General features: G+C 37.9%; 114 protein-coding genes, 1 other RNA gene, 2 pseudogenes and 1 riboswitch (2 of these 118 only partly in view). Of the genes and pseudogenes, 67 read left to right on the top strand and 50 right to left on the bottom strand.

Going from position 1 to position 115,343, the window contains the following annotated elements; genetic code table 11:
* From ACB088_RS04835 to ACB088_RS04875, 9 genes are all read left to right on the top strand, one after another.
* A protein-coding gene (locus ACB088_RS04835; protein WP_375038171.1) for an IucA/IucC family protein crosses the window boundary here: on the top strand, positions 1-600 show its 3' end. The gene continues 1,191 nt to the left of window position 1, outside the view; only the last 600 of its 1,791 coding nucleotides appear in the window; the start codon falls outside the window, past its left edge; its stop codon occupies positions 598-600.
* Complete coding sequence (locus ACB088_RS04840; RefSeq protein ID WP_375038172.1) at positions 593-1,990, top strand: lysine N(6)-hydroxylase/L-ornithine N(5)-oxygenase family protein; 1,398 nt, start codon at positions 593-595, stop codon at positions 1,988-1,990. Before ACB088_RS04835 ends, ACB088_RS04840 begins: the two co-directional genes overlap by 8 nt.
* A 15-nt stretch (positions 1,991-2,005) precedes the next feature.
* Positions 2,006-3,457, top strand: a complete 1,452-nt coding sequence (locus ACB088_RS04845) for a DHA2 family efflux MFS transporter permease subunit (protein ID WP_375038173.1) — start codon at positions 2,006-2,008, stop codon at positions 3,455-3,457.
* 11 nt (positions 3,458-3,468) lie between these two features.
* Positions 3,469-5,304, top strand: coding sequence for an IucA/IucC family protein (locus tag ACB088_RS04850; RefSeq protein WP_375038174.1), 1,836 nt, complete (start codon positions 3,469-3,471; stop codon positions 5,302-5,304).
* Between the two features lie 12 nt (positions 5,305-5,316).
* The gene (locus ACB088_RS04855; RefSeq protein ID WP_375038175.1) at positions 5,317-7,227 is read left to right on the top strand and encodes an IucA/IucC family protein; all 1,911 of its coding nucleotides are present in this window, start codon (positions 5,317-5,319) and stop codon (positions 7,225-7,227) included.
* On the top strand, positions 7,205-8,083 hold the full coding sequence (locus ACB088_RS04860) for a (2Fe-2S)-binding protein (RefSeq protein WP_375038176.1): 879 nt from the start codon (positions 7,205-7,207) through the stop codon (positions 8,081-8,083). The genes ACB088_RS04855 and ACB088_RS04860 overlap by 23 nt, the downstream gene beginning before the upstream one ends.
* Positions 8,068-8,694 carry an RraA family protein gene (locus tag ACB088_RS04865; protein ID WP_375038177.1) on the top strand — a complete coding sequence of 209 codons (627 nt, stop codon included), beginning with the start codon at positions 8,068-8,070 and terminating at the stop codon, positions 8,692-8,694. Before ACB088_RS04860 ends, ACB088_RS04865 begins: the two co-directional genes overlap by 16 nt.
* Before the next feature lie 21 nt (positions 8,695-8,715).
* Positions 8,716-9,339 carry a GNAT family N-acetyltransferase gene (locus tag ACB088_RS04870; protein ID WP_375038178.1) on the top strand — a complete coding sequence of 208 codons (624 nt, stop codon included), beginning with the start codon at positions 8,716-8,718 and terminating at the stop codon, positions 9,337-9,339.
* A gap of 478 nt (positions 9,340-9,817) precedes the next feature.
* Positions 9,818-10,180, top strand: a complete 363-nt coding sequence (locus ACB088_RS04875; RefSeq protein WP_375038179.1) for a hypothetical protein — start codon at positions 9,818-9,820, stop codon at positions 10,178-10,180.
* A 290-nt stretch (positions 10,181-10,470) separates the two neighbouring features.
* Here the strand turns inward: ACB088_RS04875 and ACB088_RS04880 are convergent, their stop codons facing one another.
* Complete coding sequence (locus tag ACB088_RS04880; RefSeq protein WP_375038180.1) at positions 10,471-12,660, bottom strand: TonB-dependent receptor; 2,190 nt, start codon at positions 12,658-12,660, stop codon at positions 10,471-10,473.
* A 129-nt stretch (positions 12,661-12,789) separates the two neighbouring features.
* Here ACB088_RS04880 and ACB088_RS04885 point away from each other — a divergent pair.
* Both ACB088_RS04885 and ACB088_RS04890 read left to right on the top strand, forming a co-directional pair.
* A pseudogene (locus ACB088_RS04885) lies at positions 12,790-12,976 on the top strand (hypothetical protein); the annotation flags it as partial.
* Positions 12,977-13,314: 338 nt separating this feature from the next.
* The gene (locus ACB088_RS04890) at positions 13,315-13,434 is read left to right on the top strand and encodes a hypothetical protein (RefSeq protein WP_375038181.1); all 120 of its coding nucleotides are present in this window, start codon (positions 13,315-13,317) and stop codon (positions 13,432-13,434) included.
* Here ACB088_RS04890 and ACB088_RS04895 read toward each other — a convergent pair.
* On the bottom strand, positions 13,431-14,453 hold the full coding sequence (locus ACB088_RS04895) for an ABC transporter substrate-binding protein (RefSeq protein WP_375038182.1): 1,023 nt from the start codon (positions 14,451-14,453) through the stop codon (positions 13,431-13,433). The genes ACB088_RS04890 and ACB088_RS04895 overlap by 4 nt on opposite strands.
* Entirely contained in the window at positions 14,454-15,044 is a 591-nt protein-coding gene (locus ACB088_RS04900) for an ANTAR domain-containing response regulator (RefSeq protein WP_092706999.1), read from the bottom strand.
* A gap of 385 nt (positions 15,045-15,429) precedes the next feature.
* On the opposite strand from ACB088_RS04900, the gene ACB088_RS04905 reads away from it, so the two are divergent.
* The 12 genes from ACB088_RS04905 (at position 15,430) to ACB088_RS04960 (ending at position 30,712) form a co-directional block, all read left to right on the top strand.
* On the top strand, positions 15,430-15,771 hold the full coding sequence (locus ACB088_RS04905) for a hypothetical protein (protein WP_375038183.1): 342 nt from the start codon (positions 15,430-15,432) through the stop codon (positions 15,769-15,771).
* A gap of 11 nt (positions 15,772-15,782) precedes the next feature.
* A complete protein-coding gene (nirB, locus tag ACB088_RS04910) occupies positions 15,783-18,329 on the top strand; it encodes a nitrite reductase large subunit NirB (RefSeq protein WP_375038184.1) in 2,547 nt (848 codons plus the stop codon).
* Between the two features lie 14 nt (positions 18,330-18,343).
* A complete protein-coding gene (nirD, locus tag ACB088_RS04915; RefSeq protein ID WP_375038185.1) occupies positions 18,344-19,966 on the top strand; it encodes a nitrite reductase small subunit NirD in 1,623 nt (540 codons plus the stop codon).
* An 18-nt stretch (positions 19,967-19,984) separates the two neighbouring features.
* On the top strand, positions 19,985-22,765 hold the full coding sequence (locus ACB088_RS04920) for a molybdopterin-dependent oxidoreductase (RefSeq protein WP_375038186.1): 2,781 nt from the start codon (positions 19,985-19,987) through the stop codon (positions 22,763-22,765).
* Entirely contained in the window at positions 22,762-23,391 is a 630-nt protein-coding gene (locus tag ACB088_RS04925) for a molybdenum cofactor guanylyltransferase (RefSeq protein WP_375038187.1), read from the top strand. Before ACB088_RS04920 ends, ACB088_RS04925 begins: the two co-directional genes overlap by 4 nt.
* A gap of 151 nt (positions 23,392-23,542) precedes the next feature.
* Entirely contained in the window at positions 23,543-25,816 is a 2,274-nt protein-coding gene (locus tag ACB088_RS04930; protein ID WP_375038188.1) for a molybdopterin-dependent oxidoreductase, read from the top strand.
* 227 nt (positions 25,817-26,043) lie between these two features.
* Positions 26,044-27,084, top strand: coding sequence for a GTP 3',8-cyclase MoaA (gene moaA, locus ACB088_RS04935; RefSeq protein ID WP_375038189.1), 1,041 nt, complete (start codon positions 26,044-26,046; stop codon positions 27,082-27,084).
* On the top strand, positions 27,085-27,339 hold the full coding sequence (locus ACB088_RS04940; RefSeq protein WP_199989689.1) for a MoaD/ThiS family protein: 255 nt from the start codon (positions 27,085-27,087) through the stop codon (positions 27,337-27,339).
* A 3-nt stretch (positions 27,340-27,342) separates the two neighbouring features.
* A complete protein-coding gene (locus ACB088_RS04945) occupies positions 27,343-27,831 on the top strand; it encodes a molybdenum cofactor biosynthesis protein MoaE (RefSeq protein ID WP_092707016.1) in 489 nt (162 codons plus the stop codon).
* Between the two features lie 23 nt (positions 27,832-27,854).
* The gene (gene moaCB / locus ACB088_RS04950; RefSeq protein ID WP_003652229.1) at positions 27,855-28,778 is read left to right on the top strand and encodes a bifunctional molybdenum cofactor biosynthesis protein MoaC/MoaB; all 924 of its coding nucleotides are present in this window, start codon (positions 27,855-27,857) and stop codon (positions 28,776-28,778) included.
* On the top strand, positions 28,778-30,013 hold the full coding sequence (locus ACB088_RS04955) for a molybdopterin molybdotransferase MoeA (protein ID WP_375038190.1): 1,236 nt from the start codon (positions 28,778-28,780) through the stop codon (positions 30,011-30,013). The genes moaCB and ACB088_RS04955 overlap by 1 nt, the downstream gene beginning before the upstream one ends.
* Positions 30,014-30,229: 216 nt before the next feature.
* Positions 30,230-30,712, top strand: a complete 483-nt coding sequence (locus tag ACB088_RS04960; RefSeq protein ID WP_375038191.1) for a winged helix-turn-helix transcriptional regulator — start codon at positions 30,230-30,232, stop codon at positions 30,710-30,712.
* A 17-nt stretch (positions 30,713-30,729) separates the two neighbouring features.
* On the opposite strand, the gene ACB088_RS04965 is transcribed toward ACB088_RS04960, so the two are convergent.
* The gene (locus tag ACB088_RS04965; protein WP_092707022.1) at positions 30,730-32,121 is read right to left on the bottom strand and encodes a PLP-dependent aminotransferase family protein; all 1,392 of its coding nucleotides are present in this window, start codon (positions 32,119-32,121) and stop codon (positions 30,730-30,732) included.
* Positions 32,122-32,244: 123 nt separating this feature from the next.
* Here ACB088_RS04965 and ACB088_RS04970 point away from each other — a divergent pair, with 123 nt between their 5' ends.
* Positions 32,245-33,108 (top strand): DMT family transporter, encoded by an 864-nt coding sequence (locus ACB088_RS04970; protein WP_213031121.1) that lies wholly within the window; start codon positions 32,245-32,247, stop codon positions 33,106-33,108.
* A 2-nt stretch (positions 33,109-33,110) separates the two neighbouring features.
* On the opposite strand, the gene ACB088_RS04975 is transcribed toward ACB088_RS04970, so the two are convergent.
* Genes ACB088_RS04975 through tusD form a run of 4 tightly spaced genes read right to left on the bottom strand, consistent with a single transcriptional unit; the run spans position 33,111 to position 34,506 of the window.
* Positions 33,111-33,422, bottom strand: a complete 312-nt coding sequence (locus tag ACB088_RS04975; protein WP_092707026.1) for a TusE/DsrC/DsvC family sulfur relay protein — start codon at positions 33,420-33,422, stop codon at positions 33,111-33,113.
* Between the two features lie 18 nt (positions 33,423-33,440).
* Entirely contained in the window at positions 33,441-33,725 is a 285-nt protein-coding gene (locus ACB088_RS04980) for a DsrH like protein (RefSeq protein WP_092707028.1), read from the bottom strand.
* Between the two features lie 17 nt (positions 33,726-33,742).
* Entirely contained in the window at positions 33,743-34,093 is a 351-nt protein-coding gene (locus tag ACB088_RS04985; protein WP_092707030.1) for a hypothetical protein, read from the bottom strand.
* 44 nt (positions 34,094-34,137) lie between these two features.
* A complete protein-coding gene (tusD, locus tag ACB088_RS04990; protein WP_003652216.1) occupies positions 34,138-34,506 on the bottom strand; it encodes a sulfurtransferase complex subunit TusD in 369 nt (122 codons plus the stop codon).
* 65 nt (positions 34,507-34,571) lie between these two features.
* Here tusD and ACB088_RS04995 point away from each other — a divergent pair, with 65 nt between their 5' ends.
* The 7 genes from ACB088_RS04995 to ACB088_RS05025 all read left to right on the top strand — a co-directional run bounded on the left by ACB088_RS04995 (position 34,572) and on the right by ACB088_RS05025 (position 41,446).
* Positions 34,572-35,579, top strand: a complete 1,008-nt coding sequence (locus ACB088_RS04995) for a UDP-glucose 4-epimerase (RefSeq protein ID WP_045431017.1) — start codon at positions 34,572-34,574, stop codon at positions 35,577-35,579.
* Positions 35,580-35,695: 116 nt separating this feature from the next.
* Complete coding sequence (gene fumC / locus ACB088_RS05000; protein WP_199989675.1) at positions 35,696-37,090, top strand: class II fumarate hydratase; 1,395 nt, start codon at positions 35,696-35,698, stop codon at positions 37,088-37,090.
* Between the two features lie 202 nt (positions 37,091-37,292).
* Complete coding sequence (locus ACB088_RS05005) at positions 37,293-37,610, top strand: hypothetical protein (RefSeq protein ID WP_092707034.1); 318 nt, start codon at positions 37,293-37,295, stop codon at positions 37,608-37,610.
* 272 nt (positions 37,611-37,882) lie between these two features.
* Positions 37,883-38,113, top strand: coding sequence for a hypothetical protein (locus tag ACB088_RS05010; RefSeq protein WP_375038776.1), 231 nt, complete (start codon positions 37,883-37,885; stop codon positions 38,111-38,113).
* Positions 38,114-38,417: 304 nt separating this feature from the next.
* Positions 38,418-38,969, top strand: coding sequence for a cysteine hydrolase family protein (locus ACB088_RS05015; protein ID WP_092707036.1), 552 nt, complete (start codon positions 38,418-38,420; stop codon positions 38,967-38,969).
* A gap of 327 nt (positions 38,970-39,296) precedes the next feature.
* On the top strand, positions 39,297-39,788 hold the full coding sequence (locus ACB088_RS05020; RefSeq protein WP_092707038.1) for a hypothetical protein: 492 nt from the start codon (positions 39,297-39,299) through the stop codon (positions 39,786-39,788).
* Between the two features lie 150 nt (positions 39,789-39,938).
* Positions 39,939-40,026, top strand: a riboswitch (glycine riboswitch).
* Positions 40,027-40,201: 175 nt separating this feature from the next.
* Complete coding sequence (locus tag ACB088_RS05025) at positions 40,202-41,446, top strand: D-amino acid dehydrogenase (protein ID WP_092707040.1); 1,245 nt, start codon at positions 40,202-40,204, stop codon at positions 41,444-41,446.
* Between the two features lie 44 nt (positions 41,447-41,490).
* On the opposite strand, the gene ACB088_RS05030 is transcribed toward ACB088_RS05025, so the two are convergent.
* Complete coding sequence (locus ACB088_RS05030; protein ID WP_213031122.1) at positions 41,491-42,135, bottom strand: hypothetical protein; 645 nt, start codon at positions 42,133-42,135, stop codon at positions 41,491-41,493.
* A gap of 99 nt (positions 42,136-42,234) precedes the next feature.
* On the opposite strand from ACB088_RS05030, the gene ispF reads away from it, so the two are divergent.
* On the top strand, positions 42,235-42,726 hold the full coding sequence (ispF, locus tag ACB088_RS05035; RefSeq protein WP_092707170.1) for a 2-C-methyl-D-erythritol 2,4-cyclodiphosphate synthase: 492 nt from the start codon (positions 42,235-42,237) through the stop codon (positions 42,724-42,726).
* Here ispF and ACB088_RS05040 read toward each other — a convergent pair.
* The 5 genes from ACB088_RS05040 to glnL form a co-directional block, all read right to left on the bottom strand.
* On the bottom strand, positions 42,714-43,238 hold the full coding sequence (locus ACB088_RS05040; protein ID WP_375038192.1) for a protein tyrosine phosphatase family protein: 525 nt from the start codon (positions 43,236-43,238) through the stop codon (positions 42,714-42,716). The two genes, ispF and ACB088_RS05040, sit on opposite strands and share 13 nt — an antisense overlap.
* 199 nt (positions 43,239-43,437) lie before the next feature.
* Positions 43,438-44,352 (bottom strand): ornithine carbamoyltransferase, encoded by a 915-nt coding sequence (gene argF, locus ACB088_RS05045; protein ID WP_003652194.1) that lies wholly within the window; start codon positions 44,350-44,352, stop codon positions 43,438-43,440.
* A 112-nt stretch (positions 44,353-44,464) separates the two neighbouring features.
* Entirely contained in the window at positions 44,465-45,118 is a 654-nt protein-coding gene (locus tag ACB088_RS05050; RefSeq protein ID WP_005039977.1) for a TetR/AcrR family transcriptional regulator, read from the bottom strand.
* A gap of 254 nt (positions 45,119-45,372) precedes the next feature.
* A complete protein-coding gene (glnG, locus tag ACB088_RS05055; protein ID WP_017392217.1) occupies positions 45,373-46,866 on the bottom strand; it encodes a nitrogen regulation protein NR(I) in 1,494 nt (497 codons plus the stop codon).
* On the bottom strand, positions 46,853-47,962 hold the full coding sequence (gene glnL, locus ACB088_RS05060) for a nitrogen regulation protein NR(II) (RefSeq protein WP_003652188.1): 1,110 nt from the start codon (positions 47,960-47,962) through the stop codon (positions 46,853-46,855). Before glnL ends, glnG begins: the two co-directional genes overlap by 14 nt.
* A 341-nt stretch (positions 47,963-48,303) precedes the next feature.
* Between glnL and rimO the strand changes: the two genes are divergently transcribed.
* From rimO to lpxA, 12 genes are all read left to right on the top strand, one after another.
* The gene (gene rimO / locus ACB088_RS05065) at positions 48,304-49,647 is read left to right on the top strand and encodes a 30S ribosomal protein S12 methylthiotransferase RimO (protein WP_375038193.1); all 1,344 of its coding nucleotides are present in this window, start codon (positions 48,304-48,306) and stop codon (positions 49,645-49,647) included.
* Positions 49,648-49,696: 49 nt separating this feature from the next.
* Entirely contained in the window at positions 49,697-50,425 is a 729-nt protein-coding gene (gene pyrH, locus ACB088_RS05070) for a UMP kinase (RefSeq protein WP_003652185.1), read from the top strand.
* An 85-nt stretch (positions 50,426-50,510) separates the two neighbouring features.
* On the top strand, positions 50,511-51,065 hold the full coding sequence (gene frr / locus ACB088_RS05075) for a ribosome recycling factor (protein WP_004791853.1): 555 nt from the start codon (positions 50,511-50,513) through the stop codon (positions 51,063-51,065).
* 5 nt (positions 51,066-51,070) lie between these two features.
* Complete coding sequence (gene uppS, locus ACB088_RS05080) at positions 51,071-51,823, top strand: polyprenyl diphosphate synthase (RefSeq protein WP_005039983.1); 753 nt, start codon at positions 51,071-51,073, stop codon at positions 51,821-51,823.
* Positions 51,823-52,647 carry a phosphatidate cytidylyltransferase gene (locus ACB088_RS05085; protein ID WP_375038194.1) on the top strand — a complete coding sequence of 275 codons (825 nt, stop codon included), beginning with the start codon at positions 51,823-51,825 and terminating at the stop codon, positions 52,645-52,647. Before uppS ends, ACB088_RS05085 begins: the two co-directional genes overlap by 1 nt.
* Positions 52,648-53,844, top strand: coding sequence for a 1-deoxy-D-xylulose-5-phosphate reductoisomerase (gene ispC / locus ACB088_RS05090; protein WP_375038195.1), 1,197 nt, complete (start codon positions 52,648-52,650; stop codon positions 53,842-53,844).
* A gap of 1 nt (position 53,845) precedes the next feature.
* On the top strand, positions 53,846-55,201 hold the full coding sequence (gene rseP, locus ACB088_RS05095) for an RIP metalloprotease RseP (RefSeq protein ID WP_375038196.1): 1,356 nt from the start codon (positions 53,846-53,848) through the stop codon (positions 55,199-55,201).
* Positions 55,202-55,283: 82 nt separating this feature from the next.
* The gene (bamA, locus tag ACB088_RS05100; RefSeq protein ID WP_375038777.1) at positions 55,284-57,812 is read left to right on the top strand and encodes an outer membrane protein assembly factor BamA; all 2,529 of its coding nucleotides are present in this window, start codon (positions 55,284-55,286) and stop codon (positions 57,810-57,812) included.
* A gap of 40 nt (positions 57,813-57,852) precedes the next feature.
* Positions 57,853-58,353 carry an OmpH family outer membrane protein gene (locus ACB088_RS05105; protein WP_003652178.1) on the top strand — a complete coding sequence of 167 codons (501 nt, stop codon included), beginning with the start codon at positions 57,853-57,855 and terminating at the stop codon, positions 58,351-58,353.
* Between the two features lie 4 nt (positions 58,354-58,357).
* Complete coding sequence (gene lpxD / locus ACB088_RS05110) at positions 58,358-59,428, top strand: UDP-3-O-(3-hydroxymyristoyl)glucosamine N-acyltransferase (protein ID WP_375038197.1); 1,071 nt, start codon at positions 58,358-58,360, stop codon at positions 59,426-59,428.
* 6 nt (positions 59,429-59,434) lie between these two features.
* The gene (fabZ, locus tag ACB088_RS05115) at positions 59,435-59,920 is read left to right on the top strand and encodes a 3-hydroxyacyl-ACP dehydratase FabZ (protein ID WP_003652176.1); all 486 of its coding nucleotides are present in this window, start codon (positions 59,435-59,437) and stop codon (positions 59,918-59,920) included.
* A complete protein-coding gene (lpxA, locus tag ACB088_RS05120; RefSeq protein WP_003652175.1) occupies positions 59,917-60,705 on the top strand; it encodes an acyl-ACP--UDP-N-acetylglucosamine O-acyltransferase in 789 nt (262 codons plus the stop codon). The genes fabZ and lpxA overlap by 4 nt, the downstream gene beginning before the upstream one ends.
* Before the next feature lie 57 nt (positions 60,706-60,762).
* Here lpxA and ACB088_RS05125 read toward each other — a convergent pair whose 3' ends face one another.
* On the bottom strand, positions 60,763-61,626 hold the full coding sequence (locus ACB088_RS05125) for a YbgF trimerization domain-containing protein (protein WP_375038198.1): 864 nt from the start codon (positions 61,624-61,626) through the stop codon (positions 60,763-60,765).
* A gap of 313 nt (positions 61,627-61,939) precedes the next feature.
* Here ACB088_RS05125 and ffs point away from each other — a divergent pair.
* An RNA gene (gene ffs / locus ACB088_RS05130) (signal recognition particle sRNA small type) lies at positions 61,940-62,036 on the top strand.
* 15 nt (positions 62,037-62,051) lie between these two features.
* On the opposite strand, the gene ACB088_RS05135 is transcribed toward ffs, so the two are convergent.
* From ACB088_RS05135 to ACB088_RS05150, 4 genes are all read right to left on the bottom strand, one after another.
* Positions 62,052-62,534 carry a regulatory protein RecX gene (locus ACB088_RS05135; protein ID WP_375038199.1) on the bottom strand — a complete coding sequence of 161 codons (483 nt, stop codon included), beginning with the start codon at positions 62,532-62,534 and terminating at the stop codon, positions 62,052-62,054.
* A 56-nt stretch (positions 62,535-62,590) separates the two neighbouring features.
* Positions 62,591-63,637, bottom strand: a complete 1,047-nt coding sequence (gene recA / locus ACB088_RS05140; protein WP_005040004.1) for a recombinase RecA — start codon at positions 63,635-63,637, stop codon at positions 62,591-62,593.
* 145 nt (positions 63,638-63,782) lie between these two features.
* Complete coding sequence (locus ACB088_RS05145) at positions 63,783-64,211, bottom strand: RNA-binding S4 domain-containing protein (protein ID WP_375038200.1); 429 nt, start codon at positions 64,209-64,211, stop codon at positions 63,783-63,785.
* Positions 64,195-64,881 carry an HAD-IA family hydrolase gene (locus tag ACB088_RS05150; RefSeq protein ID WP_199989659.1) on the bottom strand — a complete coding sequence of 229 codons (687 nt, stop codon included), beginning with the start codon at positions 64,879-64,881 and terminating at the stop codon, positions 64,195-64,197. Before ACB088_RS05150 ends, ACB088_RS05145 begins: the two co-directional genes overlap by 17 nt.
* A gap of 464 nt (positions 64,882-65,345) precedes the next feature.
* Here ACB088_RS05150 and ACB088_RS05155 point away from each other — a divergent pair, with 464 nt between their 5' ends.
* On the top strand, positions 65,346-65,660 hold the full coding sequence (locus ACB088_RS05155) for a hypothetical protein (RefSeq protein WP_199989658.1): 315 nt from the start codon (positions 65,346-65,348) through the stop codon (positions 65,658-65,660).
* Here ACB088_RS05155 and ACB088_RS05160 read toward each other — a convergent pair.
* Both ACB088_RS05160 and gigD read right to left on the bottom strand, forming a co-directional pair.
* A complete protein-coding gene (locus ACB088_RS05160; protein WP_375038201.1) occupies positions 65,657-66,190 on the bottom strand; it encodes a GNAT family N-acetyltransferase in 534 nt (177 codons plus the stop codon). The two genes, ACB088_RS05155 and ACB088_RS05160, sit on opposite strands and share 4 nt — an antisense overlap.
* A 41-nt stretch (positions 66,191-66,231) precedes the next feature.
* Positions 66,232-66,681: an Lrp/AsnC family transcriptional regulator GigD gene (gene gigD / locus ACB088_RS05165; protein WP_017392227.1), complete on the bottom strand. Its 450-nt coding sequence runs from the start codon at positions 66,679-66,681 to the stop codon at positions 66,232-66,234.
* Between the two features lie 146 nt (positions 66,682-66,827).
* Between gigD and kynU the strand changes: the two genes are divergently transcribed.
* The 6 genes from kynU (at position 66,828) to ACB088_RS05195 (ending at position 72,791) form a co-directional block, all read left to right on the top strand.
* Positions 66,828-68,078: a kynureninase gene (kynU, locus tag ACB088_RS05170; protein WP_199989656.1), complete on the top strand. Its 1,251-nt coding sequence runs from the start codon at positions 66,828-66,830 to the stop codon at positions 68,076-68,078.
* A gap of 39 nt (positions 68,079-68,117) precedes the next feature.
* The gene (locus ACB088_RS05175) at positions 68,118-69,524 is read left to right on the top strand and encodes an amino acid permease (RefSeq protein WP_375038202.1); all 1,407 of its coding nucleotides are present in this window, start codon (positions 68,118-68,120) and stop codon (positions 69,522-69,524) included.
* A gap of 7 nt (positions 69,525-69,531) precedes the next feature.
* Positions 69,532-70,278 (top strand): alpha/beta hydrolase, encoded by a 747-nt coding sequence (locus tag ACB088_RS05180; protein ID WP_375038203.1) that lies wholly within the window; start codon positions 69,532-69,534, stop codon positions 70,276-70,278.
* A 530-nt stretch (positions 70,279-70,808) separates the two neighbouring features.
* On the top strand, positions 70,809-71,087 hold the full coding sequence (locus tag ACB088_RS05185; protein WP_375038204.1) for a DUF6527 family protein: 279 nt from the start codon (positions 70,809-70,811) through the stop codon (positions 71,085-71,087).
* Between the two features lie 161 nt (positions 71,088-71,248).
* The gene (locus tag ACB088_RS05190) at positions 71,249-71,362 is read left to right on the top strand and encodes a hypothetical protein (RefSeq protein ID WP_228134927.1); all 114 of its coding nucleotides are present in this window, start codon (positions 71,249-71,251) and stop codon (positions 71,360-71,362) included.
* A 250-nt stretch (positions 71,363-71,612) separates the two neighbouring features.
* The gene (locus ACB088_RS05195) at positions 71,613-72,791 is read left to right on the top strand and encodes a S8 family peptidase (RefSeq protein WP_375038205.1); all 1,179 of its coding nucleotides are present in this window, start codon (positions 71,613-71,615) and stop codon (positions 72,789-72,791) included.
* Between the two features lie 47 nt (positions 72,792-72,838).
* Here the strand turns inward: ACB088_RS05195 and ACB088_RS05200 are convergent, their stop codons facing one another.
* Entirely contained in the window at positions 72,839-74,293 is a 1,455-nt protein-coding gene (locus ACB088_RS05200) for a SulP family inorganic anion transporter (protein ID WP_375038206.1), read from the bottom strand.
* 242 nt (positions 74,294-74,535) lie between these two features.
* Positions 74,536-74,631 (bottom strand): annotated as a pseudogene (locus tag ACB088_RS05205) (SOS response-associated peptidase); the annotation flags it as partial.
* A 274-nt stretch (positions 74,632-74,905) separates the two neighbouring features.
* Here ACB088_RS05205 and ACB088_RS05210 point away from each other — a divergent pair.
* Complete coding sequence (locus ACB088_RS05210; RefSeq protein ID WP_375038207.1) at positions 74,906-76,348, top strand: glucose/sorbosone family PQQ-dependent dehydrogenase; 1,443 nt, start codon at positions 74,906-74,908, stop codon at positions 76,346-76,348.
* Positions 76,349-76,406: 58 nt separating this feature from the next.
* On the opposite strand, the gene ACB088_RS05215 is transcribed toward ACB088_RS05210, so the two are convergent.
* The 4 genes from ACB088_RS05215 to ACB088_RS05230 form a co-directional block, all read right to left on the bottom strand.
* Entirely contained in the window at positions 76,407-76,850 is a 444-nt protein-coding gene (locus tag ACB088_RS05215; protein ID WP_005040033.1) for a universal stress protein, read from the bottom strand.
* 140 nt (positions 76,851-76,990) lie between these two features.
* The gene (locus tag ACB088_RS05220; protein WP_375038208.1) at positions 76,991-79,087 is read right to left on the bottom strand and encodes an EAL domain-containing protein; all 2,097 of its coding nucleotides are present in this window, start codon (positions 79,085-79,087) and stop codon (positions 76,991-76,993) included.
* A gap of 598 nt (positions 79,088-79,685) precedes the next feature.
* On the bottom strand, positions 79,686-79,901 hold the full coding sequence (locus ACB088_RS05225; protein ID WP_003652142.1) for a hypothetical protein: 216 nt from the start codon (positions 79,899-79,901) through the stop codon (positions 79,686-79,688).
* A gap of 197 nt (positions 79,902-80,098) precedes the next feature.
* Positions 80,099-80,563: a MarR family winged helix-turn-helix transcriptional regulator gene (locus tag ACB088_RS05230; protein WP_002121027.1), complete on the bottom strand. Its 465-nt coding sequence runs from the start codon at positions 80,561-80,563 to the stop codon at positions 80,099-80,101.
* Positions 80,564-81,321: 758 nt separating this feature from the next.
* Here ACB088_RS05230 and ACB088_RS05235 point away from each other — a divergent pair.
* Complete coding sequence (locus ACB088_RS05235) at positions 81,322-81,825, top strand: hypothetical protein (RefSeq protein WP_375038209.1); 504 nt, start codon at positions 81,322-81,324, stop codon at positions 81,823-81,825.
* 75 nt (positions 81,826-81,900) lie between these two features.
* Here ACB088_RS05235 and ACB088_RS05240 read toward each other — a convergent pair whose 3' ends face one another.
* The 4 genes from ACB088_RS05240 to ACB088_RS05255 all read right to left on the bottom strand — a co-directional run bounded on the left by ACB088_RS05240 (position 81,901) and on the right by ACB088_RS05255 (position 88,609).
* Entirely contained in the window at positions 81,901-83,619 is a 1,719-nt protein-coding gene (locus tag ACB088_RS05240) for a fructose-specific PTS transporter subunit EIIC (protein ID WP_375038210.1), read from the bottom strand.
* Positions 83,606-84,553 carry a 1-phosphofructokinase gene (gene pfkB / locus ACB088_RS05245; RefSeq protein ID WP_375038211.1) on the bottom strand — a complete coding sequence of 316 codons (948 nt, stop codon included), beginning with the start codon at positions 84,551-84,553 and terminating at the stop codon, positions 83,606-83,608. The genes ACB088_RS05240 and pfkB overlap by 14 nt, the downstream gene beginning before the upstream one ends.
* 15 nt (positions 84,554-84,568) lie before the next feature.
* The gene (gene ptsP, locus ACB088_RS05250) at positions 84,569-87,424 is read right to left on the bottom strand and encodes a phosphoenolpyruvate--protein phosphotransferase (RefSeq protein ID WP_375038212.1); all 2,856 of its coding nucleotides are present in this window, start codon (positions 87,422-87,424) and stop codon (positions 84,569-84,571) included.
* A gap of 324 nt (positions 87,425-87,748) precedes the next feature.
* Positions 87,749-88,609, bottom strand: coding sequence for an alpha/beta fold hydrolase (locus ACB088_RS05255; protein ID WP_375038213.1), 861 nt, complete (start codon positions 88,607-88,609; stop codon positions 87,749-87,751).
* A 141-nt stretch (positions 88,610-88,750) separates the two neighbouring features.
* Between ACB088_RS05255 and ACB088_RS05260 the strand changes: the two genes are divergently transcribed.
* On the top strand, positions 88,751-89,206 hold the full coding sequence (locus tag ACB088_RS05260) for a hypothetical protein (protein ID WP_375038214.1): 456 nt from the start codon (positions 88,751-88,753) through the stop codon (positions 89,204-89,206).
* Positions 89,207-89,243: 37 nt separating this feature from the next.
* Here ACB088_RS05260 and ACB088_RS05265 read toward each other — a convergent pair whose 3' ends face one another.
* The 3 genes from ACB088_RS05265 to brnQ form a co-directional block, all read right to left on the bottom strand.
* Complete coding sequence (locus ACB088_RS05265) at positions 89,244-89,486, bottom strand: hypothetical protein (protein ID WP_004643085.1); 243 nt, start codon at positions 89,484-89,486, stop codon at positions 89,244-89,246.
* Between the two features lie 266 nt (positions 89,487-89,752).
* The gene (locus ACB088_RS05270; RefSeq protein WP_375038215.1) at positions 89,753-90,172 is read right to left on the bottom strand and encodes a heme-binding protein; all 420 of its coding nucleotides are present in this window, start codon (positions 90,170-90,172) and stop codon (positions 89,753-89,755) included.
* A gap of 192 nt (positions 90,173-90,364) precedes the next feature.
* Positions 90,365-91,666: a branched-chain amino acid transport system II carrier protein gene (brnQ, locus tag ACB088_RS05275; protein ID WP_375038216.1), complete on the bottom strand. Its 1,302-nt coding sequence runs from the start codon at positions 91,664-91,666 to the stop codon at positions 90,365-90,367.
* Between the two features lie 353 nt (positions 91,667-92,019).
* On the opposite strand from brnQ, the gene map reads away from it, so the two are divergent.
* Positions 92,020-92,814 carry a type I methionyl aminopeptidase gene (map, locus tag ACB088_RS05280; protein ID WP_017392243.1) on the top strand — a complete coding sequence of 265 codons (795 nt, stop codon included), beginning with the start codon at positions 92,020-92,022 and terminating at the stop codon, positions 92,812-92,814.
* Positions 92,815-92,856: 42 nt separating this feature from the next.
* Here the strand turns inward: map and ACB088_RS05285 are convergent, their stop codons facing one another.
* On the bottom strand, positions 92,857-93,756 hold the full coding sequence (locus tag ACB088_RS05285) for a LysR family transcriptional regulator (RefSeq protein WP_375038217.1): 900 nt from the start codon (positions 93,754-93,756) through the stop codon (positions 92,857-92,859).
* A 243-nt stretch (positions 93,757-93,999) separates the two neighbouring features.
* Here ACB088_RS05285 and ACB088_RS05290 point away from each other — a divergent pair, with 243 nt between their 5' ends.
* Positions 94,000-94,323, top strand: a complete 324-nt coding sequence (locus ACB088_RS05290; RefSeq protein WP_005040058.1) for a hypothetical protein — start codon at positions 94,000-94,002, stop codon at positions 94,321-94,323.
* A 47-nt stretch (positions 94,324-94,370) separates the two neighbouring features.
* Here the strand turns inward: ACB088_RS05290 and grxD are convergent, their stop codons facing one another.
* Positions 94,371-94,712 carry a Grx4 family monothiol glutaredoxin gene (gene grxD, locus ACB088_RS05295; protein ID WP_004643080.1) on the bottom strand — a complete coding sequence of 114 codons (342 nt, stop codon included), beginning with the start codon at positions 94,710-94,712 and terminating at the stop codon, positions 94,371-94,373.
* Between the two features lie 227 nt (positions 94,713-94,939).
* Between grxD and ACB088_RS05300 the strand changes: the two genes are divergently transcribed.
* On the top strand, positions 94,940-96,148 hold the full coding sequence (locus tag ACB088_RS05300) for an aspartate aminotransferase family protein (RefSeq protein ID WP_375038218.1): 1,209 nt from the start codon (positions 94,940-94,942) through the stop codon (positions 96,146-96,148).
* A gap of 53 nt (positions 96,149-96,201) precedes the next feature.
* On the opposite strand, the gene ACB088_RS05305 is transcribed toward ACB088_RS05300, so the two are convergent.
* From ACB088_RS05305 to ACB088_RS05315, 3 genes are all read right to left on the bottom strand, one after another.
* A complete protein-coding gene (locus ACB088_RS05305) occupies positions 96,202-96,633 on the bottom strand; it encodes a CBS domain-containing protein (RefSeq protein WP_003652114.1) in 432 nt (143 codons plus the stop codon).
* A gap of 144 nt (positions 96,634-96,777) precedes the next feature.
* Positions 96,778-97,152, bottom strand: coding sequence for a DUF2750 domain-containing protein (locus ACB088_RS05310; protein ID WP_005040064.1), 375 nt, complete (start codon positions 97,150-97,152; stop codon positions 96,778-96,780).
* 234 nt (positions 97,153-97,386) lie between these two features.
* Positions 97,387-97,620, bottom strand: a complete 234-nt coding sequence (locus ACB088_RS05315; RefSeq protein ID WP_003652111.1) for a hypothetical protein — start codon at positions 97,618-97,620, stop codon at positions 97,387-97,389.
* A gap of 217 nt (positions 97,621-97,837) precedes the next feature.
* Here ACB088_RS05315 and ACB088_RS05320 point away from each other — a divergent pair, with 217 nt between their 5' ends.
* The 6 genes from ACB088_RS05320 (at position 97,838) to ACB088_RS05345 (ending at position 102,130) form a co-directional block, all read left to right on the top strand.
* The gene (locus tag ACB088_RS05320) at positions 97,838-98,197 is read left to right on the top strand and encodes a hypothetical protein (protein WP_005046658.1); all 360 of its coding nucleotides are present in this window, start codon (positions 97,838-97,840) and stop codon (positions 98,195-98,197) included.
* 98 nt (positions 98,198-98,295) lie between these two features.
* The gene (locus tag ACB088_RS05325) at positions 98,296-98,622 is read left to right on the top strand and encodes a hypothetical protein (RefSeq protein ID WP_004643075.1); all 327 of its coding nucleotides are present in this window, start codon (positions 98,296-98,298) and stop codon (positions 98,620-98,622) included.
* Positions 98,623-98,742: 120 nt separating this feature from the next.
* Entirely contained in the window at positions 98,743-99,855 is a 1,113-nt protein-coding gene (gene ftsY, locus ACB088_RS05330; RefSeq protein WP_375038219.1) for a signal recognition particle-docking protein FtsY, read from the top strand.
* Positions 99,856-100,042: 187 nt separating this feature from the next.
* The gene (locus ACB088_RS05335; protein ID WP_004643073.1) at positions 100,043-100,639 is read left to right on the top strand and encodes a nitroreductase family protein; all 597 of its coding nucleotides are present in this window, start codon (positions 100,043-100,045) and stop codon (positions 100,637-100,639) included.
* 216 nt (positions 100,640-100,855) lie between these two features.
* Positions 100,856-101,527, top strand: a complete 672-nt coding sequence (locus ACB088_RS05340) for a DUF2057 family protein (protein ID WP_375038220.1) — start codon at positions 100,856-100,858, stop codon at positions 101,525-101,527.
* Positions 101,528-101,605: 78 nt separating this feature from the next.
* Positions 101,606-102,130, top strand: coding sequence for a GNAT family N-acetyltransferase (locus ACB088_RS05345; protein ID WP_375038221.1), 525 nt, complete (start codon positions 101,606-101,608; stop codon positions 102,128-102,130).
* 12 nt (positions 102,131-102,142) lie between these two features.
* Here the strand turns inward: ACB088_RS05345 and ACB088_RS05350 are convergent, their stop codons facing one another.
* From ACB088_RS05350 to ACB088_RS05385, 8 genes are all read right to left on the bottom strand, one after another.
* Positions 102,143-102,442: a cyd operon YbgE family protein gene (locus tag ACB088_RS05350; protein ID WP_080593069.1), complete on the bottom strand. Its 300-nt coding sequence runs from the start codon at positions 102,440-102,442 to the stop codon at positions 102,143-102,145.
* A complete protein-coding gene (cydX, locus tag ACB088_RS05355; protein ID WP_000270276.1) occupies positions 102,443-102,544 on the bottom strand; it encodes a cytochrome bd-I oxidase subunit CydX in 102 nt (33 codons plus the stop codon).
* A gap of 10 nt (positions 102,545-102,554) precedes the next feature.
* A complete protein-coding gene (gene cydB / locus ACB088_RS05360; protein ID WP_375038224.1) occupies positions 102,555-103,700 on the bottom strand; it encodes a cytochrome d ubiquinol oxidase subunit II in 1,146 nt (381 codons plus the stop codon).
* Positions 103,697-105,283: a cytochrome ubiquinol oxidase subunit I gene (locus tag ACB088_RS05365; protein WP_127492166.1), complete on the bottom strand. Its 1,587-nt coding sequence runs from the start codon at positions 105,281-105,283 to the stop codon at positions 103,697-103,699. Before ACB088_RS05365 ends, cydB begins: the two co-directional genes overlap by 4 nt.
* Positions 105,283-105,477 carry a cytochrome oxidase putative small subunit CydP gene (gene cydP, locus ACB088_RS05370; protein WP_003652097.1) on the bottom strand — a complete coding sequence of 65 codons (195 nt, stop codon included), beginning with the start codon at positions 105,475-105,477 and terminating at the stop codon, positions 105,283-105,285. The genes ACB088_RS05365 and cydP overlap by 1 nt, the downstream gene beginning before the upstream one ends.
* Positions 105,478-105,862: 385 nt before the next feature.
* Entirely contained in the window at positions 105,863-106,471 is a 609-nt protein-coding gene (locus ACB088_RS05375; RefSeq protein ID WP_003652096.1) for an OB-fold-containig protein, read from the bottom strand.
* 25 nt (positions 106,472-106,496) lie between these two features.
* A complete protein-coding gene (locus ACB088_RS05380; RefSeq protein ID WP_003652095.1) occupies positions 106,497-106,805 on the bottom strand; it encodes a Rieske (2Fe-2S) protein in 309 nt (102 codons plus the stop codon).
* Positions 106,806-106,821: 16 nt separating this feature from the next.
* The gene (locus ACB088_RS05385; RefSeq protein WP_092707097.1) at positions 106,822-107,826 is read right to left on the bottom strand and encodes an adenosine kinase; all 1,005 of its coding nucleotides are present in this window, start codon (positions 107,824-107,826) and stop codon (positions 106,822-106,824) included.
* A 111-nt stretch (positions 107,827-107,937) separates the two neighbouring features.
* Here ACB088_RS05385 and ACB088_RS05390 point away from each other — a divergent pair, with 111 nt between their 5' ends.
* From ACB088_RS05390 to ACB088_RS05400, 3 genes are all read left to right on the top strand, one after another.
* Complete coding sequence (locus ACB088_RS05390) at positions 107,938-108,387, top strand: GNAT family N-acetyltransferase (protein ID WP_375038225.1); 450 nt, start codon at positions 107,938-107,940, stop codon at positions 108,385-108,387.
* 327 nt (positions 108,388-108,714) lie between these two features.
* Complete coding sequence (locus ACB088_RS05395) at positions 108,715-111,654, top strand: insulinase family protein (protein ID WP_166645294.1); 2,940 nt, start codon at positions 108,715-108,717, stop codon at positions 111,652-111,654.
* 20 nt (positions 111,655-111,674) lie between these two features.
* Complete coding sequence (locus tag ACB088_RS05400; protein ID WP_375038226.1) at positions 111,675-112,826, top strand: phospholipase A; 1,152 nt, start codon at positions 111,675-111,677, stop codon at positions 112,824-112,826.
* Between the two features lie 42 nt (positions 112,827-112,868).
* On the opposite strand, the gene ACB088_RS05405 is transcribed toward ACB088_RS05400, so the two are convergent.
* The 3 genes from ACB088_RS05405 to ilvA form a co-directional block, all read right to left on the bottom strand.
* Positions 112,869-114,206 (bottom strand): TrkH family potassium uptake protein, encoded by a 1,338-nt coding sequence (locus ACB088_RS05405; protein WP_375038227.1) that lies wholly within the window; start codon positions 114,204-114,206, stop codon positions 112,869-112,871.
* 17 nt (positions 114,207-114,223) lie between these two features.
* On the bottom strand, positions 114,224-114,874 hold the full coding sequence (locus ACB088_RS05410) for a TrkA family potassium uptake protein (protein ID WP_080027248.1): 651 nt from the start codon (positions 114,872-114,874) through the stop codon (positions 114,224-114,226).
* Positions 114,875-115,019: 145 nt separating this feature from the next.
* Positions 115,020-115,343, bottom strand: partial view of a threonine ammonia-lyase, biosynthetic gene (gene ilvA, locus ACB088_RS05415; protein WP_170834049.1) — the 3' portion only. It continues 1,224 nt past the right edge of the window; only the last 324 of its 1,548 coding nucleotides appear in the window; its start codon lies off the right edge, out of view; the stop codon is at positions 115,020-115,022.

The raw sequence follows: 115,343 nt of genomic DNA on the forward strand, positions 1-115,343 counted from the left end.
CAAACAGGTCAGTCTCAGTCGCAAGTTGCCTTGCTATGGTTTGATCGCTTCCTAGAAATGACCATTCTGCCATTGATGGAGTTGTATCATGAATATGGAATGGCTTTTGAAGCACACCAACAGAATACCTTGATTGAACTGGAACAGGGTATGCCTAAAACAGTATGGTTTAGGGATAATCAAGGATTTTACTATATCCGTGAGCTTGCCACAGAAATTTTGAAACATTATCCGACATTGGCAACAGATGGTCAGGCAGTGTGCTCATTGTCACTGGTGGATGAACGTTTCCGTTATTACTTTATTGGTAATACCTTATTCGGTCTGATTAATGCCATAGGTATGACTGGCACCGTTCAGGAGCAACAATTAATTGAAATGCTGCAATCCTACCTGTTGCAGGCCTATCAGAAATATCCTGAAAGCAATTTATTAAAGACTGTTTTACATCATGAAACTTTCCCTTATAAAGGCAATATGATGACACGTCTGTATGAATTGGATGAGTTACAAGCTGATATTTCTCAGCAATCAATCTATGTTGATTTAAAAAATCCACTCTATGTTAGACAAGTTATTGAGGAGGCCGACTATGCTTGATTTCATCGGTGTTGGTCTGGGGCCCTTTAATCTAAGTCTTGCTGCGTTGGTGAATCAGCATGCTTCATTGAAGTATTGTTTCTTTGAAAAACGGGAAAATTTTGACTGGCATGCAGGATTACAGCTACCAGGTGCGATGTTGCAAGTCCCTTTTATGGCCGATTTGGTTAGTCTGGTTGAGCCGACAAGCCCTTATAGCTTTCTGAACTATTTAAAGGCACAGCAACGTCTCTATAAGTTTTACTTCCGTGAGAATCTGTATATTCCACGCAAAGAATATAACCATTATTGCCAGTGGGTCGTACAGCAGTTGCATGATCTACATTTTGGTCAGCGAGTGGTAGACGTTGCTCCAATCTCTGGAGGTTTTCAGGTGATTGCTGAACAGCGTGGACGATTGTCCATTCATCAGACCCGTAAACTGGTATTAGGGGTGGGAACGGTGCCGCGATTACCCAAACCATTACAAACAATTTCAGAACAAACCGTATCTTGTCTGCACTCTTCCAGCTATCTAGAGCAGTGTACCGATAATCTTTCTGGCAATGTGGTATTGATTGGCTCTGGTCAGTCTGCGGCGGAAATTTTTATTGATTTATTTGATCAGCAGATTTCATCAGAAACAGGCAAGCCCAAATTCCATTTATATTGGTTGACCCGCTCCGCAGGTTTTTCACCCATGGAAAATACACCATTGGGTCTGGAAAGCTTCAGTCCAGATTACATGCGTTATTTCTACCATTTACCAGAAGCTCTCAAGGATACTCTGCCAACTGCACAAGCCCACTTGTACAAGGGAATAAGTAGCAGAACTATTCAGGAAATCTATGAGCGCCTTTATCACCGTAGTATTGGACAAGCGGATACCTGTGTGACTATTGCTGGCAACTATCAGTTGGAGAATGCACAGTTACATGGGCCGAATAATATTCAACTTGAATTTTTACAGATTCAGCAACAGCAGATGTTGAAACTCCGGGCAAGTACCGTGATTGCAGCAACGGGTTATCAATATCCTGCACAGACGTTCCTGAATAAGCTAAATGACGGGATTGTATTAGATACCCAGCAACGCTGGAAAATTAGTGAGCATCATCAACTGCAGTATCAAGGGGATGGTGAGATCTATATACAAAATACCAGTCTCCAACACCATGGCGTTGGTACTCCAGATCTGGGATTGGGTGCATTTCGTTCTGCACGGATTGCCAATCAGATTCTGAAAGAAAACTATTTTGATGTAGATGGGAAACAAGGCTTTCAGGATTTTCAGCTGGATAGTCAGGCCTTGACGACTGAATTCAAGATAAATAATTCCCGAACAAATACAGTCATGCCGCGTCCCTCTGGGAAAACCGATGATCAGTATTTAAAAGTCATGAGCAAATAACACAGGGGACAGGAGATGGCTGAACAGCCACAACCACTGTTGCAGACAGAAAATCCTGAATCTTCAGGGTTACAACGTTGGGTGATGATCTGTGTGATGTTAGGAACTGGCACGGTCAGTATAAACAACAGTAGTTTTAACCCCGCTATTCCTCAGTTGATGCATGATTTTCAGATCAATGAAACAGCAGTTAGCTGGGTGATGGTTATTTTTCTGCTGAGTATGAGCCTGAGTCTATTACTCACAGGTTATGTGAGTCAGCGATTTGGTAAACGTCAGGTATATCTGACTGCACTGATAGTCTTTGGTTTGAGCTCGCTGTATGGTGCTTTTGCAGGGCATTTTGGAACTGTATTGCTGGTTCGTGCTTTACAAGGCTTTTCAAGTGGATTGATGATCCCATTGTCTCTGGGAATTATATTTATGGTAACTCCGCCTGCACAGCGGGGGGCTGCTACAGGGTTATGGGGTGCCATGATCATGCTGACTTTGGCATGCGGACCCATGCTGGGTGCACTGGTTTTGGTGTGGTGGAACTGGCAGGTGTTATTTTTATTGAATGTTCCGCTGGCGATCTGTGCATTGGTGATGGGGTTACGGTGGTTGCCGTCACAGCAGACTAATTTGAGATTATTACGTTTTGACTGGAGGGGTTTTGTACTGCTTGCTGTGGGCATTGTAGCGTTGCTGCTCAGCTTGAGCAAAATCCAGCAGTTGAGTGACATCCAAACGTCTGAGTTTCTGTTGTTGTTCAGTACAGGCATTGCGGCATGTTGTGGCTTTTTCTGGTTCAGTCGTAATAAGCCCAATGCTTTAATTGACTGGCAACTATTTACCAGTAGTGGTTTTAACTACAGTGTGATTATTTCAGTTGTACATACTATCGGACTGTTCATTACCTTACTCCTGATTCCACTACTGTTACAAAATACTTTAAAGCTCAGTCCAGTGTGGACAGGGCTGATCCTGATGAGTAGTGCACTGACCACCAGTCTATGTAGTCAATGGGCGGGTAAATATCTCGATCAACATGGCGCCCGGCAATTAATTTGTTTTGGTCTTCTGTTGACTGTTGCTGCATTCGCTGGTTTGGCATTGATTCCAGGTACACATGTCATATCCCTGATGTTTTGTATGATCTTGCATGGGCTGGGATTTGGTTTGTCCTATATGCCAGCGACAACAGCTGGGTTAAATAGTCTGGAAGATCAAGAACTGGTGACTCAGGGAGCCGCTGTTAATAACTTACTGCGCCGGATTTGCGCTGCAATTGCTGTCGTGGTTGCTGCACTCTATCTGCAAATTCGTACACACAATATTCCATATTCACCAGAACTCGCAATTGCTCAAATTCATGCAATACGGGAACTATTTTTGATCTGTGCAGGAGTGATGCTGTTGGCATTACCCGCTGCATGGAAGTTTCCGAGTCAAAAGCAAGTGGACGTTTTGGTCCAAAATCAATAAAGGTAAAAATAATGGGCAATTTACATCCAGCACTTTCTACAACCACACATTCTGTGAATGCAAGTACTTTAGCTTGGCAGCAGCCTGATCAAGCCACGATGAAAAAAGTTGAACAGCGTGTGATCAAACAATTGCTACAGGCATTGATTTATGAAGAGGTGATTCCAGCCCAGTTTCAGGATGGTGTTTTTTATATAGATGTGATCAACCCACAAGGGCAATCGGTACGTTACGTAGCTGCAGGACAGCGACATCTTAGTTTTGGGCTAGTACGCATGAATGCTACAGATGTCATCCGTGAAGATCATCAGGGACAGAAAACGGTTGCGCAGTTGAATTTAGTGATTGATGAGGTCATCCGAAGTATTCCACAGGCAGCCCAGATTGATGGTTTTATCAGCGAATTGAAGCGAACTTTTATTCATGATGTGCAGTCTCAGCATTGCCAGAATGAGTATGCACTACCAGCAGCACAATATAGTTATGACGTGCTGGAAACCTATCTGATGGATGGTCATCCATATCATCCTTGTTATAAATCCCGAGTGGGTTTTAATCTGCAGGATAATCTGAAATATGGGGTTGAGTATGCACAACCCATTCATCTGGTGTGGATTGCAGTACATCAGTCCATATTTTCCCATAATGCATCCAGTCATTTAAATGCAGATGATTTCCTGCAGCAGCAGTTGACTGAACAGGATCAGCAAGAGTTTACAAAGGTTTTGGGTCAGCAAAAAAATACAGATGGGTATATTTGGTTACCCGTTCATCCATGGCAATGGGAAAATACTATTGTGCATGTGTTCTTTAAGGAAATTGCTGAACAGAAGATTGTTTATCTGGGACGAGGGGAATATGCCTATATTGCTCAGCAGTCACTGAGAACACTGACCAATTTACAACATCCTGAAAAGCCTTATATCAAATTGTCCATGAGTCTGACAAATACCTCAAGTTCACGGATATTGGCGACACATACAGCAATGAATGGGCCGCTCATTACAGATTGGCTACAGGGTTTAAAAAAGAACAGTGAAATTGCCCAAAAATTGGATTTTGATATTCTTGGTGAAGTACATGCCTCAGCAGTGGATTTCACTCGTCTGCCGACTTCACATGCCAAACAGGCATATGGAACTATTGCCAGTCTATGGCGTGAAAGTGTTCAGCAGTATTTAAAATCTGGTGAAGACGCTATTCCTCTGAATGGAATTGGTCATGTTCAGCAGGATGGGAAGTTACTGATCGCACCTTGGCTGGATCAGTATGGTGTGGATGCATGGGTTGGGCAATTGCTGTCTGTGGTCATTCAGCCAATTCTATATTTACTCTTTGCTGAAGGAATTGGAACTGAATCGCATGGGCAAAATATTATTTTGGTTCATCGTAATGGCTGGCCAGTACGAATTATTTTAAAGGATTTTCATGATGGGGTCCGCTTCAGTCCTGATCATCTGACCCATCCTGAAGCTTTTCCGGTCTTGCATGCATTACCCGCAGAACATGCGAAAGCTAATCGTATGTCATTTATTCTCACGGATGACCTAAATGCAGTGCGGGATTTTAGTTGCGCTTGTCTATTCTTTGTTGCATTGAGTGATATTGCCATAACACTAAAACAGCAGCTTGACTTTAGTGAACAGGTCTTCTGGCAAAAAGCAGCAGATATTATTCATCATTTTCAGCAGCAATATCCCGAACATCAGTCACGCTATGCTGTGTTTGATGTCTTTGCAGAGCAATATTGTATTGAATCGCTAACCCGCCGCCGCTTATTCGGTGATGGTGATGTACAGATGCGTTATGTAAATAACCCTCTGTTCCATTTCCGTCAGCCTGTATAGGGGGATAAACAAATGAATACCATGGTGTTTTCACCTGCCGTTTCAGGGCAGGAGATATTGATGGATTTGGTTAATAGTCTACTTGCTGAGCAATATATTTCAGAATCGGAGATCCTAACAAAGGATCAGGCTCAACGACTATGCAGACAAAGATTTCAGCATGGCTTTGAAACACTTTTCGACAGTTATACAGCTGGGGAGCGTTTTGCAGTTTTATTTAATTCTGCTCAGACTGAGTGCTTGATTCTACCGCTAAAACAGGGTTTGAAACAGCGTTGGCAGATGTATGTTGGAACATCGATCTGTAAGCTTAGCATGGACGAAGCACAGGATTATCATGTTCAGAAACTAAGTGCATTACAGTTATTTGACTTCATGCAGCAATTACAGTGTTTCAACTCTGCTGATACATCAAAACTGGCAGATTTTCGTGCAGATTTAAAACAGGCAATGTTGCATGCAGAATTGTCTCAGCAACATCGATTGTCCTTCTCAGAATGGTTAACGCAGCATCCCGCAGACTTATTTATACAGCTGGAGCAGTATGCTGCTTTGCGGGATCGTCCCTATCATCCGCTGGCCAAATTAAAGGACGGTTTTAGTCCCGATGAATATCAGTATTTCAGTCCCGAATTTGCTCAGGATATGAATGTTCACTGGGTTGCAGTAAATAAAGAAAAGTTGGTCTATGGGAAGGATGTCACTGAGATCAGCAGGCAGCAACCTGCGCGTATTTTTCTGAATGCGGAACAGTTCCTGATGTTGAAACAGGAATGTGATGAAAAAGCGCTGGGGGATAGCTATTTAGCAATTCCCCTACATGCGTGGCAGTTCAAGCATGTGCTGTCCGATAAATTTTCTGAAGAGTTGCACCATAAGGACATTATCCCCTTAGCGTTCCAGTCTAGCGGCTGGTACGCTAGTTCGTCACTAAGAAGTCTTCTTTCAGCGACACAGCCACAGGATAGTCTAAAATTACCACTTGCAGTTAAATCTTTGGGTTCATTGCGTTTTTTGCCGATTGTAAAAATGATCAATGGGCAAAAGAATCAGCAACTATTGCAGCTTGCTAAGCAAAAAGATGAGGTACTGAAGAGACGTCTGTGGTTATGCGATGAAAATCAATGGTGGGCTTATCTTCCAGAGCAACAGGATAATTTAACGCCAGATAATTTAATGCTGTTCAATGAACGGCCGATGCATCTCGCTGCACAGCGCCGTAGAATTCCTGCTGAGTTGTTACAAGCACCTTATCAGATTATTCCTATGGCTAGCTTAGGGCAACTGATGGATGGGCAGGGATGTGTATTTGATTTGATTCTAAAATGGCAGAATTTAACGATTACACCACAGCATATCTGCAATACTTTTGCTGCATTATGCCGTGATTTCTTTGAGGTGAATTTGCGCCTGTTCCGTCTTGGTCTGATGGGCGAAATTCACGGCCAAAATATTTGTATTGTACTAGAACACGGGCAATTCGCTGGCTTCATGCTCCGCGACCATGATTCTGTCCGTATTTATCAGCCGTGGATGCAGCAGCAGGGCCTGCCTGATCCGGAGTACCTGAGTCCACATGATTTTCGTATTACGCTGTATCACGATAGCGTGAAAAGTTTGATTCTCTATCTGCAAACACTCGGTATACAGGTCAATCTGGCGAGTATCTTGGAAACTGTTGCAGAGTTCTATCAGATTGACTCGGCGGATTTATGGCGCGTATTGGCACAGCAGTTACAGCAAGCGCTGGATGATGTGCCGTTTACGGATACGGCCCGCGCTGAATTAAAGCATATCCTGTTTGATAGTGAGTTGTGGCCATATAAGCAACTGATCCGTCCGCTACTTGAGCAAGATAATCGGGTGGGAAGTATGCCAAGCAGTATGGGAACTGTGCCGAATGTATTCAGGAGTGTTGTTTAATTTCATGAATAGAGAAAACTCAGGTGTGCAGTCACAGATTGCAGTATTGAATATTGAGTCTGATTTTAAAATGACAGAATCTAATATACCAGTACTTAGGCAGTTGCTGGCTGAACGCTTGAATATTCAATTTGATGTGCTGCCTGTAGAGGATCAGCAGATACTGAGTTTTACAGATCTGCTAAATCCCTCTGCATGTCTGACAGCATTAAATGATTTTGGTTCCCGCGTGGGTGCAGTGAATTTAACCTGCGCTACATCCATGTTCATTAAATACTGGGCTGTTCCTCTGTTATTCCCATATTTCTATGCCCTGACTTCTGAGGAAATTGATTTGCCATGGGAAATATCCTGTATTTCCGCAGTATTGCCTCCTGACTGGTATTGGGACAGAACACTGCATCTGATTAATCTGCCTCAATTACAGCATGGCGTCAGTAGAAAACAGCAATCTTTTGAAGGATATGTGCGATTTATACTGGGTGACCTGCAAAAGTTATTCGATGTCCTCACCCGTATAGGGAAAGTACAGAAATTTTTGTTGTGGGAAAATACTGCATTACGAATTCTGCAATTTTACGACATGATGAACAGAAAAGGGGGGAACCAAGCTTTCCTCAGCCGTATCCAGTTTCAACGACAGTTTTTGATAGATTTACCTGCAGCTGATCTGGGCCTAAAACAGAACCCATTTTATTTATTGGATCAGAGTCGGCAGCAATCGTCCACGACCTATCAACGTAAAAAATGCTGCTTTTATTTTCAGTTACCTGAAGCACAGAAAGAATATTGTGCAAGCTGTCCATTACTGAGACAGGATGAACACAGAGGTCAATACTCATGCAAGACCAGTTAAATAATTTAATCCAGAGCTATGCAGGTATTGCCAGCTCAACCATTGGTCATATACTGGACCAAGGGCATTTACCACAGATTCATGCGATTAACCAAATTGGGCATGCTGTGGGTCGAGTGCGTACGGCTACATTGCATTCAGTCAATGGTATGGCACTGCGTCAGGCTTTGCTGAACAGCCAACCGGGTGATGTACTGGTTATTGATGCACGTCAGTTGAAACATCGTGCCTGCTGGGGAGAACAGCGACATCGCGCTGCCATATATCATCAGCTTGCCGCTGTAATCATATTGGGTGCAGTAACGGATGTAACTGCCTTAAGAAACATGAAGGTCCCCGTTTTTGCTTCATCGGTCAGTTGTCTGACTACACGTCAGCAGGGAGAGAGTGTGGTGGAGTTCGACCAGCAAATACAGATGGGAGATACCTGTATTTCTTCGGGCGACTTAATGGTTGGAGATGCTGATGGTGTGTTTATTTTGAGTCCAGATATTGCCCGTCATCATCTTGAGCAGTTTCAGCAAATGGAAATCCAAGAACGGCAGAAACGGGACCAGTTTTTCAGCGAACATTCAGCACAGGATTATTACCATTTTACTGCATCTGCATGAAATTGAATTGAGTAAATATTTATGATGACATTATCTTCACAGCTGTTGGATGAGTTCCATTACGAGGAAAGAGGAATAGCTTATGGATTAAGGGCTGTGCAACTCCCGCAGGATTTTCCATTATTGTATAAATGGATGCATGAACCTCATGTGATTCCTCAGTGGCAGCTAAATAAACCGGAGCTTGAACTGGCAGTTTATTTTGAAAAGATGATTTGTGATGATCATCAGCGGTTATTTATTATTACGATTGAACATACTGATGTTGGTTATCTTGAGATATATGAAGCCAAGCGTGATCGGCTGGCGCTTTATTATAATGCTGATGACTCTGATCTGGGCTGGCATATTTTATTTGGTGAAAAACATGTGCTTGGGCAAGGGCATTTCAGAGCTGTTATGCGCATGATGAGTTATTTTATTTTTGAAAATTCAACTGCCAGTAGAATAGTGGGTGAGCCGGATGAAAATGTAAAATCTTATGCCTATATTGCAGAGGATATTGCTTATCAAGCGCAGAAAAAAATAAAGATGTTAGAAAAAACAGCAGTTCTATATCATTGTTATCGAAATGAATTTTACTCACGCTGTGGAAGTTATCGGCAACGTGATGGACTAAATAAATCAGAAGTGAGAGTACAGTAAAATATAATAAATCAACAATTTAATTATTTTATTTCGACTAGGCAGGACCAGTTTGATATACAGCATCATTTTTCATAATTATATGCTCTTACATACCATCTTAATCCATGATCGATTAAAGAATGAGGGGCAAGTTTTTTTGGGAAAAACCATTATCTACTGAACTGTACTAATTAGATGCTTAATTTAAATTTTATTAATTAAAATATAAAATGAGGGATTGGTGGATTTTATTATTTTCTTACTTCAAAAACAAATATATTTGTTGATTATAGTGAATTATTGACTAAATTTATTATTGGTTTTGGTATGTTTTTGATTATTTGTACTTTATGTACATTTGGTATTTCCCAACTGATTGGTCGTTGGGGATGGTCTTTTATTTTTTTCTTATCACAGTTAAGTTTTGTTTTGTGTATCTGTTATTTTTAGGGGCACACTATGCTCTCGGAAATACTTTAGTTGATATATTAAGTGTATGAAAAAATATATGTATCACCTTATTTTACTTTCTGTCTTTGGCTTAGCCTTTGTGTTTACTTTCTATAGTGGAAACTTATTGAATTTAATTACAATGATTTTCTTAAGTTTGTTACTAAAATTTCGTATTGATAAATTCATAAAACAATTGAAAATAGAAAAATTAAATGATGAAAATTTAACTGAGAGTGAGAAGGAGTATAAAAAAAAGATAGTGGTAATGTTGGTTTATATTTTAATCGTTCCCAGTGCTGTATATCTTTTTTATGCAGGAAAAGAAACGAATATTTTTATTAAGAATATACTAGGTTCTGTATGGAAATATGGTCTCTATCAAAGTGAAAGTAAAAATTCCAAATGATTCACTTTTAATTATACGAAGATCACCTGATAAAAATAATAATAGATTTTATATTATTTGAAGAGCTAAGCCAAAAATTTATTAATCTTGATAAATCAGACTGTTAAAAAAAGTCGAATTTTAATATCTGTATTTCTCTCTAATAGAATAAGAGAGGCTACATGAAATTGTGAAAAATTGATTGATAATTAACCGTTAAACGTGACAAATCATTAAAAAAGTCCAGACACTAGGGAAGGCATATTACGTTAATTTTAGAAAATTTAGAACAGTCCCTCCCAGTCCTAAATTTAATAATTTATAGTATAACTTAGCACAAAAGTACGACCTTCGGCTGGGATTGCTAACAATGAGTTTGCATTGGTTACTGCTGCTTGTTGAGCGAATACAGTTTTATATTGATTTCCCCATAGATTATAGACACCAAAGTCCACACGACCTTTCGCCATAGGAAAATGTGCTAATACATCCATGGTTGTATAACCTTTAATTTCTGCTGCGCTATTACTATCACTCAGTCCAGCTGATTTTAACTCTAGGTCGTCTTTATAGGCTTTATCAGTTCCTTTGATCGCAAGCATTTGAGCACGTACGCCATAGCCTTCCGTATTATTCCATTCAGCAAACAGCGTACCTTTCATTGGTGAAATTGCAAAAGCATTTAACTCATGCCAATTATTGGCTCCATCCTTGTACTGGCCTCTTGTATAACCTAAAGTCCCACCTACCTTATAATTTTCCATAAATGGGTAACTTACTGTTGCTTCAGCTCCATAAATTCGCTGGTCGGTATCAACAACATTTACAGAACGATCCGAGTTAAATTGAACGACTTTATCAGAAGTATTATAAAAACCTGTTAGGCCCAAATTTAAACCTTTATCTTGGTTCAAGCGCCAGCCTAGTTCATAGCTATTCACAGTGATCGGAGCAATACCAGACGTAGTTAAGGTATATGCTGCAACATCACGTAATACACGTTGCACATCTGGATAACTGTAGCCTTGTGAAAAGTTAGCATAGACTTGCTGAGCATCAGTGAGTTTATAGACGGCACCAAGGTTAAACAAGAATTTATCTGAATCTGTAGAGTCTGCAGCCATTAATGTATACGGCTTACGTGCAGTTAAATAGCTGTCTGTGTCCGCTTGAACATATTGGTAACGCACTCCAGCTTGAATATTAAGCTGATCTGTTACTGCATAGTCCCCTTGTATAAAGGTACCAATATTCTGAATTTCAGTATCTGGTCCTGAGTCTTGTTTTTCTCCAGTTGGGGTATAAACTAAACCATTATTGCTTGGTATATAGTAGTCCGCCCACTGATGATCTTTTTCCCAGTCATAGTCTAAGCCATAAGTTAGTTTTAAATCACGGTCAGCAACAACAAGATCAGACTGTAAAGTTGAACGAATACCTGCATAATCCACATTTGATTGACTTTGCTTTACACTAACACCGTCAGCTGAATAACCATAAGGTACAAAGCGTGACTTCTCCTTTCGATAGTAAGCTTCCACATTCAGAACTTGACCTAAGAAATCCTGATTTTGGTACTGTGTATTAAAAGCATAACGTTCAGTAAACGGCTGATTATCTAAGCTCCAACCTTTGACAGCTTTGTAAGATGGATCTGTTTTTGTGAGCAAATAAGAATAATCAGGCCCATATTCTGTATCTTGCTCATCTTTATAGTACTGAGCACCAAAACTAAGAGTCTGGTTATCTGTTAAATTAAAGTTTACACGACCATTCACATCAATGGTGTCGGTATCCATAGTGCTACCCTGCCAAGGGCTTAATGAAATACGATCCCCATTACCATCAAATTGAGAGCCTCGATTGGTATAGTCTACGCCAAGAAAACCGTCGACTTTATCATTTGCAAATGAAGCCGTTTGGCCAACTTGATAAGCCAGACTGTCACCGCGGAAATTATCGGCCGATGTCACACCTAATTTTGTTTGAAAGCTAACAGGCTTAGACTTGTCAGCACGTTTGGTAATAATATTAATAATTCCGCCAGTCGCACCTGAACCATAGATACTGGTCGCACCTGAAACTATCTCAATATGATCAATCATATTTGGGCTAATACTATTCAACTGACGGGCTACATCACGTGAACCCGTTTGTGATACGCCATCAATCATCACCAGTACATTACGTCCACGCATAGTTTGACCATAATTACTACTCGTTCCACTGCTTGGTGCTAAAGATGGAACTAGTTGTGCCAAAACATCTGCAACTTTACGACCTGGACCAGCCTGTTGCGCAATTTCATCAGCAGAAATGGTTTGAACTGTTCCTGCAATTTCAGCAATGCTTTTGGGTGTACGTGTCGCTGTTATCACAATTGTCGGAAGTTTAGCTTCAGCATTTTGTGATTCAGTAGTTGTTTTAATTGAACCATCGGCATAAAGATGGGTACAAATTGCTGTTGTAAGTAAGCAAAGACTGAAGGGTAACAAGCGCATTTTTATTCCCAATTAGTAAATATTAATATTGATGCAAATAGTAGTCATTACCATTATGAATGTAAATAGTAGTCATTACTATTATGGATATAAAATCTTTATTGGTTATTTAACATGGTAATCCCCCTAAAAATAAAGGGTTATGCGATTATGGATGCCCTAGTGAATTTTCCAGCTTATAAGGGGCGAGTGGATTTTGGAATTTATAACGTATGGAATAAAGACTATCTAGCAGTCAGAAATTACCTTTTCACCAGTGTCTAGTATGCGGGCACAAGGGCATACCTTTGGTTTGAGTTACACTTTTAATTATTAATTGATTTTAGCTAAAAGCTGGTGCTGAGTGTTTAAATTTCACTTATCACCAGCTTTTTTATTATTTATATAATTCAAATTTTTAACTGGATGTAAGTATCGCCATGAGCGTGGTTCAAAGCTGTTTAGTTTCCCCAAATCTCAGCAACTACTACGATTCACAAGCCAAATAATTTACAGCAACGTCAACACTACGAGGTGCACATGTTGGCTATTAGTTTGAATTGTAAGAATGATTAAGAGAGGGGATTTTGATCAAGTGTCAGTTATTGATATGAAAATGTCTGAAAATGATACGTTTAGATAGATATGATCATGTCCATAAGCGCTATATTTTAAATGGATCAATTGAGTCCAGAAAGTATAGTAATGCGTGTTTCGCATTTTGTCTTATGGGTCTTTCAAGCTGTCTTTTATATAAAAGACAGCTTTTTTTTGTTGATTGATAGGTCGTGTTAGACGAAATTAAGCTGCTTAGCTTGATCGTAAGCCACTAGATTGATGCACTTATGGCCCAGTGCATTGATTTGCGTTTGGTCTAGCTGAAGGTCATCCCACTTTTGCATTTGTTGGAAGAGCCAATAAAAGTCTTCTACTTTCGGAAGAGCGCTTTCTTTTACTAAATGACGGACAATATCCTGAATCATATAGTATTTGTCGACATGCACTTCTTCTGAGCAATGAAAACGAACAATTCCAAACTCGACCAATAATTTTAAAATTGGAGCAAAGTCTTCTAGTTCGCTAAGTTCTTGCTGAGCTTTCATAATTGCCGCGGTAAGTGCAACCAGCGTTTGTGGATGCTGTTCAGCCCATTCTTGCGTTACGGCTAAAACTTTGTCAGCCACAGGTGGAATAATGTTCTGACTTGAGCAAATCATTTTACTTAAACCGAGAAGCTCGCCCTGAGTATTCCAAGGTTCTCCAACACAGAAACCATCAATCACATGCTTATCTAGTGCTTCGACCATATAAGGTGGTGGTAAGGTTTTGAGCTGAATTGATTGAGCGAGTTCTGGGTTTGCTAAAGCTAACCATTCTCTTAAACAATAATGATGAATGGAGTGCTTAAACACATGAGCTAAAGAAAGGGAATGACCTTGTTCAATGTAATGCACCACTTTTTGCGCCGTTACTTGAGCTGTATCATTTTCTTGAATCTTAAGTTGATGCGTTAATTTTTGACTTAAGCTAATAAATGCACGATTTTCGCTCAAAACCAGTGAAGTTTGCAGTGGCGTACCAATTTGATCTGATCCTACCGCAGCCGCAGGTAACATCGCAGATAAACAGTGGGCTGCATCTAATAAACCAAAAGCAAGGCGGTCGCGAAGACTTGCCCATGATGCTTCTTTAACTAAAGTAACGTCGAGCCCTACTTCTTCAAAGAAACCTCTTTGTTTCGCCCAAAGCAATGCAAGACAATCAAGCAAAGGAATATAGCCAAGTTGTAATTGAGTCTTTTCTAATGTGCTCATTTATTCATCCTTTAGTTGATTGCCAAGTAATTTTTGGGCGTCAAGTAAACGCCGAGCCATTTCCCCAATCGTAATACGGTGGCTCATGGCATTTTTTCTGAGCAACTGGAATGCTGTATCTTCAGGAAGGCCATGGAGTTGCATAAGTAAAACTTTGGCTTTTTCAACATCTTTACGATCAGCTAGTTTAGTTTGAGCATCTCTTAAATCTCCTTCGAGTTTTTTGTGTTTTTTATATTGCTCAATAGAGATTTCTAAAATGGTATGTAAGCGGGAAGGATCAATACCATCAACAATATAAGCAGTCACCCCCGCATCTATGGCTTGTTTGATTGTATCTTTATCTGAATTTTTGGTGAACAGAACGGTAGGAAGGTCATAGCTACTGACACAGCTTTCAATAATGTCACGGTGAGGATGGTCCATATCAAGCAAGATCACATCCGCTTGTAAATGTTCGAGGCGAAAGATATTCAAGTGGTCCAAAGTAAGGCAAGCGACCACTTCAAAATCATTTTCAAGCAGACTTTTTCTTATGTAGTCGGCTCGCGCATGATCATCATCAATAAGGGCTATTTTGAGTTTTGGCATAAGTTCAGAAAATCAGGCTAAGAAAATGCGCCAATTCGACGCGTTTTTTGTTATCAGTTTTTTAAGCAAGATTAGTGCCATCGAAAACTAAAGAAAAAATCGAACTTTAATGGCACTTTAGCATGCCAAAGTATGGGTCTGATCAATCTTGGTGCAAAAATACGATTCATTTTGTAGCAAGGGGTATTTTTATTTAAACCATATAAGTGTGCAGTAATAGAGCAAGCAAAATAAAACTTAATTCTTTACTTACAGATTAAAAATTTCTATCTGTATGAAATTAAATATAAAAATATTATCTACTTAAGTTTCTAGAATATTGGCATGCAAAGTGCTTACTTAATTACAGGTCGAAGACGACCATGAGTTTTAAAGACGGCCAACGATGTCCGTTCTGATCGAGTTTGTGAGTGCAACCGTACACACAAAGAAGTTACGTTCAGTCGGAGTGAAGGTCATGTCTTTATTTTTATTGCATAAAAAAGTTATATCTGAATTATCTGAGTTTTCAGTTCCAGCGATGCGAGCCTTCTCTATGAGGGGGCTCGCTTTTTTTATTTCTTTTTATGACTTTGCTGTGCATTGGGTGTCGTCAACGAGTGCAAAAAATTGGCTGAAAGCAGCTACATGCTTCGTGATGTTGATTCGCTTCTCGGTAGAGCACAAGGCAAAAGAACAACGTCTATTTGAGAACGCAATAACGCAGCTTAAAAGCAACGTGATTTGAGGAGAAACACTATGAAATTGGTAATGATTGGTCATGGTATGGTGGGCCACAAATTCATCGAAGCCATTTTAGAAAAAGCAGATGATGAACTGGAAATCACGATTCTCGCGGAAGAACCTCGTATCGCGTATGACCGCGTACATTTGACTGAATATTTTTCGGGGAAATCGGCAAAAGATTTATCTTTAGCCCGTTTTGACTTCGCAGATGCACATGGCATAGACCTGCGTTTAAACACTAAAGCAACTACAATTGATACTGCTGCACAAACAGTAACCACCAATCATGGCGATGTGATTAGCTATGACAAATTGGTGTTAGCAACAGGTTCGTATGCATTTGTTCCTCCAATTTCGGGTAATGACCGTGAAAACTGCTTTGTTTACCGCACCATTGAAGACTTAGATGCCATTCGTGCAGCGAGCCTGAATGCTAAAACAGGTGTGGTCATTGGTGGTGGGTTGCTTGGTCTTGAAGCAGCGAAAGCATTACGTGACCTAGATTTGGAAACACACGTTGTTGAATTTGCTCCACGTTTGATGGCAGTTCAAATTGATGACTTGGGTGGTAAAGTTCTACGCCGTAAAATTGAAGATTTGGGTGTAAAAGTTCACACGCAAAAAGCGACTCAATGCATTGAATGCGGTGATAGCACAACACATGTCATGAAGTTTGCTGATGGTAGTGAACTTGAAGCAGATATCATTTTATTCTCGGCAGGCATTCGCCCACGTGATGAGTTAGCACGTAATAGTGGTCTGGCGATTGGTGAACGTGGCGGTATTGTGATTAATGATTACTGCCAAACTTCCGATAGCAACATTTACGCAATTGGTGAATGTGCGCTTTGGCAAAACAAAATCTACGGTTTGGTTGCACCGGGCTATGACATGGCACGTATTGCAGCGAAACATGTGTTAGATGAAGAATGTCACTCTTTCGCTGGTGCGGACATGAGCACCAAGTTGAAATTGATGGGTGTTGATGTTGCATCTGTAGGTGATGCACATGCAATGACTCCGGGTGCATTAAGCTATTTCTATGCAGATGAGCATGAACTGGTTTATAAAAAGATTGTTGTAAATGCAGACAAAACTAAGTTGCTTGGTGCAGTTTTAGTGGGCGATGCCAAAGAATATAATGACCTTTTACAAATGATGTTAAACGGTCTGACTTTGCCAGAAGTTCCTGAAAGTTTAATCATGCCGGGCTTTGAGCAATCAGCAGGAAAATCTGGTGGTAGCGGTGTAGATTTACTTCCAGATAGCGCAACGATCTGCTCATGTAACAACGTATCAAAAGCAGACATTTGCCAAGCAATTAGCGATGGCTCGACTTCTTTAGGTGCATTGAAGAAATGCACCAAAGCAGCAACTGCATGTGGTGGCTGCGCACCATTAGTGACTCAAGTATTGAAATCTGAGTTGCAACGTCAAGGTGTAACCGTTAACAACCACATTTGCGAACACTTCCCGTACTCTCGTCAAGAGTTGTATCACTTGGTTCGTGTTAATGAAATCAAAACATTTGACGACTTGATTGATCAACATGGTCATGGTTTAGGGTGTGATATCTGTAAACCTGCTGCTGCAAATATTTTGGCATCTTGCTGGAATGACTTCGTACTTGAGCCAAGTCATGCCGGTCTGCAAGACAGTAACGACTACTACTTGGGTAACATCCAAAAAGATGGTTCTTACTCGGTCGTACCGCGTATGGCTGGTGGTGAAGTGACTCCAGACGGTTTGATTGCCATTGGTCAAATTGCCAAGAAATATAACCTGTATACCAAAATCACTGGTGGTCAACGTGTCGATATGTTTGGTGCACAAGTTCATGAGCTTCCATTCATTTGGGAAGAATTGAATGCTGCTGGTTTTGAATCGGGTCATGCATACGGTAAGTCATTACGTACCGTGAAATCTTGTGTGGGTAGTACATGGTGCCGTTACGGTGTAGACAACTCAGTTGGTTTGGCTATCGAGCTTGAAAACCGCTACAAAGGTTTACGTTCACCACATAAATTAAAAATGGCAGTGTCTGGTTGTACCCGTGAGTGTGCGGAAGCACAAAGTAAAGACGTGGGTATTATCGCAACTGAAAAAGGCTGGAACCTTTATGTGTGTGGTAACGGTGGTATGAAGCCGCGTCATGCAGAATTGCTTGCATCTGACCTCGATAAAGCAACATTGATTCGTTATATCGACCGTTTCTATATGTTCTACATTCAAACAGCAGATCGTTTACAACGTACCAGCGTATGGCGCGACAACATGGAAGGTGGTTTGGATTACCTTAAATCTGTGGTGGTTGATGACTCTCTTGGTTTAGCTGCTGAGCTTGAACGCCGTATGGAACATGTGATTGGCACATATCAAGATGAATGGCGTACTGCGGTAGAAAATCCTGAAGTTCGTAAACGCTTCCAAACTTATATCAATGCAAGTGCAAATGAACAGGCCGATCCACACATTCAATTTACGACTGAACGTGGTCAAATCCGACCATTAACAGACGTTGAACGTTCAGAAGACCGTATTCCAATGGTTGAAGCATAAGCAGGAGAATTTCTATGAATATTGTACAAGACAAAAATATGCTTCCTGATGATCAATGGATTGATGTGTGTGCACTAGATGATTTAACCCCAAACACTGGCGCTGGTGCACTAGTGGGTGATCAAGCAGTTGCAATCTTCCGCGTGGGACATGAAAAACGCGTTTATGTGTTAAGCAATAAAGATCCGTTTAGCCAAGCCAACGTCATGAGCCGCGGTATTATTGGCGATTTGCAAGGTGAGCGGGTTATTGCATCCCCAATCTATAAACAACACTTTAGTTTGGCAACGGGTCGTTGTTTAGAAGATAAAGACCAAAAACTCTCAGTTTATCCGAGCAAAATTGTTGATGGTCGTGTTTTGATCAATCCTGTGCCACAAAAAACTTATATTACCAATACAGGTGTATCTCAAGACAAACTTAAACTAGTACTAATTGGTAATGGCTTAGCAGGTATGCGTTGCCTAGAAGATTTACTCGACATGGCACCAGACCGTTATGAAGTAACGGTGATTGGTGAAGAACCTTGGGGTAACTACAACCGTATTATGTTATCTCCGGTTTTATCTGGTGAAAAAACCATTGAAGACATTATGCTGCACCCACCAAAGTGGTATAGCGACAAAGGCATCAAATTTATTGCAGGCGACAAAGCTGTAAAAATTGATCGCCCACGTAAAGTTATTTACACCGAAAAGGAACAAACAGTCGATTATGACCGTTTGATCTTGGCAACCGGTTCTGCGCCATTTATTCCGCCAGTCCAAGGTGTCGATTTAAAAGGTGTTTTAACCTTCCGTGATATTTATGACGTTAATAGCATGATTGAGTACTGCGGTTCAAAAACCAATGCAGTAGTGATTGGTGGTGGCTTACTTGGTTTGGAAGCAGCTTACGGTTTAAAGCAACGCGGTATGAACGTGACCGTATTGCATTTAATGGACCGTATTATGGAGCGCCAACTCGACGGCCGTGCGAGTCAGTTACTTCGTCATAGCATTGAGCAAAAAGGCATTAATATTATTACCGAAGCCAATACAGAAGCATTGGTGGGTGATGAAAATGGTCATGTAAAACAAATTCGACTAAAAGACGGTACTGTTTTGGATGCAGACCTTGTGGTCTTTGCAGTCGGTATCCGACCAAATATTAGCTTGGCACAAAGTGCAGGTTTACGCTGTAACCGCGGTGTATTGGTGAATGACACCATGCAAACCTTTGACCCAAGTATTTATGCTGTGGGTGAGTGTATTGAACACCGTGGGCAAACATTTGGTCTGGTTGAGCCATTATGGGGCCAAGCCTTTATCTGTGCGACGCACTTGGCTGAGCATGGTAGCTTGACCTTTAAGGCACCGACTGTACCGACCCAGTTAAAAGTCAGTGGTGTCGATGTATTCTCTGCGGGAAATTTTGAGCCGAAAGATGATTATGAAGACATTATCCTGAACGATGAAAAACGCCAGATTTACAAACGCATTATCATTCAAAGTGATAGAGTAATTGGTGCAGTATTGTTTGGTGATACTGAAGATGGCATGTGGTATGCAGAGTTAATCGCAGATCAAACACCTGTTTCTTTATTTAGAAATAAACTGTTATTTGGTCGAGATTTTGCATTAAAAAATGCAGGCTAAATAGGGAAAGGAGCAGTTATGAACAGTATTCCAAGCGTTGAAATCGATAGCTCCGATCATGTGGCAAAAACAACTAAAACAACATGTCCATATTGCGGTGTTGGTTGCGGTGTCAGTGTACACGTTCAACAAAAACCTCAAGGGCCTGTGGTTCAAGTTGAGGGGGATGCAGAGCATCCTTCCAACTTTGGACGCTTATGCATTAAAGGTAGCCGTCTTGCGGATACTTTGGGGTTAGAAACACGTGTTTTACAGCCAATGATGGGACGTAAGTCTCATCGGACTGTAACTACATGGGACGATGCAATCGATAAGATTGCCGATAAATTTCAGTCGTGTATCGACAAATATGGTCGTGACAGCATCGCCTTTTATGTTTCAGGACAATTGCTTACTGAAGACTATTATGTCGTTAATAAATTTGTAAAAGGCTATTTAGGTACAGCCAACATCGACACCAACTCGCGTCTTTGTATGTCATCAGCGGTGGCTGGACATAAACGTAGCTTTGGTGAAGATCTTGTACCAGCAAGCTATGAAGATTTTGAACATGCAGACATGGTGGTATTGGTGGGTTCCAATACTGCATGGTGTCATCCAGTACTTTATCAACGGATTATGCAGGCAAAGAGCCAAAACCCAGATATGTTTGTGGTAGTGATTGACCCGCGCTTTACCAGTACCTGTGAACAAGCCGATTTACATTTGCCGATTTTACCGGGTCAAGATGTCGCCTTGTTTAATGGTTTATTTCAATATTTGTACCAAAACGGTCATGCCGATCAGGCGTTTGTTGATACCTATACCGAAGGCCTACAAGAAGTTTTGGCGAGCAGTCAGCCAGAAACTGATATGGAGTATGTAGCAAAGCGTACAGGAATTGCGCTAGAGAAGTTACAGCAGTTCTTTGAGAAATTCGCTCAGACAGAAAAAGTGGTAACCCTATTTTCAATGGGTGTGAATCAATCCACTCAGGGTGTAAATAAAGCCAATAGTATTATTAACTGTCATTTACTCACTGGAAAAATTGGCAAACTGGGTGCAGCACCGTTTTCAATGACAGGGCAACCCAATGCGATGGGTGGCCGAGAAGTGGGTGGTTTGGCAAATATGCTAGCAGCTCACATGGATTTAGATAACCCACTGCATCAAAAAGTCGTGCAAACCTTTTGGGATAGCCCATTCATTGCTAATCAAGCGGGTTTAAAAGCAGTTGATTTGTTCCGTGCTGTTGAATCAGGAAAAATTAAAGCCATCTGGATTATGGCAACTAATCCTGTTGTGAGTTTGCCTGATGCAGACCAAGTCAAACGTGCATTAGAAAAATGCGAGCTGGTCGTGGTGTCAGATATTTGTGCAGATACAGATACGACAGCATATGCTGATATTTTACTTCCTGCTTTAGGTTGGGGAGAAAAAGACGGTACTGTAACTAACTCTGAACGCCGTATCTCTCGTCAGCGTGCTTTCCTACCTGCTCCAGGTGAAGCAAAAGCAGACTGGTGGTCAGTGAGCCAAGTTGCGAAAAAATTAGGCTTTAATGGTTTTGACTTTGCGGGCCCTAGTGACATCTTTAATGAGCATGCGGCACTATCTGCACAAGATAATGTAGATATAGATGCGCGTGAAGAAAGTAGTATTTTCCGTTATTTCAACCTTAAAGGTTTGATGAATTTAAATGCTGCTGAGTACGATGCTCTGCAACCCCTACAATGGCCAGTGTGGGATAAAGCCCAAGATGCTAAAGCCGTTCAGCAACTGTTTGGCAAGGGCCAATTTAGCTATAAAAATGCGAAGGCAAAACTGATTCCAACGGTCGCAATTGATCCGGTTCATGCAGTTTCGGAAGACTATCCACTCATTTTGAACACTGGCCGTATTCGTGATCAGTGGCATACCATGACCCGCACTGGCTTGTCAGCAAACTTAACCAGTCACCGTGCAGAACCATTCTGTGAGATTCATCCAAGTGATGCATTGAAGTTTGGTGTGCGTGATCAAGGTTTAGTTGAAGTTCGTTCTAAATGGGGCAGTTGTGTATTACGTGTGACATTCTCATCGGGTGTACGTCGTGGGCAAATTTTTGCACCAATTCACTGGACTGAACAAGTTGCCTCCGATGCCCGCATTGGTAAAGTCGTTAACCCAGAAGTTGATGCAATCTCAGGCGAGCCTGAGTTTAAACACACACCTGTCACCATTCAGCCGTTCTATACCACTTGGCAAGGTGTGCTCTATGTTCGTGAAGGATATGATTCGCATATCCAACAATCGCTACATCACTGTGCATGGTGGACTAAGGTCAGAATGGTTAAAACCAACCGTTATGAACTTGCAGATCGCCAAACTTTTCATGATACTCAAAAGAACCTGAAAAATTTCTTACCATTTGCCGATGAAACTTTTGAATGGTTAAGTATTGAAGATATCTCTTCACAACTGAGCCATAGCGTTATTTTGAAAGATGGCATTGTAATTGCAAGCTTATATATTGCACCGCCAGATTTATTGCCAGACCGTGATTGGGTGGCTAGTCTGTTTAAACGTGAACGTTTAAGTGCTTTGCACCGCAAAGCTTTGCTAGCAGGTATGCCAATGTCGGCTACTAATAATGATGGGCCTTTAGTGTGTAGTTGTTTTAAAGTAGGTAAGAATAAAATTATTGAAGCGATAAAAACACAAAATATTACCCATGAAAAACAGGTCACTGCTTGTTTAAAAGCAGGTGGGAACTGTGGTTCATGTTTACCTGAAATCCGTGGCCTGATTAAAGCTTGCCAACAGGAGGTGGAAGTGTGAATAAGGGATATCCCGTAACTGATTTGGTCATTCTGGCGGGTGGACAAGCCCGCCGTATGAACGGTTTAAATAAGTTGTTGCAGCAATTTGATGGTGAACCCCAACTTCTTAAAATTCATCAGAAATTAAGATCATCGGTATCTGAACTTTGGGTCAATAGTCATCGCGACTACTCCATCTATCAAAGTATTGTGCCAGATATTAAATGTTTTCAAGATGATGCTTCAGGCTTTTTAGGTCCACTGATGGGAATGAAAAGCGCATGGTCAAATGTAGAAGCAGATTATGTTTTGTTTATTCCTTGTGATGTGACCTATATACCAACGCAAGTCGTTGCGAAATTACATGGTGCACTTCGGAAAAACAAACAAGCTCAAGCAGCTTATGTGTCAATTAATGGAGATGCCTTGTACCCATTTTGCTTGTTAAAGCGTGAAAGCCTAATCACGATAACAGAGCAAATTGAAAAACAACGATTAAGTTTGAAAGAGTGCTTTAAGCTTTTACATGCACAAGTCGCCATATTTCAAAAACAAAATTTATTTTTTCATAGCATCAATTCTCTAGATGAGCTTCAGCAGTACAAACAAATCACCGCATTTAAAGAAATTTTTACAGCAAATTAACGATGTATTTGAAGAGCTTTTAACCTTACATTGGTCGTGCGAAAAACGTTTTTAATCTTTGTGCCGTTGACTATTTATTATATAAGTTCTATTTTGGAACTTGTTATTTTAGTTCTATCCATATGCATAAAAATAAAGGGAGTCAATCGAAATGGTAGAAGCGCTAAAGGAAAACAAAACGGATGTTACCGCATGTATTTTGTGTTCAAGAAATTGCGGTTTAAGTGTTGAAATTAAAGATAATCAATTTGTCAAAATTAAAGGTAATCCTGAACATCCATTTTCACAAGGCTACATTTGTCAAAAAGCTGCAAGATTACAGCACTATCAGCAGCATGCAGACCGTTTGACTACGCCGTTAAAACGCCAGCCAGATGGCTCTTTTCAAGAAATTAGTTGGGATGTTGCCATACAGGAAATTGCCGAGCGATTAGTTCATATCCGAGATAGTTATGGCGGTACCGCTTTTGCTTCTGTAGGAGGGGGCGGTCAAGGTAATCATCTTGGTGCAGCTTATGGTCGTCAGCTTTTGCTGGCCATGAAAAGTTATTATGCTTACAACTCTCTTGCTCAAGAAAAAACGGGTGATTTCTGGCTTAATGGTCGTTTATTTGGAAGTCAGGCCTGCCATACGACAGAAGATGTTGAATACGCAGATTATGTTCTTTTTATTGGCACAAATCCGTTTCAGGCACATGGCATTCCCAATGCACGAGACACGCTAAAGCATATTAAAAAAGACCCCAACCGGACTATGGTGGTATTTGATCCGCGTGTTACCGAAACGGCAAAACAAGCAGATATTCATGTGCAGTTAAAACCCGGCACAGATGCTTTTTTAATGTCGGCTATGATTGCCATTATTATTAAAGAACAACTTTATGATGTGAAGTTCATTGAACAGCATACACAAGGGTTTGAAGAGGTAAAAACAGCGTTTAGCCGTGTCCCGATTGAAGAGTATATTGCTAAAGCTGATGTACCAGTCGATTTAATTTATCAAGTGGCTAGAGATTTTGCCAAGGCTAAAAGAGGCTGTGTGCGTATTGATTTAGGTATTCAGCATACTTTAAATACGACATTAAACGGATATTTAGAAAAACTACTGTATTTATTGACCGGAAACTTTGGAAAGCAAGGCACCAATAATTTACACACCATGTTTATTCCAATTTTAAGTGATACAGATGAAAGAAAGCCGAAATATCGACGTAGTGTTTACCATAAAATGTTTCCCATCTCAGGTTTTTTCCCACCCAATATTTTGCCCGATGAAATATTAAAAGCAGGCGAAAAAAGAATACGTGCGGTTTTTGTAGATAGCTGTAATCCTTTATTAACCTATCCTGATACACCTGCCTACGAAAAAGCGTTTAAAGCATTAGATTTATTGGTTGTGGTCGATGTTGCCATGACGGAAACAGCCAGATTGGCAGATTATATTTTGCCGGCCCATACGCAGTTTGAAAAATGGGAATTTACTGGTTTTAATTTAGAGTTTCCTAAAAATGGTTTTCACCTGAGACATCCAGTATTCACTGCTCAAGGCAATACGTTACCCGAAGCCGAAATTTATACACGATTACTTGAAGCCATGAAGGTCATTCCTAAAAGCTTTCCTGTGTTAGACAAAATAGCTGCGGTCGACTCGAAAAAAACAGCCTATCTACCTTATCTGTCGGCTTTGGGTTTAACTTTTGCTCGACATAAAAAATACATTCCTTTTGCAGCCTCAATTCTCTATCGTACGTTAGGTAAACATCTAGAAAACTCAGCTGCTTCAGTTGCTTTTTTATTACCACTGTCTATTCAATATTCGGTTTTGCATGCGAAAGCTGTGCGCCGTGCAGGTTACAAAGGTAATTCTTTAACGTTAGGTGTTCGTTTGTTTGAGCAAATTTTAAATCAGCGTTCAGGTGTGGTGTTATCACAACATGAATATGATGAAATGTGGAAGCTCGTGGCATATAAAGACAAAAAAATACGTCTGGCTATTCCCGAAATGTTGAGTGAGTTGGCAAATTTAAAAAATCATCAATTTAGTATTGAAGAGTTTCCTTTCATACTTTTGTCGGGGGAGCGCCGTAGCTATAACGCTAATCAGATTTACCGTGACCCTGCATGGCGGAAAGTAGATGCAGAAGGCGCTTTGCGAATTCATCCTGAAGATGCAACAAACTTGAATGTAGCAGTAGGAGATCAACTCAAATGTATCTCACAACACGGAGAAATTCAGGTCACCGTAGATTTTGATGAAGGTATGCGAAAAGGTGTTGTATCACTTCCACATGGCTATGGTATGCGCTTTCAAGGTGGAGAGCCAATAGGGCCACAATTAAATCTTCTTGTGTCTGGTGAACATTGTGATCCTTTATCGAAAACACCGTACCATAAATATGTACCCATCCGTCTAGAAAAATGCTAGAAATAATGTAGGGCATACAAGAGATTGGAGTCGCACTAAATTTATACAGTTATATAATTACAGTTGAAGTGGTGCGGCAAAAGATCTATTAAAAAGCTAAGAAGTTATGGATGATAAATAGAATTGGAACAAATTTTGCTTAAGCAGCAGAGCACTATTGAAGAGCAAATTTCTATTTTAATTGCTCACAAAAAGTGCCAGCAATATTTGAACTGTTCTCGATATGAGTGCAAATGATGAAACAATATCACTCTGAAAATACGCCTTTGGTTCTTCAAGACCAATATGGCCGTGTAAAGCGAAAGTTACGTATTTCCGTAACTGATCGCTGTAATTTTAAGTGTGTATATTGCATGCCTGAACATCCTGAATGGTTGAATAAACAAGATCTGCTTGGTTTTGAGGCACTCTTTCAATTTTGTCATTTTATGGTGCAACATGGGGTTGAAAGTATCCGCATTACAGGTGGCGAACCATTAATGCGTCAAGGCATTGTGCATTTTGTTCGTGAGTTACAAGCTTTGAAAGCGCTGGGCCTAAAACGTATTTCAATGACTACAAATGGGCATTACCTTGCAAAATACGCTAGGCAGTTAAAAGATGCGGGATTAGATGACCTAAATATTAGTTTAGACAGTCTTGATGCTATTCAGTTTAAAGAGCTTACCAAGAAAAAACTAGAACCTGTTCTCGAGGGTATTCAAGCTGCTAAAGATGTCGGATTACCATTCAAAATTAACTGCGTATTGATGAAAAATAAAAACGACGATCAGATCTTACCGATGGTTAAATGGTCAATCGCCAATCATATTCCTTTACGCTTTATTGAGTTTATGCCACTTGATGGCGATGCGCTTTGGTCTAGCAAAGATGTGGTGAGTGAGGCTGAAATTTTAAAAGCTTTACAACCCCATTATTCAGTACAGGTTGTAGAACAACAGCATGAGCCAGCACGCCAATATCTAATCAATAATAGCTACTCTCTTGGAATTATTTCCACAATCACTCATTCATTTTGCCATCAATGTGACCGTATACGGTTAACTGCACAAGGCGAACTCTACAACTGTTTATTTGCACCGCAGGGACTAAATATTAAACCGCAGCTTCAATCATTATTACGTGCACGTAATACAGCTGATCATGCAATGTATATTCAACAGTTAACAGATATGGTTATGCCGTATATTTGGCACAAAGCTAAAGGTTTTCATGCCTTACAACATCAACAAACCCGTAAAATCAGTATGCATATGCTTGGGGGATAAATGCAGCAATCTATCCAAATTAAAATAGAAGCGTTTGGCGCAATTGAAAAATTGCTTCCTCAAAACCTTTCGTTGGTTTGTCCCAATCATATTTTGGTTAAAAATGTATTAGATGAAATTGTTTTATTACATCCAGAATGTACACAAGCCATGGAAAAATGTGCATGTGCGATTGGCGATAATGTCATAACGAGACAATCTGCTTTAAGTGAGCCATGTACTTTGGTTTTATTGTCACCAGTTGCAGGAGGGTGAGTCATGCGAGATTTTGCACGTATACAAGAACAGGCTTTAAGTTTAGATACTTTTGATCCTATCCAGTCATTTCCTGAATGTGGTGGAATCGATATTTTTATAGGTACGGTTCGTAATCACCATGAGGGTAAAGCTGTTAAAGCGTTGAAATATACGTCATATAAGCCACTTTCTGAAAAAATGATACGTGAAATTGAACTGGAAATTGAGAAAAAGTATCAGGTATCTTATGTGCGGGTCGTTCATCGAATTGGATATTTGGATGTAGGTGAAACAGCTATTATTGCGATTGCTTATGCAGCCCATCGCCGTGAAGCTTTTCAAGCATGTGAGGAAGCGGTTGAGCGAGTGAAGCATGAAGTGCCAGTTTTTAAAGAAGAGTTCTTTACAGACGGTACAAGTCATTATGTAGAAGGTTGTTGTATTCGCAAAGATGCACCACAAGAACACAAGCATCACCACCATCATGCCGGCCATGAACACTCACACTGAAATATGCACCACTAGGATAAATAATGAAAAACGTAGGAATGAAGCCGGAAAGTTATCGTGTTGCTGAAGCACAAGCGATTTTATATGCGCCTCCACATTGTATTGAATTATTAAGACAAGGTAATACTGAAAAGGGCGATGCATTAAAAACTGCACGTGTGGCAGGAATCTTGGCAGCCAAACGAACTGATGAGCTGATTCCTTTGTGTCATCCACTGCCGATTTATCGTGCAGATGTTGAATATGAATTAGAACATGATTTTGTAAAGATTATTACTGTGGTTGAAACCATTGGTCCTACTGGGGTGGAAATGGAAGCCCTCACGGCTGCAAGTCTTGCAGGTTTAACCATTTACGACATGTTAAAGCCACATTGTGAGCCAGAAGAACTCTGGATGGATCAATGTAAACTGCTTAAGAAAAAGGGCGGGAAATCACACTTTAAGCGAGTTCTTCGTCAGCCCGTTTCGGCTGCTGTCATTGTGTTATCCGACACCGTTGCAGCCGGTAGAAAACCCGATACAGCTGGAAAATCAGTTGTTGAAACTTTAACTGAAGCAGGATTCGATCCGATTCATTACCAAATTTTGCCTGATGAAGCAGATGTTCTAAAAGATTTAGTACTTGAGCTGAGTAAGTCATATGCATGCATCATGACGGTTGGTGGAACCGGAATTGGTAAGCGTGACATTACGGTTGATACATTAGAACCACTTCTTGAGCGTAAGCTAGACGGCTTAATGGAAGCTGCACGATCTTTTGGGCAAAAACGCACACCATATGCAGCAATGTCACGTGGAGTAGCAGGGTTTATTGATCGCTCATTGGTGGTGACTTTACCGGGAAGTCGTGGTGGAGCAAGCGAATCAATGGCTGCTATTTTACCAGCCCTCGTTCATATTTTTGATGTGTGCCGTGATTTACCGCATCCGGGAGGCTATGAATAATGTCAAGTTGTGGTACAGAACGTGGATTAATTAGTGTAGATGAAGCACTTGAGTTGATTATTAGGCAGCCAAAAAAGTTGGGTTCCATTCAACAAACTCTGCAAGATAGCCTAAGCCGATATCTTGCAAAAGAAATTTATTCAGAAATTAATCTGCCAAGCTTTTCTCAAAGTGCGGTAGATGGTTACGCACTTTGTGGCCATGCGGAAGATTTAAATAATCAAAAATTTCAGGTTACTGGTGAGATTCGTGCGGGAAGTGAAAGCAATGACATCCTTCATGAAGGTCAGGCTATCCGTATATTCACAGGCGGTAAAACTCCTGAAGGAACAACTCATGTTGCGAGGCAAGAAATTGTATCGGTTCTTTCGACCCAAGAAATTTGCTTAACTGAGCATATACGTCCCCAAGCCGATATTCGTTTTACAGGTGAAGAAGTCCAGAAAGGCCAATTGCTTGCACAAGCTGGACAGTTTCTAAATATTGGAAGCTTAGCTGCCTTAAGTATGGCAGGTGTGCAAACGGTTGAAGTTTATCGTGCACCGAAAGTCGCTGTTTTGGTGACTGGTGATGAAGTTGCAGAAACGGCAGAAGATCTTGTCGACGGCAAAATCTTTGATGCAAATGGGCCATTATTAAAAGCTTGGTTTGAAGATTATGGCTTGGATGTTGAACTGATTCATGTGGCAGATGAGGCAGAGCAAGTCACGCATTACTTTAATCAGTTAAAAGATAGCCATGATGTCATTATAACGACAGGTGGAGTCTCTGTAGGTGATTATGACTTTGTACGACCATGTGCTTTTGAGGTTGGCTTTGAACAAATCTTTTGGAAAGTAAAACAGAAACCTGGCAAACCGCTATTCTTTGCTGAATATTCAAATCCAGAAACAGATCATCATTGTTATTTGCTTGGTTTGCCGGGTAATCCCGCTGCGGTCTATGTGTCTATGCAGGTATATGGTAAGGCATTACTAGATACTTTACAGGGAAATCAAGCAGGGCCTGAGTGGTTTAGTGCGATTTTGGACAATGCGTTAAAAGAAGATGCACGTGAACGTTTTTTAAGAATGTATGCTTATTTTGAAAATGGACAGCTTAAAATAAAAAGTCTGGCAAAACAGCAATCACATATGCTGAGTAACTTAATGCAGGCCAATTGTCTGGTTCGCATTCCGGCAGGTGTAAAACTAGAAGCAGGCAATATATTGAAGGGTGTATTTATTTCAAATTAATTATAAAAGATGATAAATATGACTCATTATGAAAATGAGTGGGTTATATTTATTTAGCAATTTTTAATAATAACTTTCTCTTTTTTCATAATGAAATTTTTTTATAAAGTTGATAAGAAGTTATTTTTATAATGAATCTTGCATAAATCGTAGTAAGTGGTTTAGGGTATAAACAATAGGGCCGTTGGGCTAGGTAATATCGAGGAACGCATAAAGATGAAATGGGATGACATCGGTGATCAACCTTGTTCGGTTGCTCGTATGCTATCAGTGATTGGCGATCGATGGACGATGCTAATATTACGTAATGCTTTTATGGGAATACGCCGTTTTGACGATTTTCAAAAATCATTAGGCGTAACTCGTCATGTCCTTTCAGATCGTTTAAAGCGTTTGGTTGAATATGAAATTCTAGTCAAAGCACCATATTTTGATCGCCAAGAGCGTTTTGAGTATCGACTGACTGATAAAGGGTTTGAGCTTTATCCAATTATTTTATCTATGGCGAATTGGGCTGATAAATGGATGGATCAAGGTTTAGGTAAGCCACTAGAATATCGTCATAAAACTTGTGGACATAAGTTTGAACCGGTTATGGTATGTTCGATCTGCCGTGAGCCTTTACATGCAAAACAAGTGCAAGTCTCAGCTGGACCGGGCTATTTTGCATATATTCAACAAAAACAGAAACAAGCCTAATTTTTTGTTGCTATAAATTATGAAGACTCTTGTTGAATAGCATCAGCAAGAGTTTTATAAATATGGGCATGGTTTGATTGTGCCACATTAAAGCGGATAAATTGACCCGCATTAGGCGCTTGACTAAAAGCATTTCCAGGCGCAAGAATAACATTGTGATTAATACAATATTTCGCAATTTTTGAAGCTTCTAAACCTTCCGGTAAATGACACCATACAAAAATACCTGCTTGCGGCTTAATCCATGGCCGGATGCCTAGCGGTTCTAGTTTGGTAATAGTGTCATGCATGGCTTTTGCTAAACGAACTTTTAATAACTCTAAATGTTTGCGATACGAACCATCTGTCAAAGCGGAAAGCAAAACCTCTGCAGAAACACCGTTATGCGAGAAAGTGGTCGCAATTTTTAAATCGGTGAGCTGATCAACCCATTCCGGTTTTGCAATAATATAGCCACAACGAATAGATGCAGATAATGTTTTAGAAAAACTTCCAATAAAGATGACGCGTGAAAGATTATCTAAAGCAGCAAGCCTAGGAGCTGGGGTATATTCAAAATCTGAAAAAATATCGTCTTCAACTACTATTAAGTTAGATTGCTCAATCAATTTTAAGAGTTGGTGCGCCGTAGAAAGAGAAAGCATTGCTCCAGTTGGATTGTGTATTCCTGAGTTGGTGATATAAAGACGTGGGTTATACGTATCAATTGCTTCTTTAAATGCTTCTAAATCTGGGCCTGTCGGTGTGTAAGGTAATCCAACTACTTTAACTTGATGAACTTTAAGTAATGCATGAAAGTTAAAATAACAAGGATCATCAATCAGAACGACGTCATCGGGCTTTAGTAAGAACCGGAAAACTAAATCAATCGCTTGAGTTCCAGAGTCTGTTAAAAGTACTTGATTTAAATTTGCATCTATTCCTTTTGATTGGGCACGCCTTGCTAATAAATCGCGCAACGCTGGTAATCCTAACGGCGCAGAATAGCTCATTAAACAAGCGTCTGAACTCCTTGCAGCAGCCCTTAATCCTTTTCGAATACTGTCTAATGGCATCCAGTCATCGGGTAACCAACCACAACCAGGCTTAAACACATCTGCTTTCGCTTCTAAAGACTGACGCGAAATCCATAGAGGGTCTACTGATCGTTCTAACTGTGGGCTTAAGTCACTTAAAGATAAAGGTGCGAGAGGGCCTACAATATAAAATCCCGATCCTGTTCTTGATTCAATTTTCCCTAAAGCAATTAATCTTTCATATGCTTCTACAACAGTTGAGACTGAAAAACCCAGATCATTTGCTAATTTACGAACAGAAGGTAAGCGTGCTCCAGGCATTAAAGATCGATTTTTTATTTGTTGCTCAATTTCTAAAATAACAATTTCAATTTTTGTTTTGCTCTGGTTCACGGGCTTACAATCTCAACTGTACTGGTTGTGAGTACATAACAGTTCTTTTAAATTGTACTGCTTTGTATCTGGTTTAATCACCTTAGCACAGCTTAAATTCTTCGTATAGTGACGGAGAAAATTATGAACAGGTTTATGAATGGCTGGGTGAATGGATTTATTGGGGTGGCTATTTTTGCAGGGTCACTACCAGCAACACGAGTCGCTGTAATGGGGTTTGATCCCGGTTTTTTAACAGCAGCACGAGCTGCGATAGCTGGTATTTTAGGGCTTATCCTTATTTTAGTGTTGAAAGAAAAAAAGCCAGCTAAGAAAGATTGGTGGCCACTTGCTATAGTGGCTTTGGGGGTGGTGATTGGTTTTCCGTTATTTACCGCTCTCGCTTTGCAATATATGAATGCAGCTCATTCAATTGTCTTTGTTAGTCTTTTACCGCTTGCAACTGCAATATTTGCTGTACTGAGAGGTGGAGAAAAGCCGAATCAATTTTTCTGGATATTTGCAATCTTGGGAAGTGGTGTTGTTTTCGCTTATATGTTTTTCATTTCTGGTGATACATCACTAGGAATAGGGGACTTTTATATGTTGATGGCGATTATTTTCTGTGGCTTTGGCTATGCAGAAGGTGGTGTGCTTTCAAGAAAAATAGGCGGGTGGCAGGTCATTTGTTGGGCGCTTATTTTGTCATTACCTTTCATGCTGTTTCTCACAGTTTTTTATATGCCCGCTTCATTTGAGAACGTCTCTACATCAGCTCTAGTCGGTCTTATTTATGTGTCTTTGTTTAGTATGCTGATCGGCTTTTTCTTTTGGTATAAAGGTCTTGCCCAAGGCGGAATTGCCGCGATTAGTCAACTACAACTCTTACAACCTTTAATGGGGCTAGCCATTGCAGCAGCCTTATTACACGAACATGTAAGCTGGTCAATGTTAGTAGTCACAGCAGCAACCCTTTTATGTGTAGCTGCTGCCAAAAAGTTTGCTTAACTTTATAAACAATTTGCTGGTTTAGGAATGCCTGCCAAACGACTTAAATGACGGGCAACTAAGCCAGTATTAAATTGTTGCTGCAAAATGGCATTATTAATGTCTGGATTTACTGTTTTCATTAAAAATTTAATGAGGGGGCGAGTTGCTGGAGAATGTCCAAACTGTTGGTAAAACTGGCGCACAGCAGCTAAAACTTCAAAATGCCAATCAGTTAATTCAAGATCAAGTGACTTGGCAAGCTCTTGTGCAACTTCAGGATTCCAGATTGTATAATCAACTAAATGACCATCTTGGTCTAATTCTAAATTCATGAAACTAGCCTAAATCTATTATTTAAGAGAAATACAGCGATTAAACGTTAAAACCAGATCTGCAAATTGATCATAGTCCAATACATTTATCTGAGCTAAAGTATCTGCATCGAGTAAATCTTTTTCGATACTTAAGCATGAAACAGATTCAAACTGTTGAATAATTTGAGCTGAAAGCCTTGCAACAGAATCACCCATAAAAATAATTTGGTCACCGGCCTGATAAACATGACCTAATTCATCAATAATATTCGGTGTATTGTGATAAGTAGATTGCACGAGATAAAGTGTTGATGGATTCATTAAACTTACACCTTCATCTACCAATATAGAACATGATCAAAAGATTGAATAAAGTCGGTATTCAACTGAACGAACTCAATTTCTTGCTCAGTTTTTTGAACAAAAGGATGTTGTTGATTCTTAGTTTCAATCAGAATAGGGCTCAAATCATAAAACTCGAAACTTTCGACCATATTTGATGCTACTTTGAAAGAATGACGAAGTTGGTCAAAGCTTAAGTCATTTTGCAAGAGACTAAGAGCAGCATCTTTCAATAATACTTTGACTGGTGAGCCAAAGGTTGCTAAAACCATAGTAGCGGAAAGGCTTTCATTGATTTGAAGACTAGTTAAGTTGGCTTGGCTTAAAATGACGAGTACAGATTTCACACAATATACCTTTTAAAAGCAACAATCTAAGCAAACAAAGTAACTTAAAATTGAATAAGACGAGATGCTGACTGTACCGCATCAGCAAGTTCACCTAACCCGACGAGTTGAAAGTCTTTGGCAAGGTTGTAATGAGTAAGGTGATGGCGACTGGCATTTTCTGCATCGGTAATACCACGAGCGAGGGCAGCACTCACACATACAGGAAGTCGAATCGAAAGCTTTTGCCATTCATGCGTTAAATTACGCTGGTCGTCAGGAACCCATTGAAAATCATTAGCAACCTGCACGCCGTCTTGGTAAAAGAATACACGAAAGTCTTCATTTTTACTTTTGAGTGCCTGAGCAAGTCCTAACGCATGCCAAGCATGAATGGAAGTAGGAGCAGAGGTAATTAGTAGTAATGTACTCATTAAGAATTCACTATGGTCATACGTCTAAATGGGCGTAGATGCATTAAGAGAAAGGTAAGTATACAATGATTTTAGTGACAGGTGGTTTAGGCTTTATCGGTTCACACATTGCTTTGAGTCTAATGGCCCAAGGGCAAGAAGTGGTAATTGTCGATAATTTGGCTAATTCGACCTTGCAAACGCTGGAACGGCTAGAGTTTATTTCTGGTATGTACGTTCCATTTGTTAAACTTGATGTACGTAATACACCCGCATTGAATAAGGTCTTTGAGCAATATTCAATTGATGCAGTTATTCATACTGCTGGGTTTAAATCAATTGAAGAATCTAATCTTAAACCTCTTGAATATTATAATGATAATGTAAGTTGCATCATGAGTTTACTGCGTGCCATGCAACGCACAGGTGTTCGTCACTTTATTCAGCTGTCTAGCCTTGCAGCTTATGGAAAATCTGGTTTGCAATTAAGCGAAACAGAAGAATTTAATTACACTTATCCTAATCCTTATATTAAGTCTCAACAGATGATTGAAGAAATTATCCGTGATACTTATAAAATTGATCATGAGTGGAAAATTGCGATCTTGCGCTTATCTAATATTGTAGGTGCATTTGAACATGGGGTACTCGGAGAGTATGTCGCACAGCTGCCTAAAAATATTGTACCGCTTGCGATGCAAGTTGCGGCAATGCAACGCGATTTGATTGAATTACAAGATCAAGCTGAAACATCAGACCATACGACTGAACGTAGTTTTCTACACGTTTTAGATGTGTGTGAAGCTGTAACTGCAAGCTTACATTGGCTACGTGATCAAACACATTGTTGTGAGGCATTCAATATTGCCCATGACCAAGTTCACTCTATTCGTCAATTACTAGATGAAATTTCACAAGTAACTCAAGCCGAAATTGCGACTCAACCTGCGATTTATAAACATGTTGAGTTAGGTCAGGTTGGGGCAGACATAACGAAAGCAAAAACATTATTGCAATGGACACCTAAACGCTCGTTAAAACAAATGATTGAAGATGAATGGCGCTTTTATCAAAACACATTAAATGGAAGATAAGATAATGATTCTTATTTACAATAATGGAATGCTTGAGTACGATATTAAAAATTAACTAGCCAGAGCAAATACTTGCTTCAGCCCGTAAGTTCTTTAACCAGACAACTGAGGTTTCTATGCAAACACGAATTGAACATGACACTATGGGTGAGATTGAAGTTCCGAATGAAGCATTGTGGGGAGCACAGACTCAACGCAGCTTACAGAACTTTAAAATCGGGCAAGAACGATTACCACGTGCCATGATTCGAGCAATGGGGCTAGTAAAAAAGGCTGCTGCGATAACCAATGCTGAACTTGAACAGTTGCCGCAAGATTTGAGCCAATATATTGTGGGCGCGGCTGAAGAAGTAATTGATGGTAAATGGGATTCCCAGTTTCCTTTAGTTGTCTGGCAGACTGGTTCTGGTACGCAAAGTAACATGAACTGCAATGAAGTGATTGCAAATATTGCAAACCAAAAATTAGGTCAAGCATTAGGTGCCCAAAAGCCAGTACATCCAAATGACCATGTCAACCGTGCGCAATCAACAAATGACTCATTTCCAACGGCAATCCATGTTGCTGCAAGTCTGCAAATTAATGAATTACTCATTCCGGCAGTAGAACAACTTAAAGCGACTTTGCAAAAGAAATCTGATGAGTTTCAATCTATTGTTAAAATTGGTCGTACCCATTTACAAGATGCAACGCCATTAACTTTAGGTCAAGAATTCAGCGGCTATGTATCTCAGCTTGAGCATGGTGTAGTGCGCTTACAGCAAGCTTTAAGTGGTTTATATGAATTGCCACTAGGTGGTACTGCAGTAGGTACAGGGTTAAATGCACATCCTGACTATGCAGTGAAAGCAGCGGATCAGCTTGCTTTACTTACGGGCTTACCATTTGTGACTGCTCCAAACAAATTTGAAGCACTTGCAGGACGTGATGCTGCTGTTTTTGCTTCTGGCGCATTAAAAACGCTTGCAGTCAGTTTAAATAAAATTGCGAACGATATTCGCTGGTTGGCCAGTGGTCCACGTTGTGGTTTCGGTGAAATCCGTATTCCTGAAAATGAACCTGGTTCAAGTATTATGCCGGGCAAAGTAAACCCAACACAAAGTGAAGCAATGACGATGGTTGTTGCACAAGTGCTTGGAAATGATACGACCATTAATGTGGCTGGTGCTTCAGGTAACTTTGAATTAAACGTATTTATGCCTGTGATTGCTTATAACTTATTGCAGTCTATTCAGTTGCTTGGCGATGCTTGTAATAGTTTTAATGATCACTGTGCGGTGGGAATTGAGCCTAATCAGGATAAAATTGATCACTTCTTACATAACTCTCTCATGTTGGTCACTGCTTTAAATCCAGTGATTGGTTATGAAAATTCTGCAAAAGTTGCCAAGACCGCTTATAAAGAAAATAAAACTTTAAAGCAGGTTGCTGTTGAGCTTGGTTTAGTTACGGCAGAGCAATTTGATGAAGTGGTTAAGCCTGAAAAAATGGTTTCACCAAATAGTAAATAATCTCTTCTGATGGGCTTTTTTATTGTCAAATACTTCTGTAATATCCGCGAGTTGCTAAGTACAACAAAAGTCCTGAATGATCAGCGCAAAAAATCATAAGGGGAAGGCCCGCTTGAAAAAGTGGGCTTTTTTATACCTTGAAATACTAATGTCATATCTAGACTTTAATTTTGCTATGTTATTTTATTCTAAGCTCCAATAAATGAAAAAGACTAAATCAATAGTTGTTTTAGCAGTAATAGTTTGTACCTTGTCGGGTTGTCTACAAATGTTTCCACCTACTGTAGCTGAGGTGAATCCTGGTGTTTACCAACTTCATGCTCAAAGTAATGCATTTGGTTCAAGAGAAGCTTTGAGATCAAAGTTAATCGGTAAAGCAGAAGAAATATGTAAAGATAAAGGTTTTGATGAGTTGGATAGCAATAACAAAATCGTAAATCATCATACTGTCTATAATTCAGGACTGCTTATTCCAGTGAATACCAAAGCAGCCGTTTTGAAAGTTAAGTGTAAAGATTAATTTAAATAGCAGTAAGCCCATGTGAGAGTTAGTTCTCTCAGACATATGACGGTATAAGAAACCCGACTAAGTATCGACTAATGGCGGGGTTTTTTATTGTTAAGTATTTCTGTAATATTTATATATTAGTTTAGCGCTGAACGATTAGTGCTAGAAATCAAAAGAAGGGCGGATCTTTTTTTTCGCTAGCTTCATTTCTGCTTGAGAAGATGAAGTGAGCTTTTTTATTATTTAAGAAAAAACATAATTTTTTAGATGGAATTTAAATAGTGATGTACACAATTAGATATGTTCATCGGAACAATACTTACTATATTGCTTCGAATATCGAAGGGAATTTTATTATTCTTGAGTCAATTGATTCAGAATTCCGTATGGGCCATCAAATTTCTTATGATGGTGAGAAGGTATTTAACCTTACTTTGAATGATGAAACTGATGCAGTCATTAAAGTACAGAGTGATGAAAAAACAGCATATGAATACTTACTTTCAGTTAAATAAATTAGCTTTCTATTATGAAGTATTTCTGTAACAACTAATTAAGAGTAAAAGGTACTTCACAAAATAAAAAATTTAAAAAGCTTTGTTTCTTTTGAAAAAGCTATGGTATGGTTAATCACGCTTTAATTATGGGCAGTTAAAACAAATGAACTGTTTATTGAATAAAATCACGACAACCACCACGACCTTTAAGCAAGGCTGCGTGTGATTTTTTATTAAAGTGACTTAATAAGATAACCAAACCCAGCCAATAATGGCTGGGTTAATTTTTCTCTGTTCATTATTGGTTTTACAGAGAAAAATTATGAAAAAACTCAGTAGTAACTCAAAATCGGCTTTACTCGTCATTGATATGCAAAATGGTTTATTTAATGGCGACCCTAAGCCACATAATGCCAAATTCGTAATTTCAAATATTCTTAGCCTTATTGAATATTGCCGGTTGAATGATAGACCAGTTATCTTTATTCGGCATGTTGGTGAGAAAGGCACACCATTAGATCCAAACGGCCCGAACACTCAACTAATTACAGATTTACCTTTTAATCCACATAAAGATACAGTCATTGAAAAAATGTACCCTAGCAGCTTTAAGAATACTGTTTTAAAAGAAGTATTAGAGAAACTTGATATTGGTGAAATCATAATGACTGGGATGAAAACTGAATATTGTATTGATACTACTGTTAGGGCTGCTTCAGAGTATGGATATAAAGTGACACTAATCTCAGATGCACATACAACAACTGATTCGGCAGCTTTAAATGCTCCGCAAATCATTGATCATCATAACCAAGTTTTAAGCAATGCTTTTGCTCAGTTAAAAACTACAGCAGAGTTCATTTCTTCAGTTTAGTTTAGAACTAGGGTGAAAACTTTATTAAAAAGTCTTATTAGCTATGTATCTATTACGATATAAGAAGTCCTGCTAAAGACAAGTTATTGGTGGGGTTTATAGCTATGGCAAGAATTGAATCTGCATCAACAAGGAGCTCTTTTCGGAGGGCTTTTTGTCAAGCGGGTGTAAGTTTCACTAATTAATGGCGAATTAGCGTTGAATAAGCTGCCATAATTGTTAAAATGCGCACCTTGTCCTGTTTTTTATATTGTTTTTGTTTTGCATCTATTTTACGAGATTTGAAATAAAGCAGTTAAAAACAGAAGCTTAGCTAAGGATTTTTGAATGCTCTCTATTTATTTAACAGATACCCAACAACATGTGCAATTTAATGATTATCCCGGTGATCAGCCTGTTAAGTTTCTGTTAAATCTTAAAAAGATTTTCCCAAGTACAGGTGACCTGTTATTGCCAGTTTTACCTGATGATAATGATCTAGAAAATGTAACATGGGAATCAACTTCAGAAGATTTTGATGTGTTTAAAAAGCTATTAGCTGGATGGGGTGTTATTGAACTACGTTTAAATGCAATTACGGCTTATAAAGATAAAAACTTTGCGAATGAGTTAGTGAAACAAGCTCAAGCGAAACGCAAAAAAACTGCCCAAAAAAATCATGAACTTTCTTTGGTTGCACTTGATTATATTTTTATGCACGAAGTTCACGCATTGATTGATGCAGAATTGGTCACTATTGGTGAGAAATTTTATTTACCAACCTTGCGTGAGCAATGGAAGGGTACAGTTTCAGACCCGGTGCTCAACGGGAAACTCTAATTAAACACAAAAGGTGAATTCATAAAGATTCACCTTTTTTATTTTTATAATTAAATTAATGATTTATAACTTGATAATTGTTGGTACAAAAGTTTACAAGAAAAGAATGCGTTTTTTTTAAAGTGGCAGATACATTGCTTATATAAATACAAAATTATTGCGGGAGAGAGGTTCGAAAGAACCCGCCGAAGGAGCAACAAGCCCGGAAACTCTCAGGCAGAAGGACTGTAATAATTAAAAAATCTGGAGAGAAGCTTAGATTTATAAGAATTGAAAATAATAACTTATAAATTATAAACTCACCGAAGGGGAAGATCTAAACGTTAAAAGGTAACGTTGGGGTCGAAACTCTCAGGTACCAATGACAGATGGGCTGTACTGATGAAATGTTTTGCATTTCTGAGGAGTCTGTTATGCCACATGTTATTGTGATAGGTGCGGGAATCACAGGGGTTACCTCTGCCTATGAATTATCACAACTAGGTTATCAAGTCACAGTGATTGATCGACATCTATATCCTGCAATGGAAACATCATTTGCCAATGGAGGGCAATTATCGGCTTGTAACGCCGAAGTATGGAACCAAAAAGCTACTGTAGTTAAGGGCTTTAAGTGGATGAGACAAAAAGATGCACCGTTACTACTGAATCCTTCATTTAGTTTGCATAAGTATAGTTGGCTGGTTGAGTTCTTATCCCATATTAAAAACTATGAAGCTAATACGATCGAGACGGTTCGATTGGCATTACTCGCCCGTAAGCGTTTGTTTGAAGTTGCAGAAAAAGAGCAACTTCAGTTTGATCTGGAGAAACGTGGCATTCTTCATATGTATCATAGTAAGGCCGATTACGAGATCGCTAAACAAGTCAATGATGTCTTGAATAAAGGTAAATTGGAGCGCTATTCAGTTTCACCTGATGAAATGAAAACGATAGAGCCATCGTTAACAGGTGAATATTTTGGTGGCTATTACACGCCAAGTGATGCAACGGGGGATATCCATAAATATTCAACCTCTTTGGCTGAAAAAACTAAGCAATATGGTGTTCAGTATAAATTTGGTCTGGAAGTCACGGATATTAAGTGTCATACAGACAAAGTGATTGTAAGTTGTCAACCAAGTGCAGAGCACCCTTATCTTGTTGAATCCGATAACATCCAGATCGAAGGTGATGTGCTTGTGGTTTGTGGGGGTGTAGGGAGTTATCAACTCGCCGATATGATTGGTGAGCGAGTAAATGTTTATCCAGTAAAAGGCTATTCAATTACTGTGCAATTAAAAGATGAGCAAAGTGTGAAGAATGCACCATGGGTAAGTTTACTAGATGAAAGTGCCAAAATCGTGACTTCTCGTTTAGGTAAAGATCGGTTGCGCGTGGCAGGGACTGCTGAATTTAACGGTTACAACCGCGACATACGGGCTGACCGTATTCAACCATTGGTAAATTGGGTGAACCGTAATTTCGATATTTCAACCGAGCATGTGGTGCCTTGGGCGGGTTTAAGACCTATGATGCCTAATATGCTGCCTGTGGTGAAGCAGTCTAAACAACCGCGTATTTTCTATAATACCGGACATGGGCACTTAGGGTGGACTTTGTCTGCGGCGACAGCAGTTTTAGTGGGGCAGGATATTGCTCAAAAATATCCAGTTTAGAAAGTAAAAAGCCAGTGTTTAAACACTGGCTTTTATTTTACGTATTAATCATATAGTCGGTAGATTCCGCTAAACCGCTCACAGCCTTTTTGTTGGGTTTTCACACTAAGTAAAGCTTTTTGAAAATTAAACTGATATTTACAGTTGTGCTCATTGTCTAAAATTTCACTTTTTTGTTCAGGCGAACTATAGGCCATCAAAGAAATCGTTTGAGTTTCTTTGCGGTTATTTGGATTGCGGTATGCGATTCCTTCAATCTTGATTTTATCCTTTGCAAGCTGATGGACTTGAATGTGAACAGGTTGTGCAGCTATACGTCCATTTTCAAACCTAAGATAATGTTGGGTAAGCGTTTGCTTAAGTGATGCATAAAAATTTAGGTCATCAGTACGTAAATCAAACTGTTGCTGAACGCATGTATTACTCTTGCATTGCTGAGTATGCTTAGACCATAACTTTTGTGTATCCTGTAAAAGCTGTAAGGGGGCATCAGTAACTAAATATGCGGAAAGATATTTATTATCGAGTTGTTTCTTCGATTCACTAAATGTTTTTGAGCAGATTTTAAGCTCAGTTCCAGAATTGGGGCAGTCTATTGATTCTGCAAAGACAAGAGATGAACACAAACAACTCAGTGTCACGGCAAAACTTAATCTTTTCAATTGATTCATATCAGTATTAGACAGCATGATCGCTTATACTTTCAGTCTACTTTGCTAGGTGTACTATAGCGAAACAGAAAGGCTGAATACAAGATTTCTTACGTTTTTATGGAAGGTAATAGTTATATGGTTGCTCAAATTCGCATTGGACAAGGAATGGATGTGCACGCCTTTGAAGCGGGGGACTTCGTTACATTGGCTGGCATTCAAATTCCACATACACATGGCTTGAAAGCACACTCTGATGGCGATGTGGTTCTTCATGCTCTGTGTGATGCTTTGTTGGGTGCTTTGGCACTTGGAGATATTGGACAACATTTTCCTGACACTGACCCAGAATACAAAGGTGCAGACAGCCGAGTATTATTAAAGCATGTTTACCAACTCATATTGGATCGCGGTTATCAGTTAAATAATGCTGATATTACGGTGGCTTGTGAGCGTCCCAAATTAGCTAAGCATAATTTGGAAATGCGTCAAAGCATTGCTAATGTTTTAACTGTAGATGTTAATCAAATCAGTATTAAAGCGACGACAACCGAAAAACTTGGGTTTACCGGTCGTCAAGAAGGTATTTTAGCTACAGCAACTGTTCTAGTCTCTCATCACACTAAGTGATCGACTTGTTGCAAAGACTGTTGAAGCTCTAGAGTTGCCTTACGGCCTTGTAGCTGTAAGGTAATGCTATGAATAAGTCCTGTCCAAGTTTCATTAGGTTCCCAAATTTCGTGGAGTAAATCTTGAGAAGTGGGCATATCCATATTCATATAAAATTGTCTATAGACATACATAAGGCAACTAGCACGATCGTTTTTAGTACAGTGAATCCAGACAATTTCATTCTGGACTAAATGATTAATGAGATCGAGTACTAATAAACATTGCTCAGCAGATGGGGTCTCCCAGTCAATTGGAATATGGATATAATTTAAACCGAGGTCTAAACAAATGCGATCTTCATTTTCAATATGATTTGGTGCGTTACTTAAAGCGAGATTAATGACTGTACTGCAACCATATTCTTTAATCAGTTTCAGTTGTTCGATTGAGGGTTGAGCTGAACTAAATAAGTGCTCATGAATAACAGAAAAAGTAGGGATTTGAGCTAATGATTGTTCAAGAGTGGTCATGATCGTACTCAGCAAGAGTGAGTTTGGCTTATTGTGTTCAATGTTATACACGATTATATATGAGAGATAAAATACGGCTTGCTTATATATTCGTCAGCCTAAACAAGAATATTAAAAAAATTATACTAAACAAAAGAAGTAATTGAGAAAATAAAAAAACAGCACGATAAAAGTGCTGTTTTTAAGAAAGAAATTAAGCTTATTTCAGATGCTCATTTAGTAAAAATTCCATCAAAGCTTTTTGTGCATGTAAACGGTTTTCAGCTTCATCCCAGACCACTGCATTTTTATGATCTAGCATTGTTTCAGAAATTTCTTCACCACGATGGGCAGGTAAACAGTGCATGAATAAACAGTCAGGATGAGCAAGTCCCATTAATTTTTCATTGACCTGAAAAGCAGCAAAGGCTCTTTCACGAAGCTTCTGTTCTTCTTCTTGTCCCATGCTTGCCCATACATCTGTCACAATGAGGTCAGCATTTACAGCAGCGTCTTCTGCATTGTCAAAAACTTCAACACAATGACCAAACTCTGCCAGAAATTCAGGTTTAGGCTCATATCCTTTCGGCGATGCAATTTTGAGTTTAAAGCCCATCATGTGTGCAGCTTCAATATATGAGTTACACATATTATTGCCATCACCAATCCAAGCAACAGTTTTGCCTTTAATGCTACCGCGGTGTTCATTATAAGTCTGTAAATCTGCAAGTAACTGGCAAGGATGATGGTCATCTGTCAAACCGTTAATAACAGGAACTTTTGAATAAGATGCAAAACGTTCAACAATGTCATGACCGAAAGTACGAATCATCACAATATCAAGCATACTTGAAATTACACGTGCTGAGTCTTCAATCGGTTCACCACGACCTAATTGTGTGTCGCGAGGCGATAGAAAAATCGCACTACCACCAAATTGATTAATGCCTGCTTCAAAAGAGATACGTGTACGCGTGCTTGATTTCTCAAAAATCATTCCCAATACTTTACCAACAAAAGGTTGGAATACCTTATTGTCATGCTGCATTTTTTTAAGCTCGCTTGCGCGTTCTAAAATGCGATTAAGTTCTAGAGTGGATAGATCACGTAAAGTCAGGAAATGTCTTAGAGCCATGTAGCTACTCCATAATAATTGTTAGGAAATACAACAATTATCTGTTGTTGGCTGGGTGGATGTGGAAAAAAAGAAGTCTACTATACTATAAGCATTTTAAAATGCAAAAGAATTAGACTTTATGGTGGCCCTTGAGGAAAATATCTACGCAATATTCAATATAATCAATAGCTTCTTTCTCATCAGGTAGAGCGGGCATACCCATAATCATACGCCATTCAATATCGCGTAAAATCCCAAAATACATGAGTGAAGAATAATAGGGAGAATTGCATGTAATTTCCCCTGATTTATCTGCAGACTCTAATGCTTGGGTAAGCGTGTTTTGTAAATTGTGTACCCATTTGTCATATAGGTATTGTATGAGCACAGTATTACACTCGGTCTGTTCGATAATAAGTCGTAAAAAAGCAACATGTTCGGGTTGAATAATGTGAACATAAACACGATTGAGTGTTTGAATAAGATATTCTCTTAAAGTACTTTTTTCTGGTTGGAATGGAATACATACATCTTTAAAAAACATTTCACGTTTATGATCACAAATAGCGGCAAAAAGCCCCTCTTTATTGCCAAAATATTTATAAATAGAAGCCTTAGAGCCACCGGCATGATTAACAATGTCATCAAGTGAAACTGCATCATATCCTTTTTCCAAGAACAGCTCGGTCGCGCTTAACAGAAGAGCTAAACGACGTTCAATACCGCGGCGTGTTTGAGGTTTTTCACATACTGAATGATGTGACTCAAGGACTGAATCATGCATAAAATTTCATAACAACGACTAACTTTGCTTATTTAGTATAGCAAAACTATCTTTAAGGATGGTCATCACTATTTTTTTAGATCAACTGCTGAACAGTAAATAAAATAGCATTAGAATTAACTTATATAAAATAGTTGGTTAGATCTATTTTTAGGGTGCTCTAATCATGTAACCTGATGTTCATTTTTAAATTTGATAAAAAAATAAAGCGGCTAAGACATCCTTAGCCGCTTTTAATTTAGGTAATAAGCTTTTTAGGCTTCAGTTTGGGTAACCTTATGTTCATCTTCTTCATCATCGTCAGCAGAATCCATTCCAAGTTCTTTTAACTTGCGAGTTAGGGTGTTGCGGCCCCAACCCAGTAATTCTGCTGCGTGGCGTTTACGCCCGCGAGTTTGCAGTAATGCTGCATTAATTAAGGTACGCTCAAACATTGGTGTAGCGATATCCAAAATCTTCATTTCACCATTCTTAAGCTTTTGAATTGCCCATTGGTTTAACAGTTCATCCCAATGATGTAGTGAAATGCGGTCAAATGAAGGTGCAGGTTGCCCTGATTCACTATTTTTTTGTAGTGGAACTTGTTTGAGTTCAGAAGGTAAATCTTCTGGATAAACTTCACGTCCAGTGATCATTACTGTTAACCAGCGGCACGTGTTTTCAAGTTGTCGAACATTGCCGGGCCATGGCAACTGTTGCATATAATCTGTTGTCTCGGTACGTAAGATTTTTGGACTTACGCCAAGCTCTTTACCTGCACGCGCAAGAAAGTGCTGAGCTAGCATTGGGATATCTTCACTGCGATGGGCAAGTTTAGGAATGTGAATGCGAATCACATTTAAGCGATGATATAAGTCTTCACGGAAGCGACCTTCATTTACCAGTTTTTCTAAATCCTGATGTGTGGCTGCAACGATTCGAACATCAACTTTAACTGGGATATGTCCACCTACACGATAGAACTCACCGTCAGCGAGTACGCGTAGTAGTCGAGTCTGTGTTTCAAATGGCATGTCACCAATTTCATCAAGGAATAGTGTTCCGCCATTTGCTTGTTCAAAGCGGCCTTGATGCTGGGTGTTTGCACCTGTAAATGCGCCTTTTTCATGACCAAATAACTCAGTTTCAATCAAGTCTTTTGGAATTGCAGCCATATTTAAAGCAATAAAAGGCTTTGCACGGCGTGGAGAGTGTTTGTGTAAAGCATGCGCGACTAATTCTTTACCTGTACCTGATTCACCATTAATTAAAACGGTAATATGAGATTGAGATAAACGGCCGATGGCGCGGAAAACCTCCTGCATTGCCGGAGATTCACCAATAATTTCTGTTGATTGAACAGGTAAAGCTGTTTTTGTAGCTTCTTGCTGTTGTAGCTTGTTGATATGCAGGATTGCACGATTTACTAAGGCTAAAGCTTCATCAATATCAAATGGCTTTGGTAAATATTCAAATGCACCTGTTTGGTAGCTTGAAACAGCAGACTCTAAATCGGAGTGTGCAGTCATAATAATGACAGGTAAATCTGGATGAGTGTTTTTGACTTTAGATAAGAAAGTTAACCCATCAATCCCAGGCATGCGGATGTCAGTTAAAATGACATCGGGAGCGTCATGATGCAAGCGTTCAAGCGCAGTTTGAGCTTCTTCAAAATTGGTAACATCAAAACCCTCTTCTTTAAAAGTTTTTTCCAATACCCATCGCATGGCGCGATCATCATCAATAACCCATATTTTATTTCGCGACACGGTCTGACTCCCAAGGTAAATATAAGCTAAAAATAGTTTTTCCAGGAACAGATTGGCATTCAATCATTCCGTTATGTTGATGCATAATATTCTGTGCAATACTCAGGCCAAGCCCAGTACCTTTTGCTCGTCCAGTAACCAACGGGTAAAACACAGACTCTAAAATACTTTCAGGAATGCCTGGTCCATTATCTTCAATGTCGACCCGAACGGTGGATCTATTCAGTACACCATTAATCGTAACAAGACGCTGTATTCGCGTACGTAGAATTAACTCTGGTTCCTGATCTATAAAAAATGCTTTGTTTTCTGTAATGGCTTGAATTGCATTTACACTAATATTGAGCATAACTTGTATTAACTGATCTCGATCGGCATTAACATCGGGTAAAGACAAATCATAGTCTCGTATAATCTTAATTTTCTTCTTTGTCTGGTTTGCAATAAGAGAGCGTACTCGTTCTAAGGGTTCGTGTACGTTAACATTTTCATAGCTTGGTAGTTGTCTAGAACCTAACATGGTATCAGCCAAGTTGGTTAAACGATCTACTTCATTAATGATGACATCGGTGAATTCAGCATAAGTCTTATCATTTAAACTACGAGCGAGTAACTGGGTTGCTCCCCGAATACCTGCAAGTGGGTTTTTAATTTCATGTGCAACACCACGCACGAGTTGTCTAGCGACTTGATGCTGTTGAACCAGATTTTCTTCTTTTGAAATCTTTAACATGCGATCAATTGGGTTAAGTTCGATCAACAGTAATGGATGATAGCTTTTACCTGCATTTAATTGAGAAACTGTGTAATCCACATGAAGGTCTTTAAAGTTGACATTAATGACAGCTTCTCGACGCGTATAGGGTTGTCCGGTTTTTATGGTGTTCAATAAAGCTTCATGCGTATTAAAAGTATCGTCAGGGGCATGAAGCAAGTTTAAAACGGGCTGTCCTGAAGCACGGAGCAAACTAATGTCAAATAGGGCTTCACAGGCTGAATTTAAATAAAAAATGTTCAAGTTACTATCGATTAATAAAATCGCAGTAGTTAAATTGTCTACCAATAGGCGATAGTCGATAGGGTTGTGTTGATCCATTAGCGAATCGTTCCTGTCTTAAAATAGCGCAATGGCATCTTCTTGGTTATCGGATTTTCACCGTTATAGAACATGAACGATGCAAAATATACGCCAACTTTGTTTATGGGTTCTTTTAAAGTTTTAAGGTACTTAAAAACGCGCTGAAATCGTTCTTTATATCTTTTGATCAAAGCAGATGGCTTAAGTTTAGATAATAACATGATCTAAATTGGTGCAAAGATGAGTTTTGGTGCAAATGTTGGTTGTATTTTGGTGCATTACACAAAGAGTAGGCTTTCCACCTATGCTTGAGACAAGAAAAGACATACAATACGCGCATTCAAGTGGAGCGCAGATTCATGAAGACCCCCAAAGTCGGTTTTGTTTCTTTAGGTTGTCCTAAGGCATTGGTAGATTCTGAACGAATTTTAACTCAGTTAAAGACTGAAGGTTATCAAGTTGCATCAGATTATGATGGTGCTGATTTAGTAGTTGTTAATACCTGTGGTTTTATTGAATCTGCGGTACAAGAGTCGCTAGATGCAATTGGCGAGGCCATGAGTGAAAATGGTCGAGTGATCGTTACTGGGTGCTTAGGTAAAGATGAAGATAAAATTCGTCAAATGCATCCAAACGTTTTAAAGGTTACTGGTGCAGCAGCTTATCAAGATGTGATGGAAGCTGTACATGAATATGTACCAGCACCACCTAAACATAATCCGTTTATTGATTTGGTTCCTGAACAGGGAATTCGCTTAACACCAAAGCATTATGCCTACTTAAAAATATCTGAAGGATGTAACCATCGTTGTACCTTCTGTATTATCCCAAGTATGCGTGGTGACTTGGTTTCTCGTCCAGTCGGTAGTGTATTAGAAGAAGCTGCTGCACTTAAAAGAGCGGGTGTTAAAGAAATCTTGGTTATTTCTCAAGATACATCAGCTTATGGCGTAGATACCAAGTACAAACTTGACTTTTGGAATGGTCAGCCTGTTAAGACAAAATTCTTCGACATGTGTGAAGCTCTAGGCCAATTAGGCATCTGGGTGCGTTTACACTATGTTTATCCATATCCACATGTGGATGCAGTAATTGATTTAATGGCACAAGGTAAAATCCTGCCATATCTAGATATTCCATTCCAACATGCAAGCCCACGTATTCTTAAGTTAATGAAGCGTCCGGCTCATAGTGAAAATACACTAGAAAAAATTAAGTTGTGGCGTGAAAAATGTCCTGATCTTGTGATCCGTTCTACTTTTGTGGTGGGTTTCCCAGGTGAAACTGAAGAAGACTTCCAGCTGTTGCTTGATTGGTTGGTTGAAGCTCAACTTGATCGTGTGGGTTGTTTTACCTATTCACCAGTAGAAGGTGCAACGGCAAATGATTTGCCAGATCATGTGCCAGAAGAAATGAAACAAGAGCGTTACGAGCGCTTTATGCAAGTTCAGCAAGAAATTTCTGCTGCCAGATTGCAAAAACGTATTGGTCAAACGATGACTGTTTTGGTCGATAGTTTAGAAGATGAATATCCTGTTGCCGTTGCACGTTCTTATGCTGATGCTCCGGAAATTGACGGTAATGTGTTTGTAGAAGATATCGATAAGAACACTATTCAACCGGGCGATATGTTGGAAGTCGAAATTACCGATGCGGATGAATACGATTTATTTGCAAAGTTAATTAAAATTAAATCGGTTTAATCGAAATATATTAAAGAGCATTCAGTTTAAGAGGTTTTGGAGCAAAGTCATGGCGGAAACAATTAGCCCTCGTTATTCACGTATTCTATTAAAATTATCTGGTGAGGCATTGTCAGGTAATAAAGACATGGGTATTGATGCCCAAGTTTTAGATCATATGTCCCTTTCAATTGCACACTTGGTTGGCTTGGGTGTACAAGTGGGTATCGTTGTGGGTGGCGGTAATTTGTACCGTGGTAGTCAGTTGCAAAAAGATGGCCTAGTTGGTCGTGTAACAGGCGATCAAATGGGTATGCTTGCAACTGTAATGAATGGCTTAGCTATGCGTGATGCTCTAGTTCGTCGTAATATCAGAACTCGTCTTATGTCTGCATTGCCAATTGGTACGGTAGTAGAGTCTTATTCAAGTCGTGATGCTATCCGTCATTTGAGCCAAGGTGAAGTTTGTGTTTTCGTTGCAGGTACAGGAAATCCATTTTTTACAACGGATACAGCGGCATGTTTACGCGGAATTGAAATTGAAGCGAATTTGATTTTAAAAGCGACTAAAGTAGATGGCGTTTATAATAAAGATCCAAGTAAATTTGAAGATGCTGTTAAATACGATCATTTAACCTTTGATCAGGTGTTAGATGAAAAACTTGGTGTTATGGATTTAACCGCTATTTGTTTATGTCGAGACCATAATGTGCCATTGCAAGTTTTTGATATGAATAAATCAGGTGCGTTATTGTCAGTAGTAATGGGTGAAAAAGAAGGAACGCGCGTTACTAAATAATGTACGTGTTACCTAAAGCTCTTTATACTAGCGCTAAATTAAATTTGTTAAATATATCTTTGAATAAATAAGTAAGGTAGATCATATGATTAACGATCTGAAAAAAGACAGCGAACAGCGTATGTTAAAAACTCTAGAGTCTTTGGAACTAGGGTTTGCTAAAGTTCGTACCGGCCGTGCACACCCATCAATCTTAAATGGTGTGATGGTTCCTTACTACGGTTCTGATGTGCCTTTAAATCAAGTAGCAAACGTGGGTATCGAAGACTCTCGTACACTTATTGTTCAGCCATTTGAGCGTACAATGGTTTCAGCTATTGATAAGGCAATCCGTGAAAGTGATCTTGGTTTAAACCCGATTACAGCAGATGCAATTCGTGTACCTTTACCAGCATTAACTGAAGAAACTCGTCGTGATATGCAAAAAGTTGCGCGTAATGAAGCTGAAAATGCAAAAGTTGCGATTCGTAATATTCGCCGTGATGTATTGGGTGATATCAAAGCATTGCTAAAAGAAAAAGAAATTTCTGAAGATGATGAGCGCCGTGCAGGTGATGATATTCAGAAAATTACTGACAAATATGTTGCAGAAGTAGACAAGCGTCTTGCAGCGAAAGAAGCAGAATTGATGAAGGTCTAATTTTTATGACCGATTCTGAAGAGTATCATCTTCCCAAGCATGTTGCCATCATTATGGATGGCAACAACCGCTTTGCAAAAAAAAATCAAATGCAAAAAGGTGATGGGCATCGTGAGGGTAAAAATGTTCTTGATCCTATCGTTGAACATTGCAAAAAAACTGGTATTCGTGCTCTAACTGTTTTTGCATTTTCAAGTGAAAATTGGAATCGACCGCAGTATGAAGTCGATCTGCTTATGAAGCTTCTGGAAGAAAGTATTCATGAGCAAATACCTCGCATGAAGAAATTTAATATTGCTTTGCGTTTTATTGGTGATCGTTCTCGATTATCCTCACACTTAGTTGCCTTAATGGAAGATGCAGAGCAACAGACAGCACACCATGACACTATGACCCTAACTATTGCAATCAGCTATGGTGGGATGTGGGACATTGCAAATGCAGCAAAACAGGTTGCTCAAGCAGTTGCCCGTGGTGAATTTGGTGCTGATCAAATAAATGTTGATTTGTTCGAAAAATATGTCAGTCTAAACGATCTACCAGCTGTGGACCTATTAATCCGTACAGGTGGAGATTATCGCATATCTAATTTCTTGTTATGGCAAGCAGCTTATGCGGAACTGTATTTTACGGATACTTTATGGCCAGAATTTACAGTAAAAGAGTTCGATCATGCATTGAATGTTTTTTCAGGGCGTGAACGTCGTTTTGGCAAAACATCTGAACAAATTCAGCAAGAGAAAATAGAGAATTTATAATGTTAGAGCGGATTGTTACCGCATTGGTACTTGTTGCAGTTGTTTTAGGCTGTATGTTTGCTACGCAATCACATTATCCAATGTTGGTTCTTATGATTGTTGCAGCAGGGGTTGCGGGGTATGAATGGTATAAATTAATGCCTCGCGAAACTGCAAATGCTGTTAAACCTAAAGCTTGGTGCTACGGTCTGCTTGTTGCATTTGTTTCAGGTGTTGCCCTATTTTTTCATGATATTGCATTACTTTTGTGGTCTGCTTCAATTTTGACTTGGATTGTAAGTGTATATTGGGTTAAGTCATTTCCTGAATTTGATGGCTGGTATAACGCGACCTTGTATGTGATTGGCATAATTTTAGTCTGTGCTGCGGTAACCTCAATTTTTGTAGTATGGCAGAGCTCACCATGGTGGTTAATGTATCTGTTCTTGCTCGTATGGGGCGCAGATAGTGGTGCTTACTTTGTTGGTCGCAAATTTGGGAAAAGAAAACTAGCTCCGACTGTAAGCCCTAACAAATCAGTGGAAGGTTTGTACGGTGGTCTTATTACGACCGTAGTAATAATGTTGGTTGTGCAATATCATTATCTAAATTTAACTTTAATTCAGCAAATTCTGTTTCTTATATTGTCATTAATTACAGTGTTTGGTTCAGTTTTGGGTGACTTATTTGAATCAATGATTAAACGTCGTGCCGGTATTAAAGATTCTGGCCGTGTTCTACCTGGTCATGGTGGTGTTTTAGATCGTATTGATTCTTTACTTGCTGCAGCCCCGATCTTTGCAACGGGAATGTATATATTAAAACTTATTGGTGTAGATTTATAGATGACACAATCTGTTTGCATATTAGGTGTAACCGGTTCCATTGGTCAAAGTACCTTAAAAATTTTAAATCAACATCCTGATAGGTATTCAGTGTTTGCAGTTTCAGCTCATAGCCGAATTTCTGAGTTGGTTGAAATTTGTAAACAGTTCCAACCAAAAGTTGTGGTTGTTCCAGAGCAAAAAGTTGTCGAATTAACAGCATTATTTGCGGATAATAAATTACAAAATATTGAAATTCTGGTTGGCCAGCAAGGTCTGGTAAGCATTGCTTCTCATCCAGATGTTGATGTGGTTATGGCTGCAATTGTTGGTGCCGCAGGTTTGTTGCCCACTTTGGCTGCTGTAAAAGCTGGCAAGCGGGTATTATTAGCGAATAAAGAAGCTTTGGTTATGTCTGGTGAAATCATGATGCAAGCAGCACGTGATCATCAGGCTTTGTTATTGCCAGTAGATTCCGAACACAACGCTATTTTTCAGTCATTACCTCATAATTATTTAGAAGCCGAAAGAAATGGGCAGCCACAGCAGGGTGTATCTAGAATATTATTAACAGCCTCTGGTGGCCCTTTTTTAAACCATTCTTTAGAGCAATTAAAGGAAGTTACTGCTCAGCAAGCCTGTAAGCATCCAAATTGGTCTATGGGGCAGAAAATCTCAGTTGACTCGGCTACTCTTATGAATAAAGGGTTGGAGTTGATTGAGGCGTGCCATTTGTTTTCAATATCTGAACATTTTGTTACAGTTGTTGTTCACCCACAAAGTATTATTCATTCTATGGTGCAATATGTTGATGGTTCAACATTGGCACAAATGGGTAATCCAGATATGTGTACGCCAATTGCGCATGCTCTAGCATGGCCTGAGCGTTTACAGACTAATGTTCCTGCTTTAAATTTATTTGAGTATTCTCAGCTTAATTTTCAAGCGCCAGATATTCAAAAATTCCCAGCACTTGATTTGGCACGTCAAGCAATGCGTGAGGGAGGTTTGGCACCTACTATTTTAAATGCCGCAAATGAAGTTGCTGTTGCTGCATTTTTAAAGGAACAAATTGGATTTACAAATATTCCACAAGTGGTAGAACATACTTTGCAAAAATTGGAAAATTCAGTTGCTGAAAATATTGAGTGCATTTTAGATAAAGATGAAATAGCACGACACGTAGCACAGCAATACATATCAAGTATAGGAGGCTGAAATGAGCGCATTATTTATGATTGCAGCTGCAGCTCTTTTACTTGGTCCTTTAATTGCAATCCATGAGTTCGGCCATTACTGGGTGGCACGAAAACTAGGTGTTAAGGTTTTAGTATATTCGATTGGTTTTGGACCTACCTTACTCAAATGGACATCAAAAAAATCTGGAATCAAATACCAGCTTTCAGCTTTACCATTAGGCGGCTATGTCAAAATGCTCGATGAGCGTGAAGGTAATGTTGCAGAGCAAGATTTACCTTATGCATTTAACCGCCAAAAACCATGGAAACGTATAGCAATTGTTGCAGCTGGTCCCTTAATTAACTTGATTTTTGCTGTCTTACTTTTCTGGATCTTATTTTTACCAGCACAAGAACAACTAAACACTAGAGTTGGTAAAGTCATACCAAACTCACCAGCAGCCACTGCACAAATGCAAGTAGGTGACAAGATTATTGCGGTTGATGGAAAAGAAACGCAAACTTGGGAAAAGCTTAATTTTGCCTTGATTGATCGTGTAGGTGAAACTGGTAGTGTAAATGTTGATGTGGACCGTGCAGGTACTGAAAAAAATATTGTTTTACCGATTAAAGACTTCTTGAAAAATCAGAATGAATCAGCTTTAGATGTGTTAGGTTTTTTACCATATCGTCCTGTTATTCCAGCTGTTGTCACTGAATTGACTCAAGATGGAGCTGCAATTCGTCAAGGAATGAAAGTAGGCGATCGTATTATTTCAATTAATGGTCAAGCAATGAAAGACTGGTTTGATGTTGTAGAGGTAGTACAACATTCTCCAGAAAAATTACTCAATATTGATGTTTTACGTAATGGTCAATTAGTTCATTTGCAAGTCATGCCTCAAGGTAAACGGGATAACATGGGGCAAGTGAGCGGTGTTCTGGGCGTAAAAAGTGATGCAGGAAAAATTACAATTCCTGACGAATATAAGCAAACAATTCAATATACTCCAATACAAGCTTTTGAGATGTCACTAGATAAAACTGGTCAAATCTCTAGCATGATATTGAGTTCAATAGTAAAAATGGTTAAGGGTTTAATTGGTTTAGAGAATCTTTCTGGACCAATTACAATCGCGAAAGTAGCAGGACAAAGTGCAGAAATGGGATGGCAGACTTTTATCTCATTTATGGCTTTAATGAGCGTAAGTCTTGGAATTTTAAATTTATTACCAATTCCAATGCTAGATGGTGGACATCTTGTTTATTACATTATTGAAGCTATTCGAGGGAAGCCTGTTTCTGAACAAATACAAATGTTTGGTCTAAAAATTGGTATGGTACTGCTCGGTAGTATGATGCTTTTGGCTTTATTTAATGATTTTATGCGTTTGTAAACGTATATGGACTTATAACTTACTGGAAAAAACTGGCATGCGGCACACACATTTTTTAATGCCTTTGGCACTTGTTAGCGCTATGGCGGCGGTACAACAAGCATATGCAGCTGATGATTTCGTTGTTCGAGATATTCGTGTAGATGGGTTGGTCCGTCTTACTCCTGCAAATGTTTATACCATGTTGCCAATCAACAGTGGCGATCGCGTTAATGAACCGATGATCGCAGAAGCAATCCGAGCATTGTATGCCACTGGGCTTTTTGACGATATTAAAGCATCAAGAGACAATGATACTTTAGTTTTTAATGTCGTAGAGCGCCCAATTATTTCAAAACTTGAATTTAAGGGTAACAAACTTATTCCTAAAGAGGCATTGGAACAAGGCCTCAAAAAAATGGGAATTGCTGAAGGCGAAGTTTTCAAGAAATCAGCTTTACAAACAATTGAAACTGAATTAGAGCAGCAATATACCCAGCAAGGTCGTTACGATGCTGATGTAACCGTTGATACGATCGCTCGTCCAAATAACCGTGTTGAACTTAAATTAAATTTTAATGAAGGTACAGCCGCTAAAGTTTTTAATATCAATATTATTGGTAATACTGTTTTTAAAGACAGCGAAATTAAACAAGCCTTTGCAGTTAAAGAAAGTGGTTGGGCTTCTGTTGTAACGCGTAATGACCGTTATGCTAGAGAGAAAATGGCAGCGAGCCTTGAAGCTTTGCGTGCGATGTATCTCAATAAAGGTTATATCAATTTCCATATCAATAACTCACAGCTTAATATTAGTGAAGATAAAAAGAACATCTTTATTGAAGTTGCTGTAGATGAGGGCAGCCAATTTAAATTTGGACAAACCAAGTTTTTAGGAGATGCACTTTATAAACCTGAAGAGTTACAAGCTTTAAAAATCTATAAAGATGGCGATACTTATTCACAAGAAAAAGTGAATGCTGTTAAGCAATTATTATTGCGTAAATACGGTAATGCTGGTTATTACTTTGCAGATGTGAATATTGTTCCGCAAATTAATAATGACACAGGTGTTGTTGACTTAAATTACTATGTAAACCCAGGTCAGCAAGTTACTGTACGTCGTATTAACTTTACAGGTAACAGTAAAACTGCCGATGAAGTATTACGTCGTGAAATGCGTCAAATGGAAGGTGCTTTAGCCAGCAATGAAAAAATTGATCTGTCTAAAGTTCGTTTAGAGCGTACGGGATTCTTTAAGACGGTTGATGTTAAACCAGCGCGTATTCCAAACTCACCAGATCAGGTGGATTTAAACGTAAATGTTGAAGAACAACATTCGGGAACTACAACATTAGCTGTGGGTTACTCACAAAGTGGTGGTATCACATTCCAAGCAGGTCTGAGTCAAACTAACTTTATGGGAACGGGTAACCGTGTTGCGATCGATTTATCTCGTTCAGAAACTCAAGATTACTACAACTTAAGCGTTACTGATCCTTACTTTACAATTGATGGGGTAAGCCGCGGTTATAACGTTTACTATCGTAAAACAAAACTAAATGATGACTATAATGTTAACAACTACGTTACCGATAGTTTTGGTGGTAGTTTAAGTTTTGGTTATCCGATTGATGAAAACCAAAGTTTAAGTGCCTCGGTTGGTATTGATAATACCAAGGTAACTACTGGTGCGTTTGTATCAACTTATGTACGTGATTACCTGTTAAAAAATGGTGGAAAGGCAACTGGTAAAGGAGAGTTCTGTTCAGGAACTTATAAATCTCAAGCTGATATTGATAAAGCAAATGGGGTCACACCTCCAACTACTAAGCCAGAAGGTTATGATCTTGCAACTAAATGTGTAGATTCTAATAATGATGCGTTAGGTCTTACTAGTTATGACAATGCTTTTGAAGGTGAGTTCTTTACCTATAACTTGAATTTAGGTTGGTCATACAATACATTAAACCGCCCAATTTTCCCGACATCAGGAATGTCACATCGTGTAGGTTTGGAAATCGGTTTGCCGGGTAGTGATGTTGAATACCAAAAAGCAACTTATGATGCTCAGGCATTCTTCCCTATCGGTACTACAGGTTTTGTACTACGCGGCTATGGTAAGCTCGGTTATGGTAATGATTTACCATTCTATAAAAACTTCTATGCTGGTGGTTATGGCTCGGTTCGTGGTTATGATAACAGTACCTTGGGTCCAAAATATTCGAGTGTAAATTTACAAGAAGAGCAAAAAGATGACACTTCTCCAGAGGAAGTGGGTGGTAACGCTCTTGTACAATTTGGTACAGAGTTAGCTTTACCATTACCTTTTAAAGGAGATTGGACTCGCCAAGTGAGACCAGTTATTTTTGCTGAAGGCGGCCAGGTATTTGATACTAAGTGTGACGTTGGTTCTTATTCTATGCTTATGAATGGGCAGAAAATTGCAGACGCTAAAAAATACTGTGAAGATAACTATGGTCTCGACTTAGGTAATATGCGTTATAGCGTAGGTGTTGGCTTTACATGGATCACCATGATCGGACCATTATCTCTTAGCTATGCATTCCCTCTAAATGATAAGCCTGGTGATGAAACCAAAGAGATCCAGTTTGAAATCGGTCGTACTTTCTAAGTACGACTTGACTAAATATGAAATAAGGACACAAATTTAAATGAAAAAATTAAATATATTAATGTTAGGGCTAGGTCTGACAGTTTCTGCTATGACTAACGCTGCTGGTTATGGTGTTATTGATCTTGCTAAAGTTGTTGAAAACAGTGCTTATTTGAAACAACAAAACGCAAGTTTAAATCAGTCAGTTAAACCTACAACAACTCGTCTTGAGCAGTTGGGTAAAGAATTGGAAGGCCTTCAGCGTCAAGCCCAAACTCAAGGGCAAAAAATGAAAGAAGATGATATTAAAAAGCTTCAAGCGCAATATCAAACAAAACTCAATGAATTTAATTCTACTCAACAAGGTTTGCAGTCTAAAGTTCAAACTAGTTTGCAAGGAATGAACTCAACTTTTGAGACTCGCGTGAAGCAAGCAGCTGAACAATTACGAAAAGAAAATAATCTTGACTTCATTTTGAATAAAAATTCAACCGTTGCCTATGACGCTAAATATGATTTAACTGATAAAATGATACAAAAGGTTAATTCAATGAAATAAATTAATGAAAGTGCAACATTATCGTTTAGATGAACTAGCTCACCTAGTAAATGGCGAGCTAGTAGGTACGGGTAGTCTTCAATTTATAAACTTAGCAAGTTTAGAAAATGCTGAAACTCATCAAATTGCTTTCGTGAATGGCGAAAAGTATATTGACCAAGCAAAGGCTAGCCGTGCGGGTGCGTACATTGTTACAAGCCTTATTAAAGAACAGCTTCCTGACAAACAAAATTTTATTATTGTTGATAATCCTTACTTAGCTTTTGCCATACTTACTCATGTTTTTGAGAAAAAAATCACATCGGTAGGTATAGAAAGTACAGCTCAAATTCACCCTTCTGCGATCATTTCCGAAACAGCATATATTGGTCATTACGTCGTCATTGGCGAAAATTGTGTGGTAGGCGATAATACGATTATTCAGTCTCATACTCGACTGGATGATAATGTGGAAATTGGAAAAGATTGTTTTATTGATGCTCATGTCACCATTACTGGTGGTTCTAAGTTATCTGATCGTGTGCGAGTTCACGCAAGTACTGTAATTGGTAGTGAAGGCTTTGGCTTTGCGCCATATCAAGGAAAGTGGCATCGCATTGCTCAATTGGGCTCAGTTATTATTGGTAATGATGTTCGTATTGGTTCAAATTGTAGTATTGATCGAGGTGCACTTGACAACACAATTTTGGAAGATGGGGTAATTATTGATAACCTTGTGCAAATCGCGCATAACGTTCATATTGGTTCAAATACAGCTATCGCTGCTAAATGCGGAATTGCTGGTAGTGTTAAAATTGGCAAAAACTGTATTCTAGCAGGGGCTTGTGGTGTATCAGGGCACCTTTCTATTACCGATAATGTGACTCTGACAGGAATGTCAATGGTCACAAAAAATATTTCTGAAGCTGGCACTTACTCTTCAGGAATTGGATTATTTGAAAATAGCCATTGGAAAAAGACAATTGTACGCTTGCGACAATTAGCAGATGTGCCATTGACCCAAATCACTAAACGACTTGATCATATACAAGCTCAAATAGAGTCTCTTGAATCAACCTTTAATTTGCGTAAATAGAATATTATGACCGAGTCAACTACACCTAAATTTGCCATCCCTGAATTACCAATGCAGATTCAAACGATTCGTCAATATTTGCCGCATCGTTACCCATTCTTATTGGTTGATCGTGTGACTGAAGTTACTGACAATAGTATTGTTGGTTATAAAAATGTTTCTATCAATGAAGAGTTCCTACAAGGACATTTCCCAGAATATCCAATTATGCCTGGTGTTCTAATTGTAGAAGCATTAGCTCAAGTTTCAGGTGTTCTAGGGTTTATCATGAACAATGAAACGCCAAAACCTGGTTCTTTATTCCTCTTTGCTGGTGCGGAAAGGGTTAGATTTAAAAAACAAGTAGTTGCCGGTGACCAACTTGTATTAAAATCTGAATTAGTAATGCAAAAACGCGGTATCTACAAATATAACTGTACGGCTACCGTTGACGGTATTGTAGCAACAACCGCTGAAATTATGATTTCACACCAAAAAACAGAGCAGGCATGAGCAATCACGACTTAATTCATTCTACGGCCATTATTGATCCATCTGCAGTGATTGCTCCAGATGTCCAAATAGGACCTTATTGCGTTATCGGTCCAAATGTGACGATTGGTGCGGGTACTAAGCTACATTCACATGTAGTAGTGGGTGGTTTTACCAAAATTGGTCAAAATAATGAGATTTTCCAGTTCGCAAGTGTTGGTGAAGTTTGCCAAGACTTGAAATATCAAGGTGAAGAAACTTGGTTAGAGATTGGTGATCATAATTTAATTCGTGAGCATTGCAGTTTACATAGAGGAACTGTGCAAGATAATGCTTTAACTAAAATAGGAAGTCATAACCTATTAATGGTTAACACACATATTGCACATGATTGTATTGTTGGTGATCATAATATTTTCGCGAATAATGTCGGTGTTGCCGGACACGTACATATAGGCGATCACATCATTATTGGTGGTAATTCTGGCATTCATCAATTCTGTAAAATCGATTCTTACAGTATGGTGGGTGGAGCATCACTAATTTTAAAGGATGTACCAGCTTACGTTATGGCTTCTGGTAACCCAGCCCATGCATTTGGTATTAATATCGAAGGAATGCGTAGAAAGGGTTGGTCTAAAAATACAATTCAAGGTCTCAGAGAGGCTTATAAGTTAATTTTTAAATCAGGGCTTACCTCTGTTCAAGCTGTTGAGCAGATTAAAAATGATATTCTTCCGAATGTTCCTGAAGCTCAATTATTAATTGACTCTGTTGAACAGTCAGAACGCGGTATTGTACGCTAAGAAAAGATATTAAAAAAAGACACTGCAATATGCAGTGTCTTTTTTTTCTTAAAACTATTATTTATTAAAAAATTTGGCTTCTTCAGATTTTGGATACTGACTTAAGATTTTAGTTTTATATTGGTTTGCTGAAGCTGTATTTTTATCGACATCTTTAGAAATGCTATAGAGTTGATAAAGAGCACGAGGAGCTTTACTAGAATTTGGATATCGAGTTGCTACTACATTGTAGTTCTTTTTTGCCTCATTGTAGTTTACCGGATCAGTTGCCAAATTAAACTCAGCTAACCAAAAGTAGGCATTTCCCGTATAAACACTATTTGGGTGATTTTTAATAAAGTTTTGCATTGGAGCGATGGCTTTTTTTGCACCACCTTGCTTATAGGCATCTAAAGCTACAGTGTAAGCAGCCTTTTCAAGCTCTACTGGGTTTGATTGATTTTGTGCTGGTGGTTGAGACGCTTCTGGTTGTGGTGGTGGAGTGGTAGAAGGGTTGCTTGTTGGAGTGGCATTTACTACTTTATTCTCTACTGTGGAGGTTTCTGTGCTTGCCGTAGCTGGAGTATCACTGTTGGTAGGATTATCTGATGGCGCACTTTCCGGATCAACTTTCTGATTAAGTAGCTCTAAACGTTGATCTAGGTCAGTATAACGATTAGATAAATCTTTTTTCAATTGTTCAATATCGTTTGATTGCTCTTCTAATTGCCCACGTAAGGCACGCACATCATTCTCTAATTGTTGGTTTTTTTGCATTAATTCCCAGTTTAGATTACTAGGTACCGAAACATTATTAGAAGAAGTATTACTTGGACTACCACCGCTTTGGCTTAAACCGCGAGACTCAATTGGAATGTTGGCATAGAGAGAGGTAGTGCTCATTAAGGCAATAAATAATAAAGAATGCTTCATCAATCGCATGAGTATAGGTCCATAATTTTATGTAAAAGCCAACTTGGGAAAGGAATATATAAACTATTCTCTTAACTATCTAAGGTTTTAATTGGTTAATGCAATTAAAACAGCTAACAATATAAATGCAAGAATAGTTTACAATCTTCAAGCATATTTTATCCAAAATAAGATACAAAAAAGAATAAGGGAGAGGGAAGTATAAAAAGTTATGTATTTTTGCTGATGAATTAATCAATCGAAACATAAACTTGCTTAAAACTAGGAAGAAGGCTTGCAACTCTTTTAAAAATCTCTATACTTTGTCTGGCAATGGTAGCCCTGCTGGTGGCTTCGCAATTGTACTCTGTGAACCCCGCCAGGACCGGAAGGTAGCAACGGTAGCAGATCTATGATGTGCCGAAGTTTTGCTAGTGGGGCTGCCACCATTTCTATTAGTCCACTCTCCGTTGGACTGCTTTAATAATTACATCTAAATCAAATCCTCTATATTGTAAAAATCTAATTTGTTTTGCTTTAAGCTTTGGATCTTTTTCTACTTCTTCACCAAATTTTTTCACTTTGAGCTCATATGCTTGCTCTACCCAATCAATATCATGAATTTCATCTGCAATTAAATCATTTTCAAGTTGTTTAGTTTTTAAAGCTTGTTGAATGCGTTTTGGTCCTCTACCTTTACGAATTTGGCTAGCAAGCATTTGTTCAGCAACACGTTGATCACTTTGATAATTTTGTTCAGAAAGCTCTTCAACGAGTTGCTTAACCTCTTCTGGGTTCTGAGCATAACGAGTCAATTTTTCAGAAAGCTCTGCTTTGGAATAATCCCGACGAGTTAGTAAAGCAAATGCATACGAGCGTAAACGCTGGCCAGTAAGCGGAGCTCGTTGTTGAGGCTGTTCTTCTGTTCTTTTGAACATATTAGGATTCCCTTGTAAAAAAACGCCCCGAAGGGCGTTTTAAGGCTTATGAATAATTAAGATTCTAATAAAAGATCAGCTTCTTCTTCATCTTCAACTTGAGCAGTATTAGTACCTGTTGTTAACAGTTGTTCACGGATATTACGTTCAATCTCTCCAGCCATTTGAGGGTTCTCTTCAAAGTGGCGAATAACATTGTTCTTACCTTGACCAATTTTATTACCTTGATATGAATACCAAGCACCTGCTTTTTGTACGATATCTTGCTGTACAGCTAAATCTACAAGTTCGCCTAGCTGGTTTGTGCCTTTACCATAGAGAATTTGGAAAAGAGCCTCTCTGAAAGGAGGAGCCATTTTGTTTTTAACAACTTTAACTCGAGTTTCAGAGCCGACGATTTCATCGCCTTCTTTTACTTGACCAATACGGCGGATATCTAAACGTACAGAAGCGTAGAACTTCAACGCGTTACCACCAGTTGTGGTTTCAGGGCTACCAAACATTACCCCAATCTTCATACGAATCTGGTTAATGAAAATAACCATACAGTTTGAGCGTTTAGCATTACCAGTAATTTTACGAAGTGCCTGACTCATTAAGCGAGCTTGTAAGCCCATATGAGAGTCACCCATCTCACCTTCAATTTCTGCTTTAGGGGTAAGTGCAGCGACTGAGTCGACAACAATCATATCAATTGCGCCAGAACGAACTAGCATATCCGCAATTTCGAGAGCTTGTTCACCGTTATCAGGCTGTGATACAAGCAGGTTATCAATGTCCACACCGAGTTTACGTGCATATTGTGGATCTAATGCATGCTCTGCATCGATAAATGCACAAGTACCGCCAGCTTTTTGACATTGTGCAATCGCTTGTAGAGTCATTGTGGTTTTACCAGAAGATTCTGGACCATAAATCTCAACAATACGGCCTTTTGGTAAACCGCCAATCCCCAATGCAATATCTAAAGTCAAAGAGCCTGTAGATACAGCTTCAACAGCTTGAACAGTGTTGTCACCGAGACGCATCACCGTATTTTTGCCAAATTGTTTCTCAATTTGACTTAGCGCGGCTTGTAATGCTTTGCTTTTATTCTCATCCATCTCAAAAACCTCAATACTCTATGTTCATCACGTTTAACCCAAGTGGATGCATTGAATCTCAACTTGTTTCACTAGGTTAATAGTGACAGATTTTTTCTATAGCTTCTATGTATTGTATGTGTGTGTGCGACACAACTCGACGTTTTTATTCATCATCGTATGACCAATTTTGATCATTCTCCTGTTTAAACCGAATAATTTGTCGACGATCCTTTTTACCCGGTCTATGGTCAGGTCGAGCTAGATTATGCAATTTTCGTTGGGATGCAATCAACTCCCGTTTAGCAATACTCACTTCGGTTTCTTCATAAAGTTGCTGTGCAACTGGCGCTGGGCCACGTGTATTGGAAAGCGCTTTTATCACAATAGTTTTTTTATCAAACCCTTGCTGAATAATAAGCTCCATTCCCACTCGAATTTCTTTGGAAACTTTTACACGTTCATTATTGTGATGTACTTTACCTCCTTCGATTGCTGCTTTAGCAATTGAACGAGTTTTAAAAAAACGAGCAACCCATAGCCATTTGTCAACACGCATGGTCTCTACAGCATCGTCTTCACGCAATTTTGACATCGTTATCCTTTCTATCAATTTGATTCAATATAGACAGCAACTCTGTAAGTCGATCTAGTGCTTTATATTCTAGTTCCTGATGCTGTCTTATACCCTTTAGACTTGAGGGCTGTGAGATAGTAAACAAGTGTTTAATACCAAATTTTTCTGCTGTTTTTAACACGGGAGTCGTATCGTCAATAAAAATCGTTTCATTTGGATTGAAGGGGTGTAATCGGTTGAGTTCTTTCCAAAAATTAATATCTTCTTTTGCATAACCAACTTGTTCGCTTGATATGATTACGTCAAAAAAATATTCGATTGCAATATTATCGAGTTTTAAGCGTAAGCTAGGGCGGTCAGCATTAGTCACTAGCCAACAGGTGTATCCTAGTTCTTTAAGTTGCTGTAGAAGCTCAAGACAGCCTGAGCGAGCTTGGATTTTAGATTGAAATTCTTGTTGTAATTTGAGTACATCAACGCCTACTGTTTTAGTCCAATAGGTTGATGAATACCAAACAAGAGTGTGCCGATGTGATTGATAAAACTGATATAGCTTTTTTTTGCTCTCGGCGAGGGGCGTTTGATGTATTTTCGCATGTCGTTCAGGAAGACATTCATTCCAAATGAAGTCATCGAAGGCAAGATCTAATAGTGTTCCATCCATATCAAACATTACAATCTTAGACATGCGTCAAAAATCTCCAAAGGTATTCAAAGCACAATTTTTCAAATGATTTTGTCATATAACCTTTAAAAAATAATAATTTATGAGTGTTTTGTGGCATTCAAAGAAATTCAAAGCTCAACAAAGTAATTCATGCAACAAACAAAAAATTGTACAAAAGTTTGTACATAATATTATAGCTGGCATGAACAGTAGTTAGTCTAGAATTGTACCGCGTAATTTTGCATAAAAAAAAGAGTAATGAAATGGTTTTGAGGAGAAAAGATTTTTCTTTTAGTTAAAGTAAAAAGGAATGGATTGGATTTTATAAATTAGATATTTAAATCGTGCTGTACGTTTATGTGAACCATATTAATGATCGTTATTTTTGCTTACATACGATACTTTTTGATAAACAATATATAAATTGAAGAATACTCAATTAGCGCTATATTGAAAATTATCCTAATAAGAATTTAGAGAAGGCAATGAAAATTGGATTTATTGGAGGAGCCAATGATGGCATAGTTATTAATGCTGCTGATGGCCTCGATACTTATAAATTGGAATGGCACTATAAAGCTGAGAAACACTGTGAAACTCAAATAAATGAAGGTGAGTGGCAGCCTAATTTAGGACTTAATGGTCCTGAATATGATTACTATAATTTATTAATCTTAAGAAAAAATAAAGAGGCTAAACTCTTCTATGTGCTCACCAGTATGGAGAAAGAAGAAATAGCAAATAAAATCAATGAATATTGGGAGTTTTCAACCTCTGTTGGTTATGATTTTGATGACTAGGTATTTCTTTCACAAGATATTTCATAAAGAACATGTGGTCTTAATTGGTGATGGAGAGGGACTTTCGGGTGATCGAAGTTTTTAACTCTCTGCATTCTAAGCCTTTCCACTACAGCTTGAGATGGTTTATTAAGAGTAGCTGTGAACGAAACGATTTTATCTAAATTGAGTACATTAAAAGCATAGTCTAAAACTGCTTTTGCTCCTTCGGTAGCATAACCTTGTTTCCAGAATTCTTTTGCAAGTCTCCAACCAATTTCGACACATGGCGAAAAATCAAATTGTTCAGGTTGGTTGTGTAAACCAATAAATCCGATAAATTGATGGCTTTCTTTTAACTCTACTGCCCAAAAGCCCCAACCATTTTCATCAATGAGACGTGAAATTTTCTGGATTAAGTTAAGACTTTCTTGAGGTGTTAGAAGGCTTGGGAAAAATTGCATGACGTCTTGATCTAGGCCCATTTTGATAAAAGGTTCAAAGTCACTTTCTTTCCATTGTCTTAGGATTAGACGTTCAGTTTCAATCATAGAATAACTCTTTAATAAACGATAACTTTTTCATAAGAAGGTTAAAGCGGTTTCTGCACAATCTTCTGTAAAATGATTTTGGAATTAATACTGACGACACCTTTAATTTTGTTTAAGGTATTAATGACAAAATGGGAAAACGAATTTAAATCTTTAGTCGCAACGTGTAAAACATAATTAGATTCGCCTGTAATAATATAAGCATTAATGACTTCATCAAAATTTTTGATCTGACTTAAAAAAAAGTTGTGATCGTTTTCAGTTAATTGTGCAAGTTTAATTTCAACAATTGCCTCAATTTTTATGCCTAATTTTTCATAATTGACTTTTGCCTGATATTTTTCAATTACTCCATTTGCCTCTAAAATTTTAACGCGTCGATGACAAGCCGATGCTGAAAGATTAACGAGATCGGCAAGTTCTTGGTTACTTAACCGCGCGTTATCTTGCAAATGCTTTAAGATTTTTAGATCGATTGCATCCACATTCATTTTAGAATTTCATCCGTATTTTTTAATTATATTTAGAATTCTATACGAAAATTAAAGATTTTAATCAAATATTATCGAATAAATCGCAAGAATTGCCATGATAAAATTCAAAAACAAAGGAAATGTTGAAATAGGTGAAATAACAAATGATTACTCATGAACAGTGTCTCTATTGGGATCAGGAAGATGAACTCAAAAAATTTAAAGAGGAATTTGCGCTTCCAAAAGAAGTGATTTATTTAGATGGTAATTCTTTAGGTGCGAGACCGAAGAAATCATTAGATGTCGCTCAGCATATTATTTCCCAAGAATGGGGAGAGGACTTAATTAATAGCTGGAACAAAGCAGATTGGTGGGGTTTACCTACTCGACTTGGCGATAAAGTAGCTAAACTTGTTGGTGCAGAGCAGAGTGAAGTTGTTATTTCTGACTCTACGACTCTGAACTTATTTAAAGTTTTATCAGCTGCGGTAAAAATTCAAGCCGAAAAATTTCCAGAACGTAAAATTATTGTGGCAGAAAAAGATGCTTTCCCAACAGATATTTATATTATTGAGGGTTTCATTGATTTAATTCACCAAGGTTATCAAGTTGAATTGATTGATGGCGTAGATGATTTATCACGTGTATTAGAAAAACATGTAGCAGTAGTTGTACTTTCTCATGTGAATTATCGAACTGGATATTTCTATGATATGGCATCTATTAATCAACAAATTCACTCTAAAGATGCTTTGATTATTTGGGATTTATGTCACTCAGTTGGTGCAGTTCCTATGGATCTAAACCAGAGTAATAGTGATTTTGCGATTGGATGTACTTATAAATATTTAAATGGTGGCCCAGGTTCTCCAGCTTTGTTATGGGTAAATCGAAAGCATCGTGACCAGTTTTGGCAACCTTTATCTGGTTGGTGGAGTCACAAGAAGCCATTCGATATGGCACAGCATTATGAGCCAGCCAATAGTATCCGTCGTTACCTATGTGGAACTCAGCCCATCATTTCTATGAGTTTGATTGAATGTGGTGTCGATATTTTCTTGCAAGTGGATATACAAAAAATACGCGAGAAATCTCTTAAATTGACCGATTTATTTATTCAACTCGTCCATCAGGAATGTGGTCAGTTTGGTTTTGAACTCATTACACCTTTAAATCATCAATATCGTGGTAGCCATGTGAGTTATCGCCATGAATATGGCTATGAAATTATTCAGGCACTCATTGCCAGAGGCGTAATCGGCGATTACCGAGAGCCAGAAGTATTACGTTTTGGAATTACTCCCCTATACCTAGGTTTTGAAGATGTTTGGAATGCTGTACAGCATCTTAAGCAGATTATGCTGAATAACGAATGGAAAAATGATCGTTATCTGGTTAGAGGCGAAGTGACCTGATATTCAGGAATCAAAATCAGCAAAAGGCTAGGAGGGCCTATGAGTAGCTTTGATGAAATACAAAATAGAGAAGCGGGCTTACATAAGAAATTATCCGCAAAGCAAATGGGAATGATTGCAATTGGTGGAGCGATTGGTACAGGACTGTTTATGGGAAGCAAGTTTGCAATCAGCTTTGCTGGTCCAGCAGTCATTGTAAGCTATGCTATTGGTGGTTTAATTGCATTTGCTATCATGGCTTGTTTAGCTGAAATGACAGTTCAGCATCCCACTTCAGGTTCCTTTGGAGCCTATGCAGAACATTATATTAGTCCACTTGCCGGGTTTTTAGTCCGTTATTGTTATTGGGCATGCATTGTATTAGCCGTGGGGACAGAAATCACAGCAGTTGCTGACTATATGAAATTATGGTTTCCACATGTGGGTTCTTGGATCTGGATTGCTTTTTTCTCAATGACCTTGCTGGTGGTAAATGCATACAGTGTTAAGGCTTTTGGATTGGTTGAATATTGGTTTTCGACCATTAAAGTTTTTGCCATTATTGTATTTATTCTTTTGTCTGTTGGCATCTTGACTCAAAGTCATGAAGGAACTGGGCAAGTCATTTCCAATTTAACTGAGCATGGTGGCTTTTTTCCCCACGGCTTTAGTGGAGTCTGGATTGGAGTCATTATTTCAATATTTAGCTATTTAAGTATCGAAATGATTGCTGTTGCGGCAGGCGAGGCTAAAGATCCAGAACAAGCTGTTAAAACAGCCTTTAAAAGTACGGCTATTCGGTTAATCCTGTTTTACTTATTGTCTTTATTTTTAATTGTAGCACTTGTTCCTTGGACGGATTTAATTGGTTCTGAGGCGACTAGTCCTTTTGTAATGGTAATGAAGATTGTAGGTATTCCATATGCAGACAGTATTTTAAATTTCATTGTAATTGTCGCAGCTCTATCGGCGATGAACAGTATGCTCTATATCTCAACACGTATGTTGTTTAGCTTGTCACGGGCTGGTGATGCACCAAAACTCTTTGGGCGCATTAGTAGCAATGGGGTGCCCGTTAACGCGTTACTCTTGTCTGCTGTTGGTATTGGCATTGCGAGCATTGTTTATACGATTAATCCTGCTTCGGCTTTCCCGATAATGATTGCGCTATCCATGTTTGGAGCATTGTTTACGTGGGGCAGCATCTTTGTTACCCACATGTTTTTTAGAAGAAATATGGCACAACAATGCTTGCAGTTAAAGTTTAAAGTTCCTGCTAGTCGGTTAATTTCTTTGTTGGGATTAATTGCAATTTTAAGTATCACGGTTACGACTTGGTTTACTAACGAATTTAAGTCAACTTTACAATTTGGTGTTCCTCTAATTATCGTTCTTACATTTTTCTACTATTTAAAACGCTCATCAGCCAAGCTCTCTTTAAGTGCTCATGAAGAATCATTAAAGTGAGAAAAGCATGAGACCATATGATAATGCGACTACTGTGGCTAATGAGGATGAGATACTGACTGACTTTCAGCTAAGAAGCTTGGTGAGCTATCAAAAATATAGACATATCCGAGATATTCAATATGGTGTTCATCCTAGATCAACGTTGGATTTATTTCCTGTAGAACAGGCGAATAAAACCATTATTTTTATCCATGGTGGATATTGGCAGTGGTGTGAGAAATCAGATTTTGCATTTGTCGTACTATATGTTTTAGCGCAAGGTGTCCAATGTATTTTGTTGGAATATGATTTAGCACCACAGAGTAAAATTGTAGATATTGTGGCGCAAGTTCATCAAGCTCTCGATTTCATTGCAGAGCAAGAGTGGATAACTGATGAGGTTGTGTTGGTTGGCCACTCAGCTGGAGCACATCTTGGCGCATTAGTTGTAAGCCATCCGCTCATATCTGAGATGGTCTTATTAAGTGGAATTTATGATTTAGAGCCAATACAAAAGACTCATTTAAATCATGCACTGAATTTGACAAAAGAAGATATTTTGAAATATAGCCCAATTCATCATAAAGAGCGGATTGATATCCCGTGCAAAATTTTATGTGGAGAACTTGAACTCGAAGAATTGAAATGGCAAAGCCAAAACTATTTTGAAAGTAAAAAAGATCAAGAACAGGGGTTAGTATCTTTTACACTTATTCCTCACATTAATCATTATACGATTTTAGAGTATTATTTTAGGCATATATTAAGTTAAGTATTTTAAAAATAATATATGCAATATTGTTTTATAAAATTCTTAACCTAAGCCGATCATAAGATAAATGTGAGATAAATCACAACTTACCCTGATTTTTACAGAAAGTGCGAGTTGTTCTTGACCTGAATATAGAACTTAATTAGATTAAAAAGATAGTGCTTTCTCACTAAGCGACAAAATGTTTAGCTGTTGTTTAGATGAGTTTTTAAGTCCGTAGCTTCCCAAGATACGGACTTTTTTATTTTTTAATTAAAAGTAAAATATAATGGTTATTTATTATAATTTTAGAACTTATTTAGAATCTATGGTTTTTAAATGTGTGCTTATAAAATCATTTCATAATAAAATTTATGTAAAACATAATTAAAAAAATCTTCATCAATCTGTAATATCTCTTGGTTAAAGTAAAAGCAGAAAAACAAAAAAGAGAAAACTATAACGAATAATTAAATAATAGGTAGTGTTCTTACGTGGATAGATTTAGTCGGCTCATATGGGTTGGCTTTTTTATTTAAAAAGGAGCCTTTATGAAAGTACAATATTTTGAAGGTGGGATGTATGTACATATGTGTCCGGCTTGTGGGCATTTCCACTATATTCCGGTAGAGTACCCCTTTTCTAATGGGAATCAGTGGTTCTTTAACGGTAGCCTTGAAAAACCAACATTTAATCCGAGCATAAGTATCATTGGGCGTTGTCATTATTTTATAGAAGAAGGTTTTATTGAATATTCTCTTAATTGTAAACATCATTTAGCGGGACAAAAATTGGAATTGCCTGAACTAAAAAACAAGAATAATTTATAATTGGATAATATATTTATTTTATTATTTGTTTTTTGAAGTAATATTTTTTTACGTATTTGATACTGAACCTTTATAGTTAAAAAAATTGTAAATCTCTTCTGATTGCTACTTTATTTAAATTCTGAAATAATTTTTATAAATAGTTGTTTTATTATGTGTTTATGGATATCTGGAAATTTTTGCGAAGTTTTAATACAGTTGGTACCTATCTTGCAATTTCTACTTTTATATTATTGGTAATGATTATATATTTTTATATTGTAGATCCTTCTTGAAATTTTATAGGTAAGAATAATAATTAATCTTTAAACGCAAACCTATAATTCTCTAATTTTTAGAATTAGTTCACATTTTTGATTGAAAAAAGATACTAGCGTTGTATAAAACAAAGTTTTATGAAAATATGATTTAGTTTTGATACATGGGAGTTCAAGCAAAATTTCTTTCCAAAAAAAATAATTCTTAAATATAACGACAGTACAGATCATAACAATGATGTATGAATAAAAGATATGGAGATTTTTCATGAAGTTTTGCCAAGTATCGGCTGCTTTCTTTACAATGGCCGCCATCAATCTAGTCCATGCAGCACCAAACACAACCAGTTCTTTACTAGATTCTTCTCAAGCAAAGGGAATTATTAAAAACCAATACATTGTTATTCTTAATAAAGATGCTGGACCATCTATAGATTTTGCGCAAAATATTGCTAAGCAACATGGTGCTAAGGTCTTACAGTCATATGACACTGTACTTAAGGGTTTCGCAATTTATTTACCCGATACAGCGGCTACTGCTTTTGTCGAAGCAATGAAAAAAAATCCGAAAGTACTTTCTATAGAAAACGATACAGTCATGAAAATTGATGCCACTACTCAGAGTAATCCGGATTGGGGACTAGATCGTATTGACCAAAAAGCTTTACCTTTAAATTCTGCTTATTCATATTTACAGACGGGTTCTGGTACGACAGCTTATATTGTTGATACAGGTATATTGTCTAGCCATCAACAATTTTCAGGGCGGGTATTAAGTGGGTATACTGCAATATCGGATGGGAATGGTACAACTGATTGTAATGGGCATGGTACACATGTCGCAGGAACGGTTGGTGGAAGTACTTATGGTGTGGCTAAGAATGTAAATTTGGTTCCAATTCGGATTTTAGGATGTGATGGCTCTGGTGCATCTAGTAATGTGATTGCTGGTTTAGATTGGATATTAAAAAATGGTAAAAAACCAGCAGTTGTGAATATGTCATTAGGTGGGGATGCGAGTACCTCTTTAGATAGTGCAGTTGAAAATTTATTTAATAATGGCTATGTCATGGTGGTGGCTGCTGGAAACTCAAATACTGATGCTTGCAGTGCCTCACCAGCAAGAGTAAGTAAAGCACTTACAGTTGCTGCTACAGATAGTACTGATACGCGTGCAAGTTATTCTAATTATGGAAGCTGTGTTGATATCTTTGCACCGGGAAGCCAAATTAATTCTTCTTGGATAGGCAGTAATACGGCTACTAAAGTTTTAAATGGAACATCGATGGCTACGCCACATGTTGCAGGTGTCGTTGCTGAAATGCTGCAAAGCACCCCCACTGCGACACCACAAACCATCTCTACTAATCTTTTAAATCAAGCAAGTAGTAATGTGGTAAAAAATCCATCTGGTAGTCCAAATCGTTTGTTGTATAAATCTCCTTAATAAAAAATTTAATCTGTAGATCGTAAAAAGGTCCCGAAGGACCTTTTTTAAATTTTAGCGTGAGTACCATATTTATCAATCATGATTGAACTGGCTTCATTTAAGCCGCGTACAGTAACTTTTATGCCATTTTTTTGAAATTTATTGATGGCCGAATCAAGCATTGCTACTGAAGTTACATCCCAAATATGTGAGTGTGTAAGATCTATAATGACTTCTTTTATATCTTCCTTAAAGTTAAACCCTTGCATGAACTTTTCAGAAGAACTAAAAAATATTTGTCCTCTTAAATCATACACACGCATTTCACCTTCAAAGGATGTATTTACATGAATATCATTTTCAAGTTTATTGGCTAAGAACAACGCGGAAAGTAAAACACCGGTTAATACGCCTAGTGCTAGGTTATGGGTAGCTACAACAACAATGACAGTTGCAATCATAACAACATTGCTACTTTTAGGATTCGATTTAAAGTGAATAAGCGATTTCCACTCAAAAGTACTGATTGACACCATAATCATGACAGCAACAAGAGCAGCCATAGGAATCACCTTTAACCAATCACTTAAAAATACAACTAAAATCAGTAAAAATATGCCTGCACAAAATGTAGATAAACGTGTGCGACCACCAGATTTTACATTAATCATGGATTGACCAATCATGGCACAACCAGCCATTCCTCCCATAAAGCCTGAGGCAATATTGGCAATCCCTTGACCTTTACACTCTTGAAACTTATCGCTCGGTGTATCTGTCATTTCATCAACAATTGTTGCTGTCATCATTGACTCAAGTAAACCAACAGCAGCAAGGGCTAATGAATAGGGAAGAATAATAAGTAGTGTTTCTAAATTAAAAGGAATATCTGGAATTAAAAATATAGGTAAGGTATCTGGTAATGATCCCATATCACCCACTGTTCGAATATCAATACCTAGAAAAATGGTAAGTAGTGAGATGACGATAATACAAATAAGGGGCGAGGGAAAAAACCTTCCAATTTTTGGTATATAGGGGAATAGGTAAATAATTGCTAAACCAATTGCTACCAATAAGTAGACATGCCACGTCACGTTTACCAATTCTGGTAGTTGAGCCATAAAAATGAGTACGGCGAGCGCATTAACAAAACCAATAACGACTGATTTGGAAACAAAACGCATGAGTTTGGCGAGTTTGAAATATCCAGCTAAGATCTGTATGGCACCAGTTAAAACAGTTGCTGCAAATAGGTATTGAAGCCCATGGTCCTTTACAAGTGTAGTCATGACTAGAGCCATGGCACCCGTAGCTGCCGAAATCATAGCGGGACGACCGCCTACAAATGAAATAATGACTGCAATACAAAAAGACGCGTATAACCCAACTTTGGGGTCTACACCCGCAATAATTGAAAATGCAATGGCTTCAGGAATTAAAGCAAGACCAACAACAAGACCGGAAAGAATATCTGCATGGACATTAGAGAACCATTGTTCTCGGACATTCGTTAACATGAGGGGGATAGCCTATAGTTCTAAATTTTGAAAAGGCTAGTGATGTGATATATCAACACAAGCGACTACACCACATCACTAAACAGTGATGAGTTATTTACAATGGGTAAGGGTAAATAAACTTAAGGTGGAGTAAGTGTCATGGGAATAGAGAATTTGAGGCTTTAAAAAGTGGCCGAAGAATAGCATAAGTTTTTAAGGTTGACTAACCTGAGCTTAGGAAATTAGCAGAGCAAAAACTTTATAATTGAATGTTTTTCATCATTGGGTTTATGAAATTGTTTTAAGAAAGGATACTGATCTGCATTCATGGTTAATAGCGATATTGTGCTAACTTTAGAAGACCATTTCAAAAAACATTAAGATATAAAATTAATTGAGCATGTATAAAAATAGATCAAACTTAGCTTTAAGTTACTCATCTTAAAAAGACTTTGTAAGAGTGTTTATCCATTTTTAATAGCTACTTTTATGCAACAGAGCCTTTCAAAAATTTAGATTTTAATAGATTCGTTATTCATCATAATACAAATCATATAGAGAACTCCTAAAAACCCTTTATTAACGTTTTAAAAATTCTCGGAAAATTTTGACAATTTATAAGGTGGACACATGAATAAACATTTATTGGCTAAAATTACTTTATTAGGTGCTGCTCAGTTACTTACGCTCAATTCAGCATTTGCTGATGTCCCTCCTACTCCATCTCAATTTGCTAAAGCGAAAACAGAAAGCTTTGACAAGAAAGTTCTTCTATCTAATTTAAATAAGCCGCATGCTTTATTGTGGGGACCTGATAATCAAATTTGGTTAACGGAGCGGGCAACAGGTAAGATTCTAAGAGTTAACCCTGAATCAGGCAGTGTAAAAACAGTTTTTCAGGTTCCTGAGATTGTAAATGATGCTGATGGACAAAACGGTTTATTGGGTTTTGCTTTTCATCCAGATTTTAAACAGAACCCTTATATCTATGTTTCAGGTACATTTAAAAATCCGAAATCTACAGATAAAGAATTACCGAATCAAACTATTATTCGTCGATATACCTATAACAAAGCAACAGATACTCTTGAGAAACCAGTAGATTTATTAGCAGGATTACCTTCATCGAAAGACCATCAGTCGGGTCGCCTTGTCATTGGTCCAGACCAAAAGATTTACTATACGATTGGTGATCAGGGACGTAACCAGCTTGCTTATTTATTCTTACCAAATCAGGCACAACATACGCCGACTCAACAGGAACTGAGCGGCAAAGACTATCATACCTATATGGGTAAAGTATTACGCTTAAATCTGGATGGAAGTATTCCAAAAGATAATCCAAGCTTTAACGGTGTAATTAGTCATATTTATACGCTCGGTCATCGTAACCCACAGGGCTTGGCATTTACTCCAAATGGTAAACTGTTGCAATCTGAACAGGGTCCAAACTCTGATGATGAAATTAACCTCATTGTCAAAGGTGGTAACTATGGTTGGCCAAATGTAGCAGGTTACAAAGATGACAGCGGTTATGCTTATGCAAATTATTCAGCAGCAAGCAATAAAGCACAAATTAAAGATTTAGGACAAAATGGTTTAAAAGTGGCAGCTGGCGTTCCAGTGACTAAAGAGTCTGAATGGACTGGTAAAAACTTTGTACCGCCGTTAAAAACTTTATATACCGTCCAAGATACCTATAACTATAATGACCCAACCTGTGGGGATATGACCTACATTTGCTGGCCAACGGTTGCGCCGTCATCTGCTTATGTCTATAAGGGAGGCAAAAAAGCAATTTCTGGTTGGGAAAATACCTTATTGGTTCCATCTTTAAAGCGCGGTGTTATTTTCCGTATTAAGCTGGATCCAACTTACAGTGCTACTTATGATGATGCTGTGCCGATGTTTAAGAGTAATAACCGTTATCGTGACGTGATTGCCAGTCCAGATGGGAATGTTTTATATGTATTGACTGATACTTCCGGAAATGTCCAAAAAGATGATGGCTCTGTAACGAATACATTAGAAAATTCAGGATCTATGATTAGATTTACATATAAAGCTCAGTAAAACAGGCTATTAAAAAACCGATCTACATAAGATCGGTTTTTTTTCAGTTTCAGAAAAACTATTCAGTTACGACTAATACCGGTAAATGAATTTCTCCTAAAAGAGCTTGAGTCACACTTCCTAAGAAGAACTTTTTAAACCCTTTTCGACCATGAGAACCAATGACTAACAAGTCTGCTTTGAGCTCGGTAGCTGCTTTAATAATTTCTGTGTGGATTGTTTGACCCTCAACAATTTTTGTCTCAACATAAATTCCATGTTGGCTAAATTGTTCTTTCGCTTGGTCTAAAATACCCTGAATCGATGCTCTAGCTTTATTAAAATAATCCTGTGCTAATTCTGTACTATCAATGAATTCTACAGAAATAAAAGGATCTATCGTAAGCGCATATACTAGAGTCACTTTACTACCAAAGGCCTTAGCAAGTGCTGCTGCATGGTTGACAGCAATGAGTGAAGTAGGAGAACCATCGACTGGAACCAAGATATGGTGATAACTCATATATTGCTCCTTATTGTCCTATGACAATGTATGGTGCCAAAACACCGATTTATTATCTTTATGCTTATATTATGAATAATTTTTAAAGATTTATTGTTTATTTTTAGTATGAATAGAGGCGAGAAAGTTTATTAAAGATTTTATCTTAAAGCATTGTAATGACTTTCTAGGTAGGGTTGATTCTGTTTGAGAATTGAAATGACTTGATTGGCATCTATAGCGGACTCAAACAAGAATCCTTGACCTATACTATATCCAAATTGTCGAAGTAACTCTTCTTGTTCCGGAGTTTCAATTCCTTCTGCAATGAGCCCCAGTGATAAATTTGGAGCGAGTAAACCAATTGCTTGGACAATCGCATAAATTGATGGGTCATGTTGCATCTTTTGTATAAAACTACAATCTACTTTTAAACTGTCAATTGGATAGTCACGAATATGGGTTAGCGATGAAAAACCAGTACCAAAGTCGTCTAGTGCAATGTGGACTCCATGCTGTTTTAATTTATTAAGTGCCCGGATCACATATTCTGAACCTCGGTCGCCAAGCATATGTTCGGTGACTTCTACTTCAATATAATGTGTCGGTATTTGAAATTGATTGATCTTTTTCAAAAGCTTTTCAGCATAGTTGTCTCTTAAGAATTCAACTGGTGCAGCATTGAGCGAAACAGGAAGAGGTTTAATACCAAGATCTATCCATTTGGCGATGTCTCGTAAAACTTGATGTTGCATCGTTTCACCGATCTTACTCGCTAAATTATAATCTTTAAAAGCCTCTGCAATTTGTGCAGGGTAACCTCTTTGAGCTGAAGTAGTATGCCATCGTAATAAAGCTTCAAAACCTACAACACGATGAGTTCTTAAATCTACTTTGGGTTGGTAGTAGGGCTGGATGGTATGATGGCGAATAAGTTGACGTGCTAAATTAAGCTGAGAAGCGACTGTTTCTGTCATTTGCATCATGCATGGATCATACATACGGATACCACCACGACCACGCGCTTTTAAGTCATGCAATGCCATATCAGCACAACTGAGTAAACCTGATTGGTCTACGGCATCTTGAGGATAAATGGCACAACCAATACTCATACCACCATTGAGCACATTACCTAAATAGGTAATAGGTTGATTTAATTGCTGAAGTAAAATGGCTGCAAGGTCACGTACATCATTTTCAGATTTGAGATTATTAATAATAACCGCAAACTCATCTCCACCCAGTCTTGCGACAAAGCATCTTTCATCATCAACGCAATGACTAAAGCGTTTGGATAAAACTTTTAAAAGATGATCACCTGCGCTATGCCCTAAAGTGTCATTAATATGCTTAAAATGATCAAGATCAATTAATAGTAAACCCACACTTGTTTGACTATCTTTTGAATATGCAAGGGTACGTTTAAGCTGAAATTTAAAAGAACGCCGATTACATAAACCGGTAAGTTCATCTCGTTCACTCATATTCCTAAGCAGATTTTCTGCCAAATGCTGTTGAGTAACGTTACGAGATACACAAAGTATTTGTCCGATTTCACCATTTTCCCGATGAATTGGGGTCAGCATATTATCCCAATATTCGGGGTCCTGATCTGGTAAACAGCTCATTCCAGCAAATCTGGCAACTTTGCCTTGAAGGGCTTTTTTTAAAGCGACGCGTCCACGTTTACGAATATGAGGTGGTAAAAGCTCAAGCCATTTCATTCCAAATTCTGTTTCATCAACAGGAACGCCTAAAGCGAGGCATCCTGATTTATTCATATGAGAAACTGTGCCATCAACATTTAATACTTTAATGCAATCAACACTGATGTCTAACATTTGATTTTGTATTTCAATATTCTTTTGCAAGTTTTGTTGTTCTTGAATATCGTGATCAATATCTAAAAAGCTGACATACCATTCACTGGCTAAAGAAGAGCCGCGATATTTGGAGGCTTGAATAGAAAGTTTGCACCATCTATATTGATTGCCACCTTGTAAAAGTCGACATTTTAATTCTATTCTTTTTTGCAGGCGAATTGCTTCGAGCCATCTATTTTTGACTTCATGTAAATCGACAGGAGATATAAAATCTAACCATTGCTGAGGTAATGGAGAAAAAGTATCCTGCCAATATTCTGTACACTCTATATTGCAATATAATATCAAGCCATTTTCATCACTCACCCAAGTCGGTAGTGGAATTTGCTCAACAATAAAATGCTTTTGGGTGTTGTTCGACATTGAAGTCATAACATGCCTAGAAAGATTGTATGGGGTTAATCTATTTATAAGTCATTATTGTAATCTTTCTGTAGTAATCAAAACAGCAATAAATAATTTTCACCTGTCTTTTTTTTGAACTAAAATTGAGGGGTTAAATATATTATATACTTAATATTTAATTTATGTTTTTGTTATTTATTGATTTTTATCTGTGTTAAGTTAAAAAAAGATTTATGCTTATTTTTGTAAAAAACTTATTAAAACAGAAACTTATAATCGTCTTTAGAAACCTATCTTAATAAAACTAATGAAAATAAATTATAAAAATGATGCAAAGTAAATTGTTATGGTTAAAATTTTAATAAAACAAATTTTAACCATAATATATAAAGAGGGGCAGGTTTAAAAATTCTAGATAAATACAATAACCACCATTAAGTTTACAAAAGTAATATAAAATAAAGGCTTATATTATCGTAAAATTCTTTTCATCAAGAAGGATATATATTTCCTTTTTGTGCATTTTATAGCCTACATTTTCCCCAAGATGTAGGTTTTTTTTATTCCTAATTTTTGATTTTATAACTTTAAACTATTAAAAATAAAAAAAAGCCAAATGGCTTTTTTATACAGTTTCAGGTTTTTTCAACTCTTGTTGAATATAAAGATTCATATAGTATTGTTCAATATAATCATCTGCATAGTTGTTTGCTAAGGTTTTGGTTGCCACTTGTTCATGTTTTAAATAGCAGTTTGATTCGAGGTCTTTTTCAAGTACCCACCATTGACGGTTAATACGGCGCACTTGAAACTTGTCACTTTTGTATTTTCTTTTAGCCATTTTCAAAAATTTGCTATTCAGTTATTGAAAGAGAATTTCTACTGGAGTTAAGAGCTCAAGTCAACAGATGAGAAGTTAATTGATTATTTTATGTGGGGTATTGTTTCTATCAATGCTTAGACGAGGTATTAAAATAGAAAAAGCTCTCCTGACAGAGAGCTTAGGTATTACTGACGAGTAAAAGATCTATTCCATTTTTAACGGGAAAGATTTTTTAAAAGTAATTTTAAACTTTCCATCATTTTTTCTAATTGCAATGGGGTGATACCTTCGAATGATTGCTCGAGTACTACACTGGTTAGATCATTAATCTTATTGATCATTTCAGTACCTTTTTCTGTAAGTACCACGCGGGTGATTCGACCATCGGTCTGACAAGAATAAGTTTCAACCAAACCTTCATCTTTTAAGCGATAGACAATTTTAGTCGTTGTCGACATTTTTGAAATAATCATATCTGAAAGTTCAGAAACACTCGCATGGGGCTTACTGCTTAAAGCCAACATAATGCGTCTACGTGAGTTATCTAAACCATATTTTTTTAAAGCATTATCAATATTTTGTACATACTGAGCATGTACTTGAGTAATCCAATAATATGGAAAATCTTCAAGAGTAAAAGATTCTGTTGTAGGTAAAAAACGCGCATACTTCTTTGTCATTGACTTTTCCCCATACCTTGGTGGATCGCATTTCTGGTGAACTATCTTTAATAGTTGAAAAATATAGTTTCATTAAGCAAGTTATATCAGGACTTTACTTGCTGAGCAAAATTTATATAGCTAAATTTAACAATGACATGGTTTAGTTACCCTTGTCTTGATAAACATCCCTATACTTTGCACAAACTACAAATATTCTTCTTCTATAGTCAAAGTTTGTTGAAAGTTAATGTGACTTGATCAGTCATAGCCATTAATTCCTTAAAATCTTTGAACAGATATACAAGATTGCATCTAGGCTTGCTTGATCGTTAATTAAACGATATTGGCTTGCAAACGCATCGTAGAAAAAAAAATATGATTTGACCGTGGCATTGAACGAGATAGTTTTTGTCTCTAAAGTCATAACTATGAAAAATCAAGATATTTAAATAAAAAATATTTATAAATATCAGCATCTTAATTTGTTTAATTGTTGATGAAATTTACCATACATTTAACATGAATCATCTATTATTTAGCAAAATAAAATGGGTTTATGTAACAACTTATTGATTATTTTATATAAAATTAAAAAACTAGTTGAATGATTAGCGTTATAAATTTAGCTTTTTTGTCTATAAATTATATTTTTAATAACTCTTACTTAAGTAATTGCTTAATTGTTGTTCTAATGAATTGTATTCCAATTGTTATTTTTTGTTTCATTTATTATAGTTCGCATTCCAATAATTACTGATAAATCTTTTGGTTTCATGATGAAAAAATTATTACTTACTTCTTTGATTGCTTTAACTTTGGGAATAAATGGTTGTGCAACTATTGTTTCAGGTTCTTCGCAAACACTGACTTTTACTAGTGTTCCTGAGTCTGCAACAATTGAGATTAAAAACCGTAAAGGTGTGAAAATCCATACTGGGCAAACACCAGCAACAGTAAGTTTGAAAAAGGGTGCAGGCTATTTCAAACCTGAGAATTATCAGATAACTTTTAGTAAAGCTGGTTATCAAAGCAAAACAGTAGAAGTTACCGGAACATTGAGTGGTTGGTATTTTGGTAATATTCTTTTTGGTGGTTTAATCGGGATTTTAATTGTAGATCCTGCAACAGGTGCTATGTTTAAATTAGCCCCAAAAGATATAAATACAGTTTTAGAATCTCAGAATTTATCTGCTAAATCGCAAAAAGAACCAACTTTAACTGTTATGTTAGCAGAAGAAGTACCTGCACAGATTATGGCAAGAGCTACTCAGATTAAGTGATATAAGCACTACTAAAACAGATTGTTGAATAGTATTTAATTTAAAAAAGGGAGAATTAATATTCTCCCTTTTTTATTATGCAGTGGTCGCAGTCTTTTCTTCTACTTTTTTCTTAACAATTGCATAGCTTATTCCTGTAACGATACTACCTGCAGCAATTGCAGCAAGATATAACCAAGCATGGTTAATTGCATTGGGAATTAATAGAACAAATACGCCACCATGAGGAGTAACTAACTCGCAGTGGAATAGTGCAACAAGTGCGCCAGTTACTGCACCACCTAAAATACAAGTCGGAATAACGCGCATTGGGTCTTTTGCTGCAAAAGGAATTGCACCTTCTGAAATAAAACATAAACCTAATACGAAAGCAGCTTTTCCAGCATCTTTCTCTCCTGTACTAAATTTATTTTTAGCCACGAAAGTCGCAATAGCCATACCAATAGCAGGCACCATACCACCCGCCATTGTTGCTGCCATAGGCATATAGGTATTTGTTGTAAGCAATCCGACAGTAAAAGCGTAGGCTGCCTTATTGATTGGGCCACCTAAATCGATACACATCATGCTTGCTAATATAATTCCCATTAACACAGCATTTGTTGTGCCCATATTATTTAGGAAGTCTTTCATGAGCTCGAAAATATGTGCTACAGGCTGTCCAACCACATAGAACATGATGAGACCAACAAAGAGTGTACCTAATAAAGGAATAATTAAAATCGGTTTAAGTGCTTCTAGACTAGTAGGAAGTTTGAGTTTTTTTGCAATAAAAAGTGCGATATAGCCCGCAAGGAAACCTGAAACGATGCCGCCTAAAAAGCCTGCTTGTAATTGAGAGGCGAGTAAGCCGCCGATTAAGCCAGGTGCGAGGCCAGGGCGATCAGCAATGGAGTAGGCAATATAACCCGATAACATCGGGACCATGAGCATAAATGCAGCGGCCCCAATTTGTTTTAATATGGCTGGTAAACTTCCGGCTTGCTCAGCAGCATTTAAGCCAAAGCATAGGGATAGGGCAATTAGAAGACCACCAGCCACCACCATAGGTAACATATAAGAAACACCTGTTAAGAGATGTTTATATACGCCAACTTTTTCGGTTTTATCCTTGTTCTCTGCTGATGTTTGTTGCTTACCTTGATCTAAAACTTGTGCATTACTAATCGCTTCAGCAAAAGCTTTATCTGTTTGCTTTAATGCAAAACCAGTACCGCATCGGTAAACACGCTTGCCCACAAAACGGTCTGTATTAACTTCAATATCAGTAGCAAGAATCACGATGTCCGCTTCAGCAATAGCTTGGGCTGATAAAATATTTTTTGCACCAACGGAACCTTGTGTTTCTACTTCAATATCATAACCAAGTTTTTCTGCACCTTGTTGTAATGCTTCAGCAGCCATAAAGGTATGAGCAACACCTGTAGGGCACGCAGTGATTGCAACAAATTTAGTCGCCTTATTTAGCGATGGCGTATTATCACTCTGCCAATCTTGAGCTGGCTTTAAATGATCTAAGCCAGCTTGGAAAGCTGAATGAGCATCATGTTTGATTTCTTCAATGCTAATTAAAGATAAAGGGTGTGTACCAAAAATATTAAGATTTTTCGGACGTTGTCCAATAACAATGATTTGATCAAAGTTTTGATTTTCTTCGAATTCATCGAGCGAAATTATATTATTTTCGTAACCCTGTTGGGATGCTACCTGTGCAAGCTTTCGAGCTAAAATCAAAGCATTGACTTGCTGTTGCGGACTATTAATGACAAATAATAAATGTTTAGCAGTTGGCATCAGATTCACTCAATGAATTGATTGTAGTTTGGGCTTTTAATTGGTTTAGCATTTCAGCATTTGGAATACGAAAGCCAATTTGTGTTACAGCATGGCTCGCAATTGCCGTAGCCGTTTTCAATGTTTCTTCGGCAGAGAAGTTATTTATTAAGCCGTGAATCATGCCGGCTAAAAGAGAGTCGCCCGCACCAACGGTACTTTTAACGATCACTTTAGGGGTTTGGGCATGTAGTGGATGTGTTTCATGTAGCCAGTTTACACCGTCTTCACCCATCGAAATAACGACATGCTCAATTTTAGCTAAATTTTTAAAAAGCTCTTTTTGCTGGACATAGGTTGTGGCAGGAAGCTGATAGCTTTCTATTAACTCATCGGTGTTTGGTTTAATCATCCATGGTTGGCATTCAATTGCAGCCACTAACGCTTTACCACTTGTATCAAGGGCAACTTTTTTACCATGTTTTTGAATCAGCTTAATAAGCTTCTGAAACTCATCAATACCAAAACCTTGTGGAAGGCTACCAGCAATAGCAACGACTTCTACTTGCGGCAAAATCATTTCAATTTTTTGGAATAGGTTCTTTTTATCCAGTTCAGATACTAAAAATCCTTTTCCATTTAAATCGGTCATACGACCGGAATGTTCAGCAATTTTTATATTCTGGCGCGTCTCACCCTCAATATAAATAAATTCAGATTGAAATTGAACTTGCTCAAAATGTGTATCAAAAATCTGTCGATTACTAGTTCCTAGAAAACCGGAAACAATAACATCATGTCCTAAATCTTTTAAAACTTGTGCAACATTAAGCCCTTTTCCAGCAGCATGAATCTCTACAGATTCTTGGCGATTTACTTCACCTATCTGCAACTCATTGAGTTGTATCGTGACATCAATTGCAGGATTTAAAGTAATTGTTAAAATTTTAGCCATTACCATTCCTAATCTTTACAGTTCTTGTTCGGATAACTGACGTACAGCAGGGGCGCTATCACATTCAAGTGCACGCTGTGCAAGTATTTGAGCTTGGCTGTAGTTTAGTGTACGAATCTGTGCTTTTACCAAGGCAATACTATTCGGTGACATACTGAGTTCATCTACACCTAATCCCATAAGAATAGGTACAGCTTTTGGATCAGCCGCTAGTTCACCGCATATTCCTACCCATTTGCCATGTTTGTGTGCAGCTTTTACTGTTTGATCAATCAATTGCAAAATACTTGGATGCAGACCATCTGCTTCAGCAGAGAGGATAGGATGGCCACGGTCAATAGCTAAGGTATATTGAGTTAAGTCATTTGTTCCAATACTGAAAAAGTCCACTTCTTGAGCAAGAATAGGAGCAAGTAATGCGGCAGAAGGAACTTCTATCATAATGCCAACTTGTAAGTTCGCACATGTATATGCAGCTTTTACTTCATCAAGAATTGCTTTAGCAGCACGCCATTCTTCTACACGGCCAATCATTGGGAACATGATTCTTAAAGGGCGATCATCTGCGGCTTTAAGCAAAGCAGTAAGCTGTTGACGTAATAGCTCAGGCCGTCTTAAGGTTAAGCGAATGCCTCTTAGTCCTAAAAACGGATTTTCTTCTTCTGCAATCGGTAGGTAAGGCAGAGGTTTATCGCCTCCCACATCTAGAGTGCGTACTACGAGAGGGCGACCAGCAAGTGCATCTAATACAACCCGATAATCTGCTTCTTGGGCTGCCTCATTTGGGGCGCTGCTATGAGCCATAAAAACAAGCTCTGTTCTAAGTAGGCCAATTGCTTCCGCGCCACATTCCACTGCGTGGGCTGTGGCTTGAACTTTTCCTAAATTGGCTGCAATTTCGATCTGATGTTGATCTAAAGTAATCGCAGGTTCTTGGCAGTGGCGTTCAGCCTCTTCACGAATTTTTTGTTGCAGCTCACGTTCTTGTTTTGCGTGTTCGATTTGTTGAGTAGTTGGATTTAAAACGAAAGCTCCCGTGTCTCCGTTAATTAGAAGAGAGCTTTTCTGCTCAATGTCCAATACTTGATCCCCAGCACCAACAATGGCAGGAATACCTAAAGCACGAGCAACAATAGCGCTATGGGCACTTGCACCGCCAACAGCTGTTAAAATACCAGCAACACGATCTTTATTGAGGCGAGCCACATCACTTGGTCCCACATCATACATAATTAGGATATAAGGCTCTTTAGGTTCTTCGATGATAACTTCACCGCAGAGTTGAGCTAAAACCCGATCGCCAATATCACGTAAGTCTGTAGCACGCTCAGCCAGTAAACGGTCTGGTAAAGCCGCTTGCTCTTTAGCTGCTACTTCAATATGTTCATGCCAAGCAGCAGGGGCAGAAAGATTTAAGTTAATCTTTTGATAAACACCATTAATGAGATCGGGGTCATCCAACATTTCTAAATGTGCTTGGAATATTTGCTTAATTTCAGAAGCTTCAGATTTCGCAATCACTTGGTGAATATTGTTTTTAACTGCATGAAGAGCAATATCAAGTTTCTCTTTCTCAGCTTTAACACTTAAACCCATACGTTCATATTGATAAACTTTAGGTTTAATGACATGTACTGGGCCAAAAGCTAAGCCACTAGAAGCTGGAATACCTGTATTTGTACTCAATGTTTTTGGTAATGATGTTATTGTTTGAGGTGTTTGGTCTTCTTTGGTATCTGAAGAGAGTAGCGGTTCAATTTCTTCCCCTAAGCCTTGTTGTACTGCCAAAATTACTTTATCTAAAGCTTCTACTGCATCTGTTCCCGGTTCTGCAATGAAACGTAAAGTTTGACCTCGTTTACATCCTAAAGCCAATAAGCGAGTCAAACTCTTAGCTGAAAAAAAACTACCTTCATCTACTGCAACTTGAATATCGCCTTGAAAAGTTTTTGTTAAGTTCACTAAATGAGTCGCAGGTCTGGCATGTAATCCATGTGCATTGGCCAATACAACTGAACGGTTTGGCCAATCGGGAATCACTTCCGCACCAATAATTTTAGCAATTTCATTTGGTGCTTGGGTTTGATCTAATTGTGCAACTTGTTCTGGATTAAATAAAATATCAATCAGCCGATTAAATCTTTGGCTATCTAACTGATCATTTGCAGCAACACAGACTAAAGTATTTAGTTTCTGCCCGTTTACATCTAAAGGATGACGTGGTTTTACAATACTAATAGCGGGTTGTTGAACAAACTGATTACTAGAAACAGACCAGATCTGGTCTTGCAACTGAATGACTTGCTCTGGATCTAGAGAACTTAAAAAACCGCATTTTACGAAATTCTGTTTTTTAAGGACTTGAGTTGCTGCCCAAAACAAATCTTCAATATCCTGAGCTTCAATTTCAGTTTGAATTAAATTTTCATGTAGTGTTAAAGATAATGGTTGAGCTTGTAATAGTTCAATAATTTGTTCAGGTTTTGATGCATTTTTTACTTGTTCACTTACATCCTGCATTAACGCTCTAGTTAATATTTGTAATACTTGTAAATGTTCATCAGATTTTGCTGCAATAACAACAGCTAAATAAATCGTATTTTCCCCATCCCATATTATTCCTTCTGGAAAATGGGCTAAACGAATACCAGTTTTTAAAATAAATTCTCGTGATTGAGGAGTCCCATGGGGGATTGCAATTCCCTGACCTAAATAGGTCGCACTTTGCTGTTCGCGGTTGATCAGTCCTGTTATATAGTCAGGAGTAACCAACCCATCTTTCACTAATATATCTACTAGACACTGTAATGCATGTTGTTTATCAACAGCATGTTGATTCATATGAATATGTTGAGGCTCTAGTGCTAGCATAATTATCCTTGAACAATTTCTTTGGCTTTAGCTAAAACAGAAAAAAAGAAGCTGTTTGTATTAAAATAGGTTAGTTTAACCGTTTTTAAACAACAGCTTCAGATAAATTACCATAGCAGAACTTTAAAGCTATATCGACGTATTTACGTAAAAAATGCTCGTTTTTAATACAAAGAAGTGAATGTCGAATATATTTTACTTATCTTATGATAACTATAAATTTAATAAGATTATTTTATAAAAGAGCAGGGCGTTTTAATAATAAAAAAAACCTCTAAACCGGATTACTGGTATAGAGGCAAAAAGTAAATGATGAATTGAAAATTAGTATTGAATTTCTTGCTCTAAAAGAGGCCAGATCTTTTGATGTGATTTTTTAAACATTAACATGTGTCCGATTGATTTATATCCGAGTTTTAGAGGGTTTAGCTCTAGCATTTTAGTAGATGCATTAGGATATAAACTTAATAATTCTTCAACGTTATGTTGAGTGGCAATTTCATCGTCACTTGCCCAAATCGAAGTAATCGGGCAAATAATCTCAGTATGAAAATCCTGAAAGACAGTTTTACCTATGGCATTTTTTACATAGCCTGGGTTGCTACAAAACTCTCTCCATTGTTGAGCAACTTTTTTAGGCAAGTTTTCACCCATCCCAATAAATTGAGTAGCGCCATAACCTTTTAAAGTACTAGAAATTGGAAAGATAACCTTAAACATGACAGGTGCCAAAAACTTGGTTTTACCTTTAAGACCTTTTACGTTGCCAGTAGAACCTGCTATCGCAACAACTTTTGCTACTTTGCGAAAATTAGGCACAATTCCTAACAGTTGCCCACCAGCACTATGGCCAAGAAGAGTAACTTGTTCTGCTTGTGTTTTTTTTAATAAAGCATCAATTGCACAAGGAATATCAAGCGTTCCCCAATCATTAATACTTGCATCGCTTTGCTTTAAAGGTCCATGCAATGAGTCTCCAATTCCACGGAAATCAAAGCTTAATACTTCATAACCTTGTTGGCTTAACCATGTAGCAAAAGAATGATAAAAATTTTTGGTAATACCAGTAGCTGGGCAAATCAAAACAGGATTTGCTGATTTTTTTGATTCAGCTGGATAAAATTGTGCAGCAAGTTGATAACCATCTTCACAGGTTATCCAAAATGATTCAAAAGTGTTATCCATAATATTACGTAATGATTAGCTTGTTGATCACTTTAATTTACATGAGTTCTAAAATGATACTTGATTAAAATGTGACTATAAAGTCAGGATTTATGCTATACAGCTCATTAAATTTTAATAAAACGAATAATTGGGAAAAAGATGGATTTACCAAAAGCTGTACAGTTAGCGATTGTTTTTAGTGGCATATTTTTATGGATAGGAATGTTAACAGGGGTATGGAAATATTGGCAAATACGCCGTTCGGAATTGAGTCGTGCACATTATTATGTCGATATTGCTCATCGAAGTAGCTTACTTTACGCATCTGCTAGCTTAATTCTTGCTGTGCTAAGTTATTTTACTGTTTTAAGCGAAAATATTACTTTGTGGTGTGTGTTAACAAACCTCTTGTTTTTTAGTTTTTCAATTTTAGTTTATATCGTACATGGGTACTTACAGGACACGACAAATCAATTTAAACAACCTCATCGGTTAGGTCGTTTTAACCTGCCTTCATGGTTAATGTCTTTAATGATGGTTGCATTGATTATTGCTGAATTATTAGCTACAGCTATTTTAGTTATGGGAACAATTTTTTTATTTTTAGGTATATAAAAATGGATGATCACTCATCCATTTTTTAATCTTACAATTATTGTTGACTAAGACGTCGTTTAGCTAATTTTCGCATCTTATGATCGACAAAGGCCCACAGACAAAATATGAAAGAAACAACCATCGCATACATAAAGTATTCGGGTTTCAGATTTCCTTTGATCATACCTTGAAACAGCAAAGTCAGCATAAGAGCAAGCGGCGTTACTCCATACACAACTGAATCTTTGCTGTTCAGAGTGTTAATGAAGACTTGTTTGTTGAAATGTAATGATAACATCTCCATCCCTCCTTGTGGTGGTACTAAAACCTAATGTTTTAGTCAAGAATTTGTTTTAAGTTTAATGTTGTACTTCTATTTTTCATACAATTCAATAGCGAATAGCAATTTTTTTGAGCAGTTTTATAAAAACCTCTATATTTATAAAAGCTTAAGGTATTAAAAAAGTAAATATTAAATATTTTTGTATGAAATACTTATTCTTTTAGGAAAGAGAGATTATTTAAGTGAAAAGTGTAATAATTTCTCTTTCCTATCATTTTATTTTAGCTATTTTGCTTTTTAAAAAATGTGTCAATTGCGTGTTGAGCAATTTCTGCATCTTCAAAAGATTGAACACCTGATACACCAATAGCACCTAAAGTTTGACCTTCATAAAGAATAGGTTTTCCACCTTCTAGCATCCCTTGAGCGCGGGGCATACTTAAAAAACCAAGACGTCCACTTTGCAGAAGTTCTTCGTAAAACTTTGAGGGTCTACCTGATATTGAAGAGCATTTCGCTTTTTCTAAGCATAGATGTGAACTTAAAGGAGAGGCGCCATCTAAACGTTTCATGAGTAATAGAGAGCTTGTTTCATCAACAATTGCAATACTGACTTTAAAGTTGTGTTCAATTGCGTATTTTTGAGCTTCTTCCATTAAAAACTCTGCATCTGCTAATGTTAAGTAATATTTAGTTTTCATTGTTGCTCTTCTTTCCTGAGTAAGCTAAAAATTATTTTAGTGTAATTTTACAGTAAAAATTAATTATATCTATTGTTGATTTGTCATTAAAAGCTAGTGTGGAAATAAAATGCTGGTTGGGTAAACACAGCATTTTATTCAATATATAAAATCATGTTTGGATAAAACTCGATTTCAAAAAAAGCCACTAAATTAAATGTTTTTGAATTTAACTTTGTCGATAATTACGGTAATTACAAGAACAACTAAAGATGGGATCAACCATGCTAAGTTTTGTTCGTTTAGAGGTAAATGTTGAAAAAATTCAGGTAAATAATCGCTGAAACCTGCAACTTTAAGACCATCAATAATACCGAAAATTAAAGCAATACTCGTTACTGAACCGACAATAAAAGAAGGTTTGTGCCAAAATTTCCAAAAGAAGCTCAGCATAATCACCACAATTGCAGGTGGATAGATTGCACTTAAGACAGGTACTGATATAGCAATCAGTTTAGTTAATCCAAGATTAGAAATAATGAAAGAGAAACCAACTAAAATAAAGACTAAAAGCTTATATGGTAATTTCGTTAACTGAGCAAAGTACTCACCACACGCACAAGTTAAGCCAATTGCTGTAACCATACATGCTAAAAAGATGAGGCCAGTTAAGAATAATGAACCCATATTTCCAAAAGCATGCTGAACATATGCATGTAAAATTACTGCACCATTTGCTGCATTTGGTGCTACTTCATGGCTACCTAAACCTAATTTGAATAAGCTTAAATAAACTAAAGTAAGACCAACACCTGAAATGAGACTGGCAATAATTGCATATTTAGTAACTAGCTTCTTGTCGGTTACACCGCGAGAGTAAATCGCTTGAATAATCACAATACCAAATACCAAGGCACCTAAGGTATCCATGGTGAGATAGCCGTTTACGAAACCTTCGGAAACAGGAGACGCAACGTATTGATTAATCGGTGCAGGAACATAACCCGTAGGAATCATGACCGCCGCAATTCCTAAAATTGCTAAAGCGATAATTTTTAGTGGTGCAAGTACATGTCCAACTGTATCCAAAAGCTTGTTTGGATAAAGTGAAACTACAGTTACAAATGAAAAATAGATTGCACTATAGATTAGAAGACTGCTACTTGAGGTTCCAAAATAAGAGGAAAAACCAATTTCATAAGAAACAGTAGCTGTACGTGGGGTAGCAAATAGAGGTCCGACTGATAAGTAACAAACAACAGTTAAAATCAGGCTTGCTACTCGACCTAAGGGAGAACTAATAATTTCAATGGATCCCTGCATACGAGAGAGAGCCATAATGGTAATTACAGGTAAGCCGACAGCCGTAATCAAGAAGCCTAGTGCAGCTAACCAGACATGTTCACCAGCTTGTTGAGCGACGATGGGAGGAAAGATAATATTGCCAGCACCAATAAAAAGGGCAAAGGTCATAAAACCTAAGGCAATAATATCTCCAGTACGAAGATGTTGCATAAATTAAAAGTGAATAAAAAAGAAGGAATTTTAGAGCAAAAGTAATCATGTTCAAGCGCTAATTTATGTGAAAAAGCTTTTTTTCGGGTGGTTAAAACGATATATGGTGTTATACGCGATTGTTTGGTTAAAGTATGTGCTTGAAAAGCCATAAAAAGGACAAAAGAACTTCTTTTTAAGTTCTGACTTTTTATAAAAAATATGTAAGAATAAAAAGATAAACTTTTACTATGAATGCTGAATATTTAAGCATTTTAGGCTTTTGGTCTGACTTATATTCATCCTAAAATATTTTGAATAACCTTAGGTTTTGTAGGGACGGGCATGTTTCTTGTCTGCGAGGATAGAATTGAATGAGAGCTTCTACTGTTACCATTAAAACTGAACAAGATCTGGAAAAATTAAGAATTTCTGGACGCTTGGCTGCGCAAGTTTTAGAAATGATAGAGGCCTATATTAAACCGGGCGTATCTACTGAATATTTAGATAACCTCTGTAATGATTATATTGTAAATAATTTAAAAGTTATTCCTGCTAATGTGGGATATCACGGTTTTACAAAAACGATATGCACTTCAGTCAATGAAGTTGTTTGCCATGGAATACCATCGCCGAATAAAATCTTAAAAGATGGCGATATTATTAATATTGATGTCGCAATAATTAAAGATGGTTATTTTGGTGATACGAGCCGCATGTATTTTGTGGGTAATGTAAACCCACAAGCAAAAAAACTTGTTGATACAACTTATGAAGCGATGGTTGCTGGTATCCATACAGTTAAGCCAGGAGCTACATTGGGTGATATTGGTTATGCTATTCAATCGGTTGCTCACCGAGAAGGCTATAGTATTGTTCGAGAGTACTGTGGACATGGGATTGGTAAGGTCTATCATGAACAACCCAATGTTTTGCACTATGGGCAGCGTGGGCAAGGTTTGGTCTTAAAGAAAGGTATGGTCTTTACCATTGAGCCTATGGTGAATGCAGGTAGGCCGCAAGTGAAAGAGTTAAATGATGGATGGACAGTCATTACTCAAGATCTTTCGTTATCTGCTCAATGGGAACATATGGTTGCAGTAACAGATACTGGCTTTGAACTATTAACACCATGGCCAGAAGGTGTGGGAAATTATCCTGCAATTTAAAAAATATAAAAAAAGTTCGATAATTCATCGAACTTTTTTATTTTAACGCTCAGAAAGATGTTCTACTAAATAGTCAATGAATACTCGAACAGCAGGTAGTAATCCTCGGCGTGATGGATATACAGCATGTAATATTCCATGAGGTGCTTTCCAGTCTGGTAAGATTTGTAGAAGTTGCCCAGACTTCAGGAAATCTTCTGCTGCACTCTCTGGCAATAATGCGATACCACAGTTCTGACTAGCCAATTGAGCCAACATGTGTATGTTTGTGCCCATTACAATCGGGCTCACTTTGACTTTCTTTTGTTGAGTGTCAGGTCCATGCAAAATGAACTGTTGATCAAGATGTTCTTCAGATAAGCTTAAAATGCGATGTTCACTGAGCTGCTCTGGGTTTTTTATATCCCCAAACTCATTTAAATATGCCTGACTTGCGAATAAACTTTGTTCTATAAGGGCAAACTGTCTAAGAACTAAACTTGGATCGTCATCTAGTTTTGAGCGAACACGTAAAGCGATATCAATCCCTTCATTAATGACATCCACTCGGCGGTTACTGACCATAAGTTGCAAACGAATTTCAGGATATTTTTTTAAGAAAGCAGGTAGGATTTTAGGAAGTTGATTTTGAGCAATATCAACGGGCACACTAACCTTCACCACACCTCTAGGTTGAATACTTAAATGATCAACCAGATCATGAGCAGCTTGTGCAGCATTCATCATGACTTGAGCATGTCTATAAATATCCATTCCAATATCTGTAACGGCAAAATGACGAGAGCTACGTTGGATTAAGCGAACGCCTAAATTTTCTTCTAAGCTGTACACACGACGACTTAATTTTGATTTTGGTATATCCGTTACACGCTCAGCAGCACTAAAGCCACCATGCTCAACAACGAGAGCAAAACAATAAAAATCATCAAGATCAGTGAGCATTAAAATATCCTATTTCTGCAACAACCATGATTTTACATCATTATTTTTGCAACGATAATTCTTATACTAAATTTTTTGTAAGCAGGAGATAAATTCATTATCTAATTACTGGAGATAAATTTGAAATTACATTGTAATTACGTTGTAATTTTAATGTGTGTGTTTTAATTGGGTTTATGGGTTGTCTATAGAACTATTAATCAATTTCTTCTACACTATATTTTTCTCTACTTTTCAAATCTAATGCCTTATCAATTGATAGAACTTAACGATGCCTCTACGAATATTGAGTGCCCATTTTGCAAACAAGCGATAATTGACTGGGCACAAGAGCAATACGTTCAGCCATGTGAACATACTTTATTTATTGCTATGGATTTGGGATTCGAATTTGTTGCAGATCGATTTGAAGAGTGCATGAATCAGAGTGTGGATGAGTTACACGAAGATCCAAATATGAATATTTTTGAAGCTCTAACTACGACACCTTATGAGAATCTGATTGTTTTAAAATCTGATTTAGGTGTGGAGGGTTTATTTCGCTATGTTGGAGTGAGCGATTTTTAAAGTTGCGAGCATAAAAAAGCCAATCTATTGATTGGCTTTTTTATTATTTACGCTTCTGGCGCTGCGCTATATTGTTCAACTAATGGTTTTAATTCACCATTTTGGAACATTTCAAGCATGATATCGCTACCGCCAATAAGTTCGCCATTTACCCAAAGTTGCGGGAATGTAGGCCAATTCGCAATTGCTGGTAAGATTGCACGAATATCAGGATTTTCCAAAATATTTACATATGCAAATGGACGACCAATTTGACTGAGCGCCTCTACAGCACGTGCAGAGAAACCACATTGTGGAAACTGTGGAGTGCCTTTCATGTAAAGTAAAACGGGATGCTTCGCAATTTGATCGCGGATTAACGCTTCAGTATCACGTGCTTGTTCAGTCATAAATAGATCCTCAACTAATCTAGCAGCATTATAGGGGGTGTTTACATCGCTTTGCAAACCACCTGATTACTTAAAGTTGCATTGAATCTTCAATATTTTATTGTATAAACCGAAGTGATAGCGAAAAGCAGACGAAATTTTAGATAAATGATTGATGAGACTTTTCATCAGAGCCAGTTTTTGCTTATATAAACCCTTCTTAAAACCTCATACAGACAGAGTTCGTTATGACTGATATTACCCTAGCTCCAATACAACCTGATCAACCATCACACTTAATGGCTACTTATGGTCGCCAATCGATCAGTTTTGTACGAGGCCGAGGGGCATATCTATATACTGAAGATGGTACAGAATATCTAGATGCCTTAACTGGTATTGCTGTATGTGGTTTGGGTCATGCGCATCCAGTCATTGCAGAAGCAATTGCTGAACAAGCTGCAACACTTGTGCACACAAGTAATTTATTTGAAATCCCTTGGCAAACTGCCGCTGCTCAGAAGCTTGCTGAGGTTTCTGGCATGGAAGAGATCTTCTTTTCAAACAGTGGTGCTGAGTCAAATGAAGGTGCGATTAAGATTGCTCGTAAATTTGGTACCCAACAAGGTGTACGTTTGCCAAAAATTATTGTGGCAGAGCAATCATTTCATGGTCGTACTTTGGCAACACTTTCAGCAACGGGTAATAAAAAAGTACAAGATGGATTTGCTCCCTTAGTGAATGATTTTATTCGTGTGCCATTTGGTGACGTGGAAGCAATTCAGGAAGCCGCTTTGCAGCATCCAGATATTGTTGCAATTTTGATTGAGCCAATTCAAGGTGAGGGTGGTATTAATACCGCTCCTCAAGGCTTTAGCTATCTTGAAGAAGTTCGCAATATTTGTAATCAGCATAACTGGCTTATGATGCTAGATGAAATTCAAACAGGTAATGGGCGTACTGGTAAATATTTTGCATATCAGCACACCAACATTGTGCCTGATGTCCTCACGACTGCGAAAGGACTCGGAAATGGCTTCCCTGTAGGTGCTGTAATGACACAAGGTAAAGCTGTTGGTTTATTGGGACCTGGTAGTCATGGTTCTACCTATGGTGGTACTGTACTAGGTTCTCGTGTGGTTTACACAGTCATTGATACAATTCAAAAAGAGAATGCTGTAGAAAATGCGGCGGTGGTAGGACGCTATATTGTTGATCAACTTCGTGCAAAGTTAGCTGACAAGAATGTTCAAGTGCGTGGTTTTGGTGTGATGATTGGTATTCAATTACCTAAAGACTGTGCTGAACTCGTTGCTATTGCTCGTGATGAACATAAGCTTATTATCAACGTTACAGCAGGTTCGGTAGTTCGTCTATTACCGCCTATTAATATGACTCAAGCACAGGCCGATGACTTGTTAGAACGTTTAGTTACTTTGATTAATAGCTATCTTTAAGTTTTAGTATAAAAATGGGCACATTAAGTGCCCATTTTTTTTATTTCAAAGCATTAACCAGAGATATACTGCTTTAACTGTTCAATTAAGTTTTTCTGATCTTCCATTGCTGCTTTTACCAAGTCACCGATAGAGATAAAACCAACTAATTTTTCATTGTCCAATACTGGTAAATGACGTAAGTGGCGATCTGTCATTAACTGTAAACACTCTTCAACTGTGTTGTTTAAACTTACAGTAAGTACTTTAGATGTCATAATTTCAGCGACTGTAGTGCTATATGAAGAACGTTCCATAAGCGTCACTTTTCGCGTGTAGTCACGTTCAGATAAAATTCCGACAACTTTTTCACCATCGGCTACGACTAACGCACCAATTCCTTTGTCAGCCATGATCTTAATGGCTTCAAGGACAGTGGCTTCTGGAGAAATTGTAAAAATATCTTGCTCTGATTTGTTTTTGATTACTTGTGCAACGATTGTCATTTCTTCTATCCCGTGTTTTATCATTTTGTTTTAAATTAGCTTGATTTTATAAAAATGCAAAGACTTGATAGTCATTCAAATACAAGTTTTACACTCAAGCGTTCAAAAAGCATTCTAATAGTGGTTAAGAACCTAAAGAAAACTTTAGGCTTCTTGCCAGTGCGGATGTTTAAAAAAGAAATGGTGCATTTGCTGAGTAGATAATTTCAACTTCCTATGAGAAGAATTAAACAAAGCCGGTGTAACGTTGAGTCTGGTTAATGTTGGCAATAAAGATTCATGAAAATCTTTGGGGGTAATTCTTCTTGGTTTGTAATGTGGCCAATGTTCTTTGGCGTAGCGGTGAGCTTGCAATCCATTGAGCCAGAAAGGAAAGATAAAATCTTCATTATCCGATTTAATTGCCCAACCTTGATGAAATAATCCCCAAAGAACTCCGCAGTACATCATGGTTCTTAATATATAAATCTTAATCATCAAGTCTTTTGAAACCGGTTGTAGATTACTTAAACTATTCATTGTCAATTTAATGGTTCTTAACTTGTCTTGCTTATTATAGAAAAAATAGATGACATTTCAGTTTAAACAGGTATCAAATCGTAAACAAATATTCACAGTTAAAGAAAAGACCACCTGAGCAAGACAAAGCGATTATAGCTTTGGTTGGCGCAAGACGCACGAAGTGCGTAGTGAATTATATTTATAGAAAGTTTTTTACAGGCATAAAAAAAACGCCACCTAAGTGACGTTTCTTTATGCTTGCATTGTGGCTAACTTTTGCCAATATTGTGCTTTAAGTGAGTCACGTTCAACACGGAAACCTTGATAATACAATTCTGCTAAGAATAGAGCAGCTTTACCGTGCCCAGCGCGAGCAACTTCTTCTAACTGTGTAACTGCATCTTGAAAGTTCATTTGAGAATGAATTGTGTTTACTGCAGTTGCATATACATGTTCTAAATCATGATGAGAGATACGTTGAATCATAGAAAACTCCTTATTGTAATTATGATTACTTTTTTCTAAAGGCCACTGCCTTTAAATTAATTTAACTTAGAATTATTAAACTAATATTACAAATTGATGGATTTGTCAACTATTAGTGTATATCGCTTAGTTCACTATTAGGATACATGATTAAACATTATTCACAAATAATTTTGATTAAAATCAATATGAGAATAAAAGACAAGGAGAATAAAATATGACAAATACAATCGATGGCTTTGTTTTTGATACTCCGCCTAAAGAGGAACAAATCATAGAACTGGCCCATTATCACCGTAAATTATTAGATGAAGCTATCTTTCATCAGGAAATCCATTTAGGGGATTATTGTCTTGCGCAGCGCAAAAGGGTATTTGATTTTGCAGGACATTTAGAACCCACCCAAAAAAACTGGTTTTATCAAGTTTATGATGGGGAGCTTCGAAAAATTGCCGATGAAGACGAGTTGCATCCAGCAGATGCAGAAGAAGGGTTAAGTATTTTTGCCATGTTTTTAGTCTTGGTTATTATTGCGGCAATTTTATACTTTTCCGTCATTCGTTCACTAATAAGTTAAGCATATTATCCAGTAAGGTACGATTATTAACCTTACTGGATGTTTGATCTTGTGCTTATGTGCATTGAACCCTACACTACACTAATTCGAGGTAGGTCATGCTCATATTCAAACAAAATTTTCTTAAATTAAAGTCTGAGTTAAAAGTTGATCAATGTTTTAACCTGTTTGTGGTTATTGTCATTGGCTGTATTTTTGTGCTGTCATATTTAGCATTACTTCGGCCTATTAGTCCGGATCAATATCAACGAATTGTACAACTTTCTCATCAGGCTACTTACCCAAGAACTCAAGACATGGCTGAGTTGCTTATAGCTCAGTCAGAAATTCATCGAGCTGAGTATTTAAAGTTAATGCATGCTTACCAATTTGAGGGTGCTCATATTAAGCAATATCCGGCACTCGCTCAGGAAGATACTCAGTAATTGGGTTAATCAGGCTAAATCTTGGTTTCCAAAGCTTTTTGAGCACTATTGTGGCAGGCAAAATTTTGAATTTATGCTAAACTTTCTCTTTTTAAACGCGCTGCTTTTCAAGGAATCCGCATGGAGCAACAATCGAATATGCAAAATAAATTCTTGATAGATGCTGAGATCGGTGATGACGATGTCACATTACCTAATTTACCTGCTATCGATGTTCCCATCGTTGAATCTCCTGTTAAATCACAAGAAAACATTGAATTAGCCAAAGTTGAATCGGCTTCAACAGAAACAGCGGTTGAACAACCAAAATCTGGTTTTTTTGGCCGGATGAAAGAAGGTTTAACCAAAACTCGTCGTAATTTCGCTGATGGAATGGTCAATATTCTGATCGGTGGAAAGGAAATTGACGATGAATTACTCGAAGAAGTCGAAGAGCAATTATTAGTTGCAGACATTGGTGTTGAGGCAACTAAAACGATCATTACCAATTTAACAGAGCGAACTGCTCGTGGTGATTTGATCTATTCCCACTCTCTTTATAAAGCTTTACAAGAAGAGTTGGTTGCTTTGTTGGCTCCACGTGTTAAGCCTTTGCATATTGACCCTAATAAATCACCCTATGTGATTTTAATGGTTGGGGTAAATGGTGTTGGTAAAACCACAACTATTGGTAAATTAGCGAAACGCTTGCAAGGTGAAGGTAAAAAAGTGATGTTGGCTGCTGGTGATACATTCCGTGCCGCAGCGACAGAGCAATTACAGATCTGGGGTGAACGTAACGATATCGCTGTTGTAGCCCAAGGTCACGGAGCTGATAGTGCCTCTGTTATTTTTGATGCCTTTGAGAGTGCTCGTGCTAAGGGAATTGATGTATTAATCGCAGATACAGCAGGTCGTTTACATAATAAAAGCAACCTGATGGAAGAACTTAAAAAAGTTAAGCGCGTTATGCAAAAAATTGATGCGACTGCACCTCATGAAATTATGTTAGTCGTCGATGCGGGTACAGGGCAAAACGCGATTAACCAAGTGCAAGAGTTTGACCAGACTGTGGGTTTAACTGGTATTACAATTACCAAGTTAGATGGAACCGCGAAAGGGGGCGTGCTCTTTAATATTGCAAGTCGTACCCATGTACCAATTCGTTTCATTGGTGTTGGTGAAAAAATTGATGATTTAAGACCATTCTCGGCTAAATCATTTGTCGCTGCGCTGTTTGAAACTGATAAATAATTGGTTGTCAGCAATAAAAAGCTTCACTAAATGGTGAAGCTTTTTTATATCTATATCTTTTTTTATTGTTGCGAAAATAAAACGAACTGTCATATTTTTAATGCTGATTATAAAAAATGAGTTCAATACACTGTATTCATTCCCAAACAACGGCCCATGGTCAATCAAATAGGTAGGAAATAACAAAATGTCTACTTTCTTAGATAAAATTAAAAACCGTCGTACTATTTATGCAATTGGTAAAAATGTTGCATTAGATCGCACTAAAATTGAAGAGACAATTCGTGAGGCAGTTAAACATAGCCCTTCAGCTTTTAACTCGCAATCTTCACGTGTGGTGACACTATATGGTGAATCTCATGCTAAATTCTGGAATTTAGTTCGTGAAGCATTACGTAAAATTGTTCCTGCAGAAGCTTTTGCTGGTACAAACACAAAAATTGATAGCTTTGTAGCGGGTGCTGGTACGGTTTTATTTTATGAAGATCAAGCTGTTGTTAAAAATTTACAAGAGCAATTCGAATTATATGCAGATAACTTCCCAGTATGGTCTGAACATTCAAGCGCGATTGCTCAATTTGCAACTTGGACTGCGCTTTCAGAGCTTGGTTTAGGAGCATCTTTGCAGCACTATAACCCGATTGTTGATGCTGAAGCAGCTGAAGCATTTGATGTGCCTGCAACTTGGAAATTACGTGCTCAATTAGTATTTGGTTCAGTTGAAGCACCAGCAGGCGAAAAAGCATTTATTAATGATGCTGATCGTTTCAAAACTTTCAACTAATTGAAAGTTAAAAAGAGCACCTAAATAGGTGCTCTTTTTTATGTCTTTAGAATTAATAAAAGGACTAAATAAAATAGATACTGATTAAATTCAATTATATATTTGAAAATAATAAATTGGAAAATTGGCCTATAACTGCACTGTCATAAAATAGTCACAATCATGTTGCATATTGCTCATGATTTAATAGCTTATCAAATACAGAGAAAGAAACAGATGACTTTAAGATTAGGTGTTGCTGCAATTGGTTTATTACTCAGTGGTTCAGTATTTTCAGCAGTTACAATTACAGCACCAGAGGAAATTGTAATCCTTGCGGTAAATGGTCAAGAAGTCAATTCTGGGTTATTTCGTTCATCTAAAAATAACTATAAAGTCGATGCGGGTGAGACTAGCTTAAGCGTGCGTTACCAAGAATATTTTGAACATTTAAATGGCGAGCATGACATTGTTAAATCTGGTGTAGTCACAATTCAAACACCTGCATTGCAAGATGGGAAAACTTACAAGCTTTCAATGGTAGATGTGCCTAAAGACTTTGAAAATGCGAAGAAATATGCAGAGCAACCAACGGTTGCTTTGTACAGTGCAAATAATGAATTAATTGTGAAACAAACGGGTGCAAACAATGAAGCAAAACCATGGTTTGCAACTGGCTTATTGGGTAAAGTAACTGACTTTACGACTAAATCATCTAAACCACAGCCTGAAGCAGTGTATGTATCGGCTAAACCTACTTCCGCTCAAGTTGTGGTACCAGCTCCAACATCTATGCCAGTAACTGGTGTGGCACAGACCAATGATCAGCGTTTGGTAGAAACTTGGCAGAAAGCTTCTAAAGCTGAGCGTCAAAAATTTATGGCATGGTTAGCTGAACAATCAAATTAATCAATTGCTATTTAAAATAAAGCCGATTTAATATCGGCTTTATTTTTAGAATTTTTATAAATAGCCTAAGTATATTTTATGACTAATTTAAATTTCCGTTTAGCTCAATTTGCTGATATTCCACAGCTCGTAGATTTAATTAATAAGTCTTATCGAGAACAACAAGGCAGAAGTTGGACAACTGAGCTTGAGTTTGTAAAAGGGCAACGTATTACAGAGCATCAATTAGAAGAACAGCTACAACTTTCGAATTCGACATTATTGGTAGGGGAAACTAACTCTTCCAAAATTGTTGCATGCATTGGACTTACATTTGAAAACAATCAGGTTGAGGTTGGGACGTTCTGTACAGATCCTCATGTTCAAAATATGAGAGTGGGTCGTTCTGTTTTAGAATATGCGGAGCAATATGCATTGAAAGAAGTTCCTTATCTGGTCAATGCTGTAATGTATGTGCTAGATGTACGTTCAGAGTTGATTGCTTATTATGAACGACGTGGATATGTGAAAACGGGTAATGAACAACCATATCCGGTTGAAGCAAATGTAGGGGTGCCAATGGTACCTATTAAAATGATTGAAATGAAAAAAGACCTCAAATGAGGTCTTTTTTGTTTAGGTTAGAAACCAGATGTAATAGCCTAAAAGCATGAGAGGCCATGCGACCCATGGACTAAATAACCATTTCCATAACCAGAAGTTTGGTACAAAACCAACTCCATAAATGAAACCACCAGAAATACCGATCATCACCAACATGAGTTGACTATGATTGTAGTGTCCGTTTGCATCTAACATGAGTGAAGGGTAAACCAGCAAAATTGCAGCAAGAGGCAATGCCAACAGAAATGAAAGGGCCATTGCGAATGCTTGAACTTTTCGATGATTTGATGCTGTCATTGCTTTTGCCATGATTTATTCCTCATCTAAGTTTTGATGGTGCTCGATATAAAGTGCACTGAGTACACCTGCAAAACATGCCATCAAAATGCCAAGGATCCATGCGAAATACCACATTTGCTTCTCCTTAATACAAGCTATGCGAGTTTGACTCGATGTGTTTGTTGGTAATGACTCCCCACATTTTGTAATAAGACCAACTGGTATAGATCAAAATGAGTGGTACAAAAATGCCAGCAGCTACAGTCATAACGCCTAAAGTAAGGTGGCTTGACACAGCATCCCACATCGTTAAGCTAGAATTAGGATTAATACTAGATGGAAGCAAGAACGGGAATAGTGCAAAACCTGCGGTTAAAATTGCTCCTACAATCATTAAACTTGTACCAGTGAAACTTAAGCCTGCTTTTGCTTTTGAAGCTGCAATAATTGCAATGATTGCGCCTAATATTGCAAGAACTGGGGCAACTTTAGTAATTGGATAGGTACTGTAATTGTTCATCCAACCTGGGTTGCTATTGGTAACGACCTCTTTTGCTAAAGGGTTGAGTGCAGCATTTGGATCAATTGCTACTGCATAGCTATAACCGGGTATTTGACCAAAATACAGCCATGCTCCGATAAAAAGAAAACAAGCTAGAAATATCATTGCCATAATCTGAGTTGCTTTTGCAGAGCGTTGCTTTAAAGCATCGTCTGTACGCAACATGAGCCATGCACCGCCGTGGGCACAGAGCATTGAAAGACTGACAATACCGCAAACTAATGCAAACGGATTTAAAAGAGCAAAAAAGCTGCCAGTATATTCAGAGCGTAAAGTGTCATCTAAACCAAAAGGTAAGCCTAGAAACAAATTACCAAAGGCTACACCGAACACAAGCGCTGGTACAGCACCTCCAATGCATAGGCCCCAATCCCATGAATTACGCCATTTGGTGTTTTCAAGTTTGGAACGATAATCAAAGCCGACTGGCCGTAAGAAAAGGGCGAATAAAACCAGTAGTAATGCCCAATACATGCCAGAGAAAGCTACAGCATATACCATTGGCCATGCAGCAAATAATGCACCGCCTGCTGTAATAAACCAAACCTGATTGCCATCCCAGTGAGGCGCGATCGTGTTAATGGCTGCACGTCGTTCGTTATCGGTTTTCCCAACGAAAGGCATGAGAGCCATGGAACCCATATCGAAACCATCAGTGAGAGCAAAGCCGATCAGAAGTACACCAACTAACACCCACCAAATGATTTTTAATAGTTCATATTCGATCATGATAAGGCCTCCCCATTAACAGCTGTTTTCGGTTCTTGCTTTTCAAAATGATATTTACCAGTGTGCAGAGAGCTTGGCCCTAGACGAGCAAATTTAATCATTAAATACATTTCAATAATCAAAAGAGCGGTATAGAAAGCTGCTAGCGCAAGAATCGACCCCCATACATCACCACTACTTAAACTAGACGTAGATAGGTGTGTTGGCAAAATTTCACCAATAGACCAAGGTTGACGACCACCCTCAGCTACATACCAACCTGTTTGCGCAGCGATCCAAGGAAGTGGCAGAGCAAACAATGCATATTTAAGTAGCCAAGGTTTATTTTCAGCATTTCTTTTTGCTACAGCCCAAGTTGCTAAAATGAAAAGTAATAGCATTAAGAAGCCAGAGGCAACCATTGCTCGGAAAGAGAAAAATAGAGCTGTAACATTTGGAACAGTATCTTTTACAGCAGCTTGAATGTGCTGCTCGTTTGCATCAACTACATTTGGTGTATATTTCTTAAGAAGAAGGCCATAACCTAAATCTTTTTGATTTTTTTCAAACGAAGCTAATAACTCTGGTGAGCGATCACCGGCACGTAGTTTTTCAAGTTCAGCATAGGCAAGCATACCGTTGCGAATACGAACTTCGTGCTGCTGCATGAGATCTTTAAGACCAGTAACTTCTTTGGTTGTTGAACGGGTTGCAATTAAACCTAATGCATATGGAATTTTAACTGCATAATCCGTCCGCATTTCTTCATGGTTTGGTATACCAAATAAAGTAAATGGAGCTGGAGCAGGGTGAGTATCCCATTCGGCTTCAATTGCAGCCAGTTTAGTTTTTTGAACATCCCCTAATTCATAGCCAGATTCATCACCGAGTAAAATCACTGAAAGTGTAGATGCAAGACCGAAAATCGCAGCGATTGCAAATGAACGACGAGCGAAAGGAAGATCACGTTTTTTAAGCAAGTAGTAGCTTGAGATAGCTAGTACGAAAATCGCACCAGTTACATAGCCTGCTGATACAGTGTGTACAAATTTAACTTGAGCTACGGGGTTAAAGATAAGCGCGCCGAAATCGACTAGTTCCATACGCATCGTTTCAAAGTTGAACGCAGCGCCTACAGGGTTTTGCATCCAGCCATTCGCCACTAAAATCCACAGCGCTGACATGTTAGAACCGAGCGCAACTAACCATGTTACACCTAGATGCTGAACCTTAGTTAAACGGTCCCATCCAAAGAAGAATAAACCAATAAATGTCGACTCAAGGAAGAAAGCCATCAGGCCTTCAATGGCTAATGGTGCACCAAAAATATCACCTACATAGTGTGAGTAATAAGCCCAGTTCGTTCCAAACTGGAACTCCATGGTTAAGCCAGTCGTTACCCCTAACGCAAAGTTAATACCAAATAATTTTCCCCAAAATTTAGTCATATCCTTGTAAATTTCTTTACCGGAAATGACATAGGTGGTTTCCATGATGGCAAGGATAAATGCCAAACCTAAAGTTAAAGGGACGAAAAGAAAGTGATACATTGCGGTCATTGCAAATTGAAACCGCGAAAGATCAACCACGCTTTCAGAAATCATCAACGTGTCTCCTTAATGTTGGAAATGTTATCGCCAGCAATATGCTCGGCGACCTGATTGTCAAAATTTTTGGGGATGGTGGGAGCATCAAACCAAATATGTTTAATCGTTAAAAGAAGCACTATTTTTATTATTAAAATAATGGTGATTTCTTTAATTAAACGACTATTAAGATTTTGAAAATTAAGGCTCATTAATTAAACCTCATTTGATATTAATTTTATTATTAATCAAAATATAATAAAAATAAACAATAAATATATTTTAAATGAATATTTAAATAATTAATTTATAAAAAACAAATATTTAATATTTGAAAAATAATACTATACCAAAATAGTTTGAATTGATTATTAATTCCTACTAAAACACTTGTAAATAAAATTATTAAGTTGATTAAAATGGTTTGTTTTAAATTTAATTCCGACTAATATGGTTGTATATAATATTTGTTAATTTTATTTCTAACTAAAATAGTCGGGATAATAAATAAATAATTAATTAAAAAAGAAAATAATAAAATAAGGCCGTAATAAAGCCTGCAAAAAAGCAATAATGGATGAGAAGAATTATTAAGGATTAATCGGGTGCGAAAAGATCGTTTGAGATAGAGATTTTTTTGGCTACATAATGGCTTTTATGCACTTTGACAAGAATGACTTGGGAATATAATTCGAGTTCACCATATTCTGGTTCTACCTGAACATAGTGAAGTTGACCAAATTCATCACGTACGCGTGCTTGAGCAGAAAAACCTGGTCTGGCATTACCACTGGAAATAGTCGCTAATCGCCCTAAAAGGTTATAGTTGGTATGTGTAAGCTTCGGCTTAATCACTTGGTCAAGGCAGTGAATCATGAACACAGTAAAAAAGATTGCGATCACAAGTGCTGGGACGATTAAATAAAATGGTGAAATAAAATAATGCTGTATTGCGAAGAAAGAGAGTTGTAAAAAGTAACCTGCATAACTGAAGTTGATGAGTAAAAAAACGAAAATTAGAGCTTTAGAAAATTTAACATTAAGTAGTGGTGAGTTAGAAAGCCAATCTGGTGCAATTTTTTTAAGTAACTGACTTGGACGGAGTCCAATATACATACCAATGGTTTCTACCACGCTGAGCAATATCAAAGCCACTACACTTAAGTGAAATGGCATAAGATAATAATTGAAAAAGAAATCAGCCATGGCAGAAACTCTAATGTTTATAGCTTCAGTCTACGATATAGATACCGCCATCTGAATGTACTTTAAGCTCAACTTTGTTTAAAAAATCACCTAAACATGGCCCTGAAATACATTCGCCTGTTTCCACAGTAAATAAAGCACCATGAGTAGAGCACTGGATGTATTCTTGGTCTTGATCGAGAAATTGATTTTCTAAATATTCAAGCTCAGTTTGTAGGTGAGGGCATAAATTCTGATAAGCATAGAATGCACCGTCACGTTGCGTAACGAAAATAGTAGTTCCTTGTAAAGTGTCAAAAGCTCTAGCTTCACGCTCAGGAACTTCTTCCGTCATACAGATCCTTTCCATTTCAAGCACATTCCTTCTGAAAATTTTCAAGAAGTTTAGCATAATCATTTACAGCTAAACGTGGTCCGAATTGAGAGACTACTTCACTCGAAATTAAGATGGCTAACTGAGCCGCAGCATTCAAATCTTGGTGATGGTTTAGGGCATAAAGGAACGCGCCTGCAAATGCATCGCCTGCACCATTTGTATCAACTGCTTCTACGTGGCGTCCCGCAACATGAAAATGTTGAGTTGGGTTAGAAACTAAAGCACCTTTGGCACTTTGTGTAATGACTACGGTATAATTTTTAAAACGTAATTGAGTAAGAGCATCTTCTACAGAAGTTGTATTGGTATACATTAAGGCTTCTTGCTCATTACAAAATAGTAAGTCTACGCCATCATCCATAAGTTCTTCCAAGCCTTCACGAGCGTATTGCACCATGGCAGGATCTGAAAGAGAGAGGGCAATTTTAACGCCATTTGCTTTTGCAATTTCTCTTGCTTGTTTTACAGCTTTACGAGCCGTTTCACTTGTAGAAAGATAACCTTCAATATAAAGCCACTTTGCTGTTTTCAATGGTTCAAAGTCGATTTGATCTTGAGAAAGTTCAGCAGTAATACCCAAATAGGTGTGCATAGTGCGTTCAGAGTCAGGGCTAATTAACACCATACATGTGCCAGTTACGCCTTCACTGATCGATTTTGGTGTGGTCTGGATGCCAGCTTCATTTAGACCTTGTAGGTAGATCGCACCTAAATCGTCATGACCAACACGGCAACCATAAAAAGCGCTTCCACCTAATGCACTAAAAGCTACAGTCGTATTTGCTGCAGAACCGCCACTTGCTTGCCCCTTGTAGTCTTGATGCTGTTTTAACTCTGCATAAAGAGCAGATTGAGTGTCGCCATCGGACAACTGCATTGTGCCTTTTTGCAGGCCTTGTTGATTCAGAAAATCATCAGACACTTTAAATTCTTGGTCGATTAATGCATTACCAATTGCAAAAAGATCTACAGTTGCCATATGTGTTGTCACAAATAAAAAATCAGGTAGCTAAGTTTACACCATTGCTTGGATTTGCTGTAGTTTGTTGAATAAAATTCAGTTAATTCAAAGATAAGTGGAGAAAGATTATTGTCTGAATATTCTTTAGATCAATTCTTGATACAAAAACTTGATGAGTTGCCAGAGCAAATTATTGAATTAAGCTTAGTTTCTCAGAATGAGGGTTTTAGATTTATCAATAGATTGATAGATGAATATAAATCTGGCCAGAACTGTTTTGACGAGGTGGGAGAGGTTTTGTATGGTATGCAATATGCTAATCAGTTAATTGCCATTGGTGGAATTAATACTACTCTAAATAAAGACGTGGGTAGGTTGAGACGATTTTATGTACATCCTGAATATAGACGGCAGGGTATAGGTGAATTATTACTTAGATCTGTAGAAGAGCATGCTAAACAATATTTTGATGAAATAGTTTTATATACAGACACTCATAGAGCAGCTGCTTTTTATAAGAAAATGGGATATTCCGAGACAAATATGCCGAATAGTAATTTTTCTAAAAAAATGAAATGATATTTTTAATATTTAAAATCTAATCGTGACTATGTCTTTCAAACTAAATAACCTATTCATCGGAATTACTTTATTTAGGGCTTGGTAGGGGCATATGACTCAAATTGATGGGCTTTTTTCTTTGTAATATTGGATATAAATAGAATTAAGATGTTTCGTTCTGTTAGGATAAAACATTCATGGCTATGTGCTTGATATCAAAGCTGTGCCCTTGAAAACTAATACCCAACAAAAACATAGTATTTTACTTGGCTTTTGTTCGCCAATCTCAAGCTGACTCAGGCTATAATGAGACTTATTCACTTATCCGATATGTTAGGAGATCACATGACTGTAGATGTCACTGAAACCATTTCTCAAACTGTTCACCCTGCGTTTCAGTTGCTACGTCAGCACCATGTAGAAGCATTAGATATTTTAGTGTCTGAATATAAGCATAAAGTTACAGGTGCTGTGCATTATCACTTGGCAACTGACTATGATGAAAATGTATTTCTGGTTGCTTTTAGAACACAACCTATGGACTCTAAAGGCACGGCACATATTTTAGAACATACCGCTTTGTGTGGATCTGAAAAGTTTCCGGTACGTGATCCGTTCTTTTTAATGATTCGCCGTTCTTTAAATACGTTCATGAACGCATTTACAGCAGCGGATTGGACAGCCTACCCATTTGCTACTCAAAATAAAAAAGATTTCCAAAACTTACTTTCTGTTTATCTTGATGCGGCGTTTGCCGCTAATTTGAATCCACTTGATTTTGCTCAAGAAGGTATTCGCATTGAACTTGAAAATGGGCAACCTGTTTATAAAGGTGTGGTCTTTAATGAAATGAAGGGTGCCATGAGTGCGCCGTCTGACCAACTTTATCACCAGTTGGCTCATCATTTATTTCCTGAAACGACCTACCATTACAATTCAGGTGGCGATCCAAAAGATATTCCTGATTTAACGTATGAGCAGTTAGTCGAATTTTATAAGACTCATTACCATCCAAGTAATGCTGTATTTATGACCTTCGGGAATCAAACAGCTTATGAGTTACAAGAGCAATTTGAAAAACTAGCTCTAAATAAGTTTTCAGCGGGTACAACTTTATATTCTAAGCCCGAAAAACGTTTAGCTGCGCCAATTGAAGTAATAGAAAACTATGGTGTTGATAGCGACGATTTAAAAGATAAGACTTATCATGTCTTATCTTGGTTATTGCCCGAAGCGAATGATGTTAAATTGCGTTTGGGAATGCGTTTAGTTGAAGGAATTTTATTAGAAAATTCAGCTTCACCACTACGCCATTATTTAGAAACTTGTGGTTATGCTCAATCAACAGGTCCATTAATGGGTGTAGACGATAGTAATTTTGAAATGACGTTTTATTGTGGTGTTCAAGGTTCAAACCCTGAACATGCTGAAAGCTTTAAAGACGGCGTTTTAAATATTTTACGTGATGTTGCTGCAAAACCAATTGATAGTGATTTAGTCGATGCGATTTTACATCAAATTGAATTACATCAACGTGAAATCAATGGTGATGGTACGCCGTATGGTTTAAGTCTAATTTTAAATGGCTTAAGCGGTGCGATTCACCATAATGACCCAATTCAAATTTGGGACGTTGATAGCGCAATTGCACAAGTTAAAGAAGAGTTGAAAGACCCAATGTGGTTATCAAATCTGATTCAAACACATTTGCTAGACAACCCACATCGCGTACAGATGACTTTAGTTCCAGACCCAACCAAGTCTGTAAAAGAGCAAGAGGCAGAAAAAGCACGTTTAGCTACTATTGGTGAAAAACTAACAGATGCTGATAAGGCTGAAATTATCGCTAATACCAAGGCTTTAGAGGAACGTCAGGATACACCGGACAACCTTGACCTATTACCAAAAGTAGGTTTGGAAGACGTGCCTGCTGACTTGCATATTGTGCAGGGTCAATTGCGCGAGATTCTTTGCAATCGCATGGATACGCCGTTGAACTTGTATCATGCTGGTACGAATGGTATTTACTATCAACAAGTCCTCATTCAAATTCCTGAAGATATTGTAATGTCACCTTATTTCAATTTGCTCTCTATCTTGATGGGCGAAGTAGGTGCAGGTGAATATGATTATCTTGAACTACAAAACTTACAAACTGCTGTAAGTGGCGGTTTAGGAATGGGCGCTTCTTTACGTAGTAAAGTTGACGATAAAGATAAAATTAGTGCTTGGTTAACATTAACGACTAAATCTTTAACTCAGAAGTTCGATGCAATTCATTTATTAAAGTTAGCATTTGAACAGCTTCGATTTGACGAGAAAGAGCGCATTATTGAGTTATTGCAACAGCGTAAAACACGTTGGCAGTCTCGTTTGTCTGGTGCTGGTCATAGCTATGCAATGCAAATCGCATCACGTAATATGAGTGCATTGGCTCAACGCGACTATCAAAACACTGGGTTAGGTGCATTAAACTGGTTGGGTGAGCTTGTTGCTAAAATTACCCAAGATGATGCAGCTTATGAAGAGCTAATTGCGGAATTAAAACGTATTCATACTAAATTATTGCAAGCGCCTAAACAGTTCTTGCTTGTATGTGAAGAACATCAGTCTGAACGTTTAGTTGAAGAAATCCAAAATGTTTGGGATAAATTAAATGTTGGTCCAGCTGCAACAGAGTTAACGCACGTAGCACAAGCAAATGATAATAATCATGAAGCATGGTTAATTCAGGCAAATGTTCAGTTCTGTGCTTCTGCTTATCAGGCTGTCGATGTATCGCATCCAGATGCGGCTCCACTAATGGTATTGGCAGCTTATTTACGTAATGGGTTCTTGCACAGTGCCATTCGTGAAAAAGGCGGTGCGTATGGGGGGGGAGCAAGTTATGATGGCAACGCGTGTTCATTTCGTTTCTATAGTTACCGTGACCCGCGTTTAGCAGAAACTTTTAAAGACTTTGAAGCAAGTGTGCAATGGTTATTAAATACGGAACAACAGCCGCATCAGCTTGAAGAAGCGATTCTTGGACTCGTTGCAAGTATGGATAAACCGGGTTCACCAGCGGGTGAGGCGATCACAGCATGTTATGCATTGTTGCATGCAAGAACACCTGCTTTCCGCCGTACCTTACGTGACCGATTGCTGCATGTAACATTAGAAGATTTACAACGTGTTGCTCGTCAATATTTAGTTGAGCAAACTCCTGTAAAAGCTGTAGTTGCACCATTTGCAAAACGCGATGAATTGCAACAATTAGGTTTTACCATTCAACAAGTTAATTAAAATAAAAATTGGAGATGAACATGGCGTTCAGACAATTTGAACGCACATCTTTACAGCTAAGCATGGGAATCGTGCTTAGCTGTTTGTGTGCGTCTGTGACATATGCTGATACTTTGGCACCTGTAACCCCTGCGACAGTAGATGCATGTGTTGCTCTTGCTTCGAATGCCGATCGTCTGGCTTGTTATGACTCTGTATTTAAACCAGCAGCTTTACCAGTTATTCAAGCTGCGGCTGTACCAGAACCTGTTAAAAAAATTGATGCACCTGCTGTTCCACCTGAAACATTTAAAAAGAAGGTGGTAGATACAGTGAGTAATATCAAAATAATTGGTAAAGCACCAAAACTTAAACCCACTACTTCTTTGCTGGATCAACGTTGGGAGTTGTCTGAAGAGAGTAAACTAGGGGTTTGGAATATCCGTGCTTATCAACCGGTCTATTTGTTACCAGTATTCTGGACCAGCGACAAAAATGAATTACCTACTAGCCCAAATCCAAACAACGTAGAGCATACAGCTCAAAACCTGAAATCAATGGAAAGTAAATTTCAGATTTCTTTAAAAACCAAAGCTTGGGAAAATATTTTTGGCAACAATGGTGATTTGTGGGTAGGTTATACACAATCTTCACGTTGGCAGACATTCAATGCTGAAGAGTCTCGTCCTTTCCGTGAAACGAATTATGAGCCTGAAGCAAGTTTAATGTTTAGAACCAACTATGAATTGCTTGGTTTAGATGGTCGTTTGCTTGGAGTCACTTTAAATCACCAATCAAATGGTCGTTCAGATCCATTATCTCGTAGCTGGAATCGCGTAATCTTTAATGTGGGATTAGAGCGCGGTAACTTTGCTTTAATGCTTCGTCCGTGGGTGCGCATTGAAGAAGACAGCAAAGATGATAATAACCCTGATATGGAAAATTACATTGGTCGTGGTGATTTAACAGCATTTTATAAGTGGAAGGAAAATGACTTCTCTTTAATGCTGCGTCACTCTTTGAAAGGTGGTGATGATTCGCATGGTGCTGTTCAATTTGATTGGGCTTTTCCAATCAGTGGCAAACTGCGTGGACACTTCCAGTTGTTTAATGGTTATGGTGAAAGTTTAATTGACTATAACCATCGAGCAACCTACGCGGGCTTGGGTGTTTCACTCATGAACTGGTACTAAGTCCTTACTTGTAAAAATGCCGCTTTTATAGCGGCATTTTTATTATCCAATTTGAATATTGGCTTGAGGGTGTTTGAGTCGACTTTTTTTCGGAGTAGCAATCAAATAGGCCAGAGTTAATGGGCCGAGTCGCCCAGCAAACATCAGTAAACTTAAAATGAATAAACTACCATTATGTAGTTCTGGCGTGATTCCACGAGAAAGCCCTACAGTACACGCTGCGGAAACAACCTCAAATAACAAGTTCATAAAGTCTGCTTTAGGCTCTAAAAGCAAAATAATAAAGAATCCCATGAAAATGAGTATGCTCGTAATTGCAGTGACTGCTAAAGCTTTATAAGTGGTTTTATGTGCGACTGAATGATTAAATATTCGAATTTCATCTGTGCGTCGTAAAAATGAAATAACACTGAGCACTAAAATTACAAAGGTTCCAACTTTGATTCCACCTGCGGTACTAAGCGAGCCACCACCAATAAACATAAGTAACATCATGAGTAAGGAGCTACTGTTGGTCATTGCTCCTGTATCAATGGTATTAAATCCTGACGAGCGTGGAACAGTGGCTTGAAACCAAGCATTTAATGCTTGATCACCGATACTAAGCATTCCTAGGGTATGAGGGTTTTGAGCTTCTAAAGCCCAAATTAAAATAAAGGCAATAATATTAATCACTGTAATAGTGGTAAGAATTAGCTTGCTATTCGGCGTGAGTTTTTTCCATTTTTTATTTTGCTTAATGTCCATGAGAACCAAAAAGCCCAGCCCGCCTAAGGTATAAAGTATGCTAACAGTTATACAAATAATATAATTGCTTTGAAAACTTATTAAGCTATTGGAAAATAATGAAAAACCAGCATTATTAAATGAGGAGATACTGTAAAAAATCGCATAGTACAATCCACGTGCAAAGCCATAACTCGGTGTAAAAGCAATAGTGAGAATAATTGTACCAATAAGCTCAAAAATAAGGGTATAAGTGACAACTCCCTTAGCAACAAAAGTAACCTTTGACAGGCTCGTTTGTCCGAGACTATCTTGCGCCATCATTTGTTGTTTAAGGCCAACTTTGGGTGACAAGCTCAGTGCCGCCAATATGGCAAAAGTCATGAAACCCAATCCACCAGATTGAATGAGCAACAAAATGATAGTTTGCCCGAACAGTGTAAAAGACTCATGAATATTTAAAACAGATAAACCGGTGATTGTGACTGCTGAGGTTGCTGTAAAGAGTGCATCCATCCAGCTCACATGTCCTGTATTGGCAAATGGCAGTTTTAGTAATAACGTGCCAAAAATAATAAAGCCCAGAAACCCCAGTGCCAAGAGTGAAGGAGGGCTTAAATTTAATGTTTTATGGGGCTTGGGATATATAGACATATTCTAGATTTCGTTTCTTATATGAAGCAATTAGAAAGTTTCTTTAACTGCGGTAAATGACCTTCTAAAATAAGAATATCATGCGTTTGCAATGTGAAATTTTCTTCGGTCTCAAACAAAATTTGCTGCTGTCTTTTTACAAGCAATGTTTTAACCTGTGGTGCTTGCTGCATAATGCCATATAAGTTAATACCATTAAGTTTTTCTGGAATTTCAATTTTAATAATGTAGTGATCATCGTCTAAAGACATATAACGACTCACCATTGGATAGTTTAGGGCTTGAGCGACTCGTACCCCCATATCTTCTTCAGGATGAATAATTTTGTTGATATTGAGATGCGACAAAATGGTGTGATGTGCTTTGGTTTTTGCTTTTACCCAAATCTTGTCCATCCCTAAATTTTTTAAATTCAGGACACATAAGATACTTGCTTCAATATCTTCACCAATTGCGACCACAACTGCATCACAATTTTGAATATTAAGTTCATCAAGTACATGTTCGTCGGTCGCATCGGCAATGACGGCATGAGTTAAAACGTTGGCAAGATTTTCAACATTCTTTTTTACCGTATCAATGCCAATAACATCATGATTTAATTTTGTGAGCTCTTGAGCAACAGTTGCTCCGAAACTCCCTAAGCCAATGACTGCAAACTGTGCCATGTTGGTCCTTGTTTCCTGATTAGACGTTTATTTTTAAGGATATTTTCTTTGAGATAAAGAGAGGCAATGTAAATATGATAGGAATATTAAAAGAATTATATGAATAAGCCGACAAATTTGTCGGCTTATTCATCAAAATCGAAGATTATTTCAAGAAACGTTTGTAGCCAACATTATTCGTAATTTCTGCATACGGATAGCTAATTTGCTCAAGAGTTTCAATTAACCCATCAGGATTTTGTTTCGCATCGGTCGCTTGTAAACCCACTAATACACGTCCTTCTGCTGCACCATGATTACGATAATGGAATAGCGTAATATTATGGGTGGGGCCTAAACGAGTTAAGAAGGTTAAGAGGGCGCCTGGACGTTCAGGGAACTCAACACGGAACAATCTTTCATCATCTAGATTTGCATGACCGCCAATCAAATAACGAATGTGTAACTTGGCAACTTCATCATCAGATAG

Source organism: Acinetobacter sp. RW6, from assembly GCF_041956835.1.
Taxonomy (GTDB): Bacteria; Pseudomonadota; Gammaproteobacteria; order Pseudomonadales; family Moraxellaceae; genus Acinetobacter; species Acinetobacter calcoaceticus.

What these genes read in the sequence shown, in the direction of transcription:
- ACB088_RS04840 (WP_375038172.1), top strand. Translation starts at nt 593, where the DNA reads ATGCTTGATTTCATCGGTGTTGGTCTGGGGCCCTTTAATCTAAGTCTT.
- ACB088_RS04845 (WP_375038173.1), top strand. Translation starts at nt 2,006, where the DNA reads ATGGCTGAACAGCCACAACCACTGTTGCAGACAGAAAATCCTGAATCT.
- ACB088_RS04850 (WP_375038174.1), top strand. Translation starts at nt 3,469, where the DNA reads ATGGGCAATTTACATCCAGCACTTTCTACAACCACACATTCTGTGAAT.
- ACB088_RS04855 (WP_375038175.1), top strand. Translation starts at nt 5,317, where the DNA reads ATGAATACCATGGTGTTTTCACCTGCCGTTTCAGGGCAGGAGATATTG.
- ACB088_RS04860 (WP_375038176.1), top strand. Translation starts at nt 7,205, where the DNA reads ATGTATTCAGGAGTGTTGTTTAATTTCATGAATAGAGAAAACTCAGGT.
- ACB088_RS04865 (WP_375038177.1), top strand. Translation starts at nt 8,068, where the DNA reads ATGCAAGACCAGTTAAATAATTTAATCCAGAGCTATGCAGGTATTGCC.
- ACB088_RS04870 (WP_375038178.1), top strand. Translation starts at nt 8,716, where the DNA reads ATGATGACATTATCTTCACAGCTGTTGGATGAGTTCCATTACGAGGAA.
- ACB088_RS04875 (WP_375038179.1), top strand. Translation starts at nt 9,818, where the DNA reads ATGAAAAAATATATGTATCACCTTATTTTACTTTCTGTCTTTGGCTTA.
- ACB088_RS04880 (WP_375038180.1), bottom strand. Translation starts at nt 12,660, where the DNA reads ATGCGCTTGTTACCCTTCAGTCTTTGCTTACTTACAACAGCAATTTGT.
- ACB088_RS04890 (WP_375038181.1), top strand. Translation starts at nt 13,315, where the DNA reads ATGGATCAATTGAGTCCAGAAAGTATAGTAATGCGTGTTTCGCATTTT.
- ACB088_RS04895 (WP_375038182.1), bottom strand. Translation starts at nt 14,453, where the DNA reads ATGAGCACATTAGAAAAGACTCAATTACAACTTGGCTATATTCCTTTG.
- ACB088_RS04900 (WP_092706999.1), bottom strand. Translation starts at nt 15,044, where the DNA reads ATGCCAAAACTCAAAATAGCCCTTATTGATGATGATCATGCGCGAGCC.
- ACB088_RS04905 (WP_375038183.1), top strand. Translation starts at nt 15,430, where the DNA reads ATGTCCGTTCTGATCGAGTTTGTGAGTGCAACCGTACACACAAAGAAG.
- nirB (WP_375038184.1), top strand. Translation starts at nt 15,783, where the DNA reads ATGAAATTGGTAATGATTGGTCATGGTATGGTGGGCCACAAATTCATC.
- nirD (WP_375038185.1), top strand. Translation starts at nt 18,344, where the DNA reads ATGAATATTGTACAAGACAAAAATATGCTTCCTGATGATCAATGGATT.
- ACB088_RS04920 (WP_375038186.1), top strand. Translation starts at nt 19,985, where the DNA reads ATGAACAGTATTCCAAGCGTTGAAATCGATAGCTCCGATCATGTGGCA.
- ACB088_RS04930 (WP_375038188.1), top strand. Translation starts at nt 23,543, where the DNA reads ATGGTAGAAGCGCTAAAGGAAAACAAAACGGATGTTACCGCATGTATT.
- ACB088_RS04940 (WP_199989689.1), top strand. Translation starts at nt 27,085, where the DNA reads ATGCAGCAATCTATCCAAATTAAAATAGAAGCGTTTGGCGCAATTGAA.
- ACB088_RS04945 (WP_092707016.1), top strand. Translation starts at nt 27,343, where the DNA reads ATGCGAGATTTTGCACGTATACAAGAACAGGCTTTAAGTTTAGATACT.
- moaCB (WP_003652229.1), top strand. Translation starts at nt 27,855, where the DNA reads ATGAAAAACGTAGGAATGAAGCCGGAAAGTTATCGTGTTGCTGAAGCA.
- ACB088_RS04955 (WP_375038190.1), top strand. Translation starts at nt 28,778, where the DNA reads ATGTCAAGTTGTGGTACAGAACGTGGATTAATTAGTGTAGATGAAGCA.
- ACB088_RS04960 (WP_375038191.1), top strand. Translation starts at nt 30,230, where the DNA reads ATGAAATGGGATGACATCGGTGATCAACCTTGTTCGGTTGCTCGTATG.
- ACB088_RS04970 (WP_213031121.1), top strand. Translation starts at nt 32,245, where the DNA reads ATGAACAGGTTTATGAATGGCTGGGTGAATGGATTTATTGGGGTGGCT.
- ACB088_RS04975 (WP_092707026.1), bottom strand. Translation starts at nt 33,422, where the DNA reads ATGAATTTAGAATTAGACCAAGATGGTCATTTAGTTGATTATACAATC.
- ACB088_RS04980 (WP_092707028.1), bottom strand. Translation starts at nt 33,725, where the DNA reads ATGAATCCATCAACACTTTATCTCGTGCAATCTACTTATCACAATACA.
- tusD (WP_003652216.1), bottom strand. Translation starts at nt 34,506, where the DNA reads ATGAGTACATTACTACTAATTACCTCTGCTCCTACTTCCATTCATGCT.
- ACB088_RS04995 (WP_045431017.1), top strand. Translation starts at nt 34,572, where the DNA reads ATGATTTTAGTGACAGGTGGTTTAGGCTTTATCGGTTCACACATTGCT.
- fumC (WP_199989675.1), top strand. Translation starts at nt 35,696, where the DNA reads ATGCAAACACGAATTGAACATGACACTATGGGTGAGATTGAAGTTCCG.
- ACB088_RS05005 (WP_092707034.1), top strand. Translation starts at nt 37,293, where the DNA reads ATGAAAAAGACTAAATCAATAGTTGTTTTAGCAGTAATAGTTTGTACC.
- ACB088_RS05010 (WP_375038776.1), top strand. Translation starts at nt 37,883, where the DNA reads ATGTACACAATTAGATATGTTCATCGGAACAATACTTACTATATTGCT.
- ACB088_RS05015 (WP_092707036.1), top strand. Translation starts at nt 38,418, where the DNA reads ATGAAAAAACTCAGTAGTAACTCAAAATCGGCTTTACTCGTCATTGAT.
- ACB088_RS05020 (WP_092707038.1), top strand. Translation starts at nt 39,297, where the DNA reads ATGCTCTCTATTTATTTAACAGATACCCAACAACATGTGCAATTTAAT.
- ACB088_RS05025 (WP_092707040.1), top strand. Translation starts at nt 40,202, where the DNA reads ATGCCACATGTTATTGTGATAGGTGCGGGAATCACAGGGGTTACCTCT.
- ACB088_RS05030 (WP_213031122.1), bottom strand. Translation starts at nt 42,135, where the DNA reads ATGCTGTCTAATACTGATATGAATCAATTGAAAAGATTAAGTTTTGCC.
- ispF (WP_092707170.1), top strand. Translation starts at nt 42,235, where the DNA reads ATGGTTGCTCAAATTCGCATTGGACAAGGAATGGATGTGCACGCCTTT.
- ACB088_RS05040 (WP_375038192.1), bottom strand. Translation starts at nt 43,238, where the DNA reads ATGACCACTCTTGAACAATCATTAGCTCAAATCCCTACTTTTTCTGTT.
- argF (WP_003652194.1), bottom strand. Translation starts at nt 44,352, where the DNA reads ATGGCTCTAAGACATTTCCTGACTTTACGTGATCTATCCACTCTAGAA.
- ACB088_RS05050 (WP_005039977.1), bottom strand. Translation starts at nt 45,118, where the DNA reads ATGCATGATTCAGTCCTTGAGTCACATCATTCAGTATGTGAAAAACCT.
- glnL (WP_003652188.1), bottom strand. Translation starts at nt 47,962, where the DNA reads ATGGATCAACACAACCCTATCGACTATCGCCTATTGGTAGACAATTTA.
- rimO (WP_375038193.1), top strand. Translation starts at nt 48,304, where the DNA reads ATGAAGACCCCCAAAGTCGGTTTTGTTTCTTTAGGTTGTCCTAAGGCA.
- pyrH (WP_003652185.1), top strand. Translation starts at nt 49,697, where the DNA reads ATGGCGGAAACAATTAGCCCTCGTTATTCACGTATTCTATTAAAATTA.
- frr (WP_004791853.1), top strand. Translation starts at nt 50,511, where the DNA reads ATGATTAACGATCTGAAAAAAGACAGCGAACAGCGTATGTTAAAAACT.
- uppS (WP_005039983.1), top strand. Translation starts at nt 51,071, where the DNA reads ATGACCGATTCTGAAGAGTATCATCTTCCCAAGCATGTTGCCATCATT.
- ACB088_RS05085 (WP_375038194.1), top strand. Translation starts at nt 51,823, where the DNA reads ATGTTAGAGCGGATTGTTACCGCATTGGTACTTGTTGCAGTTGTTTTA.
- ispC (WP_375038195.1), top strand. Translation starts at nt 52,648, where the DNA reads ATGACACAATCTGTTTGCATATTAGGTGTAACCGGTTCCATTGGTCAA.
- rseP (WP_375038196.1), top strand. Translation starts at nt 53,846, where the DNA reads ATGAGCGCATTATTTATGATTGCAGCTGCAGCTCTTTTACTTGGTCCT.
- bamA (WP_375038777.1), top strand. Translation starts at nt 55,284, where the DNA reads ATGGCGGCGGTACAACAAGCATATGCAGCTGATGATTTCGTTGTTCGA.
- ACB088_RS05105 (WP_003652178.1), top strand. Translation starts at nt 57,853, where the DNA reads ATGAAAAAATTAAATATATTAATGTTAGGGCTAGGTCTGACAGTTTCT.
- lpxD (WP_375038197.1), top strand. Translation starts at nt 58,358, where the DNA reads ATGAAAGTGCAACATTATCGTTTAGATGAACTAGCTCACCTAGTAAAT.
- fabZ (WP_003652176.1), top strand. Translation starts at nt 59,435, where the DNA reads ATGACCGAGTCAACTACACCTAAATTTGCCATCCCTGAATTACCAATG.
- lpxA (WP_003652175.1), top strand. Translation starts at nt 59,917, where the DNA reads ATGAGCAATCACGACTTAATTCATTCTACGGCCATTATTGATCCATCT.
- ACB088_RS05125 (WP_375038198.1), bottom strand. Translation starts at nt 61,626, where the DNA reads ATGCGATTGATGAAGCATTCTTTATTATTTATTGCCTTAATGAGCACT.
- ACB088_RS05135 (WP_375038199.1), bottom strand. Translation starts at nt 62,534, where the DNA reads ATGTTCAAAAGAACAGAAGAACAGCCTCAACAACGAGCTCCGCTTACT.
- recA (WP_005040004.1), bottom strand. Translation starts at nt 63,637, where the DNA reads ATGGATGAGAATAAAAGCAAAGCATTACAAGCCGCGCTAAGTCAAATT.
- ACB088_RS05145 (WP_375038200.1), bottom strand. Translation starts at nt 64,211, where the DNA reads ATGTCAAAATTGCGTGAAGACGATGCTGTAGAGACCATGCGTGTTGAC.
- ACB088_RS05150 (WP_199989659.1), bottom strand. Translation starts at nt 64,881, where the DNA reads ATGTCTAAGATTGTAATGTTTGATATGGATGGAACACTATTAGATCTT.
- ACB088_RS05155 (WP_199989658.1), top strand. Translation starts at nt 65,346, where the DNA reads ATGAAAATTGGATTTATTGGAGGAGCCAATGATGGCATAGTTATTAAT.
- ACB088_RS05160 (WP_375038201.1), bottom strand. Translation starts at nt 66,190, where the DNA reads ATGATTGAAACTGAACGTCTAATCCTAAGACAATGGAAAGAAAGTGAC.
- gigD (WP_017392227.1), bottom strand. Translation starts at nt 66,681, where the DNA reads ATGAATGTGGATGCAATCGATCTAAAAATCTTAAAGCATTTGCAAGAT.
- kynU (WP_199989656.1), top strand. Translation starts at nt 66,828, where the DNA reads ATGATTACTCATGAACAGTGTCTCTATTGGGATCAGGAAGATGAACTC.
- ACB088_RS05175 (WP_375038202.1), top strand. Translation starts at nt 68,118, where the DNA reads ATGAGTAGCTTTGATGAAATACAAAATAGAGAAGCGGGCTTACATAAG.
- ACB088_RS05180 (WP_375038203.1), top strand. Translation starts at nt 69,532, where the DNA reads ATGAGACCATATGATAATGCGACTACTGTGGCTAATGAGGATGAGATA.
- ACB088_RS05185 (WP_375038204.1), top strand. Translation starts at nt 70,809, where the DNA reads ATGAAAGTACAATATTTTGAAGGTGGGATGTATGTACATATGTGTCCG.
- ACB088_RS05190 (WP_228134927.1), top strand. Translation starts at nt 71,249, where the DNA reads ATGGATATCTGGAAATTTTTGCGAAGTTTTAATACAGTTGGTACCTAT.
- ACB088_RS05195 (WP_375038205.1), top strand. Translation starts at nt 71,613, where the DNA reads ATGAAGTTTTGCCAAGTATCGGCTGCTTTCTTTACAATGGCCGCCATC.
- ACB088_RS05200 (WP_375038206.1), bottom strand. Translation starts at nt 74,293, where the DNA reads ATGTTAACGAATGTCCGAGAACAATGGTTCTCTAATGTCCATGCAGAT.
- ACB088_RS05210 (WP_375038207.1), top strand. Translation starts at nt 74,906, where the DNA reads ATGAATAAACATTTATTGGCTAAAATTACTTTATTAGGTGCTGCTCAG.
- ACB088_RS05215 (WP_005040033.1), bottom strand. Translation starts at nt 76,850, where the DNA reads ATGAGTTATCACCATATCTTGGTTCCAGTCGATGGTTCTCCTACTTCA.
- ACB088_RS05220 (WP_375038208.1), bottom strand. Translation starts at nt 79,087, where the DNA reads ATGACTTCAATGTCGAACAACACCCAAAAGCATTTTATTGTTGAGCAA.
- ACB088_RS05225 (WP_003652142.1), bottom strand. Translation starts at nt 79,901, where the DNA reads ATGGCTAAAAGAAAATACAAAAGTGACAAGTTTCAAGTGCGCCGTATT.
- ACB088_RS05230 (WP_002121027.1), bottom strand. Translation starts at nt 80,563, where the DNA reads ATGACAAAGAAGTATGCGCGTTTTTTACCTACAACAGAATCTTTTACT.
- ACB088_RS05235 (WP_375038209.1), top strand. Translation starts at nt 81,322, where the DNA reads ATGAAAAAATTATTACTTACTTCTTTGATTGCTTTAACTTTGGGAATA.
- ACB088_RS05240 (WP_375038210.1), bottom strand. Translation starts at nt 83,619, where the DNA reads ATGCCAACTGCTAAACATTTATTATTTGTCATTAATAGTCCGCAACAG.
- pfkB (WP_375038211.1), bottom strand. Translation starts at nt 84,553, where the DNA reads ATGGCTAAAATTTTAACAATTACTTTAAATCCTGCAATTGATGTCACG.
- ptsP (WP_375038212.1), bottom strand. Translation starts at nt 87,424, where the DNA reads ATGCTAGCACTAGAGCCTCAACATATTCATATGAATCAACATGCTGTT.
- ACB088_RS05255 (WP_375038213.1), bottom strand. Translation starts at nt 88,609, where the DNA reads ATGGATAACACTTTTGAATCATTTTGGATAACCTGTGAAGATGGTTAT.
- ACB088_RS05260 (WP_375038214.1), top strand. Translation starts at nt 88,751, where the DNA reads ATGGATTTACCAAAAGCTGTACAGTTAGCGATTGTTTTTAGTGGCATA.
- ACB088_RS05265 (WP_004643085.1), bottom strand. Translation starts at nt 89,486, where the DNA reads ATGTTATCATTACATTTCAACAAACAAGTCTTCATTAACACTCTGAAC.
- ACB088_RS05270 (WP_375038215.1), bottom strand. Translation starts at nt 90,172, where the DNA reads ATGAAAACTAAATATTACTTAACATTAGCAGATGCAGAGTTTTTAATG.
- brnQ (WP_375038216.1), bottom strand. Translation starts at nt 91,666, where the DNA reads ATGCAACATCTTCGTACTGGAGATATTATTGCCTTAGGTTTTATGACC.
- map (WP_017392243.1), top strand. Translation starts at nt 92,020, where the DNA reads ATGAGAGCTTCTACTGTTACCATTAAAACTGAACAAGATCTGGAAAAA.
- ACB088_RS05285 (WP_375038217.1), bottom strand. Translation starts at nt 93,756, where the DNA reads ATGCTCACTGATCTTGATGATTTTTATTGTTTTGCTCTCGTTGTTGAG.
- ACB088_RS05290 (WP_005040058.1), top strand. Translation starts at nt 94,000, where the DNA reads ATGCCTTATCAATTGATAGAACTTAACGATGCCTCTACGAATATTGAG.
- grxD (WP_004643080.1), bottom strand. Translation starts at nt 94,712, where the DNA reads ATGACTGAACAAGCACGTGATACTGAAGCGTTAATCCGCGATCAAATT.
- ACB088_RS05300 (WP_375038218.1), top strand. Translation starts at nt 94,940, where the DNA reads ATGACTGATATTACCCTAGCTCCAATACAACCTGATCAACCATCACAC.
- ACB088_RS05305 (WP_003652114.1), bottom strand. Translation starts at nt 96,633, where the DNA reads ATGACAATCGTTGCACAAGTAATCAAAAACAAATCAGAGCAAGATATT.
- ACB088_RS05310 (WP_005040064.1), bottom strand. Translation starts at nt 97,152, where the DNA reads ATGAATAGTTTAAGTAATCTACAACCGGTTTCAAAAGACTTGATGATT.
- ACB088_RS05315 (WP_003652111.1), bottom strand. Translation starts at nt 97,620, where the DNA reads ATGATTCAACGTATCTCTCATCATGATTTAGAACATGTATATGCAACT.
- ACB088_RS05320 (WP_005046658.1), top strand. Translation starts at nt 97,838, where the DNA reads ATGACAAATACAATCGATGGCTTTGTTTTTGATACTCCGCCTAAAGAG.
- ACB088_RS05325 (WP_004643075.1), top strand. Translation starts at nt 98,296, where the DNA reads ATGCTCATATTCAAACAAAATTTTCTTAAATTAAAGTCTGAGTTAAAA.
- ftsY (WP_375038219.1), top strand. Translation starts at nt 98,743, where the DNA reads ATGGAGCAACAATCGAATATGCAAAATAAATTCTTGATAGATGCTGAG.
- ACB088_RS05335 (WP_004643073.1), top strand. Translation starts at nt 100,043, where the DNA reads ATGTCTACTTTCTTAGATAAAATTAAAAACCGTCGTACTATTTATGCA.
- ACB088_RS05340 (WP_375038220.1), top strand. Translation starts at nt 100,856, where the DNA reads ATGACTTTAAGATTAGGTGTTGCTGCAATTGGTTTATTACTCAGTGGT.
- ACB088_RS05345 (WP_375038221.1), top strand. Translation starts at nt 101,606, where the DNA reads ATGACTAATTTAAATTTCCGTTTAGCTCAATTTGCTGATATTCCACAG.
- cydX (WP_000270276.1), bottom strand. Translation starts at nt 102,544, where the DNA reads ATGTGGTATTTCGCATGGATCCTTGGCATTTTGATGGCATGTTTTGCA.
- cydB (WP_375038224.1), bottom strand. Translation starts at nt 103,700, where the DNA reads ATGATCGAATATGAACTATTAAAAATCATTTGGTGGGTGTTAGTTGGT.
- ACB088_RS05365 (WP_127492166.1), bottom strand. Translation starts at nt 105,283, where the DNA reads ATGATTTCTGAAAGCGTGGTTGATCTTTCGCGGTTTCAATTTGCAATG.
- cydP (WP_003652097.1), bottom strand. Translation starts at nt 105,477, where the DNA reads ATGAGCCTTAATTTTCAAAATCTTAATAGTCGTTTAATTAAAGAAATC.
- ACB088_RS05375 (WP_003652096.1), bottom strand. Translation starts at nt 106,471, where the DNA reads ATGGCTGATTTCTTTTTCAATTATTATCTTATGCCATTTCACTTAAGT.
- ACB088_RS05380 (WP_003652095.1), bottom strand. Translation starts at nt 106,805, where the DNA reads ATGACGGAAGAAGTTCCTGAGCGTGAAGCTAGAGCTTTTGACACTTTA.
- ACB088_RS05385 (WP_092707097.1), bottom strand. Translation starts at nt 107,826, where the DNA reads ATGGCAACTGTAGATCTTTTTGCAATTGGTAATGCATTAATCGACCAA.
- ACB088_RS05395 (WP_166645294.1), top strand. Translation starts at nt 108,715, where the DNA reads ATGACTGTAGATGTCACTGAAACCATTTCTCAAACTGTTCACCCTGCG.
- ACB088_RS05400 (WP_375038226.1), top strand. Translation starts at nt 111,675, where the DNA reads ATGGCGTTCAGACAATTTGAACGCACATCTTTACAGCTAAGCATGGGA.
- ACB088_RS05405 (WP_375038227.1), bottom strand. Translation starts at nt 114,206, where the DNA reads ATGTCTATATATCCCAAGCCCCATAAAACATTAAATTTAAGCCCTCCT.
- ACB088_RS05410 (WP_080027248.1), bottom strand. Translation starts at nt 114,874, where the DNA reads ATGGCACAGTTTGCAGTCATTGGCTTAGGGAGTTTCGGAGCAACTGTT.